This is a genomic window from Mucilaginibacter pineti, from assembly GCF_900101875.1.
In the GTDB taxonomy this organism is placed as follows: Bacteria; Bacteroidota; Bacteroidia; order Sphingobacteriales; family Sphingobacteriaceae; genus Mucilaginibacter; species Mucilaginibacter pineti.
Map to the genome: position 1 here is coordinate 1 of NZ_FNAI01000018.1, position 115,343 is coordinate 115,343.

General features: G+C 41.7%; 118 protein-coding genes and 3 pseudogenes (1 of these 121 running past the window's edge). 51 read left to right on the forward strand and 70 right to left on the reverse strand.

The window, feature by feature from the left end; genetic code table 11:
* Window positions 1-360: 360 nt before the first annotated feature.
* Window positions 361-1,863: a HEPN domain-containing protein gene (locus BLS59_RS26695; protein ID WP_091155316.1), complete on the reverse strand. Its 1,503-nt coding sequence runs from the start codon at window positions 1,861-1,863 to the stop codon at window positions 361-363.
* Window positions 1,864-2,044: 181 nt separating this feature from the next.
* Here BLS59_RS26695 and BLS59_RS26700 point away from each other — a divergent pair, with 181 nt between their 5' ends.
* Window positions 2,045-2,443 (forward strand): helix-turn-helix domain-containing protein, encoded by a 399-nt coding sequence (locus tag BLS59_RS26700; protein ID WP_091155319.1) that lies wholly within the window; start codon window positions 2,045-2,047, stop codon window positions 2,441-2,443.
* A gap of 55 nt (window positions 2,444-2,498) precedes the next feature.
* Window positions 2,499-2,858, forward strand: coding sequence for an RNA recognition motif domain-containing protein (locus tag BLS59_RS26705; protein WP_091155323.1), 360 nt, complete (start codon window positions 2,499-2,501; stop codon window positions 2,856-2,858).
* A gap of 10 nt (window positions 2,859-2,868) precedes the next feature.
* Here BLS59_RS26705 and BLS59_RS26710 read toward each other — a convergent pair whose 3' ends face one another.
* The 8 genes from BLS59_RS26710 to BLS59_RS26750 form a co-directional block, all read right to left on the reverse strand.
* Window positions 2,869-3,771 carry a DUF5712 family protein gene (locus tag BLS59_RS26710; RefSeq protein WP_091155326.1) on the reverse strand — a complete coding sequence of 301 codons (903 nt, stop codon included), beginning with the start codon at window positions 3,769-3,771 and terminating at the stop codon, window positions 2,869-2,871.
* Between the two features lie 23 nt (window positions 3,772-3,794).
* Entirely contained in the window at window positions 3,795-4,349 is a 555-nt protein-coding gene (locus tag BLS59_RS26715) for a BfmA/BtgA family mobilization protein (RefSeq protein ID WP_091155331.1), read from the reverse strand.
* Between the two features lie 333 nt (window positions 4,350-4,682).
* A complete protein-coding gene (locus BLS59_RS26725) occupies window positions 4,683-5,003 on the reverse strand; it encodes a hypothetical protein (protein WP_091155338.1) in 321 nt (106 codons plus the stop codon).
* Window positions 5,000-5,263 (reverse strand): helix-turn-helix domain-containing protein, encoded by a 264-nt coding sequence (locus BLS59_RS26730; RefSeq protein WP_091155752.1) that lies wholly within the window; start codon window positions 5,261-5,263, stop codon window positions 5,000-5,002. The genes BLS59_RS26725 and BLS59_RS26730 overlap by 4 nt, the downstream gene beginning before the upstream one ends.
* A gap of 150 nt (window positions 5,264-5,413) precedes the next feature.
* Window positions 5,414-6,166 (reverse strand): hypothetical protein, encoded by a 753-nt coding sequence (locus tag BLS59_RS26735; protein ID WP_091155342.1) that lies wholly within the window; start codon window positions 6,164-6,166, stop codon window positions 5,414-5,416.
* A gap of 718 nt (window positions 6,167-6,884) precedes the next feature.
* The gene (locus BLS59_RS26740; protein ID WP_091155346.1) at window positions 6,885-7,658 is read right to left on the reverse strand and encodes an ImmA/IrrE family metallo-endopeptidase; all 774 of its coding nucleotides are present in this window, start codon (window positions 7,656-7,658) and stop codon (window positions 6,885-6,887) included.
* Window positions 7,658-8,053 (reverse strand): hypothetical protein, encoded by a 396-nt coding sequence (locus BLS59_RS26745; RefSeq protein WP_091155349.1) that lies wholly within the window; start codon window positions 8,051-8,053, stop codon window positions 7,658-7,660. The genes BLS59_RS26740 and BLS59_RS26745 overlap by 1 nt, the downstream gene beginning before the upstream one ends.
* Window positions 8,050-8,655: a hypothetical protein gene (locus BLS59_RS26750; protein ID WP_091155353.1), complete on the reverse strand. Its 606-nt coding sequence runs from the start codon at window positions 8,653-8,655 to the stop codon at window positions 8,050-8,052. The genes BLS59_RS26745 and BLS59_RS26750 overlap by 4 nt, the downstream gene beginning before the upstream one ends.
* Window positions 8,656-8,772: 117 nt before the next feature.
* Here BLS59_RS26750 and BLS59_RS26755 point away from each other — a divergent pair, with 117 nt between their 5' ends.
* The 4 genes from BLS59_RS26755 to BLS59_RS26770 are packed head-to-tail and all read left to right on the forward strand — an operon-like array spanning window position 8,773 to window position 11,172.
* Window positions 8,773-9,000, forward strand: a complete 228-nt coding sequence (locus BLS59_RS26755) for a DUF2188 domain-containing protein (protein WP_091155357.1) — start codon at window positions 8,773-8,775, stop codon at window positions 8,998-9,000.
* A 1-nt stretch (window position 9,001) separates the two neighbouring features.
* On the forward strand, window positions 9,002-9,493 hold the full coding sequence (locus BLS59_RS26760) for a Pycsar system effector family protein (RefSeq protein ID WP_091155360.1): 492 nt from the start codon (window positions 9,002-9,004) through the stop codon (window positions 9,491-9,493).
* A 4-nt stretch (window positions 9,494-9,497) separates the two neighbouring features.
* Window positions 9,498-10,517: an adenylate/guanylate cyclase domain-containing protein gene (locus BLS59_RS26765; protein ID WP_091155363.1), complete on the forward strand. Its 1,020-nt coding sequence runs from the start codon at window positions 9,498-9,500 to the stop codon at window positions 10,515-10,517.
* Window positions 10,501-11,172: a YecA family protein gene (locus BLS59_RS26770; RefSeq protein WP_091155367.1), complete on the forward strand. Its 672-nt coding sequence runs from the start codon at window positions 10,501-10,503 to the stop codon at window positions 11,170-11,172. The genes BLS59_RS26765 and BLS59_RS26770 overlap by 17 nt, the downstream gene beginning before the upstream one ends.
* 37 nt (window positions 11,173-11,209) lie before the next feature.
* On the opposite strand, the gene BLS59_RS26775 is transcribed toward BLS59_RS26770, so the two are convergent.
* On the reverse strand, window positions 11,210-12,073 hold the full coding sequence (locus BLS59_RS26775; protein WP_091155371.1) for a hypothetical protein: 864 nt from the start codon (window positions 12,071-12,073) through the stop codon (window positions 11,210-11,212).
* Window positions 12,074-12,815: 742 nt separating this feature from the next.
* Here BLS59_RS26775 and BLS59_RS26780 point away from each other — a divergent pair.
* Both BLS59_RS26780 and BLS59_RS26785 read left to right on the forward strand, forming a co-directional pair.
* Window positions 12,816-13,883 (forward strand): nucleotidyltransferase-like protein, encoded by a 1,068-nt coding sequence (locus BLS59_RS26780; protein ID WP_162842783.1) that lies wholly within the window; start codon window positions 12,816-12,818, stop codon window positions 13,881-13,883.
* Window positions 13,880-14,857, forward strand: coding sequence for an STING domain-containing protein (locus BLS59_RS26785; RefSeq protein ID WP_091155374.1), 978 nt, complete (start codon window positions 13,880-13,882; stop codon window positions 14,855-14,857). The genes BLS59_RS26780 and BLS59_RS26785 overlap by 4 nt, the downstream gene beginning before the upstream one ends.
* Before the next feature lie 489 nt (window positions 14,858-15,346).
* On the opposite strand, the gene BLS59_RS26790 is transcribed toward BLS59_RS26785, so the two are convergent.
* From BLS59_RS26790 to BLS59_RS26815, 6 genes are all read right to left on the reverse strand, one after another.
* Complete coding sequence (locus tag BLS59_RS26790) at window positions 15,347-17,650, reverse strand: peptidase domain-containing ABC transporter (RefSeq protein ID WP_317039795.1); 2,304 nt, start codon at window positions 17,648-17,650, stop codon at window positions 15,347-15,349.
* A 3-nt stretch (window positions 17,651-17,653) separates the two neighbouring features.
* On the reverse strand, window positions 17,654-18,850 hold the full coding sequence (locus tag BLS59_RS26795) for an HlyD family secretion protein (protein WP_091155378.1): 1,197 nt from the start codon (window positions 18,848-18,850) through the stop codon (window positions 17,654-17,656).
* Between the two features lie 122 nt (window positions 18,851-18,972).
* Window positions 18,973-19,206, reverse strand: a complete 234-nt coding sequence (locus tag BLS59_RS26800) for a hypothetical protein (RefSeq protein WP_091155381.1) — start codon at window positions 19,204-19,206, stop codon at window positions 18,973-18,975.
* A gap of 74 nt (window positions 19,207-19,280) precedes the next feature.
* Entirely contained in the window at window positions 19,281-19,526 is a 246-nt protein-coding gene (locus BLS59_RS26805) for a hypothetical protein (protein ID WP_091155384.1), read from the reverse strand.
* Between the two features lie 103 nt (window positions 19,527-19,629).
* Window positions 19,630-19,875 carry a hypothetical protein gene (locus tag BLS59_RS26810; protein ID WP_091155388.1) on the reverse strand — a complete coding sequence of 82 codons (246 nt, stop codon included), beginning with the start codon at window positions 19,873-19,875 and terminating at the stop codon, window positions 19,630-19,632.
* Window positions 19,876-20,543: 668 nt separating this feature from the next.
* Window positions 20,544-21,140 (reverse strand): cupin domain-containing protein, encoded by a 597-nt coding sequence (locus BLS59_RS26815; protein ID WP_091155392.1) that lies wholly within the window; start codon window positions 21,138-21,140, stop codon window positions 20,544-20,546.
* Between the two features lie 164 nt (window positions 21,141-21,304).
* Between BLS59_RS26815 and BLS59_RS26820 the strand changes: the two genes are divergently transcribed.
* The gene (locus BLS59_RS26820; protein ID WP_091155395.1) at window positions 21,305-21,877 is read left to right on the forward strand and encodes an RNA polymerase sigma factor; all 573 of its coding nucleotides are present in this window, start codon (window positions 21,305-21,307) and stop codon (window positions 21,875-21,877) included.
* Window positions 21,878-23,054: 1,177 nt separating this feature from the next.
* On the opposite strand, the gene BLS59_RS26825 is transcribed toward BLS59_RS26820, so the two are convergent.
* The gene (locus tag BLS59_RS26825; protein ID WP_205411360.1) at window positions 23,055-26,138 is read right to left on the reverse strand and encodes an ATP-binding protein; all 3,084 of its coding nucleotides are present in this window, start codon (window positions 26,136-26,138) and stop codon (window positions 23,055-23,057) included.
* A 411-nt stretch (window positions 26,139-26,549) separates the two neighbouring features.
* Between BLS59_RS26825 and BLS59_RS26830 the strand changes: the two genes are divergently transcribed.
* From BLS59_RS26830 to BLS59_RS26840, 3 genes are all read left to right on the forward strand, one after another.
* Complete coding sequence (locus tag BLS59_RS26830; RefSeq protein ID WP_091155402.1) at window positions 26,550-28,955, forward strand: CHASE3 domain-containing protein; 2,406 nt, start codon at window positions 26,550-26,552, stop codon at window positions 28,953-28,955.
* A 42-nt stretch (window positions 28,956-28,997) separates the two neighbouring features.
* Window positions 28,998-29,159 carry a hypothetical protein gene (locus BLS59_RS31865; protein WP_162842784.1) on the forward strand — a complete coding sequence of 54 codons (162 nt, stop codon included), beginning with the start codon at window positions 28,998-29,000 and terminating at the stop codon, window positions 29,157-29,159.
* A gap of 435 nt (window positions 29,160-29,594) precedes the next feature.
* Entirely contained in the window at window positions 29,595-30,905 is a 1,311-nt protein-coding gene (locus BLS59_RS26840) for a site-specific integrase (RefSeq protein ID WP_091155410.1), read from the forward strand.
* A gap of 313 nt (window positions 30,906-31,218) precedes the next feature.
* On the opposite strand, the gene BLS59_RS26845 is transcribed toward BLS59_RS26840, so the two are convergent.
* From BLS59_RS26845 to BLS59_RS26855, 3 genes are read right to left on the reverse strand one after another with little or no spacing between them, the layout of a single operon-like run.
* Window positions 31,219-31,629, reverse strand: a complete 411-nt coding sequence (locus tag BLS59_RS26845; RefSeq protein ID WP_205411361.1) for a ubiquitination-like system serine protease family protein — start codon at window positions 31,627-31,629, stop codon at window positions 31,219-31,221.
* The gene (locus tag BLS59_RS26850; RefSeq protein ID WP_091155417.1) at window positions 31,592-32,776 is read right to left on the reverse strand and encodes a ThiF family adenylyltransferase; all 1,185 of its coding nucleotides are present in this window, start codon (window positions 32,774-32,776) and stop codon (window positions 31,592-31,594) included. Before BLS59_RS26850 ends, BLS59_RS26845 begins: the two co-directional genes overlap by 38 nt.
* A complete protein-coding gene (locus BLS59_RS26855) occupies window positions 32,751-33,161 on the reverse strand; it encodes a multiubiquitin domain-containing protein (protein WP_091155419.1) in 411 nt (136 codons plus the stop codon). The genes BLS59_RS26850 and BLS59_RS26855 overlap by 26 nt, the downstream gene beginning before the upstream one ends.
* 106 nt (window positions 33,162-33,267) lie before the next feature.
* Here BLS59_RS26855 and BLS59_RS26860 point away from each other — a divergent pair, with 106 nt between their 5' ends.
* From BLS59_RS26860 to BLS59_RS26895, 8 genes are all read left to right on the forward strand, one after another.
* Complete coding sequence (locus BLS59_RS26860; protein ID WP_091155422.1) at window positions 33,268-33,936, forward strand: RNA polymerase sigma factor; 669 nt, start codon at window positions 33,268-33,270, stop codon at window positions 33,934-33,936.
* A gap of 5 nt (window positions 33,937-33,941) precedes the next feature.
* Window positions 33,942-34,307, forward strand: a complete 366-nt coding sequence (locus BLS59_RS26865; RefSeq protein WP_091155425.1) for a hypothetical protein — start codon at window positions 33,942-33,944, stop codon at window positions 34,305-34,307.
* Window positions 34,282-35,124: an ImmA/IrrE family metallo-endopeptidase gene (locus BLS59_RS26870; RefSeq protein WP_091155428.1), complete on the forward strand. Its 843-nt coding sequence runs from the start codon at window positions 34,282-34,284 to the stop codon at window positions 35,122-35,124. Before BLS59_RS26865 ends, BLS59_RS26870 begins: the two co-directional genes overlap by 26 nt.
* Before the next feature lie 116 nt (window positions 35,125-35,240).
* Complete coding sequence (tcmP, locus tag BLS59_RS26875; protein WP_091155432.1) at window positions 35,241-36,374, forward strand: three-Cys-motif partner protein TcmP; 1,134 nt, start codon at window positions 35,241-35,243, stop codon at window positions 36,372-36,374.
* Window positions 36,375-37,109 (forward strand): DUF5131 family protein, encoded by a 735-nt coding sequence (locus tag BLS59_RS26880; protein WP_091155435.1) that lies wholly within the window; start codon window positions 36,375-36,377, stop codon window positions 37,107-37,109.
* Window positions 37,110-37,172: 63 nt separating this feature from the next.
* Window positions 37,173-37,727, forward strand: coding sequence for a DUF488 domain-containing protein (locus tag BLS59_RS26885; protein ID WP_091155438.1), 555 nt, complete (start codon window positions 37,173-37,175; stop codon window positions 37,725-37,727).
* Between the two features lies 1 nt (window position 37,728).
* Window positions 37,729-38,211, forward strand: a complete 483-nt coding sequence (locus tag BLS59_RS26890; RefSeq protein WP_091155441.1) for a DUF488 domain-containing protein — start codon at window positions 37,729-37,731, stop codon at window positions 38,209-38,211.
* Between the two features lie 2 nt (window positions 38,212-38,213).
* Window positions 38,214-38,831 (forward strand): dual OB domain-containing protein, encoded by a 618-nt coding sequence (locus BLS59_RS26895; RefSeq protein WP_091155445.1) that lies wholly within the window; start codon window positions 38,214-38,216, stop codon window positions 38,829-38,831.
* A gap of 135 nt (window positions 38,832-38,966) precedes the next feature.
* On the opposite strand, the gene BLS59_RS32100 is transcribed toward BLS59_RS26895, so the two are convergent.
* Together BLS59_RS32100 and BLS59_RS31870 are read right to left on the reverse strand one after the other, a co-directional pair.
* Window positions 38,967-39,116, reverse strand: a complete 150-nt coding sequence (locus BLS59_RS32100) for a hypothetical protein (protein WP_205411362.1) — start codon at window positions 39,114-39,116, stop codon at window positions 38,967-38,969.
* A 39-nt stretch (window positions 39,117-39,155) separates the two neighbouring features.
* Window positions 39,156-39,332 (reverse strand): hypothetical protein, encoded by a 177-nt coding sequence (locus BLS59_RS31870; RefSeq protein ID WP_162842785.1) that lies wholly within the window; start codon window positions 39,330-39,332, stop codon window positions 39,156-39,158.
* A 212-nt stretch (window positions 39,333-39,544) separates the two neighbouring features.
* Between BLS59_RS31870 and BLS59_RS31875 the strand changes: the two genes are divergently transcribed.
* Complete coding sequence (locus BLS59_RS31875) at window positions 39,545-39,907, forward strand: hypothetical protein (protein WP_205411363.1); 363 nt, start codon at window positions 39,545-39,547, stop codon at window positions 39,905-39,907.
* Here the strand turns inward: BLS59_RS31875 and BLS59_RS26905 are convergent.
* The 18 genes from BLS59_RS26905 to BLS59_RS26990 all read right to left on the reverse strand — a co-directional run bounded on the left by BLS59_RS26905 (window position 39,882) and on the right by BLS59_RS26990 (window position 54,471).
* Entirely contained in the window at window positions 39,882-40,154 is a 273-nt protein-coding gene (locus BLS59_RS26905) for a helix-turn-helix domain-containing protein (RefSeq protein WP_091155452.1), read from the reverse strand. The genes BLS59_RS31875 and BLS59_RS26905 overlap by 26 nt on opposite strands.
* A 36-nt stretch (window positions 40,155-40,190) precedes the next feature.
* The gene (locus BLS59_RS26910; protein WP_205411364.1) at window positions 40,191-40,466 is read right to left on the reverse strand and encodes a hypothetical protein; all 276 of its coding nucleotides are present in this window, start codon (window positions 40,464-40,466) and stop codon (window positions 40,191-40,193) included.
* A 39-nt stretch (window positions 40,467-40,505) separates the two neighbouring features.
* Window positions 40,506-41,423 (reverse strand): hypothetical protein, encoded by a 918-nt coding sequence (locus tag BLS59_RS26915; protein ID WP_091155458.1) that lies wholly within the window; start codon window positions 41,421-41,423, stop codon window positions 40,506-40,508.
* A 34-nt stretch (window positions 41,424-41,457) separates the two neighbouring features.
* Window positions 41,458-42,363 carry a hypothetical protein gene (locus tag BLS59_RS26920; protein WP_091155462.1) on the reverse strand — a complete coding sequence of 302 codons (906 nt, stop codon included), beginning with the start codon at window positions 42,361-42,363 and terminating at the stop codon, window positions 41,458-41,460.
* Window positions 42,364-42,374: 11 nt separating this feature from the next.
* The gene (locus tag BLS59_RS26925; protein WP_091155465.1) at window positions 42,375-43,514 is read right to left on the reverse strand and encodes a conjugative transposon protein TraM; all 1,140 of its coding nucleotides are present in this window, start codon (window positions 43,512-43,514) and stop codon (window positions 42,375-42,377) included.
* 17 nt (window positions 43,515-43,531) lie between these two features.
* The gene (traK, locus tag BLS59_RS26930; RefSeq protein WP_317039796.1) at window positions 43,532-44,137 is read right to left on the reverse strand and encodes a conjugative transposon protein TraK; all 606 of its coding nucleotides are present in this window, start codon (window positions 44,135-44,137) and stop codon (window positions 43,532-43,534) included.
* A gap of 87 nt (window positions 44,138-44,224) precedes the next feature.
* Window positions 44,225-45,364: a conjugative transposon protein TraJ gene (gene traJ, locus BLS59_RS26935; RefSeq protein ID WP_091155472.1), complete on the reverse strand. Its 1,140-nt coding sequence runs from the start codon at window positions 45,362-45,364 to the stop codon at window positions 44,225-44,227.
* Between the two features lie 7 nt (window positions 45,365-45,371).
* A complete protein-coding gene (locus BLS59_RS26940) occupies window positions 45,372-46,016 on the reverse strand; it encodes a hypothetical protein (RefSeq protein WP_091155476.1) in 645 nt (214 codons plus the stop codon).
* A 31-nt stretch (window positions 46,017-46,047) separates the two neighbouring features.
* Window positions 46,048-46,701 carry a hypothetical protein gene (locus tag BLS59_RS26945; RefSeq protein ID WP_091155480.1) on the reverse strand — a complete coding sequence of 218 codons (654 nt, stop codon included), beginning with the start codon at window positions 46,699-46,701 and terminating at the stop codon, window positions 46,048-46,050.
* A 44-nt stretch (window positions 46,702-46,745) separates the two neighbouring features.
* Window positions 46,746-47,420 carry a conjugal transfer protein TraI gene (locus tag BLS59_RS26950; RefSeq protein ID WP_091155763.1) on the reverse strand — a complete coding sequence of 225 codons (675 nt, stop codon included), beginning with the start codon at window positions 47,418-47,420 and terminating at the stop codon, window positions 46,746-46,748.
* 5 nt (window positions 47,421-47,425) lie between these two features.
* Complete coding sequence (locus tag BLS59_RS26955; protein WP_091155484.1) at window positions 47,426-47,812, reverse strand: hypothetical protein; 387 nt, start codon at window positions 47,810-47,812, stop codon at window positions 47,426-47,428.
* A 19-nt stretch (window positions 47,813-47,831) separates the two neighbouring features.
* Window positions 47,832-50,276, reverse strand: a complete 2,445-nt coding sequence (locus BLS59_RS26960) for a TraG family conjugative transposon ATPase (protein WP_091155487.1) — start codon at window positions 50,274-50,276, stop codon at window positions 47,832-47,834.
* A 52-nt stretch (window positions 50,277-50,328) separates the two neighbouring features.
* Complete coding sequence (locus tag BLS59_RS26965; RefSeq protein WP_091155491.1) at window positions 50,329-51,132, reverse strand: hypothetical protein; 804 nt, start codon at window positions 51,130-51,132, stop codon at window positions 50,329-50,331.
* Entirely contained in the window at window positions 51,129-51,461 is a 333-nt protein-coding gene (locus BLS59_RS26970; protein ID WP_091155767.1) for a DUF4133 domain-containing protein, read from the reverse strand. Before BLS59_RS26970 ends, BLS59_RS26965 begins: the two co-directional genes overlap by 4 nt.
* Window positions 51,462-52,022: 561 nt before the next feature.
* Window positions 52,023-52,454, reverse strand: a complete 432-nt coding sequence (locus BLS59_RS26975) for a DUF1896 family protein (RefSeq protein ID WP_091155496.1) — start codon at window positions 52,452-52,454, stop codon at window positions 52,023-52,025.
* A 2-nt stretch (window positions 52,455-52,456) separates the two neighbouring features.
* A complete protein-coding gene (locus tag BLS59_RS26980) occupies window positions 52,457-52,786 on the reverse strand; it encodes a DUF4134 domain-containing protein (protein WP_091155500.1) in 330 nt (109 codons plus the stop codon).
* Between the two features lie 253 nt (window positions 52,787-53,039).
* Window positions 53,040-53,522, reverse strand: a complete 483-nt coding sequence (locus BLS59_RS26985; RefSeq protein ID WP_091155503.1) for a hypothetical protein — start codon at window positions 53,520-53,522, stop codon at window positions 53,040-53,042.
* A 268-nt stretch (window positions 53,523-53,790) separates the two neighbouring features.
* Window positions 53,791-54,471, reverse strand: a complete 681-nt coding sequence (locus tag BLS59_RS26990; protein WP_091155506.1) for a hypothetical protein — start codon at window positions 54,469-54,471, stop codon at window positions 53,791-53,793.
* An 887-nt stretch (window positions 54,472-55,358) separates the two neighbouring features.
* Between BLS59_RS26990 and BLS59_RS27000 the strand changes: the two genes are divergently transcribed.
* The gene (locus tag BLS59_RS27000) at window positions 55,359-55,598 is read left to right on the forward strand and encodes a hypothetical protein (protein WP_091155512.1); all 240 of its coding nucleotides are present in this window, start codon (window positions 55,359-55,361) and stop codon (window positions 55,596-55,598) included.
* Window positions 55,599-55,987: 389 nt separating this feature from the next.
* Here the strand turns inward: BLS59_RS27000 and BLS59_RS27005 are convergent, their stop codons facing one another.
* Entirely contained in the window at window positions 55,988-56,854 is an 867-nt protein-coding gene (locus BLS59_RS27005) for an SDR family oxidoreductase (protein WP_091155517.1), read from the reverse strand.
* Window positions 56,855-56,967: 113 nt separating this feature from the next.
* Between BLS59_RS27005 and BLS59_RS27010 the strand changes: the two genes are divergently transcribed.
* Window positions 56,968-57,303 (forward strand): winged helix-turn-helix transcriptional regulator, encoded by a 336-nt coding sequence (locus BLS59_RS27010; RefSeq protein ID WP_091155522.1) that lies wholly within the window; start codon window positions 56,968-56,970, stop codon window positions 57,301-57,303.
* A gap of 184 nt (window positions 57,304-57,487) precedes the next feature.
* Here BLS59_RS27010 and BLS59_RS27015 read toward each other — a convergent pair whose 3' ends face one another.
* The 4 genes from BLS59_RS27015 to BLS59_RS27030 all read right to left on the reverse strand — a co-directional run bounded on the left by BLS59_RS27015 (window position 57,488) and on the right by BLS59_RS27030 (window position 61,163).
* Window positions 57,488-57,832 carry a hypothetical protein gene (locus BLS59_RS27015; RefSeq protein ID WP_091155525.1) on the reverse strand — a complete coding sequence of 115 codons (345 nt, stop codon included), beginning with the start codon at window positions 57,830-57,832 and terminating at the stop codon, window positions 57,488-57,490.
* 14 nt (window positions 57,833-57,846) lie between these two features.
* On the reverse strand, window positions 57,847-59,634 hold the full coding sequence (locus BLS59_RS27020; protein ID WP_091155527.1) for a S41 family peptidase: 1,788 nt from the start codon (window positions 59,632-59,634) through the stop codon (window positions 57,847-57,849).
* A 91-nt stretch (window positions 59,635-59,725) separates the two neighbouring features.
* Window positions 59,726-60,535, reverse strand: a complete 810-nt coding sequence (locus tag BLS59_RS27025; protein ID WP_091155530.1) for an AraC family transcriptional regulator — start codon at window positions 60,533-60,535, stop codon at window positions 59,726-59,728.
* Window positions 60,536-60,824: 289 nt separating this feature from the next.
* Window positions 60,825-61,163, reverse strand: a complete 339-nt coding sequence (locus BLS59_RS27030) for a hypothetical protein (RefSeq protein ID WP_091155533.1) — start codon at window positions 61,161-61,163, stop codon at window positions 60,825-60,827.
* 453 nt (window positions 61,164-61,616) lie between these two features.
* Here BLS59_RS27030 and BLS59_RS27035 point away from each other — a divergent pair, with 453 nt between their 5' ends.
* Complete coding sequence (locus BLS59_RS27035; RefSeq protein WP_091155536.1) at window positions 61,617-62,234, forward strand: RNA polymerase sigma factor; 618 nt, start codon at window positions 61,617-61,619, stop codon at window positions 62,232-62,234.
* A 146-nt stretch (window positions 62,235-62,380) separates the two neighbouring features.
* Here the strand turns inward: BLS59_RS27035 and BLS59_RS27040 are convergent, their stop codons facing one another.
* Window positions 62,381-64,789, reverse strand: a complete 2,409-nt coding sequence (locus tag BLS59_RS27040; RefSeq protein WP_205411365.1) for an ABC transporter permease — start codon at window positions 64,787-64,789, stop codon at window positions 62,381-62,383.
* A 224-nt stretch (window positions 64,790-65,013) separates the two neighbouring features.
* Here BLS59_RS27040 and BLS59_RS27045 point away from each other — a divergent pair, with 224 nt between their 5' ends.
* From BLS59_RS27045 to BLS59_RS27060, 4 genes are all read left to right on the forward strand, one after another.
* Entirely contained in the window at window positions 65,014-66,072 is a 1,059-nt protein-coding gene (locus tag BLS59_RS27045) for a FecR family protein (RefSeq protein WP_091155539.1), read from the forward strand.
* A 201-nt stretch (window positions 66,073-66,273) separates the two neighbouring features.
* A complete protein-coding gene (locus tag BLS59_RS27050; protein ID WP_091155543.1) occupies window positions 66,274-69,825 on the forward strand; it encodes a SusC/RagA family TonB-linked outer membrane protein in 3,552 nt (1,183 codons plus the stop codon).
* Window positions 69,826-69,868: 43 nt separating this feature from the next.
* The gene (locus BLS59_RS27055; RefSeq protein ID WP_091155546.1) at window positions 69,869-71,239 is read left to right on the forward strand and encodes a RagB/SusD family nutrient uptake outer membrane protein; all 1,371 of its coding nucleotides are present in this window, start codon (window positions 69,869-69,871) and stop codon (window positions 71,237-71,239) included.
* A 10-nt stretch (window positions 71,240-71,249) separates the two neighbouring features.
* On the forward strand, window positions 71,250-72,629 hold the full coding sequence (locus BLS59_RS27060; protein WP_091155550.1) for a TlpA family protein disulfide reductase: 1,380 nt from the start codon (window positions 71,250-71,252) through the stop codon (window positions 72,627-72,629).
* A gap of 60 nt (window positions 72,630-72,689) precedes the next feature.
* Here the strand turns inward: BLS59_RS27060 and BLS59_RS27065 are convergent, their stop codons facing one another.
* The 5 genes from BLS59_RS27065 to BLS59_RS32335 form a co-directional block, all read right to left on the reverse strand.
* Window positions 72,690-73,010 (reverse strand): hypothetical protein, encoded by a 321-nt coding sequence (locus BLS59_RS27065; protein WP_091155552.1) that lies wholly within the window; start codon window positions 73,008-73,010, stop codon window positions 72,690-72,692.
* Window positions 73,007-73,483 carry a MauE/DoxX family redox-associated membrane protein gene (locus tag BLS59_RS27070; RefSeq protein WP_091155555.1) on the reverse strand — a complete coding sequence of 159 codons (477 nt, stop codon included), beginning with the start codon at window positions 73,481-73,483 and terminating at the stop codon, window positions 73,007-73,009. Before BLS59_RS27070 ends, BLS59_RS27065 begins: the two co-directional genes overlap by 4 nt.
* A gap of 291 nt (window positions 73,484-73,774) precedes the next feature.
* Window positions 73,775-74,386, reverse strand: coding sequence for a Crp/Fnr family transcriptional regulator (locus tag BLS59_RS27075; protein WP_091155558.1), 612 nt, complete (start codon window positions 74,384-74,386; stop codon window positions 73,775-73,777).
* A 148-nt stretch (window positions 74,387-74,534) separates the two neighbouring features.
* Window positions 74,535-75,245, reverse strand: a complete 711-nt coding sequence (locus tag BLS59_RS27080) for a response regulator transcription factor (protein ID WP_240315351.1) — start codon at window positions 75,243-75,245, stop codon at window positions 74,535-74,537.
* Between the two features lie 49 nt (window positions 75,246-75,294).
* Window positions 75,295-75,486 (reverse strand): hypothetical protein, encoded by a 192-nt coding sequence (locus BLS59_RS32335; RefSeq protein ID WP_240315352.1) that lies wholly within the window; start codon window positions 75,484-75,486, stop codon window positions 75,295-75,297.
* Window positions 75,487-76,151: 665 nt separating this feature from the next.
* Here BLS59_RS32335 and BLS59_RS27085 point away from each other — a divergent pair.
* On the forward strand, window positions 76,152-78,977 hold the full coding sequence (locus BLS59_RS27085; protein WP_091155565.1) for a lantibiotic dehydratase: 2,826 nt from the start codon (window positions 76,152-76,154) through the stop codon (window positions 78,975-78,977).
* A gap of 7 nt (window positions 78,978-78,984) precedes the next feature.
* On the opposite strand, the gene BLS59_RS27090 is transcribed toward BLS59_RS27085, so the two are convergent.
* The 5 genes from BLS59_RS27090 to BLS59_RS27105 form a co-directional block, all read right to left on the reverse strand.
* Window positions 78,985-81,705 carry a carboxypeptidase-like regulatory domain-containing protein gene (locus BLS59_RS27090; protein WP_162842787.1) on the reverse strand — a complete coding sequence of 907 codons (2,721 nt, stop codon included), beginning with the start codon at window positions 81,703-81,705 and terminating at the stop codon, window positions 78,985-78,987.
* Entirely contained in the window at window positions 81,689-82,501 is an 813-nt protein-coding gene (locus BLS59_RS27095; protein ID WP_205411366.1) for a GLPGLI family protein, read from the reverse strand. The genes BLS59_RS27090 and BLS59_RS27095 overlap by 17 nt, the downstream gene beginning before the upstream one ends.
* Window positions 82,502-82,608: 107 nt before the next feature.
* Window positions 82,609-82,827 carry a hypothetical protein gene (locus BLS59_RS31390; RefSeq protein ID WP_143014252.1) on the reverse strand — a complete coding sequence of 73 codons (219 nt, stop codon included), beginning with the start codon at window positions 82,825-82,827 and terminating at the stop codon, window positions 82,609-82,611.
* Window positions 82,828-83,269: 442 nt separating this feature from the next.
* Window positions 83,270-84,388 (reverse strand): sensor histidine kinase, encoded by a 1,119-nt coding sequence (locus BLS59_RS27100; RefSeq protein WP_091155577.1) that lies wholly within the window; start codon window positions 84,386-84,388, stop codon window positions 83,270-83,272.
* 277 nt (window positions 84,389-84,665) lie between these two features.
* Window positions 84,666-85,409, reverse strand: a complete 744-nt coding sequence (locus BLS59_RS27105) for a LytR/AlgR family response regulator transcription factor (protein WP_091155580.1) — start codon at window positions 85,407-85,409, stop codon at window positions 84,666-84,668.
* Window positions 85,410-85,885: 476 nt separating this feature from the next.
* Between BLS59_RS27105 and BLS59_RS27110 the strand changes: the two genes are divergently transcribed.
* Window positions 85,886-86,644 (forward strand): LytR/AlgR family response regulator transcription factor, encoded by a 759-nt coding sequence (locus BLS59_RS27110; protein ID WP_091155583.1) that lies wholly within the window; start codon window positions 85,886-85,888, stop codon window positions 86,642-86,644.
* Between the two features lie 322 nt (window positions 86,645-86,966).
* Here BLS59_RS27110 and BLS59_RS27115 read toward each other — a convergent pair whose 3' ends face one another.
* On the reverse strand, window positions 86,967-87,308 hold the full coding sequence (locus BLS59_RS27115) for a helix-turn-helix domain-containing protein (RefSeq protein WP_091155586.1): 342 nt from the start codon (window positions 87,306-87,308) through the stop codon (window positions 86,967-86,969).
* A gap of 757 nt (window positions 87,309-88,065) precedes the next feature.
* Between BLS59_RS27115 and BLS59_RS31880 the strand changes: the two genes are divergently transcribed.
* The gene (locus BLS59_RS31880) at window positions 88,066-88,203 is read left to right on the forward strand and encodes a hypothetical protein (RefSeq protein WP_162842788.1); all 138 of its coding nucleotides are present in this window, start codon (window positions 88,066-88,068) and stop codon (window positions 88,201-88,203) included.
* Window positions 88,204-88,266: 63 nt separating this feature from the next.
* Here the strand turns inward: BLS59_RS31880 and BLS59_RS27125 are convergent, their stop codons facing one another.
* On the reverse strand, window positions 88,267-89,355 hold the full coding sequence (locus BLS59_RS27125) for a TlpA disulfide reductase family protein (RefSeq protein ID WP_091155589.1): 1,089 nt from the start codon (window positions 89,353-89,355) through the stop codon (window positions 88,267-88,269).
* 184 nt (window positions 89,356-89,539) lie between these two features.
* On the opposite strand from BLS59_RS27125, the gene BLS59_RS27130 reads away from it, so the two are divergent.
* Complete coding sequence (locus tag BLS59_RS27130; protein WP_091155592.1) at window positions 89,540-90,619, forward strand: sensor histidine kinase; 1,080 nt, start codon at window positions 89,540-89,542, stop codon at window positions 90,617-90,619.
* Window positions 90,616-91,290, forward strand: coding sequence for a LytR/AlgR family response regulator transcription factor (locus BLS59_RS27135; RefSeq protein ID WP_091155596.1), 675 nt, complete (start codon window positions 90,616-90,618; stop codon window positions 91,288-91,290). The genes BLS59_RS27130 and BLS59_RS27135 overlap by 4 nt, the downstream gene beginning before the upstream one ends.
* A gap of 215 nt (window positions 91,291-91,505) precedes the next feature.
* On the opposite strand, the gene BLS59_RS27140 is transcribed toward BLS59_RS27135, so the two are convergent.
* Together BLS59_RS27140 and BLS59_RS27145 are read right to left on the reverse strand one after the other, a co-directional pair.
* Window positions 91,506-91,685, reverse strand: a complete 180-nt coding sequence (locus tag BLS59_RS27140; RefSeq protein ID WP_143014253.1) for a hypothetical protein — start codon at window positions 91,683-91,685, stop codon at window positions 91,506-91,508.
* A gap of 307 nt (window positions 91,686-91,992) precedes the next feature.
* Window positions 91,993-92,514, reverse strand: coding sequence for a hypothetical protein (locus BLS59_RS27145; RefSeq protein WP_091155602.1), 522 nt, complete (start codon window positions 92,512-92,514; stop codon window positions 91,993-91,995).
* A gap of 655 nt (window positions 92,515-93,169) precedes the next feature.
* On the opposite strand from BLS59_RS27145, the gene BLS59_RS27150 reads away from it, so the two are divergent.
* Entirely contained in the window at window positions 93,170-93,751 is a 582-nt protein-coding gene (locus BLS59_RS27150) for a hypothetical protein (protein ID WP_091155606.1), read from the forward strand.
* A gap of 791 nt (window positions 93,752-94,542) precedes the next feature.
* Here the strand turns inward: BLS59_RS27150 and BLS59_RS27160 are convergent.
* From BLS59_RS27160 to BLS59_RS27190, 6 genes are all read right to left on the reverse strand, one after another.
* Complete coding sequence (locus BLS59_RS27160) at window positions 94,543-96,003, reverse strand: sensor histidine kinase (protein ID WP_240315353.1); 1,461 nt, start codon at window positions 96,001-96,003, stop codon at window positions 94,543-94,545.
* 362 nt (window positions 96,004-96,365) lie between these two features.
* Window positions 96,366-96,557: a DUF1810 family protein gene (locus tag BLS59_RS27165; RefSeq protein WP_205411367.1), complete on the reverse strand. Its 192-nt coding sequence runs from the start codon at window positions 96,555-96,557 to the stop codon at window positions 96,366-96,368.
* 446 nt (window positions 96,558-97,003) lie between these two features.
* Window positions 97,004-97,366 carry a response regulator gene (locus tag BLS59_RS27175; protein ID WP_091155620.1) on the reverse strand — a complete coding sequence of 121 codons (363 nt, stop codon included), beginning with the start codon at window positions 97,364-97,366 and terminating at the stop codon, window positions 97,004-97,006.
* A complete protein-coding gene (locus BLS59_RS27180; protein WP_240315354.1) occupies window positions 97,366-98,913 on the reverse strand; it encodes a PAS domain-containing sensor histidine kinase in 1,548 nt (515 codons plus the stop codon). Before BLS59_RS27180 ends, BLS59_RS27175 begins: the two co-directional genes overlap by 1 nt.
* A 71-nt stretch (window positions 98,914-98,984) precedes the next feature.
* Entirely contained in the window at window positions 98,985-99,236 is a 252-nt protein-coding gene (locus BLS59_RS27185) for a hypothetical protein (protein ID WP_143014255.1), read from the reverse strand.
* A gap of 487 nt (window positions 99,237-99,723) precedes the next feature.
* The gene (locus BLS59_RS27190) at window positions 99,724-100,002 is read right to left on the reverse strand and encodes a hypothetical protein (RefSeq protein ID WP_091155626.1); all 279 of its coding nucleotides are present in this window, start codon (window positions 100,000-100,002) and stop codon (window positions 99,724-99,726) included.
* A gap of 149 nt (window positions 100,003-100,151) precedes the next feature.
* Here BLS59_RS27190 and BLS59_RS27195 point away from each other — a divergent pair, with 149 nt between their 5' ends.
* From BLS59_RS27195 to BLS59_RS27220, 6 genes and pseudogenes are all read left to right on the forward strand, one after another.
* On the forward strand, window positions 100,152-101,069 hold the full coding sequence (locus tag BLS59_RS27195; protein WP_091155630.1) for a toprim domain-containing protein: 918 nt from the start codon (window positions 100,152-100,154) through the stop codon (window positions 101,067-101,069).
* Between the two features lie 182 nt (window positions 101,070-101,251).
* Window positions 101,252-101,641: a plasmid mobilization protein gene (locus BLS59_RS27200; RefSeq protein ID WP_091155633.1), complete on the forward strand. Its 390-nt coding sequence runs from the start codon at window positions 101,252-101,254 to the stop codon at window positions 101,639-101,641.
* Window positions 101,629-102,921 carry a relaxase/mobilization nuclease domain-containing protein gene (locus BLS59_RS27205; protein WP_091155638.1) on the forward strand — a complete coding sequence of 431 codons (1,293 nt, stop codon included), beginning with the start codon at window positions 101,629-101,631 and terminating at the stop codon, window positions 102,919-102,921. The genes BLS59_RS27200 and BLS59_RS27205 overlap by 13 nt, the downstream gene beginning before the upstream one ends.
* A 31-nt stretch (window positions 102,922-102,952) precedes the next feature.
* Window positions 102,953-104,955, forward strand: a pseudogene (gene mobC / locus BLS59_RS27210) (conjugal transfer protein MobC).
* A gap of 97 nt (window positions 104,956-105,052) precedes the next feature.
* Window positions 105,053-105,322 (forward strand): hypothetical protein, encoded by a 270-nt coding sequence (locus BLS59_RS27215; protein ID WP_143014256.1) that lies wholly within the window; start codon window positions 105,053-105,055, stop codon window positions 105,320-105,322.
* A complete protein-coding gene (locus BLS59_RS27220; protein ID WP_091155643.1) occupies window positions 105,309-106,013 on the forward strand; it encodes a zeta toxin family protein in 705 nt (234 codons plus the stop codon). The genes BLS59_RS27215 and BLS59_RS27220 overlap by 14 nt, the downstream gene beginning before the upstream one ends.
* 58 nt (window positions 106,014-106,071) lie before the next feature.
* Here the strand turns inward: BLS59_RS27220 and BLS59_RS27225 are convergent, their stop codons facing one another.
* Window positions 106,072-107,268: a DUF3738 domain-containing protein gene (locus BLS59_RS27225; RefSeq protein ID WP_091155647.1), complete on the reverse strand. Its 1,197-nt coding sequence runs from the start codon at window positions 107,266-107,268 to the stop codon at window positions 106,072-106,074.
* A 109-nt stretch (window positions 107,269-107,377) separates the two neighbouring features.
* On the opposite strand from BLS59_RS27225, the gene BLS59_RS27230 reads away from it, so the two are divergent.
* The 6 genes and pseudogenes from BLS59_RS27230 (at window position 107,378) to BLS59_RS32740 (ending at window position 111,873) form a co-directional block, all read left to right on the forward strand.
* Window positions 107,378-108,847, forward strand: coding sequence for a sensor histidine kinase (locus tag BLS59_RS27230; RefSeq protein WP_091155650.1), 1,470 nt, complete (start codon window positions 107,378-107,380; stop codon window positions 108,845-108,847).
* Complete coding sequence (locus BLS59_RS27235) at window positions 108,847-109,530, forward strand: response regulator transcription factor (protein ID WP_091155653.1); 684 nt, start codon at window positions 108,847-108,849, stop codon at window positions 109,528-109,530. The genes BLS59_RS27230 and BLS59_RS27235 overlap by 1 nt, the downstream gene beginning before the upstream one ends.
* Before the next feature lie 298 nt (window positions 109,531-109,828).
* Complete coding sequence (locus BLS59_RS27240) at window positions 109,829-110,626, forward strand: mechanosensitive ion channel family protein (protein ID WP_091155657.1); 798 nt, start codon at window positions 109,829-109,831, stop codon at window positions 110,624-110,626.
* A gap of 145 nt (window positions 110,627-110,771) precedes the next feature.
* Entirely contained in the window at window positions 110,772-110,975 is a 204-nt protein-coding gene (locus tag BLS59_RS27245) for a hypothetical protein (RefSeq protein ID WP_091155661.1), read from the forward strand.
* A gap of 179 nt (window positions 110,976-111,154) precedes the next feature.
* Window positions 111,155-111,478 (forward strand): annotated as a pseudogene (locus BLS59_RS27250) (alpha-amylase family glycosyl hydrolase); the annotation flags it as partial.
* Between the two features lie 212 nt (window positions 111,479-111,690).
* Window positions 111,691-111,873, forward strand: a complete 183-nt coding sequence (locus BLS59_RS32740; protein ID WP_091155781.1) for a hypothetical protein — start codon at window positions 111,691-111,693, stop codon at window positions 111,871-111,873.
* On the opposite strand, the gene BLS59_RS27260 is transcribed toward BLS59_RS32740, so the two are convergent.
* The 3 genes and pseudogenes from BLS59_RS27260 to BLS59_RS32580 form a co-directional block, all read right to left on the reverse strand.
* Window positions 111,786-112,115, reverse strand: a complete 330-nt coding sequence (locus BLS59_RS27260) for a hypothetical protein (protein WP_143014257.1) — start codon at window positions 112,113-112,115, stop codon at window positions 111,786-111,788. The genes BLS59_RS32740 and BLS59_RS27260 overlap by 88 nt on opposite strands.
* A gap of 79 nt (window positions 112,116-112,194) precedes the next feature.
* A pseudogene (locus BLS59_RS27265) lies at window positions 112,195-112,836 on the reverse strand (DUF3050 domain-containing protein); the annotation flags it as partial.
* A gap of 12 nt (window positions 112,837-112,848) precedes the next feature.
* Window positions 112,849-112,980, reverse strand: coding sequence for a hypothetical protein (locus BLS59_RS32580; protein ID WP_262492978.1), 132 nt, complete (start codon window positions 112,978-112,980; stop codon window positions 112,849-112,851).
* Between the two features lie 102 nt (window positions 112,981-113,082).
* On the opposite strand from BLS59_RS32580, the gene BLS59_RS27270 reads away from it, so the two are divergent.
* The 5 genes from BLS59_RS27270 to BLS59_RS27290 all read left to right on the forward strand — a co-directional run.
* Window positions 113,083-113,232 (forward strand): response regulator, encoded by a 150-nt coding sequence (locus tag BLS59_RS27270; RefSeq protein ID WP_091155672.1) that lies wholly within the window; start codon window positions 113,083-113,085, stop codon window positions 113,230-113,232.
* Window positions 113,232-113,432 carry a response regulator gene (locus BLS59_RS27275; RefSeq protein ID WP_091155675.1) on the forward strand — a complete coding sequence of 67 codons (201 nt, stop codon included), beginning with the start codon at window positions 113,232-113,234 and terminating at the stop codon, window positions 113,430-113,432. The genes BLS59_RS27270 and BLS59_RS27275 overlap by 1 nt, the downstream gene beginning before the upstream one ends.
* Window positions 113,433-113,478: 46 nt before the next feature.
* Window positions 113,479-113,763, forward strand: a complete 285-nt coding sequence (locus BLS59_RS27280; protein ID WP_143014258.1) for a hypothetical protein — start codon at window positions 113,479-113,481, stop codon at window positions 113,761-113,763.
* A 132-nt stretch (window positions 113,764-113,895) separates the two neighbouring features.
* Window positions 113,896-114,186 carry a hypothetical protein gene (locus BLS59_RS27285; protein ID WP_091155681.1) on the forward strand — a complete coding sequence of 97 codons (291 nt, stop codon included), beginning with the start codon at window positions 113,896-113,898 and terminating at the stop codon, window positions 114,184-114,186.
* Between the two features lie 61 nt (window positions 114,187-114,247).
* Window positions 114,248-115,343 carry the 5' portion of a DUF4932 domain-containing protein gene (locus BLS59_RS27290; RefSeq protein WP_091155683.1) on the forward strand. The gene runs 335 nt beyond the window's last position, so only the first 1,096 of its 1,431 coding nucleotides appear in the window; its start codon is at window positions 114,248-114,250; its stop codon lies beyond the right edge, outside the window.

Genomic DNA, 115,343 nt, shown 5'->3' on the forward strand with positions numbered 1-115,343 from the left:
CTTATGGACATCAATGCCGATAAATAATTGTGGAGTTTGCATAAGCCTATGTTTTTGTTGCTAAATTATTGAACAACGCTTTAACATATATGCTTGACGATTTTGCTGCGGTGCTAATTTTGTAACAGTAGTGCAATGGATATTTAAAAGCCGGCTGTTGTGAGCGCAGCGAACATCAGCCTATTGCGCCGAGGCTGGCAGTGGAATGGAACCCGGAGCGAAGCGCGTGGTGGAATGGAGGCTACCTGCCGCAGGTGCTGACCTTCTAACAAAAAGAAAGGGGCCAGGCAAGGTAATAATACCAAACCTGAACCCCTAACCTTGCTGGTGGTCCTGGGAGCTTCTTTATTTATTTCTTTATCATTTCGCTTTTTCGCCTTTGAAAACGAGTTTAGCTTTAGCCATGAGTAAACCGACTCTTTCCAATGCCGTGTTGACCATATCTTCTTCTATCGAAAAGTTCTCATCGTATCGCGCTTTCGAGTAACCGTCATTGATCAGCGTGAAAATCTTTAACCCTTCTTTTGTTTCCATTTCAAAGATATCCCTGAACTCATCTGTAAAAAGCAGCGTCAGTTTGATCAGCTTGAACAGGTTATGCACCGACTGCCGGTAGCCAAACATGACCTGCAATAAACCAATCAAAGCATGTTCTGTTGCCTGGTGTAAAAGGAATAGCGCCAATCGCGCGTTTCCATCCTGCATGTAGCGTTCTGCACCATGAAAGAACTCTTTGCTCATGATACCATATTTATTCCAGCTGGCCAATCGTATGGCCATATCCTGCTCGATGCGGATCTCCTGCGGCTCGGGCAGGTTCAAATCTTCCGAGCGATAAATATGGAGACCCTTGCTAAAAGCCAGGCTCCAGAATTTCCCCTTGCTTTTTAACCCGTTGATGGCGCTTCCCACTTTATGTACAATGGCGTATATATTTGTCAGTGTCTTAAAATTGTCCTCGATCTTATTGACAATACTGTGTTCCGGCGTTTTTTCGTCCTCATCAACCAGTATGAGCAGGTAAAAAGTAAATGGCTTGGGATGAGAACCCAGGTAAGTGATCGAACGGATACTTGGTATAAATTTTACCAGACTTTCTGCAAGATGATCCAACCCCAGCTTTTCTGCAGGCGTAAGCTGAGGACAAAAAGGATGCAGGTTAGTACCATTTGTGCCTAAGACCACATCCGGTACTAACCGTACATCCTTTTTTCTTTCATCACCATCTTGCTCTTCCTTATCCGCGGAAACATCCGTCACAACATCTGTCCAAAACCCTCTTTTAAGAAAGGGTTTGCCGCTTTCTATCTGGTGTATAAGCCATGCAGCAGCATATAGGTTCAGCATATTATCATACACATTGATTACTTCGCCCGGCATTAAGGTTTCATCAATAGGAAATGTATATAAAGCTGTGTGCGTCCATTCCGTCAGATAATCACGATACTCAGGCAAGCTGATCTTTTCAAAGATTTTCTTTAATAGCAGGTATGGGCTATGCTGATACTTTTCCGGCAGTTCATTAGGATAAAACGCCCACTGCTCTTTACCCTTCTCTAAAACCTCATCCGCTATCGCTTTCTTTTCCCAAGGCTCTTCGCGGTAACCTACAAATAGCAGGTAGCAAGCTTCCAGCAACCGGATATTCTGTTCATAGATAAACAACAGGTGGCCCGAGCCATTCCTCTTATTCTTATACTGCTTGTGGGATAAGGCAAAATCAAGCCACATCTTAAGTTCATCCCGATGTGTATTCATCCGGTCACCAAAAAATCTTGACAGCACCTTTAACGGGTTCTGTACCTCACTAAACCTTAACAACCTCGGGAAGCAATCCCAGGGCGCAAACCTGCCTATATGCATAACACTATTGATTTATACCGGTTCCCATTAACCGGCAGAACAAAGGAAGTGTGTATGTTACCGGTACCGAACCCAAACCATGAGTAAAATACCCATACGCGTGAGTATTTTACTCACGGAATAATTATGCTACCTTGCATTTTATTATCCTTGTCCCAGACAAATAATTATATTTGACACTATGGAAACAGCCAGACCAAATACAAAACATATCGGTAGGAAGATCAATCGTATACGTGAACTAAGGGGCATTAAACAGGAAACGTTTGCTGTCGAGTTAGGCATCAGCCAGCAAACCGTTTCACGCTTAGAGCAAAGTGAAGAGATCGAAGAAGATATGCTTGAAAAGATCGCTAATGTCTTAGGGGTTACCTCCGAAGGTATCAAGAACTTTAGCGAAGAGGCTGTTTTTAATATTATTGGCAATAATTACCACGACAATTCAAGTTCGGTTCAATATCAATGTACATTCAATCCGATAGATAAACTTGTTGAAGTGTTTGAAGAAAACAAAAAGCTTTACGAGCAGTTGTTAGCCAGTGAGCGGGAAAAAGTAGAACTTCTCAAGAAATCAAAATAATGCTAAGCCCCGTTAAAGGGGCTTTTTTAATGATCTTTTAAGATCTTTTTTTAATATGGTTAAGTTATTTGTAGGCGGTTTCCCGCTTGATATAGAAGAAATAGAACTCGCACAGCTTTTTGGTCCGCATGGCGATATCAGCACCATTAAAATTGTACGGGATAAGAAAACCAAAATATGCAAAGGTTACGCTTTCATTGAAATGGCAGACCGTTCCGGTGCAGAAAATGCTGCAGAAGCATTAAATGGCACCATGCTGGATGGCAAGACTTTAACGGTTAATATAAACGAAGAACCCGATATAATAGCCCAGCCTTTATCTGTCACCAGGAATTACGTCCGGACATTTGATTCCCAAAAAGTGGATATTCCAATTGCGGAAGTACGAAAGAAAAGGCCAAGAAGAGTTGTCTGATTAGTGCTAACTACGATATCCCCCTATCGTAACCTTTCCTTTTCTTTCTTTTCCGCTTCAAATCATCCGGCACCGGCGCAATATAATTCCCGCCTCCGTCTAACAATACTTCCAGCAATCCCTTGCTATGGCTATGATTCTTTTCAAAGTTTTGCGACAGTTCAATTTTTAGCTGCTCTTTAACATCCTGCTTCTGTTCATAGGAACCATTTTTAAGTGCATTGGCATAATTGAATGATTCTTTGATCTCCCGCTCATAACCAAACATCTGATCAAACAAGCTTTCCGTTGCCTGTTTGAAGGCCACCCGGTCAAACTGCCCAACCTTTTGGCTGTGTGCCGCGTTGGTTCCTTTGGAGTTGTTAAGTGGACTTAATTTAACACTATTGCTCGCATCCTTCCGGCTAACGATCACCTGTACATGCATCTGCTCGCCCGGTTTGACATCGCCTTTCTTAGCCAGCCCCTTTCTAACTTCCAAGTCTTTATAAGTGTAATACCGGTTATGTTCCAGTTTTCCGAAATAAACCAGGTTCCGGTTACCGTTCACACCATTGCGCTTAAAGTTCTTTGCATAAGCGTCCATGACCGCGTTCGCATAAGCCTTTAGGTATACTTTTGTTTTTTCTTCTCCGAAACGTCCTTTCAAAAAAAGCAGTTCTTTACTGCTAGGGCTTATATTGACCAGGAAGAACTTCGCGTCGTCTTTGGAAAGCTTGGCTACATTGTTATCAATACTTTGCCTGACTTCATACGGCTGGATGCTATCGCCAGTATGGTTGAACCAATATTCCTCCATCAAATTATTATGTTGCGCCTCTGTAATTCGGTTCTCTTTTTCCAGGTAAGCCACCAGTTGGCTGCTGCTCCCTTTGTTATTACCCGTTTCACTTTTAGTGATGTTCACATGCATGCTAATTGTGTGTATGGTTATCATTAAAGATTATTCACCTGCTGCCTGACATTTTGAATAAGGGCATCTTTCTCCACCTGCTTGGTCATCATACCCATCTGCTCCCTTGAGTTAATGTAAAATTCCAGTATTGAAGAAAACATCGTTTTCAAACGCTTCTTGTCGTATTGGGCGACGTCGAGCTTCCTTAAATATTCTGCTATGTTGCTGACGCTCGTGGCTTGGGTTGCATTTGCCGCTTTCTGCTCATCGTTATGTTTGATAATCTGTTTATTAAAAAAATCCACAATCTGCAGTTGCCCGGCGATCATTCGCTCGGATTCTTTCTTTAACGGGATCAATAACTCCTGCTCCTGCGTCCGGATAAAAGCAATAATGTTATCTGTCTTTTTATTGATCGCATTTTTCAATAGCTCATCATTCAAGTCCCTGGGATCTTTCTTGCTCTTGTAGAAATAGTCCACCATATAAATAAAAAAGCCCAGTTTCGTCAGCCCGCATTTGTTTGCGATAGCCATTAGCTTCAGGTCCGTTTTTACCGGGAACCTTATCGTTTTTACATTTTCATCTTTTGTCATTATTCAATTCACCTTTCATTATATAGCCTGGTCTATCATTATATACCTTGATCTGCTATTATATAATTGATACCATTATCTAATCCTCGGTATACCCCTCAGTATACTATAATCCTTTAATGCAGCTAACAGCGGGGGGAAAGTATACCGCAGGTATACGCAAATCTGCTTTGCCCCGCAGGGCAAGCGGAAAAAGTCGGGTGCGCCCGACTTCCGCTTGCTCCCCCCGCTTTCGCGGAAGGACGCTAAGCGGCCTGACTTGTTGTTTAGGTACTTGATTACATAGCTGCGTATCTACGCAGCTATCCGGATATACCGCTATAGCGTTACTTTTCATCCCGCCGCCTCCCATCCGGCAGGCCAGTAAACCTGACTGCCAAGTTTTGGATGATAAGACGGCTGGTAACGGATATAACCAAATGCATCCAGTTCCCGGATGCATTTGTGATAGGTCGCAATCGATGCTATCTTACTGAATGCCATCAACTCGCGCCTTGTCACCGCAAAGGGACTGGCGAAGCCATTCCTTTGCCAGTGTACAAACAAAGCCGTAAACAGACTGACATGCGTGGCATTCAGCCTAACATCACCCCGCATACGTTTGAGCAGCTTACCGTAACCGGCCAGTTCCTGCGCTGAGATAGAAGACTTCATTGCCGGCCTCCTTCCAGTAGCTTGTTAATGTCTTCCTGTTTGTAGTACAAAAGACTGCCTATCCGCGTAAACCGAAGCGTTCCATTGATGCGCAGGTTCTGCAACGTACCCGGTGAGATTTTCAATAATTTTCTCACTTCAGCGCTTTTAAGCCATTGTTTGGATTGCCCTTGTCCGGGCCGCATCAGTCGCGCAATTTCACTGAGCATTTCATTCTTAAATTCCCTTAGATCTTCTTTTGTGATCACTTCCAGGTTCATCATTCCCTCCTTGTTTAGTTAGACATTTAACCCGTTCAAAAGCGGCATAGAACAAAGCCGCCTGAACGATCTGGAAGCAAATGTCATGGCAAAAGGATAAAAATGAATGACCATTGAAGGCGTTTGGTCACGAATGGGGAAAGGGTTCTACTATTTGTTTTTGGGGACGATTTTGAATAGCTTGTCTTCTTCGGATATATTCAGGTACTTGGATGGCTTATCATTCTTCCGGGCTGGAAAGTAATTACGAGCCGTATCAATGGAGATAGGTTTATCGCCATGCATAAAGTATTTGGCTATCATTTTATACCAGGGGCTTTGCCCTTGCGAAGTTGCCAGTTTCTTATCGCCCAGGCTTAAGCCCTGCAGCTGTTCTATCAGATCCATGAACGCTGCGATATAACCATTGGTGATCACGATCTTTTCATTCGCATCAAATTCTCTGGCTTGTTTCAGTTGCGCTTCCAGTTCTGCAACACGCCCCTTTAACTGATCGATCAGTTTATCCTTTTCACCGATGACCGATTCCAATGGTTCAACCTTGTGCCAGCGGTCAACGGATTTTAGGAACGCTAAAAATGCTTCGAGCTTTCGCGCTTGTTCCAAACCAGACGCATATTTGGAAGTGAAAGGATCTTGTCGTTTGAAGTGCCGAATCCGGCTGAGTACGATATCGCAAACATGGTTAAAGAATACTTCTTCTTTACCGTTAGTTTTTAAATAAAAACCTAACTGGAAATCATAGAACAAACCATAATCACTTTCATCTATCTCATAGATCTTCAGTAAAAAGAAATTATCCTCAAGCTTCCTGTTACTAAACAACGGCCTGCCAATATCATACACGTGAGGGGAAAAATCGAAGCGATTTCGGAATTTGAAGAATATACTTTTATTAGACATTATATTAATTTAAAGAATAACATAACTACAGCTTCGTGGTTTTTTTACGAATTGTGGAGATTTAAATAGTGCCTATCAAAAACCCTATACTAAATTATAAAACGTAAAACGTTCTAGTAACGGGCCGAAAAAAGCCAATTTATCCGTTTTAATCCTATATAACCTCTTAATTGACGTTTGTCTTTTATTATGGCGTATTATATCGTGGAATTTACTGATACTCTACGACACAAGCTTCTTTTTTGCTGAAACCGAAAAAAAAATCGCGTGACTTCGCTAGCATGAATTATTTAGAGCGTTACTTAAATACAATGCTATTATTTAAAATAGATATGCACTGTTGCTGTATTGAGATTCAACGGAACAACAAAGTAGTATTATCAATAATTAATCGGATTTAGATGGCACCACAATGTCAGTATGGTCAGTTAAGTGCCTTAGGAAAACTCATTTTTTCACTTTACGAACAAAGACAATTGCATTCGCGCCTCCTTTTAAATCCAAACATTTCTAGATGCACCGTTTGACATGACCGTAAATGAGGTATTTTCTTTATTTATTGGGCACAAACGCTTAAGCCTTTACAACTTCCCATCTCCGTAAATTCTATTACCGCTGATATTATGTCTATTTTCTCTAATAAATCGTTTATAAATTCCTTAGTTATTATATAAGCTTGAAATAATTTCGTAAAAAAATCATCCTCAATATTAGGGTATTATTGTTCCCAAATAACACTAAGTACAGAATTGTATAGCGGAGTTACAATGCAAAATTCATACATCGGAGTATCCCGATCATATTTACCAAGTTCGAACCATGTCGATTTGGTTATTTCCTGAATGGCATCTTTCTTCGGATAAATGCGATTGAATACGTAAAATTCATTAGCTACTGAATCTGAGGGTACATTCAGTTTATTTATGTCTGGGATTTTATAATATAAATCGGCAGATTTCTTCCAATATTGCACATTCTTGTTTTTGCTATAAAAAGTAGCGATAGGATGATTCCCTAAATCTACAAAGCGATACACAGTTGAGGTAAGGCTGGTATTAAATTTTTGAGCAAGTTCACTGATCAGCTCCGGAGAAAATTTCTTTTTTTCGCAGTTAGCTTCAAACAATTCTCTTGGCATCAATAATTCAGCGGCAAAGTCGTTAGCTTCTTTTTCTTGTGGTCCTTTTTTATACCCCTCTAATGTAGTATCATCATCTGTAAAGGATGCTTCTTTATCAGCATGTAACAAGATATGGCCAAGTTCATGGGCTAATACGTAGCGCTTTCTTTGTTCAAATTCAATTTTCGAATCAATGGTTACGATAGAGCGTCCTTGTTTCATGACCAGCCGACCATCACAATTTTTGAGATCTGACTCTTTAACCATCCCATTATGGTAAATAATCAGTTCTTTAATATCGATGGGAGCCATATCGGTAATGCCGAGTTGGTTTACTAGTTTTTTGGCAACAAAGGCAGGGGCTATTTTCATTAAAGTTCTTTCCGTTCAATTTTATTCATGAGATCAAGCAGGTCTGATTCATCAAGTATTTCCTTAAGATCCTGCTCATCCATCTTCTCCAGATTATTGAACTGTAATTGTGGTGCCCGCAACCTTAATAAATTTAAAATTCCTTCTTTAGTTGATTCTTTTGCGCTTTCAAATATCGTAAGGGCTATGGTATATAGGCTCTCCTGTGTCTGTTTATTTAGCGCTACTTTCTGTTTAAAGAGTAAGGCCTTTATTTTAGCAACACCATTTTTTTCCAGTTTTTCGGGGTCAAATCCACTGTTACGCAACATTTCATCCAATAATTCAGGCTCGCGATGCGTTATCAGGAATAACTCCCGGTTCAGCTTGTCGATGTCTATCTTAGTGTTTTTCATGATTGCTTTTTATATAATGTTTTAACAATTCTAATGCCTCTTTTTATGGCATTGTTAACTTCCGAAACCGGGATATCCCAAACTTCAGCTATAGTTCGGGGAGGGCTGTTATCCAGCCATTCACAAAAAATAGCATGGTCATCTTTGTTATCTCCAAAGGCTGATTCTATTTCCTGCCAGGTTTCCTGAGCAATCAGTATTTCATCAGCCCCTTCTATAGTACGGACATCATCACTTAAAAGTTCATCATCATTTGCATCATCGCCGGCGATAACGGTGGTTTCATCCGAACTGCCTCCTGCTTTAACAATGGAACGGGTGGATGACTTGAAATGACTTGATATCAGACTTTTTACAACGCCTGTTAAATGAATGGTTATATCAGGGAAACGTTCATAATCCCAGGCGCGGGTACCATCGAGTACCTTTTCAATCGCCAGTGTAGCAAAATGCTCCGCATCTACGCTGTCCTTTTCAGTGCGGATCTGAAATCCGGCTTTATTTAGTTTAAAATCTGCATAGAGTACGAGTTGCTTATAAATGAGTCCCCAGGACTTTTCATCTATTGCCGCTAATCTATCCAGCGTTTGAGCATCGATCATGTAATAGGTTTTTTGGTCCTTATAAAGGTATGCTCTTTAAAATTATTTTTTTGCCACGTGGCGAAAAATAAATTCTGTGGAGCATATCATAGTATAGGACATTATAAATATAGCGGTATGAAAGATAACAAAAATGTATTTGTCGTGAAGCACGGCAATGATTGGGCGACCAAAACGGCGGGCAACCAACGTGTAACTAAAACATTTGACACACAAAAGGAGGCTATTAATGCAGGAAGACAACAAGCGATTAAAAACCAATCAGAATTAACCATTCAAAATAAACATGGACAGTTCCGCGAGAAAAATTCTTATGGCGGTGATCCCCAAAACATTAAAGGCTAAAATGGAAAAGGAAAGATTAAAATATTGTATAGACCGCTTTGATCACTATTATGATAGTGTGAATAATAAAAGTTCGGTTTTTCTTGGCTTAAGCACATTCATTGTTGGGGGGCTTATTGCAGGGTATTTCGCTGTCGGGCCGTTGATCAATTGTGGGTTTTGGACACATGCGTTAATGATAGTGCTCATTGGGCTGGGAGTCGCTACGATGATCACGGTAATTATGGCGGCTACGCCATTTCTAAGCACCGATACTGACTCTTTGCACTTTTTTGGCGCAATTGCCCATATGGACAGTTCCGGTTTTTGCACAAAATCAGCTACCCCATGTACTGACGAAGATGAACTGAAGGATCTGAGAAATCAAGTTCATCAACTCGCCACTGGTTTGAGAGGCAAGTTTAAAAAACTGAAAACGGCTGGCATATTGTTTACCGTACAGTTTTACCTGTTTATACCACTGTTTCTTATTATCCTTTGTAACATAAAATAATACTATGCATATATTCGACGACTACGTAAAACCGATCCGTGCTGCCATCGCCGCGGACCCCAAATCAGGTAAGCTTTATGAAACCTTGTCTTTTTCTGAAAGAAGCCTTCAAAAAGGGCTGGACTTTAAAGTTTTTAATCAACAGGTCCCTGAGAAACGTTTATTACCAAACCTTGCTGATTTCGCGCGCGAGCTCGGGTTAACACCAAATTTTGAACAGGGTTTAGGCTTACATCCAGATTTCTCTCATCTTAAACATTCAGAAAGCCTTGAAGACCATTACATCGTTTCAATGTTCGTGGATATAAAGGGCTCTACCAATCTGTTTAAAAAGTATACACCACGCACGGTTTGGATTATTACTAATACTATCCAACGCGCAGCAATTCACACCTGTTTAATTTTCGGGGGCTACGTTCATCGTCTACAGGGTGACGGCTTGTTTGTATATTTCGGTGGTAAAAACATGAAACCTGATTTAGCGGTAAAACGAGCTTTGCAGTTTTCCAGTGTGTTCACCTATTTTGTTAAAGAGGATCTGAAGAACATTTTCATAGAACAAGGAATAGAGAATATTTATACCAGGATAGGTATCGATCTCGGTTACGATACAGACGTGATTTGGGGCATGGCAGGCATAGGTGAAATCAGTGAGGTCACCACTTGCAGTTTACATACCAGCCTGGCCAGTAAAATGCAATCATACGCTGTTAGCAATGGTATCGTTGTGGGCGATCATGTTAAAAATGAAAGTCCAGCTTTAACGGAATTTTATACACCGGTTTGCCATCGCACTCAACGCGAGAACGACCGTTACATTTTTCAAATTCCGGAAGAACGTTTCAACTATACGCAGTATGATTTTAACTGGTTGAATTTCTTAAAAAGACAGGATTTTATCGCAACGGATTTATCCGGCCAGCTTCAATTGAAACAAAAGGCAGTGGTTATCCCTAACCGAAACATAGCTAATCTCGCACCGATTGCAGCTGTAAGCAAGCCATATTATGGTTTTGAAAGCTAACTCAGTATTCGAACGCGATTTTATTACCGCTAAAGAACGCTTCCCCAAGTTAAAATATGGTTGGGATGCTAAAATTAAAATGTGGGTGATTACGGGTGAACTGGATATTTGCGATACGGCTGGTGTTTATTGGAACACTTTTCAGATCGCTATGCTGGTTCCCCGTGGCTATCCATATTGTGTACCTATAGTTGCAGAACGTAGTGATATTGTTCCGCGCGATATTGATTGGCATATATCTCCTGAGGGAATATGTTGCCTGGACACTGACAACTCTTTAATCGCTATGTCAAAATCAGGTATAAACGTAGGCGATTTTATCGCTGAAAAAGTGTATACCTTTTTTGCTAACCAAATACATAAACTGGAAAGTAAACAATATGCCGGTGCTGAATACGCACACCATACTGCCGGAGTAATACAGTATTACGTTGAGGAATTAAATATTCCATCCGCTGAGGCAGCAATTCAAATCCTAAAAAAAGTCCTCAATAAACAAGGATTGAGCAGGAATGATAGATGTCCTTGCGGGAGTGGTCTGAAAGTAAAAAGCTGCCATGAAACCGGCATTGAAACTATCAAGTCATTTGGCCCGGTTAAAATTAAAAAGGATATTGAAAATATTGAAAAACACCTTTCCGCTGAGCCACTTTAAAACTTAGGGTAGGTAGTATATTCTTGAGCCTTTGGCATTAGTACTCATTAATATAAAACTTCTTATACGTTGCCTTATCCTTTCGTTGTGCTAAATTGATAACACCTGCTTCATCTGGCTCAAATGCCTTATCAAAATCAATATATACATGTAAGAAGCTGGCAAATTCGACAACCTTTTTATGCATGTCTTGTAACAATATGGCCGATTCATCGATATCTAGTCCTTTATTCGCGGTAGCTGCACTTGTAAAGCCTTGATAAGAAGTTATTAAATAGTCTGGTTGTGTTTCCAAATCCTGAATATAAATATCGGCGTGATGTTTCAATGAGTTTGCTATACTTTTAACTTGTTTCACAGTGTCATCATTATGAAATTTATCGATCTCGTTAAGTAAGTTGATAACTTCATTTTCATATTTTTTTGGTTCCAGTGCTTTTAATAAACTTTCCCAACGACAATCTTTCAACACCCTTTTATATTTTGCTTGCGTAGTTAATTTATTGGGGTCCGTAAAATCAAATGCAAACCAAATAATTTGCAAGAAATAATCATCACAGCTATTGTACCACAGGACTGAATTTTTTAAAAACTGACTTCTTATCCACAGCTGTCCCAAATAACCTGAACTCCAGGTAACCGGGCTCTTATGTAGCTTTTGATGGGCTTGGGTTAGTGCAAATCTTGCAGTAGCCAATAGGCTATAAAGATGTTTAAATTTATCTAACGCTATTATGTAACCAAAATCCATTGACGAACTCACCAAAAGAGATGAATAATGCTTATTTAGCCGATCAGGTATTAAAATCAACTTGCTAAATTGATTATTATCTTCAACCAGTTCTTTTAACGTATAATCTTTCCCTTTGTAAGATATTTTTAATAACTCTTCGCCTTGCATGATTTTTCTTTTGGCAGCAATTTAACGTAATTTACTCCAAGTACACAAACTCAAAACAAACCTGGTATTCTTACAAAGCGCACATATATTTAATATAGAAGTATATATGTTATAAGTAATAACACAATGGCAGCATGACAAATACTGCCACCATTATCTTTGCTTAGTGCATTTAAAGTTGCAATATGAGACTGCACTGACATAATGGCAAGTTATTTATAATGTGAAAAAAAATATAAAATAAGTTATTGAATGTTTCCTTATTATTTGATAGATATTTAAACCAAAGTGAAAATCAGTCTAAAAATACTAAAGTTTTTGGCAAGGCCTTTGCAGAAGAAAAATGGTTTTAAAAACGAAAGCCCCTTGGATGTAGGAATCCAAATGGGCTCTCTTTTTTCTAGGCTAAAGAGGGTTCTCTAAAGCATCGCATAGTGTTATTACGCCGTAAAGGTAAAAAAAGTTTCGTTTTAGCAATTTTTTTAATCAACCGTCTCAATAACCCGCTGAAATTACTCTTCTATTAGTAACGGGTTCTGTTCCTACCAGCAATCAGAAAATAATCTGAACTCATTTATATAAATGGGTAAGGGCATTTTTTAACCAAACTTTTAAATTATGAAAAAAAGTTTTACAAGACAAGAATGGAACTCTAACCAAAAAAGGAGGAACAATTTTAACACGGAGCATGTTGGAACGTCAGTGTCTATGATGCATCTTTTATTTAGGAAGGAGGCTTGTCATGGCACAAAATAATTACCGTGATTTAATTAATAATGTTCGGAACAGGCTGGATCCCGAAAATCTCATCATTGAAAAATCGATCAGAGAAGAACTCGCCAGTATTAGTTACAGTGATGTATTAGAATATGTCAGGTATGCTATGAATGGTGTTGAGCCAGCTTATACCCAACGGAGCAAAGATGCCGGCGAAAATGTAAAAACGCATTTAACCAATGGAGGTATTACTAATGCAAGCTATCGCTACCAGGGCTCTATCATGACAAACACTCATGTGAAAGGTTACAGTGATATTGATTTGTTGGTTATTTCTGATAAATTTTATAGCGTCGATGTCCATAATGTTAAGGGTATCTTAAATGAATCGTCTCGTCAAATTCACTACTCATCTAATCAGATTTTTCGTTTGCAGGTAGAAAATGCGGTAAGTAGTTATAACGGTAATTCTTTGGATGATTTGCGAAAATTACGATTGGATAGTGAATATATTTTAAAGAATAAATACATCATACACGATCTAACCAAGCCAAAGTCAATTAAAATTACAAATAGCGGGCTAAGAAGAGATGTAGATATCGTAATCGCAAATTGGTATGACGATATCACATCAGTTATAAATGGCAAAGGTGATAACCGTGGTATACAAATTTATAACAAAGATTACCATATCCAGGGTAAGGCTGATTATCCATTTATCAGTATAGAAAGGATCAATAATAAGAGCACTATAACCAGTGGCCGCTTAAAAAAAATGATCCGTTTCCTCAAAAATTTAAAGGGTAAATCGACATTAGCTATCGAATTAAGCAGCTTTGATTTTAACGCTATATGTTATGATATTGATCAGGCGAAATATCAAAATTTGATATTTCATCAATTGGTCCCTGTTTTATACACTCAATTAAAGACTTTGGCAACTAACCAAACCGCAGCTGATAACTTGGTATCTGTTGACGGCAGGGAATATATTTTCAGGAACCAGCCGCACAAAATGGAGAGCCTTAAAAATTTAGTAATTGAGATTGAATCGATTGTTGCAGACTTAAAATCTAACCGTGTTTTATTATGAAAAAAAGATTATTTATAGGCTCTTCAGCAGAACAGATTACCACGCTAAATGAGATCATTGCCTTAATAGGTGATGCCGCTGATTGTACACCGTGGACAAATGCTTTTGGTCATAATGAAAGTACCTTGGGTGCATTAATCAAACAAACCCGCCTGTCAGATTTTGCCATCCTACTAGCAACTAAAGATGACATTACCAAACAAAGAACAGCGACGTTAACAACCCCGAGGGATAATGTGATCTTTGAATTTGGCTTGTTTTTAGGTGCGGCCAGCCCCGACAGGTGCTTTTTGGTTGCGGAGGAAGACGCCGATCTGCCTTCTGATTTAGATGGTGTAACTGTAGCCAAATTCTCCCGTAAACCGGGTGAATATAACTCATTGGATAAAATAGTCGAGAGTATAAAAACGCAAATCATCAAGATATCTAATCTTAGTGAGTTGGGTCTGTTACCTTCCACTGCGCTAGCCATTGGATATTATAACAGTTTTATTAAAAGAGTTTGCGAAGAAATTCACTCCAATAACAGCATTACTATTGAGGAGAAAGAAGTCAAGGTCAAAAGCTTTAAAATAAACATCGTTATACCCGCGACCTTAGATGATTCCGGTGTGGGTAATTTCACCATGCTGTACAATAAAAAGCATGAATTGAAAGGCGCATCTACGTTCGTAGCGGCTCACGCAACCAGTAAAAGAGGTTATCCGTTTCATTTTAAGGTTGACCCGCCTGATCAAGATATGGCTAACCCAATCGATATTCATATATCAGACATACCTGGTACGTTGAGTACTATCGTAGAATGCCTTAAATTGTATTTACCAACAGGCTTGGTCGGCTTTAATATTGATATGGCCTATCTTGAAAAGCGTGAACTTCAAAATTTCACACAGGTGCTAAAATTTTTGATTGAACGCAATGTTGCAACAAATGGGTTTGTAGAAGTAGAAACCGAAGCAAAACTCATAAATTAACACCTTAAAACTCGCTTTTAACTATCCGTAGTATTGATTCCTAGAGTGAGTACTACGGATTAATGATGTATGCTTTATATAGTGTTACATTAATCGTTAAGTTAGTTCTCGTTTAGTAATACCTTTTAAAATTCGGCTGGCTTCTCAAATTAATGATAACAAGTAAAGTAATTTTATAGATAAACATAGGCACACAATTTTACCTCATATTAAAAGAATAAATTCATTTTTTTTTCGAGGATTTAAGTATTGTACGAAATGCTGTTCGTATCCGTCTATTGATATCGCCGAAAATACAAATCGGCAATCCATCTTATCGCTAACTCCTATCTTCTAGCTCCTATTTCAAATCAACCTGGTGACCTATTAGGGATTTGTAAGTAAAGTGGGTATTTAACCCTCAGTAATACAACAAGTAGCAAATCCAGTTAAAGTCCCTCCCGCTCCTATCACGATTTATCGGTACCCAATCTCCGAAAATCAAATCGATTAAAGTCGGTTATTGTTCTCCGTGATGTTTGCCTCAGAGGGGAACTGCTTTTGCCACATTTTATAATACTGGCCCTGGGTTTTCATTAGTTCATGATGGGTGCCCTCTTCCATAAGTTTCCCGGTTTGCAGAACGATAATCTTATCGGCATTCATGACAGTACTCAATCGGTGAGCGATGATGATGATCGTTTTTTGCTGTTCGCGCAATAAATTCACCGCATTTTGTACATGTGATTCGGATTCCGAATCAAGTGATGAGGTCGCTTCATCCAATATCAGGATCTCCGGGTTACGATAAAGCGCCCGGGCAATCGCCAGCCGCTGCCGCTGTCCGCCCGATAAATTGGTGCCATTCTCTCCTAAAAATGTGTTAAAACCATTTGGCAGGCGCTCGATAAAATCGGTGATCTCCAAATCGGCGCAAATTTTTATTACGCGTTTCATATCCGGTTCCGGATCACCTACTGCAATATTTTCAGTTACATTGCCCGCAAAAAGGTGAACGTCCTGCGGTACTACACTTACCATCCTTCTAAGGCTTTCATTGGTAATGTATTTGATATCATATTCGCCTATAAATATGGACCCCGACTGTAGCTCGTAAATATTCTGCATCAGCGATAGCAATGTTGTTTTGCCCGATCCGCTTTCGCCAACGATTGCTGTAATTGCCCCTTTGGCAATCTGAAGGTCGAGTCCTTCGAATACATTATTCCGCGTACCGTAGCGAAAATGTACATTTTTGAATTTGACGTTTCCAACCATATCCGGTGTCAAGTCGGCACGGTTCTCAACCGGTTCCTGCTCCATATCCATAATTTCGAATAACCTGTCCGCTGCAATGCGCGCGTCCTGCAGCGTTTTGTTCATACCGATCAGGCTGGCTACCGGCCCCATAAAATAACCTATGATCGAATAAAATGAAAGCAGTTCACCCGGCGTAATGATCTTATCCAGCACAAATGCCGAACCAGACCATAGCAGGATCACAGTAAAAGTAGTCGACGTAAAACTGCTGAGATTGCCTACCCATAAAGAGTTTGTTGCCGAGCGGAATACCGTTTTCAACATATTAATAAAACGTGTCTCGGTTTTAAAGTTGGCAAATTCTTCCAGCCCGAAACGCTTGATGGTCGAGATCGCGTTAACAGATTCCACCAATTGCGTTTGCAGGTCGGCAGCGTTCTCCATCAGTTTACGCTGAGTAGTCCTGTTCAGCCTGTCTGATAATTTATAAATGAAAGCGAAGATCGGGACGATCACCAGCATTATCAGCGCCAGTTTCCAGTAATAGGTGAACATTAGCGCGAAGGAAAAGATAAGAATGAAAATGTTTACCGCAAACATAACAAGCACTTCATTGATAAATGAGCGGATCTTGACCGCATCGTTTATCCGCGAAATGATTTCCCCCACTCGCATACTGTCAAAGAACTGCTGCGGGAGGCGCAATAAGTGCTTATAATAACCCAATATTAAACGTGCATCGATCTGCTGGCCCGTTTTAAGGGTAATAATGGTGCGGGCATGATTAATAAAAACCTGCAGGAATATGATGACAACCATGACCACGCCCATCAGATTTAACAAGTTCCGATTATCTTCGGGAAGGACGTTATCCACGATCTTCTGCAAGAATATCGCCGTAGAAAGTCCCAATATCGTATACACAATTGCTCCGAGCAGTACCTGCAGAAGCATGCCTTTATGTGGTTTCAGCAACTGCCAGAAGCGTTTTTCAACAGAGACTTTTTTGTCGCCGGCAATAAAAGCTTCGTTTGGTGCAAGCAATACTAAAACGCCGGTCCAGATCTTTTTAAACGCATCGTGCGGGATCTCGTGCAACAGGCCATCGCCTGGATCCATCACCTCTACAAACGTATCCGTTACTTTATAAATGACCACGTAATGTTGCAAATGGTTTGGCAATAACACGTGCGCGATGGTGGGCACCGGGATCTCGAACAGGTTATCAAAGTCACCCTTGACGCCTTTAGCTGAAAACCCTAACTGCCCGGATGCTTCGATCAGCCCGAGCAGGTTAGTCCCCTTTTTATCGGTAGAGGCCATTTGCCGGATGCGGGCAATGGGCATGTTCAAATTATAATAAGCAGCTATGGAGGCCAGACAGGCAGCCCCGCAATCCATGATATCGTGTTGCTGGATTTGGATCCGCCTTCTCATGCGCTTATCCGACGTGGCAGCCCCCCACTTTTTGTAAAGTACAGATTTTTCGATGCGGCGGGCGATAGTATTGTACCAGGCTTCGATATTGTCTACAAATCGGTCGAATTTTGCCATGGCCTATAATTGTGCTGTTGTTTTTGGTGAAAGGCGCCCGGGGTTTAGCCAGTCGCTGGTCTTATCGTACAGTAATTGGAACAGCGTACGCCTTGTGACATAGAAATTAGCCTGTAGGGTCATACCTTTTTTGATGCGGCCCACATAACCATTTTCTAATTTTAAATAACTTTGATCGAGCAGACAGCGCACTTTAAAATATGGCTGCTGCCCGTTATCGGTAAATATATCATTACTAACACTGAGCACTTTACCCGTAAGCAGGCCCCACTGGTTATAATTAAAAGCGTCAACCTGGAAGTTTACTTTGATATCCGGCCGAATCAAACCGATATCTTTTGGTAAGACATAAACTTCGGCGATCATGCCTGTTTCGGGCGAGATCTCCGCGATCACTTCGTTCGAGGCAATCACACTGCCCGGCTGTACGCCTTTTACATTCTGCACGGTGCCGCTTACCGGCGCACGCAGGGTATAATAATCCTTTTGTTCCTCTATAGATTTCCCTTCTGATTGCAGGCTGCGCATTTGCGCTTTAAGGGTATTTAATTCTGCCTGCCATTTACTGCCTTGTCCATCATAGATGAGTTGCAACCCGCTTTGTGCATTCTGGTAAATGAGGTGCTGCTCATCGTATTCTGCGGCGGAGAGCACGTGGTTCCGGTACAAGTAATTATATCTTTGCTCGTTACGGGTGGCGGCGGCCAGTTTTGCCGAAGCATCGCGCGCCTGTTGTTTCAATAATACCCATTGTTGGCCATACAACGATGATTTTAGCTGCGGGTTCGAATTCCAGTTACGGGTTTTAGCAATATCCGAAAGCACCTGCAGGTCCGCCAGTTGCGCATCAAACTCTATTTGTTGAGTACGCGCGGCCAGGTCCTGTTGATTAATGGCCGCAGCAGTTAGGGTAACCAGTACCTGCCCTTTTTTGACATGCATATTCTCGGTCAGCAACATGGTGTCTATCCTGCCGGCCACCAGCGCTTTAATTTCGTTGTGCTCGGTGGTGGACTTGATCGTTCCCAAGCTTTTAACGTTGATATTCACCTTAACAAAAAAAATTGCGACCAACGCCAGCAACACAAAACCTATAACCATTTTATAAATGATATTGGTTTGCGGATCATACTTACGGAAATGATACTCTGCCGTAAGTGACAGAAACTCCGCCGGAAAAACTTTATCCTTATTGTCCATCCTATTTAGGTATTCGGTAAATAGTAAATTAAAAAATCTGCAAAGTGTTTTAAACTGCCCAAAATCTCTTAAACAAAAAAGGGATAGCCAAGCCATCCCTTTGTATGTTAAAGCGATATAGCTTATGCCTTAGTGCCGTTTCCGTAGGCATTTAAATTAAAATCGATATTATTTCCTACAGAGAGTTTATAATCACGTAAGTGCCCGCCATGCTGCCATTTAAATTCGATCGAAAGCAAAGAGTCTGCACCGCTGGTCAGCGTCATGCTGGCACCCTCGGTGGTGCCACCATTTATATTTTTCAGTTCATCTGCGTTTAACACACAAAGTCCCGGGGTATTTACATCAGTTCTCATGTCGTTATTATTTTAGTTTAAATAATAAAGCGCGGGTAGTATGAGTACCCGCGCCCTGGTGTTTAATTTTTAAATTACGCACTTTGTGATTTTTGGCCGAATAAGCCGCCAAGGCTTGACGTAATGCCGTTGCCTAAAGAAAAGGCAGAGGCGCTACTTTCATCGCCGTCCCGGCTTGCGCTTTGGAACGATAATAAATTACCGATACCTAAGTTGCCTAATAAACCGCTTTCACTTGATGATGAAGAATCATTACCTCCAAAAATTGATCCGCCGTTTACTTCCAGTAACTCAGCGTTGTTTAATTCTTGCATTTTCATGGTTTCTTGTATTTAAAAATGTTTGCCTACTCTGTTAAAGGTTTTCAGCGTTCCCTTTTAATTTACAGAACAGCTTACGCCATTCTATCCTCTTCTGCCCGCCTTATGACTGGCTTGATAGCTGGTTAAAAATACCGCCCAGGCTTGATGTTATGCCGTTTCCTAAGGAGAAGGAAGTGGAGTGGCTTTCGTCACCGTCTTTGCTGGTACTGCTGAATGATAACAAATTACCAATTCCCAGATTTCCAATTAATCCGCTGTTGCTTGATGAAGAAGAATCATTACCTCCAAAAATAGACCCGCCGTTCACTTCCTGTAATTCGGCGTTGTTTAATTCTTGCATTTTCATGGTTTCTGTATATTAAATTTTGCTTACTCTGTTAAAGGTTTTCAGCGTTCCCTTGTGCTGAGAATGTTACAGCAACTATGCCAAACAGATTAATTTGTAGTTAATTTCTAACAACTAAAACGAATATATTATAACTTGAGGTAGCAAACTACCGTCACATCATTTACGTAGTGTATGATGGCCCGGAAAGGTTATCCTATTGATTTACAGTCAAAAAAGAAATTACAAGGTTCTAAACAATGACCTGAATCTTCTAAAGGCGCACAAAAAAGTTCATAGCTAAAACGAGTGAGGTTGTCATCCTAAAGGAACAATTGCCTTCTTTCATTTGGCATTTGGCAAACGATTTCGATCATTCGAAACGACTTTGTTCAGAAATAAGGGCTATATATTGTTGTAACAGACACGAAAAACAAATAATTATCTTTAACGATAGAAGAACACCATGCTATTTGATTATCTGCTGGATTCCCTGACGGCATCCTCGGTTGTCAAACCGGCAATCGGCATGTTATTATATTTATTTCGATTAAAAGATTGTGGTGATCTCCCTTAAGACCGGCACTAACCCACCACATAATGGCATCTGGCTTTCGACCACGCGGGACAATCACGCCAGTTTGAAGGTGTAGATACTTAAGGTCACAGACTTATTGTAAACTGATTCGTTAAGCTGACTGATGCTGTACAATGGCTATGACATAAGGGGAAAGAATCTTTACATCATGCTCTTTACATAGTGGTATATCAAGATAATCTCCTTCATTTAATATAAATACATCCTCGCCGACGGTGCAGGAACACTGACCTTTCAGTATGAAAAAACTTTCAGCGATATCCTCGTGGGTCTCTTCCGGCACATCCATTCTGGTGATAATAAGCATTTGAGCGACCCCGTTGTCCTGACGAAGCTCATTCATAAAAAAATCGTCAAACGGCTCGGCGGGAAGGAGGTGTTCTACTACTTTCAGCCAGGCTGCATAATCGGAATGTTTATGGGTTAAAGGTAAGTTATCAATATCCAGCCTTTCTTCAGACAGAAAGCCTAAAGAGGCAAATATTTTCTCCTTTAGGCTATCTTTTGGTTTTATGGCCTGGTTTTCCGCGAACTGCTCCAAGGCAACTTCAATCTCATTTAGCTCCTGCTTAATTTCCGGATTTGTTAATGACAAAGTTGCAATCTCTTGCTGCATTACAGTATTGAAAAATTCTAAACAATATTGTTCCAAATTTCCGGTCTCGATATACTTTTTTGCGTTCATCATATTCTGGTTAATCCGCGACACTGTGCAAATTTACGCAATATCTTGTCTGTCAAAGTGCGACGAAAACAATTCCCTACAACCAACATCTCTATTTCAACCTTTATTACCGCTCATGATTTCGCATGGCACTATTTTAGCAGCGTAACATTGATATACAAAGTGATATGCTGCCTGAAATTTTATTGGAATCAGAATTAATTCTTGCTATAAAGAATAAAAGCGCGAGAGGCGCTAAAATACTTTATGATAAATACTCGCACACGCTTTTCTATAATATAAATCGTATTGTCAAGTCTCGTACGGTAGCTGAAGATATTTTGCAGCAAACGTTCATCAAAATATGGGATTCATTTCATCAATATGACCAACAAAAAGGCAGGCTTTATACCTGGATGATAAATATTGCCCGCAATTTATGTTTCGATGAACTTCGCAAAAAACATTATCAATACCTGGTATTGAGTGATAATATGCAATCATCAGCAAGCTATTTTGAAAGAAATCACCATGAAATTATAAATACAGACCTATGCGACATCGGAAAATTCCTTAATCAATTGCGGAAAATTGATGCAAAAGTTATGTACCTAATTTATATAAAAGGGTATACACACGTCGAAGTTGCCGAAAATTTAAATATTCCCCTTGGAACAGTGAAAACCCGAATCGCTAACAGCATTAAACTTCTAAAAATGTATCTTCAGAAAGATATTGCTATGCTAAAATTGGCGTCTTGAATATATGATATAAATCGAACAAAGATTATGGTGCTTTAGCAGTAAAAAGTGAATTGCCCGATTGCCGGGATTTCAGCAGGTGGTAAATTGCAGCGTCTGCCAGGACGGTGTTGATTAGCCAGGATAGCCAATACGACTACGAGTCCAAATGGCTAAAACTCAGGAGTGCAGATAAAATTGGCACCGACAGTAAGTAAACGAAGCTGATTTGTTGTGTCCGGTTTAAATCAGTTTGCCGGGTAGTTGTTTTAAAGCGGACGCTTCAGCCTAGTGAGTGCATGCGATTTTTCTCTGCTTATAACAGTTCAAACAATGGGATAATCAATTACAATCGAAAATTAACTATGCAAATGACACTAATATTATTTTCTGAACAAAGAGCGCAACGCCTACAGTGAAAACTTTCGCATTCTTCACTATAGCTTTTGAATATGTCTCATTTGATCGCCATTGATGAGTCAAGCACCCAAATAAAGGTAATAAGCTTTTATCGCCTATGGCTAATTGAACATTAGCAAGACAGAAATAAAGGGACGTTTTGACAATGACGGAACGCAGCGAATGCCATTATGCTTTTGTTCGATCGGGCTGACTGATCTTGAAGTTCTTTTAGTGTGGCTTCGTTGTAATTTAACATATGCAAACCGTCTGATCTCAGCATTAAATAACGAAAAAGATATTAATTAAAATCTTCAAACTGATCCCGCAGGCGAATCTCATGTAAGTATAATCGTTTTGTAAGCTGATCAAATTCATTTCGTAGTGAAATGTAGTGTTCGAATGATTCAAAATATTGTGCACATTGCCTCGCGTTTAGGTAGCCTTTATCACCCCTCAAAAATTTGTAAAGTGAGCGCACATTTCGAGCGGTTTCGTCCAGTTTAAATGAGAGGTTTTGATATTTTTCTATACAAGTCAACGAAAACAATAACACGCAAACTATAAAGGTAGGATTTTCAAGTTTCGTCGACAACTTCCTTTAATATAATATGTTACAGAGGACGAAAAAGTCATTGCATTTCTAAAGTTGAAGGCGTTTTATGGTAAACATCAATTGTAATAATCGATTCTTACGTAAAAATACCACCTTTTAGAAAATACTTTGTTTATCGTTGCCCTTGGGAAAGCTAAGCCTACATTCACTTTTTCTTTAATTTACCTAATATAAATCTTCAAATTATCTGGCTTTAGGCAGTGAAAATTTGAACGTTGATCCTTTACCAAGTTCGCTCTCCACCCATATCTTACCGTAATGACTTTCTATAATTTCCGCACTTAAGTAAAGTCCAATCCCAAACCCTGATATGTTTTGGTAGTTAGCTACTCTATAATACCGGTCAAATAATTTTTCCTGATCTGCCTGTTTGATACCGAATCCCTCATCTTTTATAGATACCGTAAATTCGTTATTATCTATTTCGGTCGAAACTACTATCGGTGTGCCGTCAGGTGAATACTTGATCGCGTTACCAAGAAGATTAGACAGAACCGAGCCAATTTTATCACGGTCGGCGGTTAATTCAACGTTGAGCCCAGGATGAAATGCTATGCGGTGTAAAGTCATATGTAATTCCGTTTCCTCGATCATTTCCTCAATAAGGGTGTTAATGTCAAAGGCGTTTTTGTTTAACTGAATTTTACCGGACTCCAGTCTTGAGACATTAAGAAAACCGTTAATTAATGTGGTCATCTTTTTAAACTGGTTAGTCATCTTTTCCAGCTTTTCCTTAGCAAAATTATCATCCTTTTTACGGGCGTTCATTTGCAATAATTGTGCATATCCATTTAGCGAAGTCAAAGGGGTTTTTAATTCATGACTAACCATGCCTATAAAATCACTTTTCCTGATCTCATCTTCCTTGCTTTCGGTAATATCCAGAATAGTCCCTATAACCGATTTTACTTCCCCCTTTTCATCAAGCTCGACCTTGCCGGTTGTATTCAGCCATTTTCGCTTACCGCCATCCAATGGTTGAATCTGATAATTCTCATTAAACCCGCCTTTGTTATACACTGCATTCCCAATTGCTACTTGAAGGCGTTCTCTATGTTCAGGCACTACCAGTTCAAGGGTTTCATTAAAAGATAGCGTTATACCTAAGGGTATCGCATGAATGTGCCGTGCACGATCCGAAACCAGTAATTCGTCTGTTCCCCATTCAGTTCGCCAAATACCCATCCCTGCTGTATCCATGGCCAGCTCAAGTGTGTCATTAGCTTTTTCAAGTTCGAGATTTGCTTCTTCCCGTACTTTGGTGATCTTGATCTGTGCGCGTACTTTGGTGAGCAACTCCGCTGCCGAAAACGGTTTTACCAGATAGTCATCGGCTCCGGCCTCTAAACCATCAATTCGGGCCTCTTCGCCAGCACGTGCAGAAAGAAAGATAACAGGAAGTCTTATAGTGGCCGGATCAGCACGCAATATTTTGATCATCGTTTTACCATCCATCACCGGCATCATCACATCGCTCAATACCAGGTCTTGTTTTGATGTATTAATAATATCCAGCGCCTCAGCACCGTTTACAGCGGCGGTAATAGTAAAATAGGGTTCTAGTAAACGTTTCAGGTAGCCGCGCATGTCGCCATTATCGTCCACAATTAAAACGTTCGTTTTTTTATCTTTTGAAACATCCTTGTGACCCGAAATATCACCTGTTTCGGTAATGATCTCTTCATGAACAATTCGTTTATTTTCATCTTGCAGCAAGCTATAGGCCTCTTGTATGAACGCCCCCTTTAATGCAGTTGAGTCCGTATCTTTGGCCGTATCGATCACATTCTCCTTAGGTAAGTGTTGTTTACCTACCGGGATTTGTACCGTAAACGTACTCCCGGCACCTTCAATACTTGCGATATCAATTTTTCCTCCATGCAAGTTTACTAATTCATGCACCAAAGAAAGTCCGATACCTGTACCTTCGTGTGTTCTTCCGGCTGAATTCTCCACACGGTGGAAACGCTCAAACATATGCGGTAATTCTTTTTCAGGAATCCCAACACCTGTATCGGAAACCCTTAGTATAACGGCACGTCCTTCCTGCGCAAGGGTAACGCTGATAGTGCCTTCCAATGTATATTTGAAAGCGTTAGACAATAAGTTGAGAACGATCTTTTCCCACATTTGCCGGTCGACATAAACCTCGTCTTTGGCAGGCTGGCAATCAACCATTAATTCCATTCCTGCTTTTTCGATGATGGAGCGGAAACTGCTGGTCAGATCGGTGGTTAACTCACACATATCAATGCGCTGATAAGCAGCCTGTGCGCGGCCTGCTTCAACCCGGCTGTAGTCTAATAAGTTATTTACCAGTTTTAACAGCCTTAAAGCATTTCGGTGGGTTGCCTCCACAGATGAACGGCTGTTCATATCCAATTCTGCTTTCGCTAACAAGTCTTCTAACGGACCAAGCATCAGCGTTAGCGGGGTCCTGAATTCATGACTTACGTTACTGAAAAATGCGGTCTTAGAGCGGTCAATAGCTGCTAAAGCCTCCGCGCGTTTTTGCTCCTGCTCATAGGCGTAAACATTTGAGATCGCTGTATTGTAGGTATTGCTTAAAAGGTTATAAAAGTTACGGTAGTCGGTATCTAATGCGCGGCAGGCACTCACACCTGCTATGATAAAACCAAATAATTCTTCCTGCCCGCTTAAGCGCAGAGGTATGAGCATCGCAGTTAATGGACTAATATCATAAGGCTCACAATCGAATGTGCCAAAAATATCTCTTAGATCTGCCACTTCTTGAATTTCGCCTGAACTGATCATAGCAGTTACAGGCCAGGATACATTGTTTTGAGTATTACGGAAATCCATTGTTAACGGAACCATTACCGAACCGGCTGGCAAACCTGAGTTGCTGATCAATTTGGCTTTGCCGTCCTGATGATCAATCTGATAGATCATTAGAAATGGAATATCCAGCACATAATCCTGATAAAGTTCAGTAGTAACACGCCCTATGTCGCTGAGGGATTTCACTTTTCCTATGGCTTCTCCCAGGTCTCTCAATTCCTTGGTTCGCCTTGCGCTCAGCATCTTTACTGTGGTCTCCGTGATCGGGTGAAAAATACCGCCAACTCCGCCTGATTCATCACGTATTGGTGCGAACGAGAACGTCATCCAGGCTTCCTCCAAATATCCGTAGCGGTCAAGGAACATGCGCTGGTCATTTATATAAGTGCCTTCCCCCTGCTGCCCTCGTGTAAACGCATCACCAACAACAACCAAGGCGGTTTCCCAGCAAATGCGAAAATTCATACCCATTGATTCGGGATGCTTTGCGCCACATATGGGACGGTAGCTGTCGTTGTATATCTGTATGGTTTCAGGCCCCCAAGCGATGAGTATAGGAAACGTTGATGACAGGCAAAGGCTGACCGACGTTCTCAAACTTTGTGGCCAGGTCTCGACAGGTCCCAAAGCTGTTTTTGACCAATCCATTGTTCTAATGAGTTTGCCCATTTCACCCCCACCAGACAAAAACTGTTCAGTACTTTCAGTATTCAATAAATTCATGTTTGTAATAGAAAGTAACTTTATTGGAAAGTTGCTTATAGCAGTAAAGATAATTATTAGTTTGAGTATAAAACAGGGGGTAGGCAGGAATCCCTTAGGTATCTCGTCCTCATTTTGTTTATATTCGGCGTTTCCTGTAAAATTGAAGATTTTATGAACAGACGCTTTAACCGTAACCTGCGAGCAGGCTATGGTTTTTCGATATTTATCCTGCTCTTAACCGGTCTTTTTTCTTGGTTTACGCTCAATGAAATGCTCGCTAGCACCCGTGAGGTAAGACATAGTACGGATGTTATACGCCTGCTGGAACAAACCATTTCGCACATGAAAGACGCGGAAACCGGCCAGCGTGGTTACCTGCTTACCGGCAAAGACCAGTTTTTAGATCCCTATCGTGGCGCCGCTCAACAAGCACTCTTATTAGCCGACTCGACAAAGAAGATCACTGGTGACAACCCGATACAACAAAAAAATCTGCAAAAGATCCGCGGGATCATTACCCAGCGAATCGCCATTCTGCAGGTCCTAATCGAAAAACACACCGCAGGACAAACCATCAGCGAATCAGACCTTGACGAAGGCAAACAAGCTATGGATCAACTGCGTAGCGCAGTATCAAAGGCCGAAGACGACGAGCGCCGGCTGCTCAATACCCGCAGTGCACAATTGGAACGTTACACAGGTCTGGCACCCATTTTAATTCTTGCCGGCATCATATTCGCCCTTTTCATTGCTGTCGTTTCTTATTTCCGCGTCCTGAAGGATATCGCCGAGAAAGACAAGTTGTATGAAGAACTAGCCGAGGAAAAAGAAGAAACCGCTGCATTGAATGAAGAATTAACCGCAGCCAACGAAGAGATCAATGCTGCCAATGAAGAACTGACGGCCATTAACGAAGAATTGAGCGAAGCCCGCGAAGAACTTGTCCTGGTTAACGAGGGCCTGGAACAAAAGGTCGCCGAACGCACGCAGGAACTCGCAGCCAGTGAAGAAGAAACGCAGGCCCTGAACGAAGAGCTGATGTCCATCAACGAGGAGCTGGCGGCCAGTAATGAAGAGATCACGACCACAAATGAAGAGCTGTACGCCGCTAACGAACGCTTGAACGACAGCCACGAGCGTTTCCGGTTCCTGCTCAACGCCATGCCACAACAGGTGTGGACAGCGACGACTGAAGGCGCGCTGGATTATGTCAACGACGTAACAAGTGAAGATTTCGGCAAGCCTGGGGACATTATTGTCGGCGCGGGTTGGCAGGAGGTAGTCCATCCCGAAGATCTGCCCTTAGCGGTTGAGCGCTGGGTGCGTGCACTTGGAAGCGGCAAAGAATACCTGACCGAATTTAGGTTGAAATTCGCCGATGGTGAATATTACTGGCATTTGGCGCGCGCCCTGCCACTGGTAGAAAATGGCAAACCCGTGTTATGGGTGGGCACCAATACCAACATTCACCAGCAAAAAACAAACGAATACAAAAAAGACGAATTCCTGAGCATTGCCAGCCATGAGTTGAAAACGCCGCTCACCACCATCAAAGCCTTCTTTCAGCTCACCAAGCGGGAAATTGACGGGCAGTCAAAAATCGGCGGCTTTATCGGCAAAGCAGAACGTCAATTGGACCGGTTGGGTCGTTTGATCGAAGACCTGCTGGATGTCTCCAAGATCAACGCAGGCAAGATGGTCTATAACAAAACAGCGTTTGAGTTTAACCAGATGCTCAGCGATGTGGTCGAAGCGATGCAGGAAACGAAAGACCATCAGCTGGATTTCGTCACCAACTGTACCATCGATTACCAGGGCGACCAGCACCGAATCGAACAGGTCGTGGTCAACCTGCTGAACAACGCCATCAAATATTCACCGGACGGTAAGAAGGTCATCGTTCGTTGCGAGCTGGATGAGCGCAACATCATCGTCTCCATACAGGACTTCGGTATCGGCATTCCCGAGGAACACTTAAAAGGGCTGTTCGACCGTTTCTACCGGGTGGATAATTCATCGGCGCGTTTCCAGGGCCTGGGTTTGGGCCTGTTCATTTCCGCCGAGATCGTCAAGCGCCACGGCGGCAGTTTTTGGATTGAGAGCAAGCCGGGCGAAGGCTCGACCTTTTCTTTCCTGCTGCCACTGAGCGGTAAACAGGAGTTTACAGATATCGCAGGCGACGGGCAAAGCTCCTATGAAGGTAACTTTATTAATATGCACTACCGACCGGATGGGCAATACATGGACGTGGAGTGGACGGGTTATCAGAACTATGATTCGGTGGTCAAAGGCTGTACAATTTTGCAGGAACTGATGCAAAAGAATAATTGCAGCAAGGTGATTAACGACAATACGCTGGTCAAAGGTAACTGGTCGGAGGCATCGGACTGGGGCGCGGAGGTTTGGTTCCCGGCCATGGCCGAAGCGGGGCTGAAAAAATTTGCCTGGATTTACTCACCGAGCACTTTCAGCCGTATTGCCGCTAACGTAAGCCTGCCATCAAAATATGATGCGGTTCAAGTAGCGTTCTTTGGCGACCAGGAAACAGCGTTCAATTGGCTTCAAAAAACTCCGTAAAACCAATGGCTAAACTGCTTTTTTTTAAAAAAAGCGATGACCATGAACACGAACGAAAACAAGCCCAAGGCTTGTGCCAGCAACCACCAGTTTCTTACAAAAAGCCTCATCGCACAGGTTCCCCGGAATCGCGGCCGCTTTGCGGCTGGCAGCCTTGATCAAAATCAACTACTTCGCGGGCAACAGCTTAATCATATTAGATGAGTTGTTATTAAATTCGATATCCATTTCATTTTTTGCGAAAAAATACCGATATTTATATCATAAGCATTAGCGAAAATTGAACTATTTTTTAGGTGACCTATTCGGTGACCTGGCAAGATATAAGATATATAAAGCACTGATTTAGAGAGAGCAAGATAATCATCTTTGTTCCCTCCCTCTCCGCACCGAGTATCATCAAAAACGAACAAAAGCCTGTAAATCAATAGTTTACTGGCTTTTGTTATTTCATCAACTGCACAAAAAAACACAAAAAAAACACAAAATTGTGTGGCAAAATCGTGGCAAAAACTATTTTAAAAAAAAATGCCACGATTGACAGCATAACTCATTGATTATCAAGTTGTACACGAGATGAACATCTTGATTTCCGGTAATTGCATATCGACATTTATTCACTATTTAAATTTTGTCGTTATGTTGGAAAAAAGCTTTGCATTGCTTTACTTTTTAAAGCAGTCAAAAACCGGGGGGAGTAAAAAGTATATTTATTTACGCATTACCGTTGATGGCCATCCCGTAGAGGTGTCAACCAAAAAACAGTGGTGGGAGAACCGCTGGGATCAGGAAAACGGGCGCGTCAGTGGCACCAAGCCCGATGCGCAGGAATTAAATTTTTTCCTGGGTACACTGGAAAATAAGGTATTTCAGGCCCGGAAAAAACTGATCGAAGACGACGAACTGATAACCGCAGAAGCCCTGCGGGATTTGGTAACCGGCAAGGATGCCCGTAAAATGATCCTGGAAGTGTTTGCCGATCATAACCGGCAAATGGAAGCCCTGGTAGGCAAGGATTATGCCGATGGTACACTGGAACGCTACATCACTTCTTACGAACACACTAAAGCGTTTATACAGTGGCAATATCTGGCCGATGATCTGTACATCCGCAAACTGGATCACTTCTTCATCGAACAATATGCTTTCTGGTTAAAAACGGTAAGGAACTGTAATCACAACACGACCATGAAGTACCTGTCGAACTTCAAAAAGATCGTGCTGATCTGCGTGAAGAACAAGTGGTTGCCCGGCGATCCGTTCGCCAATTTTAAGATGACCAAAAAGACAGTCATCCGTGAACCGATATCAGAATGGGAACTGGAAGCTATGATCAGTAAAGATTTTGAAAACGACCGTCTGAACCATGTCCGCGATATTTTTGTATTCAGTTGCTATACAGGGTTGGCTTATGCGGATGTAAAAAAATTGAAGCGCTCCGAGATCGAAAAAGGTGTAGATGGTGAACAATGGATATTCACACCCCGTCAGAAAACGGATGCACCCTGCTCGATCCCCTTGTTGCCGGTAGCACTACAATTACTGGGAAAATATGCCCATCATCCAAAATGCGTCAATCAGGACAGGGTATTACCAGTATTGACCAACCAGAAAATGAATGCCTACCTGAAGGAGATCGCGGATTTATGCGGTATCAAAAAGGTATTAACCTTCCACCTGGCAAGGCATACGTTCGCCACTACGATTACCCTGAGCAATGGTGTGCCGATAGAAACCGTATCTAAGATGCTCGGCCATAGCACTATCAAGCAAACCCAGCATTATGCGAAAATACTCCATATTAAAATTAGTGCAGATATGGCTTCTTTACGCGAAAAATATGCAGTTATCGCCCCTCAACCTGCAAAACAATATACTGAACTACAACTAGAACCAGTTAAGCAGTCTTCGCCGTTGCCTAAATATAATTACGTGTTCGTTGTTTCATAACTAATAAACGCATTCTAAACAGATTTATAAAAGGGCGCGACTCGGACTAAGAAAAAGGATCGGCTACAAGCCCGATGATGAATAAAAAATGGAGGTTGCAAAGGTGACCTCATTTTTTAATTCTTTGTCGATATACATTATCTGACTATGGAATTATTTAGCGACTTTAGATAATGTTCAGTTATCCTTTATTGATAGGAGAAAATGTTTAGTTCAATAATTCGAGCATGTCGAATCATATTTTTAATAATTAAATCGATTGGCCCTAATTTCCGACCTAGCATGAACCATAAAATCAAATAAATCCACAGGATCAAAAATGAAACGTAACTAATTTTCGCAAGAGTGATGATAATGAAATCCGTTGCTTTCTTTTGTGGGTCGATTTGTCTTTTAATTTATTAAAAATTGGTTTAGTAGCTGTAATCTCATCTGACCAACTCACATCCCATTTAATGTTATTGTTAACAATCCAATAGTGCGATTTGCAATCGAAGTTCCAATTACCTATTGATGGGGATAGAGAAATTGATTCGCCATTGAAATTAAGTTTCCAATCTTTTGGAGATAATGGCGTAACAACTTTACTACCACATCCACAAGCACATCGATGTATAGCGGTGGCATATTCCATAGAAATATAAAGAACACCGTCTTCGATCTCCTTTGGCATCAATTCTACGAAATTAAGCTTCATGGTCTTCATTGAGTAACTGGCTTTCATTTATGGTATAAGTTGTGTGATTCTCTTTTTCCGCATCGTGATATACCCCGAAAATTTTCTTCCATTTAATAATGGCAAAGCTCGCATTGATTGCATTTAACTCTGCGATTTGAATGTTTTTGGCGTAGTCATTATTGTTATCGTCCACAAATGATATACGATTATTAGTTCTTACGTGATCCCTTTTATTTTCTGTGCTGGTAGTAGTTCTAACAACGCCGATCAATTGGTCACGTACAATTTGCACCCCAATACCGACATCAATAAACGGTATCTGATTTGATTCCAAAAAATCGATGATTGGCTCTTTTGCCTTGCTATCATCGATAGAAATGAAAACGAAGCTTTTACCGGTAAGTTCGCCAACGTTTTCCTCTGTTATGCTATAGGCATGCGGAACAATATTACTATGCATATTTCGATAGATACCAGCGAGATATTCAACCTTTGGAAGGCGTTCTCTCAATTGCGCTATTGAAGGCGCACCAGGGGCGCGAAATGCATTATGTTGTAAAAACACATCGCTGTCATAAATATCGATCTGCACCACCGGGGTTTTTGCAATGAAATCAAGTATATACGCGCCAGTACCCCCGCCCCCAATAATCACAACTTTCAAATTTTTCAGTTTGTCACTAATCGGTGATATTTCAGCACGAGACGAATTTGTATCATAATAGTTAAAGACCGAATACTCGTCTTCGGTTTCGATGACTTTATAGGTTTTCTCATTCGCCCACGGATCTATTGCTTTTGCCTCCGAGCTTAGAATATTTATGTAGGTAACCATCTTTTGAAAATAATCATCATAATAACCGACATCTGGCTTACTCGAAAAAGTAAGATTGATTGTGATTTTGTCATGCAATTTTTGAGGGGCGGTACCAATAATGATCGCATTGATGGCCCGCCCATCCCGATGATGTGGGGTTTCTCCAATAAAGGTTGTCACGTGAGTACCAGGCCGAACGGTTAGGTCTCCTGCCAAGTCTAACGTTGAGACCAGAGTTCCGTATTTAACCGTTAACTCATTGGCTAAATACGGAATATGGTGTATCATTAGAAACGCATCTACTATCTCAATCTCATAACCCTCATCCCATAATTGCCTTAAATCGGGGTTAGGATTTATTAGTTTGTGTGGCATTGAATCTCATTTTATCTTGAACTTTAACAACTTGCCCGCTGATCATGGAGCCTTCAGGATTTTCTTTCGGGCCCTTTTTATAAGTTACGGTATATGCTTTGGTGCCATTTTCTATCATCGAACCAAAAGCCAATTCAATAACCTTTTTAAAACTGATTTCCCGCTCGTGATAATCCTTTTCCTCAGCATTGACTATGATTGTAAAATCACAACGGCTGTGCTCCAGTTCCTCAGCTTTTTCTTCCAGGTATTCAATTTCCTTTTTTTCGTGCTGAATCTGCTTTTCTTCAAATTCAATTTCAGACTTCTCGTGTTGAATTTCTTCCTTTAAGTGTGCCAACTCCTCCTTGAAGTTTTCATCATTGCATTGCTCTTTATTTTCCATGATCTCAAATGGGGTTTGTTATTTGCCCCGTCACAATAATTAAGTATGAACCGTGACAAGTTCATTTGTCACGGTCTTTTCTTATATTAGTAGAAACCTAATTATAATGGAGATAATAAAAAGGGATACCCCTTTACCAATGATTTCCGAAACGGATGAAGACTTGCTGGTAATCATGTCAATGAAAGATGATGAGAATGCTTGTAATAGTGCGTTTTCAGAGTTTCACCGAAGATATAAGGACCTGCTTTATTACATGGTCGGCGGAGTTTGTTCATCACATCCCAATAGTAGAGAACTGACCAAGGTGATTTTCAATAACGTTATGTTGAACGTTTATCAATACTGTCATACATTCACCTGTGAGGGGCAAACCGACCCAGAAAAGGTAAAAAAATCTATATTAAGTTGGTTAGCAACAATAGCCAGGAATGAATATAAAGCGCAATTCAAAAAACCTGAAAAAAGAGATGCGGAACGGTCTGCCTTCAAAACAATGGTAAAGTCTTCCCTGGGAAAACCCCAATATTCTTATTCGGAAGACCTGATTGAAAAAGCATATGCGCAAATTCCAAAAGAAAGAGATCGAGATATTTTGAGAACATATTGGGTGTTTTATGAAAAGGGAGAGAAATCACAAGCGAAAAATCTACCTGACGATGTGCTTGATGATCTTTCAGTTCGTTATAATACGTCGCGGGATAACATACGCACTATTATTTCCCGCACCAATAGAATAGTTAAAACATTCCTGGAAACCAACTACAAACAGTAAACCTCATGTATCCTATCAATAACGACAATATTAACGAGAGGGAAGATCCTGAATTTGATCATTCATTATATGAATCGTTGAAAAAAGCTGGTTACGCTTTCCCTGAAAATGAAGAAGATATCGAGCGGCTATTGGACAATTTCAAAAAAGCAAAATGTGTCGCACCTGCAGATTTCGATAACCCGCTAACAATCCTTAAAGATGGCTTTTTGTCTGTTACCGCAGATTTCAATACTTCAAGAGATGATGAGATCGACGCAAATTTAGCACAAGCAGCAAGAGAGGGCGGCTCAATAGAGGAAGACGTCGATTCACAAATGAAAAAAGACAGAAAGGCCGCGGAAGATGAGCGAAGGAATAGTAAAGATTAGCGAAGACCGACTATTAGCATATCGGAAAGCAGAAATAGCAGAGTTGGCTGAGGCAATCGCACTGCGCTTTTACAATGGGAGCATTATACATCCGGAATTAATCGCCAAAGAGCAAGGCATCACATTTTCATATAACAATTACAAGGATAGTTTTGACGGACTACTCGAACACCATTCAGGACGCTTCCATATATACATTAATTTAAATCGTCTCCGTGGTGAAAACAATCCGCGTATTCGATATACTTTCGCCCATGAACTTGGACATTATTTTATTGATGAACATCGAAATGCATTAAAGAGTGGCAAAACCCCATCCCACCCATCGTTTAATGGTCTTGTAGCAAAAAACCCGGTAGAGCGCGAGGCCGACTATTTCGCATCTTGCCTATTAATGCCTGAAAAGTTATTTAGAAAACAGTGTTTCAGGCGCCCTCTTGATCCCAAATTGTTTGAAGACCTCGCGAAATACTTTGAAACAAGCATATCTTCGGTGATCTTTAGGTATTTCGAACTCAACTTATTTCCTATGCTAATTATTAAGGTGATAAATGGGCTGATTGATTGGAAAATGCCCTCAAAGGATTTTAAATACAAATATCTGCCAAAAAAAGGGGCACCTGTTCCGCCGACAACCGCTGCTGGGGAATATTTTAATATCGGTAAAAAATACCTTGAGAAACAATTGCTTTGGCCTGATGACTGGTTCAAAGACTTCAATATTAGTAAAGATGAGCAGCTTTTCGAAAAATGCTATTACTTATCTGAAACTTCAGTAATGAGCGTAATATGGAAAAGGGAGAAAGGTATGAGATGAATATGAGGCATCCTTACCCGTTTTTTAAATAAATTATGTTACTAATTAAGTATCAATACAATACTTATTTAGTAGTTTAGTAAATCCTTATTGCTGGCAAACCTAAATCATATCGCATGGACGACGATTTTTTCAAAGAGCAGACACTTTCGTCTGAAGTTAAGGCGAATATTGTCGCCGAATACTTTCCTCAATATTGCAGGATATTGTTGAAAAAGCAACAAAATTCAGTGCGCTACTTGGATTTATTTGCAGGTCCGGGTAAATATGAAGATCAAAAACATTCAACTCCGTTATTGTTGGCCCAACTTTGTGCCGAAGACCCTTTACTTTGTGAAAAAGCACACCTGATTTTCAACGACAAGAATTACGCAAAAGAATTAGAGAAGAACTTCAAAGCGCTATTTCCAGACGACACTTTTAAATTCAAGCCAAGATTCGGCGATCGATCCGTTGGCGAGGATGACTCGATTAAGGCTTTTTTAAACCGGGAACCAAAACGAAATAATCCTAATCCAACTTTGTTGTTTTTTGACCCCTTTGGTTACAAGGGAATAGACACACTTATTTTAGCGAAATTTCTTCAAAATTGGGGAAATGAGCTTTTTCTTTTTGTTAATATTAAAAGGATAAATCAAGCTATTGCAGTAGGTAAATTTGATGAAATGATGAAAGCACTTTTTCCCACATCGATAGAGAAATTGAGGAAGGAAAGGCAATATTCTGCATCGTCGGTTCAGGATCGATTGAAGTTAATTATCGCCAACCTGGCTGGCGAATTTGTTAGCGCAGTTGGCAGTAATAAACTTTATCATTGTGCCTTTCGTTTTCAAGAAGAAGATAGCACTGCGACAAGTCATTACATAATACATTTTACCAAGAATGAACGAGGATATGAACTCGTAAAAAATGTATATCATAGCTATGATAATATTGGTGCTACCCTTGATAGGGACGGCAATTATACATTTGACGCAAAAAAAACGGACTCTACCACTGGGCTAGATTTTGGAAATGAGAATATCAAAGCATTGTCACGACTAATAGCCGAACGCTATAAAGGCCAGCAATGGACGGCGAAAGCGTTGTACGAAGACCATCAGAAAGACTCGAAATTCAGCTGGTCACATTACACCGATACACTTCGTTATATGATCGTCGAGGGAATGGCGGATGCGAGATTCACTGATACTGTAAATCATAAATATTCCGTTATTATATCGGAAACCTGTATCTTAAATATAAAATAAATGGCGACATCATCGATTGAGTGGACGGAAATGACATGGAACCCTACTGTCGGGTGTACAAAAATCTCAGCAGGTTGTAAGTTTTGTTATGCAGAAGTTATGTCTAAACGCCTTCGAGGCATGGGACAAGAAAAATACCAGTATGATTTTAGGGTAGTAAAACCCCATCCTGCTTCACTAAATATTCCTTACACCTGGAAAACTTCTAAGGTTGTGTTCGTTAATTCTATGAGTGATTTATTTCACGAAGACATTCCTGAAGAATACATAAAAGCTGTTTTTAGTGTTATGAATGATAATCCCCAACATGTTTTTCAAGTACTTACTAAGAGGGCTGAAAGGTTGTTTTCAATGCACAAAAAATTGAAATGGACGCATAATATATGGATGGGGGTTTCCGTCGAAAATTATGAGTTAATTGGGAGGATTGACTGTTTGAGAAAGACTTCTGCTAAAGTGAAATTCCTTTCTTTGGAGCCTCTTATTGGTCCTATTCCAAACATGAATCTTAAAAAAATTGATTGGGCGATTGTGGGTGGGGAAAGTGGACATCGACCGCGTCCAATGAAGGTTGATTGGGTTTTGGAAATCCAAGATCAATGCGCAAAGGCGGGCGTCGCATTCTTTTTTAAACAATGGGGCGGTAAAAATAAAAAAGCTGCTGGTAGGATCTTAAACGGCAGGACTTATGATGAAATGCCAGAAATCGTTGAATTAGGAAGAGATTTTCAATAGTTAATTTGATCTAAGGGACGGCGATTTAAGTCATTTTTGATATCGAAAATATTATCTTTGGTTATGGCAGGGAAAGTACTTTATACGATCGGTTATGGCTCTAGAGATTTTGAAAAATTTTTAGAATTATTGGTACGGTATGAAATTAAGTTTCTTATTGATGTTAGAACATCCCCCTATTCAAAAATGAATCCTCCTTTCAATAAAGAAAATCTAGATATTAAGCTTAAGGAAAATAAGATTAAGTATGTTTTTATGGGCGACTCTTTAGGCGGTAGGCCCAGAGATTTATCATGTTATGACGAAGAAGGGAAAGTAGATTATGATGTGATCAAAACTAGAAAGTTTTTTTTAGAAGGAATTGACCGGTTAAAAACAGCCTATTCAAAAAAAATTAAAGTCGCACTAATGTGTAGTGAGGGGAAACCATCTGATTGCCATAGAAGTAAATTGATCGGCTCCTTTTTGCATGCTGAGAAAATTGAAATTGAACATATAGATGAGAATGGAAATCTTAAAGATCAAGCGACAGTAATTAATGAAGTCACTAAGGGTCTTAATACTACTGATTTGTTCGGTAACCCTACTGGTCTAACATCTCGAAAAGCTTATCAATAAAATGGATTTTTTTACAATAGGTGTCTTCAACACCATCGAGCAGGTATTTTTCAATAAACTTATCGACAATAACATTGATACGTTTTGCGATATTAGGCAAAGGCGTGCGGTACGCGGTGCCAAATATGCGTTTGTAAATAGTACGCGATTACAAGACAAGTTAAGGACGCTCGGTATTAAATATGTTTATGTAAAAGAATTGGCTCCCACCGCCGAAATAAGAAGTATTCAGAAGGCTATCGATCAGAAGAAAAATGAATTAAAAACTCAACGGCAAGAATTGGGCGAAGCGTTTGCCAGTTCTTATAATGGTCTAATTTTAGATAAATTTGATTTCCAGCAATTGTTTGCACATTTCCAAGCATTGGGATCTCAACGTGTCGTATTATTCTGCGTTGAGGAAAAAGCAAAAGCTTGCCACCGATCTTTAGTAGCAAGTAAGTTATTACAACTTTATAATCAGGATGCTATTAAGGACCTCTAATTATGAAAACACTGATAGTTTCTAAAACACGCATGGTAAAAGGAGTTTGTGTAGGAGGATTGCTTTATGATGGCACTGGAATACGGCTTTTAGATATAAATGGCCATAATCAACCCAGCGACTGTCCTTATAATGTCGGTGAAATTTGGAATCTAACGTTTGATAAGAAAGCTGGACTTGTCGAGCCTCATTTAGAAGATGTAATGGTCTCAAAAGGACTACTCCTAGGTAATGAAAAAAATTTACTAACAACGTTAACCGATTCAATTGCACCGGAAATATGGGATGGCCCACCTAATGTATTGTTTGACAGCCTAATCCAATGGACAGGCAACGGAAGCGGGTATGTTTGCAATCGAACTGGTGTACCGGATAAAAGTGTTGGCTTTTTTAGGTCTGCCTGGGATTTATCTTTAGATGCTGACGGCAAACACTATACCTTTCAAAATCCGAATCCATTTTATCCGCCAAAAAAATTAAGTTATGTTGGGCTTCAGACGGCCCTGCCATTAATTTTGCGCGGAACATTACTACGAGTATCTTTAGCAAGATGGTGGAAACCGGAGGATATAGAAATCGAAGAACGGTGCTACGCTCAATTATCGGGCTGGTATTTATAAGACTGAAAACGAGAAAAAGGTTTTATTTATTGCAAAACCAAGTAAGTATTAATCGTAATATTCATTTTTCTTTTGCTACTTTTCTTTGCTAAAGAAAAGTAGTCCGGGCATCAAAAAAGGGCCATCGCCCTTTAATTATAATTCTATAACAATCCCGTCCTGACAGTCATCCGCTTCTTGTTCCGCTTCCTCTATGCTGTCTAAGGTTTTATTAACCCCGTTTTCATCCGTCACAATAACAGTGTATGCCGGGCCTCCGTGTGTTTCCATCACTACAAAGCTCATTTTTTAAAAATTACGGGGGATTTCTCCTCCGGTTAAATATCAGTTCATTTCAAACGTAGCCCTGCCATGTTTGGCAAAAGCTCGGCAAAGTTTAAATGCCGCCTGTGTTTTGTTAAAGCCATTGACAAACAGGATGGATTTCAATTTCGCCTCATCATTCTTGTGGTGCATCACATTCTGGAAATGTCCGGTGATCGCATTATATGCACCAAACAATGTGCCTTTGTGGTTTCCAGTTGTTGGGTTTCGTTGCTAAAACCATATTCACTGATTAATAACTACTTCAGGTATGTTTTCATTTTCCACACTTAAAGATAGTCAGTTAGCTTCTTTTAATAAAATTGATAGATACTCTGCTATCAATAAATGATAACTATTTATTATCTCTGTATGATGCTAAATTTCGGGCAGTTAGTACGAACCATATTTTGACAAATTTCAAGTTCAATATTTCAACGAAAGTACTACTGCAAACATCATTTATTACCAAAGATCAACAACCTTATACAACTTCCAATAAAGGGATTATAAGACGGCTCATAAATGATGTAGCCAAAATCCCGCAATTGGCGGATACATTTATGGTAGGTTACGATACTTCGGATATGCGTTTGGCGCATAATTTCTCTGCGGGAAATCGACACGGGATTTACCCGGCCATTCGCCAACCATCTTTGGAACAGGCTCATATATATAGCAAAGTGCCATACATTAATACGCTCATCACCAGCCATGATCCCGAACAGCTTGCTAAAGAAAACATCGTTATTCATGGCCCTTGTTTCCGTTAACTAAAGTGCTTTGAATATCCTGGTAGCGGTAATAATAAGTACCGCCGATCTTGGAATATTGTAGCTTACCTGTTGCCCGCAGCGTCAATAAAGTGCCTGCCGAAATTTTTAACAGCTTCCTGACTTCTGCGGCTTTTAACCATTCTTTGGGCGCTTCAATTTTTTTACCCAATAAGGATTTAATATCGTTAAGCAGGTCATTACGGAATGCCTGCAAATCTTCTTTTGTTATTACCTCTACACTCATCACTACCTCACTTAATAATTAAAAAAGGATGTGCCGCTAAACCCGCAGGTACACCTTGCTTCGGCTGTTGCGTTTAAAGGAGGGTTCATAGCGGATATAGCCGAATGAATGCAAATCCTTAATGCACCTGTGATACGTAGCCTGTGCGGAAATTTTTGCGATCCGCATGATCTCGTAGCTAAAGGCGCTTAGCGGGTTTGCACACTCGTTCTGCTGCCAGTATTGAAGTAATGCGGCATAGATACCGATATGCGTAGTACCTATGCGCGCATCCTTTTCAATCGCAGTGAAAAAATCCGTTAATGGTTTCATCCCCTCCATTCCTAAACTGCGTTTACTTATTCATGCCCGTTAGGACATGCGCATACGTTGACGTCTGGCCGGTTTGTCGTTCTGCTCGTTTTTTTGAGTCTTATTTTGATCCTGACTCGTTTGTTCTTTACCGGCCGACTGCCCCGGCTGATCATTAGCCTGGTTATTTTGTAATGGAACCACTTTGGCCCCGTCTGCTTTCTGGTCAAGACTGGTGTTTTGATTTTCGCCCTGTTCCTGTTTTTGCGCCTTTTGTACTTCGATCTTCTTAACTTCCAGGCGTTGGTTGTTGCTGTCGTAGAAATCAAAACCAGTCTGGCGGGGGTTTGCGGCCATTGTTCCCTTAATTTCCTGGTCATCTTTAATGATGGTCACTCTGGTAACATTGCCTTTTTCTAATGAGGCCAGCAAACGGCGGTAGTCGTAAATATCTTCCAGTTCTTTGATCGGATAGTTTTTGATTTCCTTTTCATGGTTCCAGAACATCATCTTTGGTAAAAAATTACCGCGCTCATCTGTTTTCTTAAAGTCCAGCGCGCGCCAGGCCGTATAGGTTTCATCCGTAGCTTTAAACTTCCTGTCTTCGCCTTCACCTACAGGTATCAGTTTATTTAATTCCTTATACACGGCGCGGGAATCCAGCATATTATACCGCTCTTTCAGCGTATAGTTATTTTCCTTCCCAACGAAATAGGTTTGTTTCAAGGATTCTTCCGCGCCCGGCTGTTTCAGTTCCAGATCGAACTTTTTAAAGAAATACAAGTCCCCGCCATTGGATTTACCAAAATGCAGGGTATTGTTTAATTCGTCCTGCCCGTATTTAATTTGATGCGGCACGGTAAACTCGTCCTTACCTTTTGCCATCCCTTCTTGGATAGCTTTAGCAGGTTCCTCCCCGAAGCCCAGGAACATGGCCTGGTTTTTCAGGTAATCATAATTTTTCATGTTAATTTCCATAGCAATTGAATTTTTAATGGTTAATCTTTCGTAATTAAATTGATCGGGATAGGTTGATACTTTTCAGGTCTTCGGGCCTTGTTTCCTGTAGCCGGTCATTATAGAGCGTTAATTTTTCGCTCTCCGGGTCGAAACGCGCATACAGAAAATGCCGGATGCCTTTCGGTTCATCCAGCGTACTAATCTCCTGCACGTTCCAGATTTTGGCCTGCAGGTCGTTATCATATTGGTAATTGGCTGTTTTAAGCGTTAGGCCGCTGTAACTTTCCGGCCAGCCCTCCATATCCTGTACCACCTCACGGCCCTTATACTGGCCGATCAGCAGGTAATCGTTTTTATCGGTATTATCCGTGTATTGCCTGACCTGTTCCTTAAAGCATTTTTCAGCTTCCGCTAAGGAAGAAAAGGAACCCACGACACGGGTACTGTGGCCGATCTCATAAACCTGGTGCCCGGCGTGCCGGTGACCGATCACATGGAACCGGTCAACTTCCTGTGCCGGGTCGATCAGTTTATTCCATTGTACAGGAAAAATAGTTTCAGCTTGCAGAAGCGGCAAAGCCTGCTCTGTGGTCTGTCCGGGTAAAAACTGAACTGACTGGCTGCTCATTGCCTCCTTTAATGAACCAAGCGGAAAATTAATTGTCGTAATCCCTTTGTCGGCATGATAAGCCTTTTGTAAAGCCTCGACCGGCATAAAGCGGTAGTCCAGGTATTCTTCCCTGACATCATAAGGGTCGTCCTCGTAAGGATAGGATCGGGACACGCCATTATCATTGCAATAAGCCTGCGCTTTGTCAGCAGATATAAACCCCTCGAAATCCGGCGGTCGCTGATCTTCGTTAGGCCTTGTGCTGAAAGCCGTCCAATTCCAGCCCGATGCTCCGGCGTTTTGCAAAAAACGGGCGATATCCCGCTGGCTTGTTTCCTGAATTTCCATCTGATGAACCCTTATAACCTGACCTCTCTTAGTTTCTTATTATCGCGCAGCAAAAGGGGATGCCCGTCTTTAAGCTTGGCTTTAATGCGCTTGACCTTTTTGGTAAAAAGCCCTTTGGCCGCGTTTACCCCGGCCCCGGCGAGCTGCGCACTCATCGACGGGTCAAAGCTCATAAACTCCATTCCTTGTACACCACCGGCCGCGCCGTCTTTAACCGCATCGCCGGTAACGGCTTCCGGCACGCAAATTCCTTCCAGGCCGTCCGTCATGTCAAACACGGTCAGGTCTACCGGCAGGATCATCGTACCCATACGGATGATCTTGATATTCATGGTCAGCCGCTGGTTATACAATTCACCACTGCCATAGATCAATTGTCCTTTAGGGATCAGTTGGCCATTGATCGTTACCGTATCGAGGAGCTTCAGGCGTACGACCGTGCCCTGCGTGATCTTTTGTTTGCCGTCGATCACGGCAGGTATAGCCTTAAAGCGTTTGTTTTCCAGTTCCTTAGCCTGCGGGTCGGTTTTTTCCGTTACCCGGTCAGGATGCTGAATGTCCATGATCTTTTCAAGCAGGCCATTCATTTGCTTGAGTTCAGGATCTTCCGCCTTTTCCTGGGTTATCTGTTGCGATTTGCTGACCGCATCGTTAGTGTTGACAGAAGCGGCAGTACTGGTTTTGACTGGTTGCACAGGTTTGTTAATAGCCGTTTGCAATTGCGCCAGTTTCTGATAGACCTGCGCTTCATTGGCGCCCTGCGTATTACCGCCTGTCAATTTGGACGGTTGAATAGCGGCGCTATTCCGCCATGCAGGTTGTGCATTAGCAGAAAGCTGAAGACCGGCAGCGGAATCAGCAGCATGGTGGTAATAAGGATCACTTTTCATTTGTTCCTTTAGCTTCACCGAATCCGCAGCCGCTTTATCATAATAACTGAGCTTGTTTAAGTCCTTGCCGCCTTTCAGCACGGCATCCGGCAGGTTCATGTTTAAACCTTTTGCGGTGTCGGCCTTGGCCTCAGCCGGGTTAACCTTACCGCCGCCCAATGCCCAAAAGAACATCGTTAAAAAGGGCAATACGAGTAAGGGCAGCGCCAGCAATACTTTTCGCTGGCGAAGCATCTTTGAGGATAATGTTTTCTTTTCCATAATTTTGATTTTTTATTTTAGTGATTGACCGTTTTTAAATCCTTATTTTCAAGCGTATTCCAGCGTTCTATGAGGAAGCCATGCGGGTTATTGTCGCTGCGGGACACATTCCGCAGGTCGCCCTCCGTCACCAGGCTTCGGGTAACGGTACTGGTCGTCCGGATAATGCTTTGAGTAGCGTAGCAACGAAAATGATAGGGATAGCTCCGCAGGTCTACCGATACGCTGTCCACCCCAATCTGCTGGCTGATGTTCCCGGAGATGATATTGGCGTAATAGCCGTTTTCTGAGAGGTTATCGTATTCTCGTTTTGCCGAGCCATCCGCGAGATAAAGCGCTTTAGTTACATTGGCCTGTATGACTTTATCATCCGGTGCCAGCGTAAAAAATAGCTGGTGAAAGGTCTTGACATGATCCCTGGCCTCCACCGCTACGTTATCCTTACGGTCGGCGGCATAGGCTTCCAGCACTTTGCCGTTGTAAAGCACATAAAGCCTGCTTTGGATCGTGGCGATCAAAGCCTTGTTCTGATATTCGATATAGCATATCGCTATAAAATAACCCACCGTCAGCACGATGACCAAACCGCGCAAATGCTGAAAAGCGGTTTCTATATTTCGCATTTTTTTAAACATAATTCCCTCCTGATCCCTTCCACTTTTGCGGAATACTTTTATAAATTGTTGATTAATTCAATGACCTAATGCACGTCAAGACTTAGGGGGTGAACCGGACAGTTTACTTTGGTTAGCTGTGTTACCGCCATTGTTACCCGTGTTATTTTGTTGCGGGGGCTGGCTTTGCGTGTTACTTTTAGAAAAGCTCTGCATGATTGCGCCGCTGGCATAGGACATGGCCATAGAACCGAGGGCGCTCGTCTTGGCGAACAGCGCATGGCCGCCCACATTCATGATATAGTTGGCGATGCTCGGCACGGTGAAATACCCGACGATACCGATCAGAAGAAAGATCAGGTAAGCCGTGTTACTGTTTCCGAACTCGTTTCCCGGCAGGTTACCGCTTTGCGCCGCCGCGATCATATTCTCCTGTATCTTGGCGATGATCGCCCCGAAAATATTGGCGATAGGCAGCCACATAAAAACGTTGACATAGCGGGCCACCCATTGCTTCAGGGTATGCTGAAAGCCGTCGAAAATGCTGAGGCCAAAGCAGAGCGGGCCGAGAATAGCCAGCACGATCAGCTTAAACGTGCGTATGGTATCGAGGCAGAGCGCCGCCGCCTGGAACAATACGTTCAGCACTTCAGCGATGAACTTGCGCGCCCAATTCTTAATGCTCCAGCCCGAAAAGGCATCGGATATAGGATTGGTGTTCGTCGCGTTGGCTCCCGAATTATCCGGGTGACTGTACTGGTACCACTTGTCGGGGTCGGAATTGGTGGACGATGGTTCCTGCCCTTCAGTTGTGCTTTGTGGTTTGTCGGCCAGCATTCGCGCAATGGCCTGGTTAGAATTAGTGACCATGCCCTGCGTAGCGGTAACCACCGGCTGTAACAGGCCGTTAATCAGGCCCAGCACCAGCGGGAAGAACGCAATACAAAACCCGATAGCAAAAGGGCGCAGCAACGGATAAATATCGACCGGCTCCGCCGCCGCGATATGTTTCCATATCCTGGCACTGATGTACCACAATGCCGCAAACCCGGCGATACCCCTGGCCACGCCGATCATCCCGCTGCAAAGCGGCATCATCTGGTTGTACAGGTTTTCCAATATACCCTGCAAACTATGCAGATCATCCGCGATGCCGGTATCCTGCGCATGGGACAGCAAGGGCAAAAGCGTGGCTAATGCTGCGAGTACCGCAGCCTTTGAAATGCTCTTTTTCATCATTAAATCAGTTGATGCCGTATAAATTTTTGAGTGTTTGCCGGTCGTTGGTTTCTTTTGACCTTTGCAATGCCGTCCGGTACGCCTGGTCGTTAAAGCGCCTTAAAAAACTTAACTGGCTGTGGCTGTCGGTATAGATGCGGTCAATCGCGGCAAGCCGTTCGGCATCGCTCATCCGCATCTGGTTATCGGTCATCACCATTGCCAGGTCATCAAGATTTTTAAGACTGGCGCTGATCAGATGATTATATACATCCATCATATAGCCGACCTCGTCCGGGTTAAAATGCTTATCCTGCCGGAAGGCAAAAGAAGCCGACTTATATTCGCTGATGAGCGAAGCCTGATCGCTGATAATGTCGGTGGCTCTCGGATATTTCCGCACGGTCGGACTAACGACCATCAGCCCGTCGAGAAAGGCCTCATGCAGACTGAAATTGCCCTGTGATACGTCCTTTACCGAATTGTAACCCTTGCTCAACACCTCATAGCCCTGGTACATCTGCTGTAAAATGCTTTTCAGTCCCGCCAGTTTCTGATAATCCAGCGTCAGTTGCTGAATACAATCCGCGATGGACTGTGCCCGGCTGCGCACCGGCACCAGCATGGTCAGCGCGAGTATGATAACCATGCCTTTTACTAATCTTTTCATCCCTTTCACCTTTATCCTTTCTGCTTTTAGCTTATTGTACGCCGTATAATTTTTTTAGCTGTTCCTTTTCCTGTATGGCCTGCTGCCTGCCCAAGGCGAGCTTCCTGCATTTACCTGTAAAATCCCCGGCAAAGGCATATTTATCTTTCACGCTGGCATATAGGCGATCCAGCCTGTCCAGTCTTTGCTGGTCGGTCAGCTGCATTTTACCGGGCGTCAGTACCAGGGTTAGCTCATCTACATCCTTTTTATCTTCTTTTAAAAGGTTATCATACACACTTTGCAGGTAGGCCAGTTCGTTCGTCTGCAATAATTTTTGCTGTTGCTGCCAGCTGATCTCTGCGGTAAAGCGGCTGATGAGCTGCTGTTGCAAATCAAGAATGGCTTTACCGTTGGGGTCGTTTGACACCACGGGGTTGACCTGCTCCAATGAATTGAAATAGGCGCTATGTAAACCGAACATACCGTTTTTCAGGTCCTGCGCCGTATTCAGCCCTTTTTGCGCAATGCCATAACCTTTTGTTAATGCCTGCTCGTAGATTTGCAGGTCTGCGATCTGTTCTGCCATGATCTTTTCCTTGTTGGATTGCTGACTGAAGAAACCGGCTAAAAATTGCGCTTTCACCTGCGTCAAAGCGAGGCCGGTGAAAAGAAAGGATAACGCGATTATTTTTATATGTTTCATTATTTTTAAGTTTAGAAATGCCTTTTGCCTTTTCAGCTTTTACCTTAATTAAGTCCGTACAGCTGTTTCACTGACAGCCTGTCCTGCTCGTCTTTCGCGCGGGCAAGGCTTACCGTGACGTTTTGCTGGTTAAACTGCCGCAGGTGATCGAGGTTGGTCTGCATACCTGCGGACGCTTTATGTATCCGCAGCATTCTTTCCGCATCATCCATTTGTGTGCTGAAGGAATTAACCGCCAGCAGCACTTCATTCAGGTTGCGCAGGCTTTCCTGCAGAATGCCGTCATAGATATTGCCCATGTAGCTGATCTCCTCTGCTGAAAAATGCTGATCCCGGTGAAAGAGCGCGCTGGCGTTCTGATATTCGCCGAGCAACTGTTTTTGCTGGCTGATGATATTTTTTACTTCATCATAATCGGAGATAATGGCTTTGACCTGCGCCAGCTCCTGGTAGTATTGCTGGTACAGATTCCTTTCCTTGTTCAGCCAGCCCGATATATCGTTCAGGCTGTTGAGGTGCAGGTTGTTTTCCAAAGCCTGTTCCGCATTTTGCAGGGCGATGGTCTGGTTTTGCAGTTGCTGCACTTTCAGGTCGAGCGCCGTAATGACTTTTTTTATGGCCGAAGTGAACAGCCCTACAATGGGTATCTGCGCCTGGGCTTTTTGCTGTAGGACGAGTAAAGCACAAAGGCTTACGGATATCATCATGATCTTTTTCATAGCCATTAGATTTGGGTGTAGTGTTCCAGGATACGTTCATCCGCATCGTTATATATTTCCAGGCAAACTGACCGGTGCAAAGGATTAAACATCAGGTAGCAGGTGCCACGGCCCAGCGCGGTGAGATGACCGTTAAAATGCCAGCCATAGCTCGCCAGCCAGTTTTCCTCACGGCTGTAGACGCCGCCATTGTAAAAGACCTGCGTGATCCGGAACAGGCTGCCATACGAACTAATGCCTAAAATCACCTTGCAAGGGCCGCCTTTTTCGTCAGCGTACTCACGCACATAAAGTTTCTTCATCGCCGCCAGGCTGTCCGCATGGTCACCCCAGTATTGTAAAACCGCACCAAGCGCCGCCCGCAGACGGCTGTATAAACTTTTCCTTTTCATCTTTTCCTCCTCTTTATAGTTATTTAATCTTTTGTCTTTCCTTCACCAGCATTTCAATGCCTTTTTCCATGCTGCCATATTTATCCGCAAATCCACGCACCTGCACCCGTTCGGTTCCTTCAGTCGTATAGGCATAATATTCCTGCGGGCACAGTTCGTTCTTATATACTTTCATCACCTGGCCGCCGATGTCGATATAGATCTCCCGGTTATCTTTATTGACCGAGAGCAGGATCGTTTTGCCTTTTTCACTCATGCCTAATACGTCCTGAAGTTTTTCGATCTTGCCCTGGAATTTCCGCATGTCCATCAGTACCTTGATGTCGGCATTATTGATAATGGCGTCCTTGATGATCGGTGAGCTGATCAGGTCATCGAGTTCCTGTGTAATGACGATAGGAATGCCGTTAAACTTCCGGATCGTTTTAAAAGCGTATTTCAGAAATTCGGCCATGCCGGATTTGGCAATCGCTTTCCAGGCCTCGTCAATCGTCAGTACCTTTCTCACGCCTTTCAGCTTGCGCATTTTGCTGATGAACAGCTCCATAATGATGAGAGTCACCACGGGGAACAGGATGGGATGATCCTTAATGTTATCTAATTCTATAACAATAAAGGGCTGATCTAACAAGTCCAGGTTTTCGCTGCCATTGAGCAGGTAATCAAATTCCCCGCCCTCGTAGTAAGGCCGCAGTACGTACAGAAAATTATTTACGTTAAAGTCGCTGTCTTTTACCCGCTGGCCTTTCAGCACTTCCACATAATACGTTTCAAGGTATTCGTAAAAGGTATTGAAGCAGGGGAACAGGCTTTTGTCTTTCGCCAGGTGCAGGTAATACCCTTGTATAGCATTGGAAAGAGCCACGTATTCGGAGCGGTTAAAACCTTCGTTCTCCTGTTTCCACAAGGCAGTTAAAAGCGCCTTTAAACTCTCCTTTTTTTCCGTGTCCAGGATTTCGCCCGCCTTGATATAAAAAGGGTTGAAGCGGATCGGGTTATCTTCGGTATAAGTGAAATAATACCCGCCTACCAGTTCGCACAGGCCGAGATAGCTGCCGCCAATATCTACCGTTACGCAGTGCGCGCCCTGGTCGAACAGGGAACGCAGGATATGGTTAACGGTCATGGACTTGCCGCCTCCCGATGTGCCGCAAACCAGCATCCCCATATTGGATGCGATGCCCTCCCTGCGCGGCGCATCGAAAAGGTCAACATAGACCGGCCTCCCTGAGCGGTCGCAAAAGCGGATACCCTCGTCGGGTTGCGCGCTTTTATAATTGCTTTCCAGGTTCAGGAAGCAGCAGGCCTGTTCCGCGAACGTATCGAAGGTGTCGTTGACCGGGAAGTCCGCCGCGTTTCCGGGGATCCCCGCCCACCATATTTGGGCGGCTCCCGTTGTTTCGGGTTTGGCGGCGGCATCCATACCCGCCAGCGCCGAGGCGACCTGATTTTTCATGTCCTTCAGTTCTTCAGGATTATCAGACCAGATCATCACATTGAAATGCGCTTTGACAGGCAGCCGTTGCTGGCTGATGGCCTCGTTTAAAAAGGCGTTCGTCGCATCCAGCGAAATGGCGTTTTCCCGAGAATACACCGACAGGGATTGCAGGCGCAGCCGCTTTTTTTCCAGTTGCTTGAGCGTGGCCTGCGCATCGCCCACCAGGATGAACTGGTTATAAACATGGTTGCAGGGCAAGAGCAGGCCGAGCGAGGCGGCGAAACTGACCGGGAACTTAGTTTTGTCCGTAGAATAAGCATCATAAGTGATCCGCGAACCGCACATGCCCGGCAGGTTTTCCGCATCGCCCAGCGTATAAAGCGCCGCCTGCTGATCGCCGATCTGAATGCCGTCCTGTAAGGCGATATCCTTATATAAAAAATGGTCTTCCCGTTCAGACAGGTAGCAGTACCGCTCGATCAGCCCGGTTTTACGCGCCTGGCTTTGCAGCGCACCCGCAGTTTGCCGGGTTAACCGAATCAGGCGGCTGTCTTCCAATAATCTTTTGAACTGGCTGGCCATGTCCACAAATTCACGTAGCGCCTGCGGCTTCAAGGTTTCCTCGGGCACCAGGGTAGGGCGAAGCAGGTTGGAAAACATGGAGCTGCTCAATTTCCGCCCGCTGCCCTTTTTGGTCAGCATGATATAGCAGTCATGCTGCATATAAGGCCTGCCGGAAAAATAACGCTCACTGCTTTCGCTCAAAAAACTGCCTTCTGTTTTCTTTTGCCCGGCACCGTAAAGCTGGCGGGTAAACCAGTCCTGTTTATGCAGCACGCTGTCTTTGGGCAGCAACCTGATCGCCTTGACCCAGGCTTGGTGTAAATTCTCATAATCCTCGTCCGAGAGCGTAAACACCTCCGGCAATTCGGCCTTAAACACGATGGTCACATCGCCCTGTTTCGACAGGATGCAGTCATGCTCCACACCCATAACGGGTAAAATATCCTTCAACTCTCTTTCCATCTGCACTGATCTTTTTCACGTTATTGTTTGGTAATTCGCCCCTGATGCCGCTTTAGAAATGCGGCCAGTGCGGGGGCCTGATGCGCCGGGCGATTTCCGCATGTTCTTTTTGCAGTTGTTCCCTGTTCTGCCGGATCAAAGCGGGCAGGCCTGTATCCGCCAGTGGGATGACCGCCGCCTGGAGGTCTTTTTTGGGCGGGTAACGGCGCAACAGGTCGTTCTCATCAACACCATAGCGGCGGGCGGTAGCCACCGGGTCAAGCCCGAGTTCATTGGGCAGCCTGATCTGTATTATGCTTTCCGGAAATTCCGTCAGCTTAGGATCGATGCTGACCACCTGTTTCATGGCCGGGTGGTAAAAAGCCTGGTAGTATTCCCCGTCAGTTGTGAGTTCAAAACTTTTCAGGCTGATCACCGGAAAGAAATACTTGGTATGGCGCAGTTCCTGCAGCCGCAGGTCGATGGTAAATTCTTCACCGGCGATATTAATACGCGGCAGCACACCGTTTTGGCGTTCCTTTAGCCAATCCTGGTCAACGATCACCTCGAAGTCGGTTTTGCCCTTCAACCGGTTTTCGGGAATGCCATATCTGACGGACATACCTTCCGGATCGAGTTCGGTCAGCGGCGGAATATCAATTACTTTGACCCTGCTTTGATCGATCAGGTCCTCTGCAGAACATTTCTCATCCGGGTCGTATAATAAGCGGTAAAATGTCCCGTGATCTTGCATGTTATTGATAAATGATATTTCGTTATCCTGATCGTTGGTCTGCCGTAAAACCTGTTTGTGTACATCTACCAGGAAGCTGGTGCCCTCGATGGTGAAAATCGGCACCTGCCTTAGCTTGTTCATTTCTTTTCCTCCTTATCTTTTGTTTGAAATAATCTCCGGCTGTAGGATTTCAGCACTTTTGGCACCTGCTTTTTGGCCATTGCTTTCATCAAGCCGTGTTCACCGTGCTTTTTGCTCATCACAAATATTTTGATGCTCATGTAGGTTCCGGACGAACCGATCACGGCCATGCAGATGACCGTTCCGGCACCGGCGATATACAGGATGGCGAACACGACCATCAGGATGATCACCATGCCACCGAAGTACCAAATATATTGCGCCCGCAATCCCTGGAACTCGATGCTTTTGTTAATGCCTTTGTTAATATGATAAATACTGTTGCTCATGTTGTTATGGTTATATTCTTGACCCTTGTTTATGACCGATGCGTTTAGCGGGCATGGTTTCAACCGATCTGACCGACGCGCCGTTGGCCCTGGCCAGTTGCGGTTTGCCCGCTTTTGGTTCATCCTGTTTTCAGGGCACTAATTGTCGCCTCTTAAGATGATGCCGACACCTCAGGCGCAGCTTCATTGGCATGGGCGACCGACAGTCCGTCTGCCTTAGTTGCTTCTCCTTTATCGTTACGGCGATCTGCCTACCAGACTCCTGAGTTCAATTTTCAATTGCTGTATTGCGCGGTCTTTTTCAAATGGCTTATTCAGCAGGTTTTCAAGTTAGGGAATGCTCTCATTCAGTCCGGCCAAATTCTTTTGGTGTTTCTCCAGCAAGCCCTATACCTTATCGCCAAAGCCGGAATATGTTTGCAGAATGGCGGCATCCGCATCGCTAAGTAGATTCTTCCTGATATTCCAGGGCAATTTTAATTGCCGGTATATTATCCCTTAATTTCTGAAACAGATTGTGAGCCATGATTCCGCACTTTTCTTTTCACTCTTGCTCTTTTGTTATCTTTCCAGGTATTCGGCGATCATACCGATCAGGGCATATTTCAGCTCTTTATCATCTTCGTTATCTTCAGAAAAGCTGAATACTTCAAATACGGGCTCACAAGCCCCTATAAGGCTGATTACTTCATAAGTAAGGATGCCGCTGTCTGCCATGTGCTGATATTCCGACTCAAATTCCTGTTCAAGCAATGACCGCATATACTCGAAACGGGATGGACGAAGATCCCGGGTGAGTTCTTCCAGGCACAGAGCTTCAATTACATACGCCGGACGGCTTTCGGCTTGTAGACCTTCGTAAAGTTCCTTGACTGATCCTACCTTGGTTTCGAGGTAATGCGTCAAACGGTGATCTTCCTGCAAAGCGATCAGCAGATCCAAATGGTTGTCCAACAGGTAGCTGTATAATTTATTAATGAGTAATTCCTTCATGATTACATTCCAAAAAATGATTTAATGATGGTTGCCACCACCACCAGAAAGATGCAGGAGCCGAACCACGCGGCAGCAACTTTACTGGTATCCTGGTCGCCCGCATTCCATTTTGAATAAACTTTAACTGCCCCGATCAGGCCGAGAATCGCACCTATTGCATACATAAGGTTGGTGCCTGATTCAAAATAACTGCGAACCTGAGTGTTCGCCTCGTTGATGCCCGCATTGCCATCCTGACTTTTGGCTATCAGGCTGATGATTAAACCAAACGCGGTTAATACACCTGTTTTCAAGGTTCTACCCTTCAATTTTTTACTCCACTTTTTCATCTTCACTTATCTTTTTTTTTAAAAATTCAGGCAAAAGCTTTCCCATACCGCCCGCAACCCGATTTTTTTTCGGGGCGGACGGTTAGGAAAGTCGGCTGGCTAGGATTACCCTTCTCCACCTACATCTTTGCTCTACAGCACAGGGGTTATCGGCGCGGCCTTATTTCAAAGTTTGGTTTGGGATTTACTTTGTTCCGTTGCCCGGCGGCCACAAACAATAAGGTCGCCGGGACGGAACTGGAAACACACAACACTAATCACTCCACCACTCATCTACTTCATCTTCACTTAGTTCTGCTGTTCCGGTTCTTTCGCATTCAGATACCACCAGCTCATTGATAGCTGGCCGATGCGGGGATTTTTTTAAACTGGCGTATGCTTTGAAAATATTTTTAAGCTGGTTCACCAAATTACCGGGAGCGTATGCTTTTTCTGATGCCCCATGAATGCTTCTTTTCAGCTTACCGATCAGTTCATCAGCATCCTCTAAGTCGCTATCTATATATTCATCCACTATAAAATTGTCGGGGATTTCCGGCTTAAGTACTGCCTGCGATTCAGCCTGGTAGACCAGTTGCTCCGGCAGGGTGTGAATGGTTGGGTTTTGGTCTCCCTTACGTGCGAATAATTCTTTGATGTCCGAACCATAAAAGCGCGCGGCTACAAATGCATAATAAATAATGAGTGCAACAATGACGGCCTCGATATAACCGGCCCATGAAAGGTGACTTAGCATGATCTTTAATTTTTAATTGTTATAAATCTTTTCTTCATTCGTTATCGCTACTTTTCTGAGCGTGTTTAACGATACAAAGGAACTATCCCCCGCATCCCTGTACAAGTACAACTTGCAGTTGTATCCTTTTTGTATCCTTGTACCCCATTGATAATCAGTAAGAAAAAAATAAACTTTAATATAGTTGGTTAAGTTCCCGTAAAAATTAATCGCAAAAAAAGCCCCTGTTTCCAGGGGCTAAATGTTAAAAATGTTAAATATCAATCTGCTAATATCCTCTGATCTGCCGGATAAGTTTTTCGAGAGCTGCAATAGCTACATCCTTATCTTTCTCCTCGGGATAATAAGAATTGCTTCTTACGCTTTCCCAGGACAAATCAGATTTGTTGGGTGTAGACAAGAAAGGTACAATGGTTTTAAAAACCTGCCTGATCGAGCGGGATATGATCATTTTGGTGTCATCGGCAGCTTTTAGAATGATTCCGATCTGATCAACGCTCAGATCAAGCAGGATTTTAAAAGAACCCGGAGTTGGTATAGCAGGGTTGGTTGCAGGCGGTAATGGGCCTGGAAGGTAACAGAAATACCTTTTTTCAATAGCCTTTGATAATTCATCCAGGTAATTAATAATCGCCGTACCCGCATCTCTTAAAACCGGATTTTCAGGGTAGTTGTCAAGATTATACTGCGATTGCTGTTTTAAAAGCGAAATTGCCGTGGTGTATTGTTGCACCACCAGTTTTTTCTTGTCGCTTGAAAGCAGGAAAAATGTTTGTGTTTTTAAATGTCTTAAAACCTGCCGCACTTCAGTTTCAAATTGTTCCTGCAATCTCGTTAATACATCCACCTGTAATTCAGCTACTTTACCCTTTGAAGGATTCAAAGTTACTTCGGTTACTTCATCTAACCAGCCAAACGGATAGTTTAGTTCTTCTAATCGTGTTTTCATACGCTTCTCTAATTAATCAGGGATTACCAACCCTTTAACTTCAATGCTTTATTTATTACTGTAATACACAGCGGCATCAGCCCACAATCCGGCAAGGCGCTGTAATAAAAAATGGCTCGAAACAAGTAATGGGTAATTCTGAGCATCACTTGCTTAGCCAAATAAAACCCGAAAACACAGCAAAACTAATGGGTAGTAAAAGCCTGGTAAATAATCAATTTGGGTATTTCTATTCATTAAATAGTGGTAAATTTTATGACAATCCGGCCAGTTTATGCGATTAGATCTGAAGAATTTTTTGGTTAGGCGTTAGAATTTTATTCTTCTGATTTAAGCAGATTAGATATTTTCGGGATAGAAAGGCTAAAATTCGTGCTGAAAGCGGTTTCTAACTACCTGAAAGTTCATTATTTTCCATAATTAGCATTCGCAGAAGGGAAATAAAAGTAATCGTTTAATGCCAGGGAAATGACTGGCTGTTCTTTTTTAAATTCGGGATCCAATATTTAAAAAGGAAATATATACAATGACTTATGGCTACCATTTGGACAGGCAGGCTGTTTTTAAGAATCCTTTCTATCATTCTGATTTTGTTAGGTTGGGTCTTAAAGTACTGGTTAAACCGTAGAAAGTTTTACCGGCGAAATGCGGCAGGGGTCGAAAGCTTCAAATCTTACGAGAAGATGAGGCTGACCGTGCTACTGGAAAATGTAGGCTGGCTAATAGGCAATATTTTGATCACTATTGGCATTTTGGCGTTTTTATTGACACTCCTACCTCCATTACAGCATTATAAACCGTTACCTGGATCGTAAAACGAAGCGTTAAGGTTCTTATGATGACCTATTGATGCGACTTTAAAGTGCTGAGCAAATTAATTTTTAAATATGGAAACAGGACAAGGTATTATTGAAAGTCAAATCGGAGAATTTTTTGGTGATGAGCCCTGGGCTCCGGCTGAAGAAGAACTTTTTAAATGGTTGATGTTTACTTATACACCACATGGAGGTACTATGAAGAATTTGGATAATGTAAATTTTCAACGGTTCAAAGAAAGGATTGGGCCATTGATGGAATTGGTTTACAGTAGGTTTCAGGCAATTGCATCGGAAAATAATTCCAAATGAGGAAAAAACTTAACTATATTCTAACTTCCTATCAATCAAAATCAATTAGCCACGCCAAAAGTTTAATATTTTTCATCGGTGTTAGTACCCTTTTTTAAAAAGTTATTTAAAGGCTTGAATTTATCGGAGTCAAAATGCCTGATCGTTGATTCGTAAATTTCTTCGTTATCCGGCCTTCCCAAAAATGACAGGAGTGTTCATCTCCGCATGCCGAAGCGCTTCGCCTCATAGCTGGCAGCAAGGATGCAAGTCAGTATCGACATTTGCCATCGGACAATGCCTTTATTAAGTAGGGTTTTAAGTTAAATCTCCTTGTTCTTTACCTGTAATTAGTCCTTTTACACCCAAAATTTCAATATAAACTTCCACGTAGGAATTACTTCTACCAATTAACTGTATATGTTTTTCAAAAAATCTTTTAAACTGACCGGACTCCTGCCTAGTAGTTGTTTCACATCACTTTTATTGGTATCGAATTCTCCGTTAGCGATCGCCCCACAGAACCTTGCAATGTACGCTGCATCATCTTCAGAAGCACCGGTCTGGATAAGCTGTGCGATATATGAACTTACCTTTGGTTGGTGATAAGCTATTATTTTTCCGGTAATCTCTGATAGCTGGTCAGCAATCTCCGCGAAGGAGAAAGCGGTTTCTGCAGCGATGGTATATTCTTTGTTTTCATGCCCACGAGTAGTCAATACAACGGCATTCGCTTCAGCCATTTCTTTTATTGGCAAAAAGGGAGTTCTGCCATCTCCGGCAGGAATGGAAATACCATTATTTAATATATCCTTTCCTATAAGAAAGGGGATCATGTCAGCATACATGGTATTATCCATTAAAGTATAAGGAATACCTATTTGCTTAAGATAATCAGCAGTGTATGCATGATATTGCACCTCTTCACCCATGACACTTTGATGTAAATTCTTCATGTCGAAACTCGTATAAATGATGTGGCCAACACCCGCTTCCCTGGCTGCGTTGATCGCATTTTTGTGTTGCTCAAACCTCTTGCTTATATCTGATGAAGAAGACACAAGCAGCAATTTATCCACGCCTTGGAAGGCACTTTTTAAAGACCCAAGATCCTGATAGTCGCCAATTTTGATCTGAAGTCCTTTTGACCTTAGTTCTGTCGACTTTGTTTCATCTCTTACTAATGCAGTAATGCTGTTTGGGGATACACCCTTGTTTAATAATGAATCAATGGTGGCTTTACCTAAATTCCCTGTTGCCCCGGTTACTAAAATCATATTTTGTGTTTTAAGATTAATTACTTTTGTTCTGTAAAGAAACATATATTGATTTTGAAAAGTAACCCTTGCTGTGGATAATAAGACAAAAAGCGGTAACCTAAAAGTGACTAATGGAAAAGGAATTAGATGATACTGACTGTCCGGTTACAGCAACGATAGCGCTGTTCGGAGGGCGATGGAAGCTGCCAATTTTATATATACTTTCAAAAAACACCAGACGTTTTGGCGAGATTCAGGTAAGAGTACCTTCTATTTCAAAAAAGGTATTAACCAACCAATTGAGAGAGCTTGAAGCTGATGGCTTGATCAGCAGGAAACAATACAAGGAGCTGCCTCCCCGGGTAGAGTACGCGCTCACTGATTTTGGAAAAACCCTTTGCCCTTTGTTAATTGATATAGCAGCTTGGCAACGAAAAAGCATTGATAATCTTACCAAGGTGAAATAAAGCTTTCCGATTGAAGGCGTAACCAAAACCCCTAATAAACATGTTTGTGAAGTAGCTGCTGGATATGGAAATCATTTTCCGTTACATTGATGAACTAATAGATAAAAAAGAGCGACCGAAAAGACGAAACCGATCGGCTTCAGGCCCGATAGCTTATAAATTATCCGAAGTTTTAATGCATCTACTAATGTGTAGTTACCACTTCGTTGATGCCTTTAGACAATAACCTTAGCTTGTTGATTATCGAAGTATCGGGAATAGACGCGGTATATATGATGGTAATATTATGATTGGTAGCAGTTACATTACTCCCTTTGTAAGGTGTCCATACTGATTTAGACGATGATATGGAATCAGCCTTGCCTATCTTATGATCTAAATAATCCAATAAAACCTTTTGCTTTTTAGCATCAAAGGCAACATAATAGTAAAAGTTATTGAAGGTCAGCCCTGTTGTTTTTTGAATGTTTTGTTGAGCAAATCCAAAACAGGTAATTAGTGTAGCCAGAAGAAAAATCGTCGCTTTCATATTATATTTTCAAGTTAATTGGTCTTTTTAATCAGGTGTTTTGCTAAGTCCATCTGTGCATCATCACCCTTTAAATATTCTGTGATATTACCTTGCACCTGATAGTCAGGTATAACACCATGTCCAAAAGGAATAGAGTCATTCGGCGTATCTAATACAAATTTGAGCAGCGGTATTCCAATTTGCAGTTTGGAATAAGGCAATTTTAAAACGATGCGATTTCCGCTGGTGTTTCCGTAATAGCCGCCCCCCGCTTCTTCACCTATGAAAATAGCATTTGTGTAATTTTTAGCTAAAGCCGCAAATTCAGAGCCGCCCGAGTAGGTTAAGCCACTGGTTAATATATACAGGTCTCCTGAAAAAGGATCAGTCTGCGGTTTTTCATGTTCTTCAATCCCCGGCTTTCTCAAAATTCTGCCATCTTTATCTAAGTAGTGTTCTCGTTTTAACATTTTTTCAAGTTTATACCAGTCATTTTTATAATCTGAATTGGCATAGAATGAGTAGCTAAAGGCGGACGCCTGAACATATTTGTATTTAATATAATCTCCTGTGATCAAATATGACAACAGATAATCCTCGAAACCTTCGTCGCCCCCGCCATTGTTCCTGATGTCAATAACTAAGTGATGAATGCCGTGCTTCTTAATTTGCGTAAAAGAGTCTTTTACGAACTGATGAAATTCCATTTTAGCGCCATCATACAGATAACTTGAAAAAGAATTAAAAGTCAAGACACCTGTATGAGTTGCAGTATCAAGCTTAAGTATAGCGGGTAAGGTGTATGTACTATTAGGAATGTTGCTTAATGTTTCGCGGTAGCTTTTATAGAATGAAGTATAAGTAACTGAAGGTATATCTGAATAAGTAAACTTCTTCCCCGTAGCTGGTTCAACTGCTTCGATTGTAAAATGATCAGCGGTTGGAAAACTGTAGGCATAATAACTCGAAAACTTTCCATTCTCCTCTATCCACCGGTATTTGCTTGTTGTATTAAATCCGTCGGAAGGTTCAAAGCTCAAAAATCTTTTCATTATATGGCCCATTGAAACGCCATTAATGCTGGTTAACACGAGGCCTTTAATCTTGATATTGCCCAAATCGTTAATGATAAATGGCAGGTTATTTAAAAACTTAAGATGGATCGGGAAATATTTAGCACTAAAACCCATATACGCCAATGCCTGATCACCTAACCTTGTATAAGTGTGTCCTTCTTTTGTAAAAGCAACTACAGGAGCTACAATATTATAAAAATCTAAAGCGGTCATGCCGTTGGTAATTAACATACGCTGCGCATTACATATACTGTCAAAGGCGGGTTTGGAATTATACCAATACAGGCCGGTGTGGGCTTCCTTTAATGCTGACACCAGTAAGTCAAAGTCCTTGTATAGCTTATCCTTACTAATTTTGGTCAATCTTGTCTTTTTGATTTTATCAAGCAGGGGATTCCACCTGGTATCTTTTCTAAGTGTGGTCAGATCTTTGTCGGTAGTTAATAAGGTATATTTAAAGAAGCTTATACCAACTATAGTCTTAAGAGTTTTAAAAGCACTATCCGGTTCGAGAGCTAAAGCCCATGAGCAGGCCTCATTATAAACTTCGGATGGGTCGGGTTCAGTTACAGACCGGTTGGCAGCTGAATAAGCAACGGCGGCATTTTTATATTCCTTTGCGTCATATAGTTTTTTTGCGTTGCCAATTTGCTCGCTGAAAGATAAAGACTGGCCATTGGCCAAATCACTATATAAAATTAATATAAGGAAAAATAGGATTGATTTAATTTGAGTACTTTTCATTTGCAGCGGGCCTGATGAATTGGCTATGCCACAAAAATAGCTGGGTTAAGGCAAGAATAATTGAACATAATTAGCCTTTTAAACGATGTGTTTAAATTTTACGGAAATCTTTTGGCACAAACCCCGTATGCATTTTAAATGAACGGGTGAAATGTGCCTGGTCAGCAAAGCCGCAGGTATAAGCAATCTCAGTAAGCGATAAGGATGTCGTTTTGATTAGGTTTATCGACTTTTCAACTCTGATGGATCTTAGATAGCTGCTTAATGTTGAGCTAAAATATTGCGGAAAATACCTTGAGATAGTTACTGGATGGACACCAGCTTTATGGGCAAGATCCTGAAGATCAAAGCGGACATCCCATTCATCGTTAAGTATCTCTTTTAAACGTAACACCCAAAGGGGTAATTTGCCAGAATAACTTTTTAAGTCGGCGTTCACCGGGTGAAATAATTCATACAGTAATAGTTGTAAGGACGCCTGACCATATCCATTTTTGTCATGAATTTCATGGTATAGCTTTAGCAATGTAAACTTAGTTTGACGATTCTGAAGCAGTCGTTCCAATAAGACATCTTCACTTAAAGTCATCTCGTGAAGCAAACTATGTTTTAAGTCTAAATTGATTTTTTTTGTGCTGGCGGCATACGCGTTACAGCGATGCATTTCACCGGCTGGAATAAATTTGATGTCGCCTGGAACCCTTTTATAGTGTTTACCTAAAAGATCTTCTTCATGCACTCCGTTTAAAAGAAAGCTAATGCTAGCGTTTTCATGACAATGCCATTCTTCAAAAATCCGTTTATCACTGTATTGTGTTAATGCAACGAAACCGCCATCTATCGCTTTTGAAACAGAGATGTTTCCCAGGAATGTTTTTGAAGGCATTTCTTTCATTGGCATCAGTGTATAGTTACGGTCTAAATTACTTTTATTCTATTAAATATGACCATAATCTCAACGAAACTCTTTCGTTAAAGGATAGTATGTTTTTCCATCCGGTACATTATTTCAACTCTGAACATCTGAATGATGCCCTGAAAGTCCCTTTTAAGGAAGTTGCAGAAATGTGCGCATTACTAAACTTCTTACCTTCGTATTGCCCGGCACAATCACCAACACAGTAAAAGCATTGAGGGTAAAGGCGCTAAATTTTATATAAGTTTATAATATGCAGCCACGTAGATAACGGCTAAGCTTTTTTCTTACTATAATATTTCGTTCGGTGTTTCTCAACCCTTTCGACTTCGGCTTTTATCAGTTGTTTTCGTATAACTTTCATAATGTAGCTATCGTCGACATCCAACACAAGCGAAATTCTAATGATCTCTGAGGGAGTAAATTTATCAGGATGGAATAATTTTGCCCCGTATCTTCCTTGATTTATACCCGCTAATGCAGCAATTTTAGTAGAGCTGAGTTTTTCTAAATCGCTCATCTTTTCAATTTTGCCATTTTCGAAAGCAGCTTTAATTATCGCTAAATCCTTATCCTTCTGTTGTGCTTTAAATTCAGCGTTATCTTCTTCCATAAGTGTTAAAACCCAATTTCGGAAGAATTAATAATCATGTCTTTTTTTAATTACACATGAGTAATTAAAAAATTACTCATGTGTAATCTTTTTTTCTATCTTTACTTTTAATCAACATATAATTAGAAAAGGTAAATGATTTAAATAATTTTGCAGCATCTTTTTAAAAGTAAATAAGGTGCTCACCAAGAGCCTCGCTAACCACACGAACGTAGGAAATTCAATGGAAGCATAGAGGACAAGTGAGCGCCTGGTAATACACCTGTAATTTTTTACAGGCTACCAGGCCTACTTGCGATTTAGCTTCCCAGTATTGCTTTCGGGCAATAAAGGCAAAGTGCTTTCGAGTACAATGCCTTACCGATCCTACGCGGGCTGTCGTGTGTTAATCAATAGTAGCCTGGCCCCTTTGGGGGCAAGTTGCATTGTCGAGGTTGTCCAACCTTTAAGGCAATGAACAATGAACACCGTATATCTTATAGGGGCGAAGTAAATTTATTTTTCTTACTTCAGCAACTGCAACAAGGCAGCGAACCGGCCTTTGCCAAAATTTACGATCAATTCAGCAGGCAATTATACCGTAACATACTACGTATGGTCAACGACGAAGATATTGCACAAGAAATCCTACAAGACCTTTTTTTAACGGTATGGGTTAAGCGCGCCAAACTTGACCCTAATAAATCATTCACGCCATTTCTATATAAAGTCGCCAAAGATATGATTTATGATCATTATCGGAAGGTGGCCAACAATAAACGCATTATCGATCATTTGATCATCACTACGGTAGATCATGTCACTAATGCAGAAGATTCCATAATCGACCGAGAAATGTACGACCTCCTTATGCGCGCAATAGAGCATTTACCTGCGCAACGGAAACAAGTTTTCAAGCTGTGCAAGTTTGAGGGTAAGAGCTACCAGGAAGTAGGTGAAATTTTAGGAATCTCACCCAACACCATTCGCAATCAAATCGTTGCAGCCAATAAATCCGTAAAAGAATATTTTCTTTTAAATCATGATGTAGCAATACTTTTTATAGTAACTTCCTTGGCCCACTTGTTATAAAATGCCCTAAGTATAACTACTGAAATTATTATAAGCAATTTAGCTTGAGGACATTTCCTTTAAAGGCTTAGGCTATTTTGCCTCAATTGCTCGAAGTGATTTCGAATTGTGGATTGTACGCTATTATTTAAAATTAAAATGTAAAATTATTCAGGCTTTATACTGTCCACCGGATTGGCCCGCGCCGCTTTAATGGATTGAAAGCTTACGGTCAGCACTGCTATGGCGATAGCCGAAGCGCCCGATAGAACAAATGGCTGCCAGCCGATACCTATGCGGTAAGTGAAATCCTGCAGCCATTTATTCATCAAGAGCCAGGATACCGGGACGGCTATGAAGATAGCGATCGCCACCAGTTTGGCAAAATCCCCGGTTAGCATGCGGGTAATTCCGGCCACGCTGGCTCCTAACACTTTGCGTATACCGATTTCCTTGGCCCGGTTCTCGGCCATATAGGACGCCAGTCCGAATAAGCCTAAGCAGGAAATAAATATTGTCAGCCCGGCGAAGATAGCTGCCAGCTTACCTGTTTGCTGCTGATCATTAAATTTCTGCTGATACTCGCTATCGACAAAATGGTAGGTAAATGGATAGGCCGGGTTGTATTTCTTAAAAATATCCTCAGCCAGCTGCAGTGCATGCGCAGTACCCGTTTGACCATTCAAGCGGATGACCGTGTTATAGATCCATTTTTTGGTAGCTAAAACGATCATTGGTCCTGTATTCACATAAGGCGACTGGATAATAAAGTCTTTAAAGACACCTACAACTTTAATCGGTGATGTGCCATTTTTGATAAAGTTCCCCACCGGATCTTTTAGGCCGAGTTGCTTAACAGCAGTTTCATTAAGCATGCAGGACAAGCTGTCTGAAGGATAGGAGTTAAAGTCAATGTCACGTCCGTTGGTAAGCGTCAGCCCCATCGTTTTTATAAAATCGCCGGAAGTGCCGAACCTTGAAAAAGAAATATTTTGCTGGTCCTTGTTGCTACCGTCTATAGAAAACCCGCCGGAGGTCGCGCCGTCTACCGTCACATCCAAACTGGTCTGACACATCGCTGTAGCCACGCCCGAGACGATCAGGTCGTTTTTGATCAGCGCATAATTTTTGCGAATGTCTCCTTCTACCGGGACTTGAACCAAGTGATCGATATCATAACCGGTATCGCGGTTTTGTGCGTAATCGATCTGCCGGTAGATCACGATAGCTGAAATGACGAGGATGATGGATACTGAAAACTGGAGTACAACCAGCACTTTGCGCGGGTTAAAGGTTGTATTTGTAGTATGGCTACCTCCTTTTAAAGTCTTTACGGGCCGGAAGGCCGACAGAAAAAAGGCGGGATAACTACCTGCCAGCAAGCCGGTCAATAATATAAATCCAACGAAAGCAAGCCAGTACACGGGGTTTCCATAACTTATAAAAAGTTGCTTACCTGTCAGTTCGTTGAAAGCCGGTAGACCTAACTGGGCGATAAGCAAGGCCAGGAGGCCGGAAATGCTGGTCATTGCCAGTGATTCAGTCAGAAACTGGAAGACTAAGCTGGTCCGAACAGCACCCATCACTTTGCGCACCCCAACTTCTCTGGCCCGTTTTTGGCTTTGAGCAGTGCTCAGATTCATGAAATTGATACAGGCGATCAGCAGGATTAACGCAGCAATACCTAGTAAGAGATGAACAACCTCAATGCGGCCGCCCGCAGGCTGACCATTTTCGAACTTGCCGTAAAGATGCATCCTGCTGAACGGATAGAGAAAGACCTCGGTATGAGCACTTCCTGTTGGGTCGTGCTGTTTTGCAATTTCTTTGATCTTTTGGTTAAACCGGCCGATATCCGTACCGGGTTGTAGCTGCACATATGTGTAATAGCTATTGTTTCCCCAAGAGCCGTCGGTATAAAATTTTTCATTCGCTGCCAGCGATACCAGGTACTCAAAATCGAACTCGGTATTATTCGGCAGGTCTTTTAATATGCCCGTCACTTTGTACGCTTGCTTATTGTCGATCCGCACCAATTGATTTAAGGGATCGGTGTCCTTGAATATCTTTTTAGCCAATTGCTCGGTCAGGACAATACTATTGACGTCATCCAGCGCATGAGCCGCATTACCTTGCACCAGCGGGAAACTGAACATAGTCAAAAAAGCCTTGTCCACATCATTCCCCTTAGCTTTCAGCGAGGCATCCTTGTAATTGAATAACCTGTCAGTCGTCCAATAGATTCTGGCTGAATTTTTCACTTCCGGAAAACCCGCTTTTAATGCTTGCCCGACCGGCGAAGACGTTACATCAGAGGCGCCTATTCCTTCTTTGCTGATATAGCGGTTCCATACCTTACAGAGCGTTTTATTATTGGAATGGAAAGCGTCGTAACTGTATTCATTCTGTACCCATAACAAGTTAAGTATAGCGCCGGCCATACCGACAGCAAGACCTGTAATGTTGATGAATGAAAATACCTTTTTTGATTTTAGGTTTCGAAAGGCGAGCTTGATGTAATTTTTCAGCATAAATTCAGTATTGAACCACTCTCTATCTAAAAATATACCATTCATATAATTTACTGGCTATGAGGTCTTTATAATAAGGCTATTTAAATATGCTGTTCGAAAGCGAACGGTGGATGTGCGAAAATGGAACAATCTTTCTAGCATTTGAGAAGTTACCATAGGTGTGAAAAAAGAGTGATTGTGAGCAGGTATATAATAATATAAAATTTAATTATTGTTAATAGTCCTTTTTTATCCTTTATACGGTTTGTTGTTAAATTACGCCGCTCGTGGAAGATCAAGCTTACATAACAACCCTTTTCAATAAATACATCGCTGTTCAATGTTCTCCCGATGAGATCAAAGAACTGTTTAAATTACTGAACAAAAAGGAGAATGAAAAACTCTTTAACTTATTGATTGGTAACGAACTCTCTAAGGATACATTGGCACCGCTAAACGCCGAACAGGAAGACAAGGCTATCATCAATGTAAAATCAGTTCTCCTTAGCGAAATTCGCTCACAGGTCCCCTCAAAGGCTATTAAGATCAAATCCCCTTTTAGATCAAATAATACGTGGCTTAAAGTCGCCGCCTTGTGGTTGGTGATCGGATCGGCAACGATGTTTTTGTTATACCGGCATTTTAGTGATCGTTATGATGGTCAGATCAGGCGGCACACCCGACAATTAGTTACAAAAAACGGCCAGAGAAAATTTATCCAGTTATTTGATGGCACCAAAGTATGGCTTTCTCCTTCCAGTTCCCTGAATTATGCAGATCAGTTAATTAATAATTTCCGTGAAGTTTCGCTGGATGGGGAAGCCTTTTTTGAAGTAGCCAAGGATAAAAAACATCCTTTTATCATCCATAGTGGCCGGATGCAGACACAAGTAGTCGGCACCTCTTTCAATGTAAAATCCTACAGCAAACAGAATATTTATAACGTTACCGTAGTTACGGGTATCGTAAGGGTGTCCATGTTATCAGCCAAAAAGGAGAAGCTGTCTGAAGTGATTTTAAAACCGAAAGAACAGGCCGTTTTTAATAATTTGCAAGCGACATTATCCGACAAATCAGTAACAACTTTTGCCCCGGTAGTAAAAAAGCGCGACGGTATTTTAAGTTATGACGGCATCCCTGTGCCGGAAGTCGTCGCGGACTTCAGGCGGTATTATAATCAATCTATTGAACTTGAAAACAAGTCGGCAACCTGCCTTTGCTACGGGGAATTTGATACATCGAAGCCGATAGATATTGTACTGAGGCAGTTAGCAGCGGCCGTCGGCGCGACCGTCCGCCAAACAGACAAGGGATATTTTTTAGAGGGGGGCTGTAGTGACAGATAGAAGACAAAGTGTAATAAAGGCTGCCGCTTCAGGTAGTCACTAAACCAAATTTTCAACGAACAAACTTAACTGCAAAAAAAATGAAAAATTGCTTTACGGGAATGGTATTGCCCTTTTTGTGGCTCATTCGACAATCACCGCCGCCAATCCATCATCTTAAATTATGGATCATTTTCTCACTTAACCCTATTAATTAAAACTATGCTCAAAAATTTACGCTCCAAATTAAAATACAGCTCCTTTGTATTGACCGTTGCCTCAACGTGCTTTTTGAACTGTGCCCTGGCAACAGAAATAGCCCGATCACAAGATTTAGATAAGCGCATTTCAATAGATGTAGAAAAGAAAACATTAAAAGAAACGCTCGACCAAATTTCAAAACAGGCTCACGTTAATATTATATACAGCAATGCCAAAGGCATCCTGAAAAATCCGGTCACTATCCACGCCAAAGATCAGCAGGTTAGTAAGGTGCTGACTGACTTATTATCGCCGCTCACCCTTACCTATGAAGTTATAGGCGATCAAATTGTAGTAAAATTCGATAAAACGAGTTCGCGGTCTCCCTCGCAGGAGCAAACTGAAAAGCACCGTCTTCCTGTAAAAGGTAGAGTTACTAACACTAATGGTTCACCTTTGCCTGGGGCAACTATTAAAATTAAGAATGGGCCAGCTTTGGCAACAACCGATAGCAACGGTGAATTTGAAATCCACAATGTTGCTGACAGTACTGTTTTACAAGTCTCTTTTATCGGGTATTTAACCAAAGAGATTGTTATTACAAATACGAATTATCTGACAATTACGCTTGAAAATGGCAGCAATCAGCTTAATGAGGTGTCTGTAGTTTCTACTGGTTATCAGACTATTCCCAAAGAAAGAGCGACGGGCTCTTTTGCACAACCGATAAAAGCTATGTTCAATGATCGGGTTTCGACAGATATATTTTCTAAACTTAATGGCATAACAAGTGGGTTAGTATTCAATTCAAATACTACCGCAGCACAAAATGGGCAACTTGACATTAACATAAGAGGCAGAAGTACAATCTTTGCAAATGATCAACCGTTAATAGTAATTGACAATTTTCCTTATAATGGTGATATCAATAACATAAATCCAAATGATGTTGAGGATGTTACCGTATTAAAAGACGCTGCCGCTGCAAGTATATGGGGCGTTAGAGCGGGCAATGGTGTAATTGTCATTAGAACCAAAAAAGGCAAGTTAGCTCAACCTCTGAGAATTGGTTTTAATGCAAGCATTACAGCTTTTGATAAACCTAATTTAGCTTACAATCCTAATCAGCTTAATTCCTCATCATATGTTGATCTTGAAACGTATTTATTTAAACAAGGATATTATGACGCAAATTTAAATGACGTAACTAACTACCCTGTTATTTCGCCTGCTGTTGAATTACTTACGGCACAACGCAACGGTACAATATCAGCCAGTAGTCTTAACACACAATTAAGCGCTTTAAAAAATTTAAATGTTAATGACCAGATTGGAAAGTACCTATTACATAATGCCAACAACCAACAATATGGTTTAAATTTCTCGGGTGGCTCAAGTAAAGCAACTTACTTTTTTTCCAGTGGATATGATTATAATTTGCCAAGTGCAAAAGATAATTCATATCAAAGAATTACGCTCAACTCACAAAATACATTTAAACCAATTGCCAATTTAGAAATCAGCGTGGGTTTGAATGTTGTGAAGGGGCGCAACCAGACAGATAATACACTAAGCAATACTTTAAACCACGTATTTCCATATTCACAAATCGCAGATGCAGGCGGGCAACCACGACCTATATCTTACGGTTATAGGGATAGCTATGTCCAAGCAGCGCCCAGTAATGGCTTTTTAGACTGGTCTTACAGTCCTTTAAAGGATTTAGGCGCAGCTAATAACATCACAACAATTACGGATACCCGGCTCACAAGTGGAATAAAATATACGTTCATTGAGGGATTGAGTGGAGAAATTAAATATCAATATGAAAGAACAAATATCCAAAATAGGGACTTCGAAAGTCAGGATACTTATTACACCCGTAATTTAATCAATCAATTCGCCATCCAATCCAACGGTCAGGTGACTGGTTATAATATTCCGTTAGGCGGGATTTCAGGTTTAGGAAATACAAATATAATTTCCAACAATTTACGTGGTCAGTTAAACTATAACAGGAGTTGGAAGAATAGTACTATAGCGGCCTTAGTAGGGTATGAGTTTTCACAAGTTAGTTCTGCAAGTAACGGATCGTCATTATACGGTTATAATGACGACAACGCTACATTTGTAAACGTCAATACAACTACTTTTTATAATATTAACCCTTCCGGTAATACGACTACAATAAACAATGGAATTAATATTGGCGGCACCTTAGACCGAATACGATCTTCGTTTGCAAACCTTGCTTATTCCTATAAGGACAAATATACGCTGTCAGGAAGTGCCCGGATAGATGGGTCGAATTATTTTGGTGTTGCGACAAACCAAAAAAGTCTTCCGCTTTGGTCGGCTGGTGGTAAATGGGATATTAACAAAGAAAATTTCTATAACATAAGCTGGCTGCCAACTTTAGATTTTAGGGCTACGTATGGCTTTAACGGTAATTTAGACCGATCAGTAACTGGAGTTACAACCTTATTGTATCAAAGCAACGCACTTTACACTAATCTTCCATATGCAACTATATTAAATATAGGTAATCCTGACTTATCATGGGAAAAAACTGCTATAACAAATTTAGGGATTGATTTCTCGTCAAAGAAAAACATCATATCGGGAAGTTTAGAATTTTATTTTAAGAAAGAAACTGACGTGTTGGGGTATAAGACATTTCCTAATAACGCAGGCATCCTTTCATTGGAAGGAAATTACTCTGATATGAGCGGACACGGATTTGATGTAACGCTTACATCGCAAAATCTTTCTGGCAGACTTAAATGGTCAACAACTGTTTTGGTTAGCCACGCGACCGATAAGGTCACTCGTTATGACCTTGCACCTCTTGCTTCACAACTTGTTGGTGCTGACGGAAATGGAACTGTCGCCGTTCCCAATCTGGGAAAACCAGTATTTGGTTTATATAGTTACAAATATGTGGGATTGAACCCTTCTACAGGTAATCCTATTGGCTATGTAAATGGGGTGAAAAGTGAAGATTATGATGCTATTATTAACAATTCATCAGTAAGCGACCTTGTATATTTTGGGCCTGCACGACCTACTTACTTTGGTGGTTTAAATAATCACTTCTCCTACAAAGGCTTCGATCTAAATGTTCAGATCAATTATAAATTAGGCTACTATTTCAGAAAGCCAACAACTAATTATTCCCAAATAATATCTAATGGGAGTGCCTATCTAATTGTGAACCAGGACTACAATAAGAGGTGGATGAAATCTGGTGATGAAAAAACGACAAATATTCCATCGTTGATTTATCCTTTTTCGAGCACACGTGACCAGTTCTATCAGGGTTCTGATATCAATGTGGAGAAAGGTGATCATATCCGGCTTCAGGATATTAGTTTGAGTTACAACTTTAACCGATCAGTTTATCCAAAGCTACCATTCTCAAATTTGCAACTATTCATGTATGCTAATAACATCGGCATCTTATGGAAAGCCAATCAAAGTGGTCTTGATCCAGATGCTGTACCCGGTGGAAATGACAGAACTACAACCCCTAATCCGCGTTCGATTGCTTTTGGTATAAAAGGCAATTTTTAGTTATCAATTTAAGAAATGTAAAAACAATCACTTTAGAAAAATTATGAAAAAATTAAAAATATATGTTTGGTACATCATTCTTATTTCAATGGCCTGTTTCAATTCTTGTAAGAAGGATTGGCTTGATGCCAAACCTAACAAGGCTCTTGTCGTACCCACTTCTATTGCTGATTATCAGACGTTGTTAGATAATGTAACACAAATGAATGCCAACGCACCTGGATTAGGTGTGGTTAGCGACGACAACTTTCGACTTACCGACGCCACTTATCTTGGAATAAGTGAGCAAGAAAGGAATGCTTATATATGGGGGCCGACGGAAAACTTTTATGGTAGTGATGGTAATGGAGACTGGTATTATGCCTATTCAAGAATTTTGGATGATAATGTTGTTTTAGATGGCATTAAATCCTTAACGGTTAATTCCGGCTCGCAAACTGCATTTAACAATGTAAACGGTTCGGCATTATTTTACCGGAGCCTCGACTTGTACAATCTTGCTCAAGAGTTTTGCAAGCCATATCAAAATCCATCTGCCGGAACGGATTTAGGATTGCCCTTGAGGTTGTATTCAAACGTTAATTTGAGCGTTAAACAATCTTCCGTTAAGCAAACCTATGATCAGTTAATTGGTGATTTATTAAAGGCTGCGCCATTATTGCCTGTTACTCCCTTGTATCCTACACGACCGTCTAAAACAGCAGTTTATGCGTTATTGTCACGAGTGTATTTAGCACAAGAAAATTATACCAAAGCGTTGGCGTATGCCGATTCCAGCTTGCAACTACAAAATACTTTGATAGATTTTAATCAGTTAACAAAAGCTGCAAGCAATCCAATAACTCGATTTAATAAAGAAGTGATTTTTCATTATACATTATCTGGTTATTTGGCCTTTAGAACAAACAGATTAATTGTTGATAATCAGTTATACCAATCATTCAACTCAAATGATTTAAGGAAATCAATTTATTTCACAACAGTATCAGGAAATATTTCATTTAAGGGAAGTTATAATGGCAACCTTAGCTTTTTTGGGGGGTTAGCGACTGATGAAATGTATTTAAACCGAGCCGAATGTTATGCCCGAACCGGCAATTCACTTGCTGCAATGAACGATTTGAATGCCTTGTTAAAAACACGATGGCAGACAGGTACCTATACCAATATGACGGCAGCAAATGCTAATGCTGCTTTATCACTAATCTTAACGGAACGAAGGAAAGAACTATGTTTTCGAGCCATTAGGTGGACTGATTTGAGGCGGCTCAACCACGATTCACGGTTCCAAGTTACAATATCTCGAACTGTGAATGGGCAAAACTATACACTGCCTGTAAATTCTCCAAGATATGTGTTGCCTTTAGATGAAAAAGAAATTGTGACAGGTGGATTAATTCAAAATCAACGCTAATAATTAAGTGATGAAAGAAACTACAAAGAAAATTATAACAGCCTTAGGTATTCTGGTAACGTCCATAGGAACTAATTCAGTTAATGCACAAACAAACGAAATATTGGTTGGGCATCAAATGCCCGAGGTAAAGATGAACAGCGTGCTAAATTATAAAAATGCTGATGTTAATATTTCAGACTTTAAAGGGAAACTTCTCATTTTAGATTTTTGGGCTACATATTGTGCTCCGTGCGTAAGCATGTTTGGACGAACTGACTCATTGCAAAAAATATTTAATGGTAAAATTCAATTCCTTTCTGTAACTAAAGAGCCAGCGAGAAAAGTACAGCCGTTTTTAGATCGAATGTATCGTATGAACAAAATCAAACCTATTTCAGTGGTGGGAGATACGATTTTAAGCAGATATTTTTATTATGCAAGCATACCTTATTATGTGTGGATAAACTCAAACGGCAAAGTTATCGCAACGACCGATGCAGATGAAATCACCGCGGAAAATATAGAATCAGTTATTAACGGCAAATCAGCTTCTTTTGAGAACCGACGTGATATACGAAGAAAAGCAATCGATTATACAAAATCGTTATTCGTGGTTAGCGATAATTTTGTGTTAAAAGATTCCAGTCGTAAAAGAGAGGTATTACAACGGCCTGATATACTTTCCTATTCAATTGCAACCCGATGGATTGACAATGCGCAAGGTGGATTTTCTTTTGATCCAGATCATTTTAATGGTTTCAATGTATCTATTGACTATTTATATCGCATGTCTTATGACTTATACTACTACGCTTCAGCCATTCCGGGGGCATTCGATTCTCAAACTACACATGTTTTTGAAATGCCTGATTCATTGTTAAATAAAATTACTGTTCCCGATAATTCACCAATCAATGGTAACTCGGCTAAAACAATTGAATGGGGCAAAAAATACGGTGCCTCCTATGAAATTGTTTTTCCAAAAGGTATTTCTTGGAAAGAAAAAATAAAACAAATAAAGAGTGATTTGGATCGATATTTTGCAATTCCAATGGGTTTTGAGGTAGTAGTAGAAAAACGGACAGATACTAATACAACAGCATTAAAGATTTTGAATGGTAGCAAATTATCAACAGTAGGTGGTCGAAGCTTTGAGAAACACGATCGATATTTTTATAGTCAACAGAATGAACCGCTTGCCACTTTAATAAGAACAATGAACTCGTATTTTCTTCAGGGGGCAAAAACGACCATAGTCAATAAAACAAATTTTGAGAAAAAGGTCGATTTACAGCTTAATTGTGATATGACAAACTTAAACGAAGTAAATAAAGAACTTTTGAAATTTGGATTAAGTTTAATAAAGGAACCAACTGCAATTGACGTGCTAGTTTTTAAGGGGAAATAAAAGTGGTACATACAATCAATTAAGACAGACAAGAGTGCCTGCCTTAATTGATTGAAATTTTCAGTTGGTAAAAATACCAGATGTTGAGCTGCCTGAAACCAGAGAAGGTGATCCGGCATCTGTAGGTGTTTGTCCTTCACCAGGCACATTGGTTGTGCTCCATTGGGCGCTACACTGTTTTGTAGTGCTTGATGAACAAAGATCAACATCGTTATCAATGAACACAAAGTCGGCAGGGCTTGTACTTGCATTGTGATCTGCTCTTTGATTGTAATACCTTGCGGTGGTTGACGTTGCCTTATGAGCGTTTGTGAACGAACTGAAGCCGATTGCCATTGCACCTACCATTAGGCCAAGGGCTATTTGTTTAAAATTTTTCATTTTTGTTGTTTCTTGAAGATATTTATAAAGTTTATTAGCCGGAGGGCAAGTATAGCCAATAGTATAAATGCGAGATTGAACCATACATGCTGCGACCAACTTAATTTTTCAATGGCACCACCGCAAAGGCATGGGAGCACAGGTTCCCATATCATTGCACTTAAAATATAACCGGTAAATAAGATCATTACACCGATGAAGGCGATTAGCCCTTGTTTAGCGGTTTGGGGGATCAGCAATAATAAAGAAACAATTATTTCGATTATCGGCACTAACCAGGAAATGTATAAGGCATAGCCATTTATGATATGCACTCTTGTCAGACCCTTTAAAAAACGGTCATGATCAACTATTTTGGCGTGTGCGGTATATACAAATAGGAAGATGCAAACTAAACGAATGAGTATTGGCAATCTCACCTTTGTTGTTTCCGAAAACTGAAAGTTTGGTTTCCTCAAAATTATAATGTCCATATTGCGTGTGTGTGTTGTCCATCTTTAAATAAGGTGACGTTTGCCACCTGCAGGTACGTAGCCTGCGGCTTTTATCTGTTTACTGTTTGTCACTACTGTCCTTTCTTTTTTGTATTACCTGTTTTAATCAGGTAAGCGGTTAATTGTGTTGTTTTAGGGGCTGCAGGGCTCTATAACAATGAATTAAATTTACAACAGGTGGTTGAAAATCCCCCTACACCTATGTGGTGAAATGATTTAACAATGGTTAACCAAAAAGTTAACATGGGTGATGCTCTGAACGGCGGGATGTTAAGGATGGCCGTTTTCCTTTATAAGACGGCTTAATGATTGGGGCGCAATATCGATATAAGAGGCAATAATTTTTTTTGTGATCTTCAGTTCTATCTGAGGATAGTTCTTAAGCAATTGCTGGTATCTCTCCCAGGCGGATAAACTAACCAGGTCGTGACTTCTCTTGGCAAAATAGGCGCTGTAATGGGAAGTCATACGAATGGTAAATACTTCCGCATAGGGGAATAATCTATAGAGCTCTTCAAGTTGCGGACGAGAGATAAATAATAATTGGCTGCCTGCCATTACCTCTACATTCAGGCCCGAAGGCGAATTTTCAAAAAATCCGGATGGGTCGGTAAATATCGAAAGTTCATCCCAAATAATAACCGTGCGCTCCTGGCCATCAGAAGGATCATTATAATAGCCCCTCGCTATACCTTTTACTAAAAAATAAATATAGCCTGCTTCCTGGCCCTCACTTAATAACAGTTGATTCCGGGCGTGAAAGCTATATTTGATGATCGAGTCCAGATAGTCAGTTAGCATTTGGCGCTCTGCGTCATCTCCCAATTCAGATGGAAGATTTTTAAGACCAAATAGACGTTCATATAATCTTTTTGCTGCCATAACAATATTGTCAGATCAAAGCCATTGCGCTTGCACTTTAAAATGCTACTTTAAAATTACCTGCTGCGCTCATTTGTGTAAATGCTTAAATCGGGTATTTGATATACTTATTTCGGGGTAGTTTTCATGACAAATCGCCCCGAATTGCTCAATTACGATGATTTTGTAATTTGTAGATCAATGCTGACCTGCTTTTTACATTGGTTTTCCTATAAGCGTTTTGAATATGTTTTTTTACGGTATTTTCAGAAATTGCCATGACATCTGCGATTTCTTTATTGCTTAATCCTTTGTATATATACTGAATGATGAGAATTTCTGTCCTGGTTAGATCAAAATGAAGGCAATTAGCCTGGAAAAGATATGGAGTGGTTCCTCCAATAGTTATCGCGTTTTCCTGTAAATATTCCAGCATAGCCCGCCTTGCCGATTTAAAAAAGAAAATTGTAGTTATAATCAAAAAACCAACATTGGCGCATAAAGTCTGTGCTAACTGGCCCACTTCAAACCGCGCCAAAACCGTGATCATTACCCACGGCAATACCGCACAATAAACCATAATTTCTTCGGTGTAAAAATGATCGTCCCGGTTGCATTGATACCGTTTTCTTATTGCGGAAAGAATTACCCAGAGCAGCACAAGTGAATAGGCGAAAGGAACAATCACCCCATAGCGGATATCTTTTCTTAAATCTCCGTTAAGCATATACAAGATGACAAAGAATAAGAGGTAAGGCATTATTAAGAAAGACGGAACACCGTAGATAACGTGTTTTCGCAATGCTTTTAAATCAAATTCTTTATAAAAATAAAATGGGAAGTAAGAACCCATCAGAAATGACATGCCATAGGCAATCATGTTTTGTGCGGCTATGGGGACATGGATACCCGGGTCTGGGAAAAGACCGTTAGTGACATTGTAAACCACCAATAGTAACAGGAGCAAAACATACCAGCCGCGGTGCCTGTCCTTTAACCTGTAAAAATACCTGGCCAACTGCCAGATAAACATGCAAAATTCCAACACGGTGAAACAAAGGGTGACAATGTGCATCTGTGTTCCGGGGATAAGCATAGGTCGTATAATTAGCTGCTTCCATATTTTAAGGGGTAAAGCAAAGCTTTAATCCCTTCGTTTATCTTTACAAGCCGCACTATTGTCCCACCATCAAATTAACATGCCAATCATCCGGAATAAACAATACGATTGCTCAAACTCTTCCGATCAGCCGACCAGCTTTAATTATACATAGAAGTACAAATACCCACAGCCCCCCTGACACCTTAATTAACCATACTTCCATTTTCCAAACAGATGTGTGTAAGGCTCAATTAAGCAGAGGTTAAATCAAAGCACTAAATTAACTAATGTTTAAAATAAGTGTTGGTACTCCTAATAAGAATATCGCCCGAATTTTTGCCATTCTATCCCGAAAAATAGGAGAATTTAGGCCTTATGCCGATCTGATTAAGATCTTATCAGATAAGTCTTGATAATTAATTTTAAATTGTCTTTATAAATTAACTGACTTTCCTTATATGAGGAAATTAAAAAATGTCCCTTTAGTAGTTGCGCTTACCTTATGGGCATTTAATTTAATCCGCAATTAGCATTCGAATGGTATCCTCCAATTTACCCTTTCTATCCCGAAAAAAGACCGTTTTGTAGTAGCAGCTCTTTATTAAAATCGGTTAACCATTCTTTTGAGCTTAATAAATGACTTATTGACTTACGTCGTTTCACGGCGATTATTAAGCTACCATCATGAAATTAAAATTGATGAATATTGCTCTTTGCAGAACACCTGTGTTCAATCATGATGCTACGTTGGCAGAAAAATGGGATGAACTTAAAATACTTATTCAGGATTCTTCACCGGTTTTTTATCAGTTGATCAAATCAATTGACGCAGTCGGTCTAAATAACCTTGATGATAAGATAAAATATACGATTTGGAAATATTATAATCGGGCCAAATATAGGGCCACACCATTTGGTGCCTTTGCGGCTATTTCGCTTATTCCGGTTTTAGATGAGCCGCAAATGCCCATTATTTTAAATGCGGCTCTATTAATTCATGAATTTAAGGATTGGAAAGATGCCGAGGATCTAACCGTCAACAGCGTGACGCAGGTGAGAACCTCGCGGTGGTTCGTGGCTAATTCAACAACATATCTTGTCGGCCAGGAAATCCGTTATATCCGCTTAAGAAATGGTTTGTTTGAAATTGCGGCGGTCACCGTTTTCCCCCAATTGCAAGCCATATTGGATCTCTGCCGTGTAAAAACTTCGCCTGAAGCGATATATGAAAACATGATAAAGGAGTTCAAAATAAAAAAAAATCAAACCATGCAACTGCTCGTGCAAATGGTATCACTTCAATTGTTGTTGACAGATAGATCCATCAATGTTACCGGCGAAGATTATTTTCAAAGGCTAAACAATGCGGATGTAAAATCTGCCCCTCCATATCTTATCGCTGAACGAAAACCTATTACCGGTGGCCTGAATAAAAAAAGACTTCAGGAAGTGCAGGAATGGATCAGTTTTCTAACTCGGCACCTGCCCGATGCGAAAAGCCGGGAATTAAATAAATTCCGGGAAGCTTTTTTAAACAAATTTGAACACCGGGCCGTCCCGTTGATGACGGCTATGGATTTGGAAACGGGGATTGGTTATGGAGATCTTGGAGGACATGAAACTGATTACGAATTGGCGAGCTGGTTAAAAAACACCGATCCGGATGAAAAAAAAGAACTGCAAATTTCTTACACAGGACTGCACCAGTATTTATTGGATCAATTAATAAAGGGCACGCCTATTCAACTGGAGGAACTGATTAGCAACCATACGGTTTCTACACTTCCATTACCTAATACCTTAAGTGTTCTTTTCCATCTTTGGCGAGGCCAGACGGTCATTGAGAACATGGGCGGTTGTACAGCCAATGCGCTGTTAGGCCGTTTTACGATAGCAAGTGAGGAACTTGAAAACTTTGGCCGGCAGATCGCTGCCGCTGAAGAAAATGCTAATCCCGATATTCTTTTTTTTGATGTGGCTTATCAAATGGAAAAGGAGGTAGATAATGTTAACAGGAGAAAGCGGCTTTATCAGTTTGAATTGCCAATTTTAACATGGTCATGCGATTCCGCCCCCCTTAATTTCGATGATATACTGGTTACCGTAAGGGGGGCGGATATCATTCTTTGGTCAAAAAAACACCAGAAAAGAATGGTTCCACGCATTCCCTCCGCCTACAATTACACCCGTTCAGACCTTGCAGTGTTCCGGTTCCTTTGTGATCTGCAGCACCAGGGTATCAAGTCTGACCTGAATTTTAAATTGTATTATCTGTTTCCAAATTTGAGCCACTATCCCCGTGTAAGCTATAAAAATGTAATTGTTTCCCCTGAAAGCTGGCTGTTGCCGGACAGCCTTCTAAAAGCAGTCAAATCCGAAAACATACATAAGGGAAAGAACATGCTGTGCAAATGGCTACAACAGGAGTGTATTCATTTTCTTTTCAAAGCGGGTCATAGTGATCAGACTTTATGCTTTGATTGTAGTAAGGATGCGGATGTTTGTGCTTTTTTATCCTATTGCCGTCAGCATAGCCAGGAAGCTATTTATATTACGGAAGCACTAGTTTCTGATTACGATGTGTTAACAATAAGTCCTGAAAAGCGCCATGTCGCACAGTTCGTGGTAAATTATACGCATGACAATCAGGTTTATGCTTCTCATGCATTAACCGTGGCCAAAGACAACGATCAAACAGATCGGGTAATTTCACCTGGTCAGGATTGGTTGTACTTCGAAATTTATTGCCACCGGGCACGGGCAAATAGCATCTTGGTTGATCGTGTAACCCTGCTACTTAAGGCAAATAAAGGTAATATTCGTAAATGGTTTTTTATCAGGTACGAAGATCCGCTACCCCATATTCGTTTGAGGTTACAACTGAAAGATTTTACAGAAGGTTACCGGCTCATATCAAATCTGAAATCGTTGCTGGACCATGATCTTAAGAGTAGTTTGGTTTCGGATATACAGATCAAAACCTATGTACGTGAAACAGATCGATACGGATCTGACCGGATAGAACTGGTCGAGAAATTGTTTTTTCACGATAGTGAATTTGTTTTGACCCAATTAGCAACTAAAAAGAATACTGACGAGTTTTATGCTTCGGCCCTGTTAACGATGCAACATATTGTTGCTATCGTTTTTAACGGTATTAATGAACAAATCCTTTTCGTTAAGCAAATGGCCGATACCTTTAGCAAAGAGCTAAACATGAATGCGGTGAGCTTTAAAAAAATGAATCAGCGTTATAAGGATATAAATAACAACGTAAATATTGAAAATAAGATTTCCAATATATTACCCAACCGGCTTGAGGCGGCTTATACCAGGGTTTTCAAAGCCTGTAATCCTGTTGATCGCAGTCGTTTACTGGCCGATTTGTTTCACATGCATATTAATCGCTCATTCAATGCAGACCAGCGTAGCCATGAAGCCATACTATATCAATATCTGCTAAAGCTTTTAATGACCCGACGGGCGCTTGCAACGGTGGCAAAAACATAAATAACAACTAAAAGGTATAATTAAGTGATACAAGGAAATATCTTTGCAATAGTTGAAACAGGTTCTGTGAGAGAATAAAATTATCACTTTCATTAAATGCAATAGTCTTTGCGTTTAGTATATTTTTGCCGCTTATTCCCAGTGCCCATTTTTGCTTAGGGTTTCTATAACCCAACTTCATATCTAAGAAATTAGCACTTGTATTGGTTCCTGTTGAACTCCATCTATAGTTGTTTCCAATAATCTTCAGATTAAAAAATTCTAAAAATTTCAAATTGGCGCTGATGTCATATTTAAACAAATTATTGACTACCTTCCCGGTTTTGAGGGTAAGGGATGAGTTATTATAGGCGGCGCCAGCCTGAAAATTTACAGGAATGTCAAATGCGGTATTAATAGCTGTTGAGGCAGAAATTGTATTTAAAATATTGCTTTGCAACGCTTCGTTATTTATAATCGAGTTGATTTTCATCCTCGTCTTAGATACTACAACTCTCCAATTGCTTTGCAACAGCCGAATGTATTTATCCGACTGGAACCTATTATAGAAAAAGTAAGAACCTGCGATTCCTGGTAGGTAAGTATTCACTAATAACTGGTTATATATCGATGTTTCCGTTATATAGGGTGATTTTTCCAAATGGAGGCTACTCGTAAAATTCATGATCCATTGATTGTTGGAATTAGAATACCTGTACCTGAAAGATAAATCTTGTTGTAAATTATTGTTAAGTTTTCCAATCCCCTTTGACGCACTTAAATAGTCCGAAATGATTACATTAGGGTAAATATCAGTTACGGTGGAACTGACATTGTTTTGTTCATAAGATATTGTAAAGGTATTATAAGCATCTGATTTGTATTTAAACGATATTTTTGGAAGAAAAAAATAAGCTTCTAAATGATCGGATGCTGACCCTGACAAGTTGTGGTTTAATAAATTTCTGAATGCCCTGAAACCATAGTTCAATTCGAGCCTTTTCCAAGTAATTACATCGCGCGCTTCTATAAATAGATCCAGATCATTTAGCGACACTTTGTTCAAAGATTGAAGGGGAGTAATTTCGGCATCAAATGTTCCAAAATAATAGGAATTTAATTTGGAAGTGTTTTGATCCACATTTGCGCTTACAAAATAGGTATGATTTTTATAGGTTGCTAAAAACTTTAATATTGCTTCATACCTTTGAGCATAAATTCCAGCATTTTGCTGGATGTTCCAGGTAACCGGAATGTCGTTTAAATAAGAAAATCGGTTTGTATCCTGCTTCTGATATAAATCATTTTTATAGCTTAAATATGCCCCCTCAAATATTACAGCCTTGTTTGCAGACACCCTGTTTGTATAAATAATTCTGTTATTAACATTTATGTTTTTTTCAAATGCACTTCCATTGACTAACCCACTTTGATTACCCGAAGCGACCGGATATAGTTCAAGGTTAAATAAAAAATCAGGCGAATTTATTTCTGAGGATATGTTATAAGTTAAGGTTGAAGAATCAGTCAACTGATAACTTAATTTCAGGTTCGAATTGATAGTCTGCGGCTTAAAATTGTAAAGGCTTCGTTCGGATATAGTATAAGCGGAATCTGGGAAAAGATATTGGGTATTTTTACTCAAGGATAATTTTTGATTGTCCGTATTTAAAAAAGAGTAGAAATTAGCTTTAAACTTATTTGAAAAAGTATAATTAAACTGGAGCCCTTCAGTGAATGCCTTATTGATCACATACCGGTTTTTTCCTACATCAAGGTCGACCGGCAATTTGTCATTAAATGGATTACGTACACCAAACGTCTGTTCGTTTGGCGAATAGTTATTTCCATTATTATTACTGAGATTGTACTGTATATCTGCCACAGCTTCGTCTCCCGTATTATTGATATTTCCAAGCAACGCCACCTTCGCCTTTTTATAAAAGGAGAAAATATTAAGGGATGAGTTGTACCTGTTATCAGTTCCAACACCGATTTCAGTGTCTCCAAAAAAAGTTGCCTTGGCGTCTTTCTTAAGTTTTAGATTTAACACTACTTTATCTGAACGACTGATCCCCTTTAATAGTTTTTCGTCGTTATAATTGTCAAGCGCCTCTATACTTTCTACCAGATTAGCTGATACATTTTTTGATAAAACAGTGTAGTTTTTTGAAAAAAAATCGTCTCCCTCTACTAGTATCTTATCAATATTTTTCCCTTGAAAAGAAATCATCCCATTGTCGGAAACTGACATCCCGGGAAGTTTTCTCAAAATGTCTTCAAGTTTACGCTCTGTGCCATCTACATACTGAGAAATACGATATTGGGTACTATCGTTTGACTGCTTAAAGCCATTGGGTTTTGCCTTGATGATAACTTCATTTAAAGAAATCTGTTGCGGCGTAAGAATGACATCCATTGTGACTTTTTGCCTATTAGCAACAGTTAATGAAACCTCTTTTTTTAAATAACCTAATATACTATAAGTCAAAGATAAGTCCACGCATCTATCGGCCTGTTTCACCGTGACAGCGTACTGTCCGTTTTGATCAGAAGAAGTAAATGAAACTATGGTAGAATCTTTACAGGGTAAAATAACTGAAACCGTTACACCTTCTAAGGGCGAACCACCAACCTTTGTGATATGACCAGATATGACAATATCCTGAGCTTGACTGTTAGCGGTAAGCAATCCGCAAAAAACAGGTAAATAGAATAAAATAAGAAATTTTTTATTTGTAAATCTCAATGGTTTCTGCAAAATTGATTTTAACAGTTACTGGCCCACCATCTGTGCCCGCCGCGGCTTCCATATTTGCTTTTGTGAACCGATACTGATCATCTTTTTTCTTCTTTTCTAATAGGATAAATTCAGATTTACGCATTCCCTTTTGATCTAACACTTTTGCATTTAACAATTTTGAAGCATTTAAAAAGGGTATATTCAAATCTCTTAAGGAAAACTTGAATTTCCGGCTTGTATCTTCCGCTGCTAAAATTAGACCCGGAAGTCCATATAACTTCCACGGGCCCATGCTGACAGGAATATCAGGGGCAAACCAGGCTATCCACTTACGGCCTAAGTAATCGGCTTCAGCCCTGATTACTTTGAATTTTCCTATATTTTTCTTTTCTGATTTAATGCTCCATTGTATGGTTTCAATTTTGTCATCAACAACATAAAAACTTTTCATGTTGTAAATTGGCATCCTTGATTTAATACTTTTGTTGACATAATCCATTCGATAGATTGAGCCTGTTGTATCATTTACATTTACAGGATATTTTGTGCGCATGTAGCCTACATCACCGCCGCCGGATCGGATGTTAATGGTGGAATCGGGAAGAAGTTGGCGATATAAAGAGACCCTACCATCAAAATAAAGCCATGCTTTAGCATATAGATCGTCTTTAAACATTTCATCCTTTGGTGTTCCCTTTTGAGAGTGGTTGATTATAGCATCGTAAACGACGCGGCCTGTCTGGCATTTGACAGTAATGGGAAGGATCAAAGATAGTACTGTTGCACAAAAAAGAGTTCTCATGATAATTAAGGTTGTTTGCAAGCATTTAAATCTTGTCATCATCGAATGTTGTTTTAAAGTATCAAACCTTGCCTAAATCGACGATTTTAAATAAGTAGTAATAGCTATTAAGCGCAACCAGCATCACACATTGCCCCGGCTTTCGCACAGGAAGATGCAGTCGCAGAAACAGTTGTCCCATCTGCACAGGTAACTGTTAAAGAGCATTCAACTAAGTTCTTTTTCTTTGTATTATGAGAAGGGTTACTGTGTTTTATTCCATTTTCTGCATGAGAGAATGTCAAAGCACCAACAGCAAGAGCAAGGGTTAAAATTAATTTTTTCATGTTTGTAATTTTTTAATTGATTAAATAAATATGAAATAGGCAAGATTTGATCGTACTAAAAGGGGTTATAGGCTGAAAATCGTTATTCAAGGAATGTCAGGAATAACGCCTTCTTCAATAAATTAAAGGTAATACATGCATTTAATAACGGTTAATATTTGGATGCCATTCTAGCCCGAATTATACCCTTTCTGTACCGAAAAAGCCCGGTTTTTTAACTTATTTTATAATTAGTATCATTTACGTGCTTATTACGGATAATAATTCACGCATTAATTGGCGAATACGTATAATTGTTGATTGCCGAACAATTGACCAATTGTTATATTGGGAAAATGCATTATAAGCGATTAATGCATTGTACATAGAGTTATATACGGAATAAAAAGTATATAAGAAACTAATATGAGTAGGCACTTATTTGTATTAAGCGAAGGAAAAGTCATTTATACTTACCAGCTGGTTTGTTATGCACCTCTAACATTTGAAGAGGGATACTGAGACGCAATATGAAATGATTGGCATCGCTGGTTTGCCAAACAAGATCTACAGCATCCCCATAGGTATACCTCAATCTCTTTTCGATATTATTCAAACCACTACCGCCGCCTTTTTTCGATGGATTGTAATCGATAAGATTGTCCGTCACGACGTGAAGTGCTTGATTTTTAACAAAAATTTCAATAACTGCCTCATGCTTTGGTACATTCAGGTTACCATGCTTAAAAACATTTTCCATGAGAGTCAATAATACCAGTGGAATTAAATAAATCTGCCTTACTTCATCGGTATAGCTTAATCTGAATCCCAATGCATGGTTATTCCTCATCTGGTTTAAATAAAGCAAATTTTCTGCCTGATCTATTTCATCTCCCAAAAGGATATAATCACCCATTTTATCCGCGTCGACCGCAAATCGCATCATTTCCGTTAAAATAATTACTGCATTAGCAGCAATTGGTGACGATGCATCTATATTATGATAAATAGTGTCCAGGGTATTAAATAAAAAATGCGGATTGATCTGCGCTTTTAAAAAGGCATTCTCTGCTTTTATGAGTTCCTGTTCTGATTTTTGATTATTGATTATATCGTTCAAATGTTGTGTTTCTAATTCACTGGTTTTTTTCCGTTCCTTGATATAAGTAATTAGAAAATAATACCCCGTCGCAAAACCTAAAAAATAAAGACATCTGTATGATATTTTTAGACAGTAGTGAAAGTTGAGGTGGAACTGTTCCTCAGCCGCCATAATGTGCCAGAACATTAATGATTTGTCTATAGCGTAAGAAACGAGGATAAAGCATGTAACTTCAAGAAATAATATAAACGGTATCCGCCAAAAAACAGCCTTTCTTTCTTTTAATGCCCAAGGAAATAACAAATCGCCATGCAAGTAAAAAAGAAAAAGATTAACAGTATAATGCGCAATATAAGTGATCGGATGGCCGAAAATATTAAAAACTAAACCAATAACCACGGTTTCATAAAAGATGAATAAAGCCCAAATAAGCAAGTGCAATTTGTACTTTTGAAACCATTTTTGAATATTCTTTTTCATGCTAAAGACCTCTTTTAAATAGAAATAACACCGTTCTGTATAACATGATCTCGTACGCGTATTTTTTCCCCTAAGTTTCAAGAAAAAATATCATGAAACACAAACATTTAAAAATCATCGACACTACACTTTTTGTGTACAGAACGAAAGTAAACTCCAAACAGCCGACAGAAACAGATCCGCCGACAGAGCCAACCACCTCGATGATTACCCTTACCAAAACGGGAATCTTCCAAGCCGGCCGATTAAATTAATTGGGGTTCTTAAGGACAGGGTGCTAACGCTTGCGCCCTGTCTTTATTAATTTCTCCGCTAAAAAAACAGAAAAATCTTTACGGTAATATTCTCCAACGGTTATCTGAAGGCCATTTACCATTTTTATGGTATTCCCATCTATGGAATCAATATGAATTTTTCCAATAATAAAGCTCCGCTGGAATTGCACAAAGTTCTGCAATTGATTTAAAATTTTAGAAATTTCTGTCAGAGACATGTAAGTAAGTACCTTTTTCCTTAATGTATGGATCAGCACATAGTTCTGCTTGCTTTCAACCGCAACTACTTCTGCATAATTGATCTTTATGATTTTTAGATGCTCCTCCTTATTTTTAACAAAGAAAAAATCATCGGGAGGATTGATAGGTATTTTGCCTTCTTCATGCGCCGGAAAGAATTTTGCTACTGTGCCAGCGAATTTAGCAAATGTAAAGGGCTTCAGTAAGTAGGCATCGCCATCGGCTTCATAAGCCTCAAAACCATATTCTTTATACGCTGTAGAAAAAATTAGTTTCTTGGTCTTTTTTCTAATTTCTTTACATAAGTCGATTCCCGTTATTTTCGGCATGTGAATATCCAAAAGGATCAGATCAACCATGTGGCCGTTACAAATCTCTAATAAGGCCTGTAAAGGATCGGTGTAGCATTTAACCAGTTGCAGGGTTGGTATGGCATTGATATAGTTTTTAAGCCAATCGACAGCAAATTGCTCGTCATCAATAATGATACATTCAAATTTTTTCATATCAGATATATTTATGAGAATTAGATGGTCAAAGGACTGGTAGGATCATCACCAGAAAAAAATGAAGGAATGCATCATGGCATTTCTTTAATGAATATTAAGTCCCGATAAAGAAAATCTGCCATTGTATGGAGAAAATCAGCCTCTTTAACCAACAAATAGGGATTTAATCATTATTACGTTTAATTTTAAATAACAGGTATTTTAAAGTAATAAATCAACAGGGTGGTAGAAAATCGAGTTAGTATTTAATAGCTTTAATGATTTTATAAACAAGGTTTGAAAGCATTGGTGCTGAAGATTAATACGCAAGGAGGAGCCTAGGAAAGTACGTGATTACGAAATTATTTTACAAAGCGTTCGTACTGAAATTTATTGGTTTACGTATATATAAATTATTACTTATTTTGTTTCTTATCAGAATTACTCTCTGAAAAACAAACCTGTATTTTATAGAAATCGTTAATAAGAGTTGTATGATAAACTGTGTCATAATAGATGATGAACAATTTTCCGTAGAAGCGATAAAAAAATATATTGCTTTGGTTCCAAGGTTAAATATCGTTGATATTTATACTGACCCCCAGACGGCTTTAGAAAAGGTTAGTGGTGATAATAAGATCGATATAATTTTTATGGATATTGACATGCCAAATATGTCGGGTTTGGAATTGGCGCGGGCCTTAAGATCAAAAACCCACAAACTTATCTTCACCACGGCTCATTCCAAATACGCTTTTGATGCATTCGAGGCTGAAGGTGATGCCTATTTACTGAAGCCCTTTACGTTTGGCAAGTTCACGACAACTATCAATCGCTTTTTCCCCAGCGAGCCAGCGGTAAAGCAGTCAGAAATAAACCGGGAACCAAATAGAGAGGATAATTATTTTTTGGTTAAAAATAAGGAAGAAGATCTTCGAATTGTTAAGGTAATGTACAACGATGTGATAGCATTTGAAAGCTCCCACAATTACATTAAAATACATCTTACAAGCAACAAAATGTTAACTGCTTACTTAACTATCAAAGATGTTATGGAATTACTCGGTGCCAGGGAAGGCTTCCAGCAATTCCATAGAGCTTTTATTATATCAACTGCTTATGTTGATTATATAGACGGCAATACGATCAAAATGTGTAATAAACTCACTTTCACGGTAGGTGAAAGTTACAGGGAGCCTTTCGTCAACTATCTATCGAACAAGCTATTTAAAACATCAAGAAAAAGATCATGAGTCTTACACTTACCTCTAATCAGGTAGTTATGCGCTTATATTAGCGCTTAAAATCTTCGGTTTAGCTCACAAAGTTGATTCATGACTAATTTGGTTAGCAACAAACTTTATATAATTTCATTGGCGACGATTTTACATTGAAACAGAGGGTTGTTTATTCGTTAATGGAATTAAAATAGATATCCATATTGACAGCTATAAGTTTTACATGGAATCCGTACGCAAAAAGTCTATCCCTTCGCTTATATAACGCTTTAGCACTCTGTAAAATGGTCGTTAAGCTATAATAAAAGGGGCTTAGCTTGTTAGCAATTATATATCTTCACGCAGGGACTTGTTGACTTCTAAGAGCCCCAAAAAGTTCTATCACTTTTTTCTGCAAATTGATCACCTCATCTTCACGGCTGCGCAGCTTTTCGTTTAGCTCATTCAATTGATCGCGATGTGCAGGAGTGCCTACAGTATCATCGTACGTTAGTAACTCTACAACCGAGAGGTCAAATAATGCAGCGATCTGTTTAATGCGGGAAAGGTTCACATCTGTAATCCCGGTTTCAATCTTTGAAAATGCCGGAATTGAAATATCCAGTTTTTTCGCTACATCTTCCTGGCTCCAACCGTGCTGATGCCTAAGAAGTCTTATTTTTTTGCCGATACTACTCATTTACCTAACATTAATCTAATCCCGAAAATAAAGTATTCTTATAAGTTTTATCAATTGTTTGGCATTTTATTTTATCATACAATTAAAATCAATACCAAAATTGTTCAATAACCCTTTTGAAAAGCTATAAACCGACAGGATTTTGGGGTGGCTGTATACTGAATTTTTTCCTGAACGAACCACTCTATGTATTGGGGCAAGGCCGTACCTGCGTAGTAAGGTAAATTCATCAACAGGTATGGCTTTTTTTAGGAGTCGTGGCATGTTCGCACTTAGATATACCATCATACCTCCGAATCGCATAAGGATGATCGGCGCCTTCAATAAATTGATGTAGCGATTTTAAGGAGCGTACTGTCTGACTTTATTTCAATAGGAATAACCAGTTTGTTAAAGGTAGAGAGCAAATCAATTTCGGCATTGGATTGTTCTTTTCCCTAACCCAAAAATTCGGCGTTTGTGATGAAATACTTTGTAGTGATATAAGTTTCTAGATAATCAGGTGCGAAATAATTGCGCCTTTATATGCTAGTTCAGATCCTCCATTGCCAGCATCTTGGCCTAAATGCCCAAAGAATAATTTACCAAACCCGTATCTAAAAACTGTAGCCTGGGAGATCTCTTTAAATCTGATTTTATTGGCGGGGCCATGTCGGTGGTCGGATAGCTCAAACATACAATTTTTGCATCTCCAAGCGTCTTGAATGCTTCTCCCACCTCTCTAGACTGGTAGTTTGAATTGCCAACCCCCTAATATTTGATACGCTCGTCTAAATACAGCGGCGTTCTGCGATCCGAAGGTACAGACATCCTGCCGAACAGTTATACGCTGGCTAAAGACCTTTATTTCGACCTGATGAACGATTACCTGATGACCTTGTTTTCGCAGGCATAATTCTTTTGCGCCTGATCCAGTCATGATAATTATCACAGATAAATTCATTGGTAGCTATACTCTTTACGGTAATAATTTTTTTAGTTGATCATCTAATGCTTCCCCTCGCAGGTTTTTGGCGATAATAATTCCATTTTGGTCAATCAAGAAGTTATCGGGGATAGCCGAAACGCCATACATCAGCGTGGCTTTGTTTTTATCGCCACGCAAGTCGCTTACATTTTCCCATATCAGCTGATCTTTCTTTACGGCCTGTAGCCACTGGCTTTTGTTCTCGTCCATCGACACACCCAAGATCGCAAAACCCTTGTCCTTGAAGCGGGCATAAGTCTGTGCAAGCTGTGGGTTTTCCTCCCGGCAAGGGCCGCACCAGGAAGCCCAAAAATCCAGCAAAATATATTTGCCTTTAATCTGCGATAGCCTGACCGCTTTTCCCTCGGTATTCAGTTGTTCAAAGTCGGTATAATGATCGCCCACTTTCGGGTTTTTGTTCAATGCCAGGTAATCCCTGATATTGCGGCCGTACTGTGTAGCCTTCATTTCCGGGCTCAGTCGCTCATAAAGCGCCTGCGCTATTTCCTTTCCCCACACGATCGCATAAATATCCAGAATATTGGCTGATACCAAGGAATTCGGATAGTTTTTAACCCAATCTTTTTCAACTTCTTCTACCCTGTTACTAGATAGCCTGATCTGGGATATAAGGCTTTTACGTTCGGAACTGTCCCTTGTCTTAGCTAGAATTTGCCTCAGGCTGTCTGCTGCCTCGTTGAAAGGTTTTCGTAATCGGTCGAGCCGCCTGCTCTCATCTTCGGTGGCCGAGCCGCTGATCAAGCCTTTTTTAAATTCACCAGCCTTAACGGTTATATTGATAAGCGTGTTTTCCAACCAGAAACTTACATAGTTGGTGTATTTTGCGGTATGTAGGTATACCGGTACCGCTTTTTCAGCAATACGGCCCGTCATATTGAATTTTCCGCCGATGACACGGCATGAATCAATTTGTATATCGGGTTTACCTGTACGCAGGTAAAGCCAGGTACTATCAGGTAACCCGGTAACTGTACCGTTGATCCGGTAACCAGGGGCAGCTGGGATAAACGCAAAGGCCGATAAGATACAAGCAGCTAACAGAAGGAATAGATATTTCATGATGCGGTTGAATTACTTATTCCAAAACTACACTGCACAACGATAGGATTTTCAAGAATTAGACCGGGGCGCTTATATTTTCGACGAGGTATTTTCACGGCAAGTTAGTCGAAAAAATACGGGGCTTAGTCGAAAAAGCTGTTACGTTCATTTCCGGCCCAACTAATAATCTCTATTTTGCATCATGAAGGCGACTCATTTTAAAATAGACCAGAAATACTTTTGGGTAGAGCTGAGTTTCCTGCTTTTTCTGTCCTTCGGTGTTTCGCTCATCAGCGACCTGGAGTACAGCGCCTATGAAAAGCACGACATTACCAAGTTTGCTGAGGATACCGGTTATCGGCTGATCACGGGCAGCTTTTCACTCATCATTTATGCCATCTATTACTTTGCGTTCCTAAAGCGCTATGTATTTGAACGCAAGATTATCGGCATTATTCTTTGCAGCGTTGGCTTTGTGATTGTGGATCAGTTAATTTATAAGTTTCCGAGTAACTGGGTGATTATTCATACCGACTTGGTTTCAAACAGTTTGAAAAAGCGGGCGGTTGAAGACCTTTTAAGGCCACATATTATTTTTACGTTCAATTATAGAGTTACCCGTTCTATAATTCCGTTAATTGGCTTGGCTTTTCTGATCAGGTCGCTCACCCAGGAACGGGAAATGAAAGAACTGAAAGAACAACAGCTGGTTTCTGAACTCAATTACCTGAAAGCTCAGCTCCACCCACATTTTTTTTTCAACACGATCAATAATATTTATGCGCTGGCGCTCAAGCAATCCACCCAAACTGCACCCATGGTAGCGCGGCTTGGTGAAATGATGCGATACATCCTCTATGAAGCCGACCAGTCAACTGTTCTCTTATCCCGGGAAATCACTTTTCTATCTGATTACATTGAAGTCGAAAAAATACGTTACCAGGAGCAAATGAGTATCCAATATGACGTGCAGGGTATCCGGCCCGATTCCTACATGAAGCCGCTATTATTGCTGCCTTTTATTGAAAACGCATTCAAGCACGGATTGGAAGAAGAAACAAAAAACGGGTTTGTCCACATCGTAATCTGTCAGACGGACCAGAACCTCACCTTACAGGTGAGTAACAGTATCCCACAGGCCTTAAAAAAAGTAGCTATATCCGGGATCGGTATTCATAATGTGCGTAAAAGGCTGGATATCTTGTATCCTGACCGGTATCAGCTGGACATTAACGAGACACCCGCATTATATGAAGTGAATTTAATTCTGACTAACCCATGATCCGGTGTATTCTAATCGATGACGAACCTTTGGCGCTGGAGGTACTGGAGCATTTCATCAGCCGTACACCCCAATTGGAATTAGTCGCTAAATGCGGCAATGCGCTTGATGCTTTTAAGGTCCTGCACGATCAGGAGGTCGACTTGATGTTTCTCGATATCAAAATGCCTGGCATCAGCGGCCTGGATTTTGTCAGTTCCCTGAAAACGCCTCCTGCTGTTATTTTCACCACTGCTTTCGCCGAACATGCGGTCAAAGGTTTCGAACTGGAAGCCATTGATTACCTGCTCAAGCCGATCACTTTCGAAAGGTTTGAGAAAAGCATCCGCAAGCTGCTGAAGATGCGCCCTTCCGAACTGACGGATGCTAAAGATTATACCTACTTCAAAGTGTCTGGCCGACTGATCAAACTTTTCCATGGGGATCTGCTGTATGCACAATCGGTGAAAGATTATATTTTAATCTGTACAAGGAGCGGCAACCACCTGACGCACATGACGATGAAATACCTTGCCGAGCTATTGCCTTCACCTGCTTTTCTGCGGGTGCACCGTTCTTACCTGGTGAACCGAGCCGCGATCAGCCAGGCGGATAAAAACAACGTTTATGTGGGTAATGAGATCATACCGGTGGGCGAAAATTACCGCAGTAACTTGGAGAAAATTATGTGAAATTGTAGTGGTGCCGACCTTATAATCTAATCACAATTATAAGCAAACTGCCATTGATAAGGATGTATTATAATACGGAGGTACCTATTTAAACCGACGGTTAGCCTCGCGAAAACTTTTGTTTCAAATATTCGCATAGTTCCGGTTCATAGCGTGGATTCGGATGACTGATGAAAAAAAGCCTATCGATTTAAGGCCAAGCTTTTTCCAGTGGTTTATTTTGTCATTCCAAAATCCAGCCGCTGTTTGTCAATCGCTTTATCACCGGATGCAGAAAATCGTATAAACGCATGTGGTGTAGTTAGTTTCATGTGCAAAATGTCCCGTCTGCCCGGCGTATTGGTTATGGCAAAGCCTTTGCCGTGGGATTTAAAAAATTTGATAACTTCATTCATTGTGTCCAGCATGAACCAGCCTTTGTGCCGCAATTAGATGAACAGATTAAAATGTTCCGGCAGAAGCGATTAATATGATTTCAGTTCTGGTATGGCTTTAGGCAAAAAGTTTTTACCCAACTGCAACAGTGAGGGGCCAAGCTTTGTTCTAAATAGTATGAGAGACTGCATGTTGGGCCATTTATCCTTATCTTGCCACTTATACATCCCAAACTTTATAGAATCCAAGCCCTTAATGCTTTCCAATGGCCGTGTCTTTTTTCTACGTATTGGCAAAATGATTTTATTCTCACATCACTATATTCAGTCAATTGGCTATCCGCTGAAGTACATCCGCTTGGCCGGAGCGTGCCAGGATGTCGGTCTTAAGATTTTCGTTAATGATCTCCGACACATCGCAGTTACGGTCTCCCGCGAGCATTTCAATCCCGATCAATACATAATTGTCTGACAGCGTTCCGCCGGAATACATTGGGCCCATAGTGATTGCCACCTTTGCAAGTTTACCGTCAGCATATAGGGAACGTGTTCTTTCAATGATCCCGGACAGGTCCTTCGTATCTAAGAACAATAAAGTATTCTCACGTACGCTTTCATAAAATTTCTTATACTTTTTGATCCTTTCGATATAAAATTCAGCTGAGAAATATCTTACCCGCGCAAATTCTTTAAGTCCATTGCTTGCCCAGTCCAGATAAACTGTCTGTATGATACGTACACTGTCATCAAACGTCTTACCGGTTTTCAGCTGATCGAAAGCTTCCCAGAAATGCTTAATGTCGATCGTGATCACATCCTTTGCGTTTGGGGGCTCGAATGGCTTTAACATTGAGCCGTGAGTTTATAACTTTAATAAACGGAAATATTTGGGCGGAAAGTGTGATGAATGTAAGTTCAATATTTTGTTAAATTGTTTGCCTGACTGTATTCCAGATGCCATGACCAGGTGTTTCTGTAGGAGGCACATCATTGGATTGTGTTACTCAGAAATCAAGTCTAACTAACGGTCAAATAATGACCGCCGTTTCGGAACAGTGTGATTCATGGGTGCAGATAATCTTTCTGATGTCAAGGCTTTATAATGGATCTAAGTAAGGAAGTATAGAAAGCATCATTTGCGAGTTACACGATATGAACGAAGGAACGGAAATTCTGCCGGGTTTAGATCAGGCTGTGGAAATTCTCGGCAAGCGGGAGCTGCCCGAACACCATTGTATTTTCTAATTTGTATAATTCCGCTTTAAAGTCATGTTTTCGGGTTTAGCTCGCAATTGCTTCCACGCCTACAATAAAATTTAAAACCTTGCCTTCATTCTTACGCCAGACAACATCGTCCAAACAGCATTGGCTTGTCTTCTAATTTAACTTTTAAGCTTACAAACTGCAACCTTGCTATCGTGTTTTTAATTAATGAGAACTTTTTTTGCTTATGAGTGTATTGTAAGAGGCTCTAACATGGTGTTATTGCCATTACACTTATATACATGAAAAAGTTTACTTTATTTACAATTTTAGCAATTTCGTTGTCAACACTTACATTAAAGGCACAAATTCAAAAAGGCAACGTAATGGTTGGAGGCAACTTTGCCGATTTAAACCTAGGCTTAAATGGTGCGAAGGTGTTCAGTCTTGACATTACACCAAAAGCAGCTTGGTTTATTCAGGACAATGTGGCTCTGGGTGGCTATGTTAATCTCGGAATTAAAACTGCGAAAGGCTCCAGTACTACAACAAACTATGGCGTAGGTGCGCTTGGTCGTTATTACACCGGCTCTGATGTTCAGGTATTACGTCATGGACGTTTATTTGCTGAAGCAAATGTTGGAATTGGAGGTACCAATGTTAGCGATGGCGGAGGCCATACAAACGGATTAGATCTTGGCGTTGGTCCTGGTTTCGCTTATTTTATTACACCTAACATTGGTTTAGAGACTTTATTAAAATACAAAGGAGTGTTTGGGTTTGGAGATTCCTTTAATCAGTCCAATCTAGATCTATCGTTTGGACTACAGATTTATTTGCCGGGAAGAAGTACAGCAAATAAAGTAAAGAATGACGTAAGATAACATCTAAATATTATGAACGCCAAGCTAGATCAACTTGGCGTTTTTTTGTTTATTGAAAACTCAGACAACGATTGGTAACTTAAATTTTGTTTGTAAAAATTAGATATCCAAACTTTAACTTCCGCTTTTAATCTCAACCTTGATTAGTATGGCTGGTAACGGATCTATAGTTTTACTTAGACTGAAGGGTTACTAATTCAGACAAGCAAAAACATGACAGTGTTTGAATTGCTGAAAATCAGTGTTGGATTTCAGCGATTTCCAGTCGGGTTAACGACCGTAGACAATTCGAGACGGAATAAATAGATTTCCTATTTTGACTTAATATAGATCATCCACACGATATAATCAATGGATGGTTTCTTTGGTCTGGATGCTCGATTTCTTAAGAGCGGTGATTCCCGACGATTTAACGGGGCACTGATCTTCTTGAGCAGCTTTTATGGTAGGGGCTTAAGTCAAAAGGTCAAGTGAATCAATACCAAGCCATGTTTACATAATAACTTAAGCTGCTCAGATGGTAATTTCAAATGCTCTCTGTCGATTATTATGCCGTCACAAAGTTTGTCAATAACCCATTCCTGCCGGATATGACCCCGTTCGGTGAATTCATTAACAGGAAGCCCGGTCACCGCCTTTGCCGCCAGATCTAACCATAGGCGCGCTGGCACTATTCAGGTGATCAAGCTGTCCGCGGCCAGTGAGATCGAGCTGATCGCAAGTGAATCCGAGCCAGAGATATCTGCGCAATCCCTTCGATTTGGAAGATATGGCCGATAAGGTGATCCGCATCATTGATTCCGAGCCGCTGACTTGTTGAGCGGCAACGTAAAATAAAAAACAGACCCTTTCCCCGTTTCGCTTTCCACCCAAATGCGGCCCCCGTGATGTTCCACGATCTCTGCACTAAGGTAGAGCCCAATACCGAACCCGGAAATATGACTGTTAGATTTGACACGATAGAATCGCTCGAAAATCTTCTCACGATCCTCGGGCCTGATCCCGATGCCTTCATCGGCAATGCTCACCCGCAGTTCTCCCTCAAAGGCTTCGCAGCTGACCCATATCCTGGAGCCTTTCGGGGAATATTTGACCGCGTTGCTCAACAGGTTCGATAACACAGAACTTATTTTAGGCTGGTCGGCCTGGACGACCGTTTTACCGCAGCTTTGCAGTTCAAAAATATGTGTGGTGCCTGCCAGGCTGACCTCTTCAATAACTTCACGGATCAGCCCGCCGATCAGGAAAGACCGTCTTTCAATGGCTATTTTACCGGACTCCAGGCGTGATATATTGAGGAAGCCATTGATCAGCTGGCTCATCCTTTTTGTTTGCTGATTGGCCTTTTCCAGCGCACCGGTAACAAAGGTATCGTCACTTTTTCGCAGCTTGGTTTCGACCACTTGTAAGATGGCGGTTAGGGAGGTCAACGGTGTTTTTAGTTCGTGACTGACCATACCGATAAAATCGCTCTTTCTTTGATCGTCTTCCTTGAGCCGCTGAATCTCGGTCGTGGAGCCCACCCACATGGTGATCTCTCCATTGTCGTCCAGCACCGGCGAGGCGATGTTCAGATGCCAGCGGTAATCACCCGCCGCATTTTTAAAACGCATCTCCATTTCTATCGGTTTCTTTTCTTTTGCGGCCGCAGCCAGGCGCTCAGTAAACACCGGGATCTCATCGGGATGCATCATCTGGTAATAACCGAAGTCCCGCAATTCTTCAAAGCTGAGGTGGGCGTAATCCAGCCATCGCTGATTGAAATAGGTTACCTCCCCGTTAGGCCTGGCATTACTGATCTTGGCGGGCACCAGGTCAGCCAGGAGCCGGAAGTGCCGCTCGCTGATCTCCAGCTTCTGACGCACCTTATCGGCCAATACCTGTTCGGTCACGTTGTTGGCCAACTGGATAATATAGGAAAGCGCCCCGTTATCATCAAAAACGGGTGTATGGCTGGGGTCCCAGTAACGCGTGATAAATTTACCGGGATGGTGGATATCCGGCACGTCATAGCGCTGGATTCTCATTTTATGCGGTTTGCCGGTGCGCAGTACCTCCTGCAGGGAAGCGTTGATGTTTTTTACGCCACTGGCATCGGGCAGCTCCGGGTTTTCCGGGAAGGCCTCAAAAATATGTTTACCCACTATCGTTTCGCGCGTGGTTTCGGTCGCTTCCAGGTAAAGGTTGCTGGCGGTCAGAATATACAGCTCCGGTGACAGCACCAAATAAATATTCGGCGCTGTCTGCAGCATTTTCAGCATTTCAGAAGAGGGTCGATGTCCGGTCATAGCAACAGCTAATATACAATGTTAAAATGGTTTGGATCAGCTGACTAATTGGCGCCCTTCCGCTACGATATGTTGATGATCTTCCTCATCAGCGCTTAATGATTTTTTTCCAATAAATCTAATGTTCGGCTATCCCGTTCTCCCTGGTAGCGCTTTTTCAGTATCTGGCCAAAAACAGGGAAGGTAGCAGGAACCGAGTCGAACAAACTATAGAGGATTTCAGTTTCAGATCTTCGGAGCTTTCAAAGACCGCCGTTGGGTCGTTAGTTTCCAATTCCAGGAAGGCTTTGCAAATATTCTGGTCCATCGGGAATCCGTTGCTTCTTTTATGTATTGATAGCACCACAGGATGTTTCAGTCGTCCCTAAACCGGCAACCTGCGGGAAGATATACCACATCCAATGACTGCGTTTGCGACCAGCTTTTATTTCATCATAGGCAATGGTACAATCACGCTTCTGGGCGTACTTAAAGCATTGTAAATTATTGTTTCCCATGATCATTACTTCAGTTTGCATACGGTATTATATAAACAAATAATCGTCGCTTTCATTGACCCTTTCATCCCGGTTAGTCAGAATGGTAGCCGCAAGGCGTGCCACGCCCACAGCGATCAATGTATTGCGGACCCTTGCAATTTTGGAAAAGCCAAACAACCAAGGCGTGGCTAAGGCGAGCAAACTTACGGAAGCATCCAGCAGCAAATGTTTTCTAAAAGGTATCAAAGGAAAAATGCCCCATCTTGCGTTTATCAATAACGTATAGGCTTATCGCACCCACTCCGAGCGCGCGGCAAATATTTTTTGCGTGCAGCGTGTTTTTAAATACAATCGCCTCAGGCAACAGCGGCACAACGATGGCGTAAGCGCAATCGATCACGCCATGTACATTTTCAGGTATGATGATTGAACGTCAACAATCAATCATAATTTTAGGCTCATAGTCACAGCTATACTTTGACAAATTAATTTACGTACTCTTGAATTTTTTGCAGGAGAAAATCAACGTCAAAAGGCTTCGCCATAAAGTCATTTGCACCAGCGTTAACGGCAATTTGCTGACCGTCCCTGCTGGCTGATATTACGATTACAGGGAGATCTTGCGTGTCGGGATTTTTTCTTAAGCTTCTTAACACTTGGTCTCCTGATAGCACAGGCATCCAAAGGTCAAGCAACAACAAGTCAGGATGCTCGCGGTCAATAACTTCATATAAATTTAAACTGTTTTGGACGGGAATAATATGGTATCCGTTTCCTTCTAATACAATTTCGAGCATATCCAATATGCCTTCATCATCATCACAGATCAGTATAGTTTTGTTTGTCATTAGGCTGTTATGATGTTTAACGGAAGTGTAAAACTAAATGTCGAACCGTTACCGGTTTCACTCTCCACCAATAGTGAACCACCATGGTTTTTGATGATCTGATCGCAGATGTACAATCCGATACCCATGCCCGGAAAACGCTGCTGGATATCGCCCACACGGAAGAAGCGGTCAAATATCTTTTTCTGGTCTTCCAACTTGATGCCCATTCCCTTATCGGTAATCGAAAATTTAGCAAAGTCGCTTACACGGGATAGGTAAACGATAATGGCTTTATGATCAGGTGAATATTTGATCGCATTGGAAAGCAAATTATTGATCACCTGGATGATATGCGATTCATCTGCTTTAATGCGTTCGTTGGTATTTCCTACAATTTGAATTTCATGTGATTTCGTTGCCACCTGAATTGCCTCTACTGTTTCGTGAACGGTTTTATCAAAATCAAACTCCTCTTTATGCAATTCGATATTGCCGGTTTGTATACGGGACACATCGAGTAATTCTGCGATCAAATTATTTAACCGGTTGATATAAACCCCGGTTTTATCTAAGATAGCTTTGAATTTATCATTAACTTCCGGTGGCACCATCCTTTGCATAACCTGCACCAACCCTTTGATCGTGGTTAGCGGTGTTTTTAATTCATGACTGGCAATGGACAAAAAATCATCCTTACGCCGTTCGATCTCCCTGCGGTCTGTAATATCCTCAATGGCTATTAATATGCGGTCCTTATATTGGCCTTCCAATTCAATCCGATGTGCGTTCAATAACATCAGTTTTTTTCCTATGTGCGGAAAATCATGTTCGACCTCAAACTCTTCGACAGGATTGTTGGTCGGTAAAATGCTTTCCAGTAATTCTTTTAATGCCGATATGTCCCATTGTCCGTTTCCAAGATCGTAAAGCAATTTTCCTAAGGTATCTTCACTGGTCACCTTAAATGTCTTCAGAAAATGATCGTTAACGCTTAGCACTTTAAACTCAGGATCAAGAACGATCAGACTTTCCCTGACCGTCTGTACAATGCTGTTAAGGTAGTCTTCACTTTCCTTCAGACTTTTAGTGCGTTCTGCAACACGCTTCTCCATGATCTCCTGCTGCTGACGTAATTCCTGCTCAACCTTTTTTCGCTTGGTTACGTCGTTTTGAACGCCTATAAAATAAATTACTTTACCCTCATCGTCCTTAATGGGCGACATGTATAGTTCATTATAGAAAAGCGTTCCGTCTTTTTTGTAGTTGCGGATATCGACCACACAACTCTTTCCGTCCCTAATGGCATCTCTTAAAAAAGAACGTTCTTTTTGGTCACGATCTTCTTTCTGCAAAAAACGACAGTTATGTCCAATGATCTCATTTCTGTCGTACCCGGAAATTTCTTCAAAAGCTTTATTACAATAAATAATTGGGTTATCTTGAAGCCGGTTGTCGGTTAAGATAATGCCGGAAATTGAAGCGTCGAGCGCTTTTAAAAGCAGCCTGAAATCCTCCTGAGATGTTTCATTTGAAATATTAAAGCTGCCGTTGTATAAACTATCCAAAACAATATTAATTACTTGATTTTAGGGTCGATGCAAATATCCTGCCATGGATCATTTGTATATACCTTGCTTTAATCATTATCGTCATGGTCGGTCCCGTCAATGTAATTGCCTAATTCTTTAACGCATTCAGCATTTGGCAAATCACCCTGTAAATGTCCCCATTCGTTGCCATGCTTGCTGATTAAAAAATCATTACCTGTTTGTTCACTACGGAATGTATAGAGCATTTGACCATTCTGGTTATTACGTTTTTCTATTAATGTACACCATTGCTTACTGCCATCCGTGCTGCTAATCTCAATCTTTAAGGGCTTCTCCATCTTCATTATTAATTAGAATCGTATATCTATGACAATCAATAACATTCCTGTTTTGTTTACCAAATCGAAACTATATTTTAATGCGCAATTAATATATATATGAAGAAACAATAACGCCGAGTAATGGCTAGTTATTTACATTATCTAAAAGATACTATGTCAAAAAGAAACATCTTTTGGCAGATTTGATTACCGATAAAATGCTAATTGAAATGCGAAAAGAATATAAGCAGCCAAATGTGACCCGGAAAGAATAAATCTCCTGTTTCACGAATACGGTTTACTGCATTGCGTATCGTAAAATCCCGCGTCGTCAAGCCGAGTTTCACCTCATCCCGGGTAGCCGGAATAGATAGCGTGGCACCGGCTTGGGACGCAGGGAGAATACACCTGCAACGGTTGAAATTTAGAACGGTTTGTGTACGCTACTTCCAAAAAAGGCCTACCGTTGCCGACAGGCCGTACTTAATAGCCGATGGCGGATAGTTTACTTAGTGTTCCAGCCTTTCATCTTTTCACTCAATTCCGTAAGCCCGGCTTTTTTCAGGCATTCATCTGAGAATTGTTGAAGTTCCTCGACCGTTTCTTTAGGGATCAATTCCAACAATCCCTGTTCACCATCCTTTGCGGTTAGCCCTCTTTCAATTACGCTGTTTAATAGTAATACCGTCTTCCGGTTGATCTTGACATCGACCTTCACCGCCTCATTCATGCCAGGACTGCACAATAACGTTTCGTACACCTGGGCCATCACATTCGTTGCCATACTTTAAAATTAAAAGTTAATTAATGGCTGTAAAATTAAACCATAGCCATTTGACTATCCTCATCAAAATTTAGCGGGGATAGGTGAATGCCATTTACGCTGGTTAATTTCGCTTTCGGTTTGTGATTGTGGATTTAGATTTAAGTGTGATGGATGCAAACAAACAGGGGTTGTCCCTCGATGAGATCAGGCAGCTGGATATGGTAGATTACCTGGCTTCTTTAGGTTTTGAACCGGCGAAGCCGAGCCGCAACGGGGTGGATTATTATTACCTGTCGCCGCTTCGCAACGAAGCGGATGCCAGCTTTCATGTGAACCGTAGCAAGAACAAATGGTACGATCACGGTGACGGCAAGGGCGGCAACCTGATCGACTTCGGCCTGCTTTATTTTAATTGTACCATCGGGGAACTCAAAGAGAAATTTGGCGGTAATCTTTCTTTTCACCAGCCCACTGATATGTCGTTCGTAGCGAATAAAAATTCGGACAAGGTAGCCAATAAGATCATCATCAAAGGCGACCGTCCGATCTGGTCGTACCCGCTCAAAAATTACCTGCATGAGCGCATGGTGCCGGTATCCGTTGCGGAACAATTTTGCTGCGAGGTAAGCTATGAAATAGAGGGCCGTTCGTTCTATGCCATTGGTTTTAAAAACGATGCGGGTGGCTACGAATTGCGCAACAAAATTGTCAAGCAAAGCAGCGCGCCAAAAGACATAACTACGATCAATAACGGGGCAAAAACGGTGCAGGTTTTCGAGGGTTTTTTTGACTTCTTAACTTATAAAAGTATGCGCCCGCAGGAGCCGTCAGCCTCATCCAACTTTGTGATCCTGAACAGTGCCGCATTCTTTGAGCGGGCGCGTCCTTTTATGGAGCAGCACGAAACCATTGGGCTATGGCTGGACAACGATACCACGGGTATAGCTTATACGAAATACGCTTTGTCATTGGATAAAAGCTATCGGGATGAAAGCGGCTTATACAGTAAATACAAGGATTTGAACGACTGGCTGACCAAAAAGGAACTGGCACCCAAAAAGCAGCTAAAACAGAAGATTGGTTAATGAGCAGGTTTTGAGGATTTTAAGCGTACCGGCATCCGGTAGCTGGCGGAAGATTGCCTTTTTTGCAATCGGCAAGATGTCCGGTTGTTTAACAACAACCGCATCTTGCCGCCCCCTCCGAAGTCGGGGGCGGGTGAGAAAAAGCTGTTTTCGGGAAGATTTAGAAGGGAAAGGGATGTGTGATGGAACAGGAAAATGAGAATAGGAGCCGTATTATCGGCCTCCGGTTAACCGCGTCCGAGTACGGTGAGGTGGAAAAAAAGTGGAAGAAAAGTAACTGCCGCAAGCTCAGTGACTATGTGCGCCGCCTCCTGTTTGGCAGGCCAATGGTGAGCAGCTACCGTAACCGGTCGATGGATGAGGCGATGGCCGAACTGATGCTTTTACGTAAGGAATTGAACGCTATCGGCGTGAACTTTAACCAGGCGGTACACCGCCTCCATACGCTGGATCACCTGCCGCAAATGCAGGCCTGGCTCACCGCTTTCGAGCGGGATAAAAGTGTGCTGTTCGGCAAGATGGATGAAGTCGTTTTGTCAGTGGAAAAGATGGCGGCGTTATGGTTGCAGTGATCAAAACGGGGCATTCGGTTTTGCGCTTGTTAAACTACAATGAGAACAAAGTGAAAGAGGGCGCGGCGGTCTGTATCGGTGCCGGGAATTACCCGATAGATCATGCGCGTTTGTCCTTCGATCAGAAGCTGGCGCGGCTGCAAAACCAGGCGGCTTTAAACGAAAATGTGACACGAAACAGCGTTCATATTTCGCTCAATTTTGACCCCTCGGAAAACCTTTCCGAAGACCGTTTGCGCGAGATCGCAGACGTCTATATGAAAGGGATCGGTTTTGACGATTTACCCTATTTAATGTACCAGCATTTCGATGCCGGGCACCCGCACATTCATCTCGTTTCCGTAAAAGTCCGGGCCGATGGGCGGCGCGTCGAAACGCAGAACATCGGGCGCAACCAATCAGAAAAAGTGCGGAAGGAATTGGAATTAAAATATGATTTGGTAAAGGCCGAAGATAGCCAGAAAAAGCAGGCTTACCGGCTCAAACCGGTCAGCGCGCAAAAGGTGGCTTATGGCCGCACGGAAACCAGGCGGGCCATTGCAAATGTGCTGGAAAGCGTATTGCCACGCTATAAGTTTGCGTCCCTGCCGGAATTGAATGCGGTGCTGCAATTGTATAATATCGTAGCCGACCGGGGCGGCGAAAATTCCCGCATTTTTCAGCACCGGGGCTTAGTCTACCGGGTGCTGGACGAAGAGGGTAACAAGGTAGGCGTTCCGATTAAGGCCAGTGATTTATATAACAAGCCCGGTTTAAAATTCTTAGAAGCGAAGTTTTCCGCGAACGATGCCGCCAAACAGCCGCATAAAGTCAGGGTAAAGAATGCGATTGACCTGGCTTTGCTGCCTGGTAAGCTGCATCTGACCAGGTTGATCGCTGCCTTAAAGGAACAGGGAATTGATACGGTGATCCGAAAAAATGAGAACGGGGTGATTTACGGGATTACTTTTGTAGATCACGAAAAAGCTTGTGTATTTAATGGCAGCGCGTTGGGTAAGGCTTACAGTGCCAAAGCCATTTTGGAACGGTGTACCAACGCCGGAGCGGGTGAACAAAAAACAAAACTGGCGGCGGGCGAAAAAATATCCGGCGGGGCGGCCAGGCAGGGACATACCGAACGGAAACCGGGGACGGATGCCTTCGTGCTGGGTGAGCAGATGCCAAATTTGGGCGCGCTGGCCGAAGCCTTATTACAGCCGGAATACCAGGGCGAACAGATGGACTGGCAGTTGAAACGAAAAAGAAAAAAAAGGAAGCGGCAGCAATTGCCGCCGCAATGAGTGTGGGTAATTTTTAAGTGAGGAGGATAAGATGCAGACAGGGGAAAACGATCAGGCCATGCGCAAGATCCTGGATATGACCAGGCTGATGAGTATAGCGGTACTGGCTATACATTTTTACAAGGAGTGTTACGGGGCCTTTGCCGGATGGCATTTGGTGGCCCCGCTATCGGACAGGATATTGGGCAATATCATCGCGACAGGGTTGTTCAGCAACTTCCATAAATCCAAGCTGATCGCTTTGGGATTTCTGGTCATCGCGCTGATCGGCGTGAAAGGTAAAAAGGACGAAAAGCAGAATTTTAAGACGGCTTTTATTTACCTGCTGACCGGCTCGTTTTTTTTCTTCATCAGCTATTTTTTATTGCAGGTAACGGGGTCAATGAGCGTGGTAGCGCTGCTCTATATGGGCGTAACGGGTTTGGGCTATTTGCTGTTCCTAAGCGGCGGCACGATGTTGTCACGCATTATCAGGGACCGCCTGAAGGATGATATTTTCAATAGCGAGAATGAAACCTTCCCGCAGGAAGAAAGGCTGATCGAAAATGAGTATTCGGTCAACCTGCCCGCCCGTTACAAGCTCAAAGGAAAAATACGCAATTCGTACATCAATTATATTAATATGTTCCGGGCGCTACTCGTATTGGGTTCGCCCGGATCGACGGGTAGGGCAAAAGTTATTTCATCATCCGGCATGTTATTACGCAGCACATCCGGAAAGGCTTTGCGATGTTCGTCTATGACTTTAAAATGCCCGATCTGTCGGTCATTGCCTACAATACCTGGCTGCACAACAAGGATAAGTACAAGGTCGTTCCGAAATTCTATTCGATCAATTTCGACGATCTTTCGCACAGCCATCGCTGTAACCCGCTTGATCCTTCTGCCATGCTCGATATTACCGACGCGGTTGAATCGGCGCGTACCATTTTATTGGGACTGAACCGCGAATGGATCAAGCGCCAGGGTGATTTTTTCGTGGAAAGCCCGATTAACTTTTTAACGGCCATCATCTGGTACCTACGGAAATATCAGGGCGGGGAATTTTGTACGCTGCCGCATGTGATCGAGCTGATGCAGGTGGAGTATGACGACCTGTTCACCATCCTGCGCACCCAAAAGGAAATCGACGTGCTGATCAATCCTTTTGTGAGCGCTTACCAGCGCGACGCGGTAGAACAGTTGGAAGGTCAGATCGCTTCGGCCAAGATCACGATGGCGCGCATCTCGTCGCCGCAATTGTATTATGTACTGTCAGGTAACGATTTTACGCTGGACATCAATAACCCAAAGGAGCCGAAGATCGTTTGCATGGGCAACAACCCGCAGAAGATACAGATCTATGGTGCCGTGCTGTCGCTGTTCACCAATCGTCTGCTGAAGATCATCAACCAGAAGGATAAGCTGAAGTGCAGCCTTGTATTCGACGAATTTCCAACCCTGACAACGGACATCATACCGACGATAAGTACCGGGCGTAGTAATTTAATTTCGACCTGTTTAGGCATTCAGGATGCCAGCCAGTTGCGCAAGGATTATGGCCGGGAACAGGCGGACGTGATCATGAACATCGTTGGTAACATGGCGGTCGGCCAGGTGTCCGGCGATACGGCCAAGTCTGTTTCCGAAAAGATCGGTAAGATCATGCAGGACAGGGAAAGTCTTTCTATAAACCGTTCGGATACTTCGATCAGCCGCTCGAAACAGCTGGAGGCCGCCGTGCCGCCTTCCAAAATTTCAGCGCTCAGTTCGGGCGAGTTTGTGGGGATGGTGGCGGATAACCCCGATTGCAAGATCGAATTAAAAGCGTTCCACAGCGAGATTATTAATGATCATGAAGCCTTGAAAAAGGAGATAGCCGCATATCAGCCCATACCGATGGTTCGCAAGCTGGATAACGCCATCGTGCAACGGAATTACTTGCAGATCAAACAGGACGTGCAGCAGATCATCCTGTCGGAAATGGAACGGTTGTTAAGCGACCCGGCGCTGACGCACCTGATCATCCGCAAGGGCGCGGCGGGTAACAGTTGAGGGCCGTTATTTGCCCCTGAATTTTGCCGGGACGGGCTATTTTTCGTATATTTATGCTTTAATAAATTCACTGCACGGCAGTAAAAAAGGAACGGATATGAAAGCTTTAAAAACAGCAATTACATTACAGGATAAAAGAGTTTCGGAAGTGACCAAAGCTTTAAGACAAAAGAATTTGGCTGGCGGCCTGCCGTTCCTGATCCTATCTGAAGACCTGCCGGAAGGCCAGGCTTACCGGGAATTTCCGGACGGCCATATTGAGATACAGGAAATTACCGAGAATGGTGCCGAACTGAGGTCGAAACTGGTGAGAAAGCTGACCCAGGCAGAGGCCGTGAAATTCAGGTTAAAAAATGGACTATTCTAAAGCTACCTTACTGGTTATTTCAGGCCCGAACGGCGCGGGGAAGTCTACCTTCATTGCCTCTCTGCTGCCCGAAGCCTTTGAGGGCATCACCTCGTTTGACCGTGATAAAACAAGGATGACATTTGAACAGGAGTTGCAAGCGGAGGCCCTATCGCCGGATGAACTGACGGTCAGGGCCACTCGCCTGATGGAAGCCAGCCTGGAAGCAGCAATGGACAAAGCCATTACCGCGAAAGATCATTTTGTATTGGAAACGCCTTTATCGCATCCCGACTACTGGAAATACATCGACCGGTTTGAACGGAACGGCTACCAGGTGCAGCTTAATTACCTGTGCCTCGACAATATCCGGGCCTGCAAATTCCGGGTGGAGCAGCGCGTCCGCGAGGGTGGCCACTACGTTGACGCGCGGACGATCAAAGGTGTCTATGAAATGAACCTGCAGCATATTAATGATTACCAGGATACGTTCAGGATCATCGAGCTGTATGATGGCATGACCGCCCCGGCCTTGCTAGTTAAAATCGAAGACAGCCAGGTACTCTTAGCTAAAGAGCAGGCGTTGAAAAAGCAATGGATCAGAACCGGCTTGCCCGTCATTGCTGCGAAGCTGGCTCCGTTCCTGGAAGCGCAGCAATTAAAGTTAAAGCAGGAAAAAAGTTTGAAGTCTGAACGGCGTCCAAAATTATAGCGTTGATGATTGTTTATATAATAAGTCTAATTTTTTAAAAAGATGCTTTGAATTGTCTTTATTCTTTATGAAGCGTCAGCATTTGCACTTTTCGTTTTTCCTTATTAAGGCGCAACCCCATAGCCGTTAAAATATCTGTCAAACTTTGCGGGTTTTCCGGCTGGAAAGAAAACTTAATGTCAAATTTCTTATCAACATGCGTTTCGTCAACAACAAGCAAACGCCCGGTGCCGTTATTCTCCAAATAATTGGCGAAATCTGTCATTGTTAATCCTTGCTGATCAATTTCGCCGTGGCGACCCATGTATGTTCTTATACCTGACCTATTAACCGGGATACCTTTGAATTTCACGGGATCAGTTACTTTTAAAACATATACATCTTTAAGTTGGTTTTCAATTCTGGCCTGCACGTCAAATCGTTTTAAAAGTTCATTTTGCATGGTTGGTAATAGCTCCGTTTTATTTTCAACAATAATGTCCAGGCAATATCTTGGGGAGTTTTCTTGAGTATGGCTGCTGTCAATGACCCTTCTGTAAGGGAAGTTTCCATAAGCAACGCGATAAAGTGCAACGATATTACAATTAATGGCTGTAATTCGCTTGCCATGCCAGGTACTATCTGTGAGATAAGCCGTACTTAATCCCCGTGCGCCTTTGATCTCCGGCTGCATATCAAACCTTTTTTTAAGCGTTTCAGTTGCCGGGAAAACGGTATTAATCAGCTCATCTTCAGAGGAGATCTGAAAGTCCTTTTTCTCGCTGACATGTATCTCTTTCTTATTTACGATACTATCTATTAAAAGATCAGTAATGGACTCAGGATTGGTATTGGCGATCAACTTCCCTTCGGACGAGATCAGCACGGAATGCGTTATCAACTGATGAGGAAAAATTTTAGCTATGGAGCCGCCCGTATCGACGGCAAACCACAAATTGGATGGCCTCGAAGCCAAATATTGTCCCGTGCGCTTTGCCGTTTCTTCTGTTACCGTAATCACCTGTAATCGATCAGGATATTTTTGTTGTAGCTGCTTTAAATGTGGCATCGCCTCAAGGCAGGCACCACACCAGGTAGCCCAAAATTCAATTAAGATTATTTTACCTTTTAATTGGCTTAGCGTAGTTGCCTTAACAGGGGCATTTAAAACAGTTGTAAAATTAATGTCGGGAACAACTTCATGGTTTTTAACCTGCGCGTAGGCGCAACTGATCAAAAGGAGTAATGATAGTGCTATCTTTTTCATGTAATTCATTTCTACAAATGACGGCAGAAATGCAAGGCTGGATAGTTAACGCAGGTTAACCAAAGTTAATTAGTGTTAATTGCTATATTAATTGATCATGCGATAGTACTTTTATTGAATGAAAAAGCGCATCGCCTTGATACTTATCCTTATGACTGTATGTGTGGCGGGGATCACTGGTTTACAGCTTTATTGGAATTATCAGAACTACAAAAGTACCGTGAAGGCTTTTAACCACGATATAAACGAGGCCTTAAATACAGCAGTTGATAAAGAGATAGATCAAAGGCATCAAAAAATAATTGCAAAGTTTAAAGTCTGGCTGACTGATACTGCTTTTGTGCAGATCACCTGTGATACGAATAACAGGCATGGACGTACTGTTTTTCACATGCGGGATACCCATCCCTTTGACAGGGATGAAAAAGGGGTTAATTTAGGTATTACCAAATTTAAAATACAATTAAACAAGATAACTCCCGCAGCTAAAAGGTTATTTATTGATCACTTCGGCGATAATATTCTCAAAGAAGATTTAAAAAAAGGGATCGTTTATAATTATACCCAACGGTTGGGCGACAGTTTACTCACTGTGTATGAGAAAAGCAAACTGAATATAGCGGTGTTGGCTAAGCTGTATAAAGAAGAACTGCGGGCAAAAGATATTAAAACCAGTTTTCTGTTAAATCCTAAAAATGAGGGCAACCAAAAACTGCACTTAACCAAACAAGTGAATACCGCTTTACGCAGACCTTATGAAAAAGAAATGGTAGATGCCGGGTTTCAAAGCCCCGATGCTTATTACCTTAAAGAGATGAAATGGCTGATCATCACTTCGTTATTACTGATCGCCATTACGTTGTTTTGCTTCGCTTATACCGTCAAAACATTATTATCCCAACATAAATTAGCCTTGCTGAAAGACGATTTTATCAATAACATGACACATGAGCTCAATACGCCGTTAGCTTCTATAAAGCTGACCACTGACGCTTTAAAACTATTTGACCATTCCCGCAATACTCAATTGGAATATCTGGACATTATCGGTTACCAAACAGAGAAATTGACAGCGCTAACCGCAGAAATATTAAATACAGGCAAAGTAGATCAGCATATCCGTGAAAATAATGCCACTATCGATCTGAATGAGTTAATTGAAAAAGCCATACACGATCTGGAACCGCAAAGCAAAAGCAATCATATCCACATTCAATATCAACCGTATGCCGACAATGTGTTTGTTAAGGGCGACAGTAGCAGCTTACTCAATACATTTATCAATATTATGGATAACGCGATGAAATATGCGCAAGGAAGGGCCTTACTGCATATTGTTTTATCTGTTAAGCCTAAATACGTGGAGGTCATGTTTAAAGACAATGGCATAGGTATCCCGGAAGAATACAGGGGTAAGGTATTTGATAAGTTTTTTCGGGTGCCCAAAGGGAACAAACATGACGTAAAAGGTTACGGGTTGGGTCTGAGTTATGTTAAACAGGTGGTCGAACAACACCGGGGGACAATAGCTGTTGCTGCAAATAACCCCGCGGGTAGCATATTTACGATTAAACTACCTTTAGGCTAATGGAAAAAGTGCATATACTTTTAGTGGAAGATGAACCGTTCCTGGCAAAAGTAATCAAAGACAGCCTGGAGCAAAGGAATTTTCAGGTGACCTATGCGGAAGACGGGGCCAAAGGCTATAATTTATTTCAGAATGGTGCTTTTGCGCTTTGTATTGTGGATGTGATGCTACCTCATACGGACGGGTTTACATTAGTAAAACAGATCCGTGTTTATGATGATCAGGTACCCGTATTATTTTTGACAGCTAAAACTGCAACTGAGGACGTGATTGAAGGTTATAACAGTGGTGGTAATGATTATCTCAAAAAGCCTTTTAGCCTGGAAGAACTATTTTTAAGGGTTAACGAACTATTGAAGCGGACAACGGTCATGAATAACGCCGATCAAAATAAATTAATGATTGGGAATTATACGTTTTTGCCTCATCAGCAGCTATTACAAATAGAACTTCTGGGAATTAAATTATCTCACCGGGAGGCGTCGTTATTATTATTGCTGTACAACAACAGGAATTCTTTATTAGAAAGAAAAAGCGCTTTAATGACATTATGGGGCGATGATAGTTTTTATAATACGCGAACCATGGATGTGTTTATTACGAAATTACGCAAGCATTTAAGTCGGGATGCTCAGGTTGAAATCTTGAACATCAGAGGCGTTGGCTATAAACTCATTTGTTGATATTTGCTATGAAAATGTATTAATATGCCTTTATAGGGGAATAAAATACCTGATTTCATCAATAAGCAATTGCCCTTTTCTCTTTATACGCATTATCCCAACGAAAAGCAGCTTTGCGGTAATGGAGTGACAGACCTTTGATATGTATATGCAACTCCGCTTTTAAACCCAAGTGAATAATTAGCCATGGCTTTATTTTTCGGGATAGATTGCCTGATTTTCGGTATAGATAACTGCTACTGTTTTACAGATTAAAGCAGCCAAACTTTATAATAACTTTTTTTGTTAAAATCAGGTTATGAAAAAAACAGTTAATGTTGATAAGCTTTATGATCATGCCTACGAGTGGGTGATCAGTTATGGCCCCCGTTTTTTAATGGGTATGCTGGTACTCATTGCAGGGTTCAGGCTTATCCGATGGGTCCAGAATCGCTCGCATAAAAAAATGGACAATAAGGATGTCGATCCTTCCGTAACCCCCTTTTTAAAAAGCTTGATCGGTGTTGCCCTGCGGGTATTGCTGATTATTGGCGTGATGCAGATCATGGGTATCCAGCTAACGCTCTTTACTGCCGTGGTCGCTTCCTTCGGTGTTGCAGCAGGGCTGGCGCTTTCCGGTACCTTACAAAATTTCGCCAGTGGTATTTTGATCCTGCTCCTGAAACCTTTTGTTGTAGGTGATAATATCATTACACAGGGAGAGCAGGGTACGGTCACTTCCATTGAAATCTTTTATACCATCGTTACCACTTTTGATAATCGCGTAGTTATCGTACCGAATAGCAAACTTTCCAATGAAGTCATTATCAATATCAGCCGGGAAGGAAGCAGGCGCCTGGATATTAACCTCAAGTTCCCCAATGGTATTGATATCAAACAGGCGAAAGGCGTGATCAGCGCTGCCATCGATAAATCTGAAAATATTCTGAAGAGTCCCGATAGAAGGATCGGCATTGGCGAAATCCAGTCAGATGGTTATGTGATCAGCAGCAGCGTGTGGGTGAATGCACACGGCTTTCAGGATACTAAGCTAGCCTTGCAGGAAACGATCTTGCAGGACATCAAAGACGCCGGCCTTAAACTCCCGGGGATGTAAAATGACCTATACCCGAATTAAACAAATATCCGGTCCGAATGTTGAGCAAACATGAATATGTCCTGCTCATTATTTAGGAAAATAAAGACCACCTGCCAGCAGCTATCGTTCACGGCGATCACGCTCGTTTTGCTGGCCGGTTGTAATGGCACACACCAGCAAACGCAAAGGAAACACGATTATCCTCAAGGCGGATACTATCGCCAATGCAACGACGCAGCCTGCGGCCGACCAGGCCGCGCTTACGCTGCCGGTGCTGGACGCCTTATTCTATGAGCCGGGTTTTACCGCTTCCCTCAAATCAAAGATCGGGTTGACGACCGGCCCAGATGTAGCGGCTCAAATCTGAGGCCCATGCTTCACTGCGTGAACTCAGCGAGGACGGTAACGCAGACACAAATTCTGCACGTTCACCGCCCAACGTTACCAGGCGCAGATCCGTACGATCCTCGGGGAAGAAAAAACGCAACAATTACAGCAACTGGTGGCGGAACTGTATAGCCAGGGCGTCGGCAGCGCAAGCCGGACCTCTGGCTGATGGGCGAAGTGATCGAAGGCGATTATAACTGCTGGGTCAGTCCATTTATGCTCGATTCCACGACCAATTATGAAGCGTATAATGCGCTTTGTTCCAGTTATAACGACCATAACTATTTGGAGATCGCCCATACGCTGCAGCGGCAATCGGGAGCGGAAGGCGTTTACCGGCAGCTGCTGCTCTATACATTTGCGGACAATCATGACACGACGCGCCTGGCCAGCCTGCTGCGCCAGCCCGCTCATTTATTCCTGGTCTATACGCTCCTGCTGACCAGGCCCGGGATACCCGCCATTTATTATGGCAGCGAATAGGGCGTCGAAGGGGGCAAAGGCGCGCATGAGGATACCGCCCTGAGACCCATTGTACCTTGTATTCCGGATGTCTCTGACAATGCCTTATACCAGCATATCCGGCAGCTGATTACTATCCGGAAAGCTTGTGCTGCCCTGCGCTGTGGAACCTACCGTGAGTTGTACGCCAGTCCGGGCAACTCGCATTCTGCCGGTCTACCGCAGACGAAACGCTGCTCATCGTACTCAATTTAGACGCTTATGCGGCAACTATCCGGCTGGAAAACGTTACCGCCGGAGGCTATCAGGACCTGCTGCGTTCTGATAGCTACTCCGAAACAGATGGGAATTGCTTAATGATAACCATCCCGGCCTGCGCCGCAATGATCCTACCCCGCCATGAAAACATTAAATGAAAAGTCATCCTGGTAATCGGCGCCTCCCCGGGCATCGGTGCCGCAGTAGCGCATAGGCGCGCCGAAGCCGAAGTGATCGTTACTATGCCGACGGACAGGAAGCAGCCGTGGCCACTGCTGAATCTATTAAAGTAAATGGCGGCGCCACCCATTGATTTACGTGAAGCGAAAGAATTATTTATAACGGTTGAAAGGAGATGCGGGATGTCGTCTTTTGCCGTTAGCGGCGGCGGGACTGTCACTACGCAATATTTTACGAATTACGAATTGGCCGAACCATGGATCAAAGCATTCCCCCGTTAGCCCCCAGTTGTCAAACCATTATTTAACGGTTATGTCCGCTGTGACCGCATCCCATAAACTGATTCTGGCTTTTAACGCATCTTTGACCGCTGCTGTCGCCTGCGACCAGCGTAGCGGGTCGTTACCGCATATCCGGGCAGTCATTTCATAAGCCAGGTGGGAATGGTGGTTACCGTCCACCTCGATATGCCGGTGCAGGTAATAACGCAGCAGGTCAGCTTTGCCCGGATGCGCTTCTGCCAGGCGGCCAACCAGGCTCAGGAACATAGCCGGGATCAGGTCTTCCCGGCCGAAAGTAAAAAACGGCGGCCTGACGTAGGTTTCTTGCTGACAGCATTTGAAGGTATGCCGCATAAAGCGGGCCGCGCCTTCCGGCACTTTCGCCTTGACGATGGCCGTCTGCAGATCGAAGCCTTGTTCCAGGAAACCGATCAGTTGAGTGATCGCGGTCGTATTACTGCCGGCCTGCTGCATCGCCCGAAGGTAAAGCTCGAAATGGCTGGTATAATTACCCTGCTCGTCTATATCGCTTTCTTCATCCAGCACGATCTCATTGATCGGGTACCGGGTCTTGGCATCGCCCACTGGCAGCCAGGGCAGGGTCACCGAGGTTAGCCGCGTTTGCAGGGATTTCAGCAGCGACATAAAATCCCAGACCGCATAGACATGGTATTACATGAATTGCTGCAGGTCCTCCAGTGTTTGCAGCCGGGCGTAAACCGTGTGCCCGGTCAGATCCCTGCGTAACGCTTCGATGTCGGATTGTAATTGTGTCAGTTCATCTGGTGACTCCGTATTAATCATGGTGTAAAAATAAATACTATGGTATTATTTTTGCTTGATAGTCATTAAAATTTGACAGTAGTTTATTCGCATATGATTTAAAATGGTTACTTATTCAAAAAAGTGCTGGTTGGGGATGATGATCCGGATATCCGGGAGTTCAACAGTCTGATCCTTGATATGGAAGGATTTGCCGTTTGCGGCCTGGATAACGTACGCGAGGTCCTGGACAGGATACAATCCTGCCGCCCTGATCTGATCCTGCGGATGTGATGCTGGGCGACAGTGACGGACGCGATATTTGCAAAATATTGAAAAATGCGCCTGATACCCGGCAGATTCCGGTCATTATCGTTTCCGCCACCTATGGCTTGCATACCGCGCACGAGAAGCGTTGCGGTGTCGATGATTATATCAGCAAACCTTTTGATGTGAATGAGCTGATCGACCGGGTCCGTAAATACGCCCCTTAATGATTAAATATATGCGCTGGGTTATTGTCATGTAATGTTAAAATACATGGAAAGAGCAGCGCTTTATACCCGGATAATTTATCTGTACCGTACATTGGAAATGACCCTACCCATGATCTCCGGTATGCTGCGTTCCCCCCAGCCCGATCTTGCATTAATCGATGAACTCATGACTTTTCAGCTGGAGGCCTATCACGATATGCGTTTATTGCTGGAACAATATGCGGGCCCCGCCAGCGAATCGCTCGAAAAATACGATGTCCTGTTGCACCAGCTGAAAACGGACTATATCCTGATCGCCTGCGGCATCAGCCGTACTAATGCTGCCTAGTTAAACTTCATTACCTACGACGGGGAGAACTTTATATTTGCGAACTATGAACGAGATCGAGTATTTTAACCTGAACTGGCTAGCCGGATAATCGTCGATCCCCTTTATTTAACGCATTGCCTTTGGCCGCTGATGAATTCTATCGTGCCGTTTTGCCCTCAGGAAAATGATGCCGTGGTGGCCATCCCGGAGTCCCGGGCTATCGAGCATGATGTGGAACAACTGCTAAACGCCATTTGTTCATCACGCCCTTATGCTACGATGATCACGCCCCAATTGGCCCGGGAACTGTTGCTGAAGCTCCTGCTGATTGAGACTCCGGTTATACCGTCGTGCTTTTTCCCCGGTAAAGCTGCAATGCCAGCTCCTGATTTAAGCGGTATACCCACCGTCACCACCATTACTCCGGATGCATTATTATGAGTCGGTTCTGTAACATTTGATAATTTTGCAGCGTCTTAAACGGACACTGATCTTACTATCTATGAAATTCTTCTATCTTTTACTTTTTGCTTCTCTTTTTATCTATAGTCCTGTTAAAAGCCAAACACAAAAACCTGTTACCGGTTTAGGTGCACCGGTAGTTGACAAACGCGTTGAATTAATTTGCATTGCAGCCAGATTGGCTGATTTTGAGGAGTATAGTAATGATTACGATAAATCCTATGTCCGCGACATTCACCAATATTTCGACAAGTATAAAAATCATCCCTTAGTTAAGTACATGCAGCAATTACGGGAAGCTAATGGAATTGGTTATGACGCCGTAGTAACGATGGCCGTTCACCTAACACCGCTGCCGGCGCTTAAGCCCGTGATCGCCTTTAATGATTCCATTCCTGATAAAAGGTACGGCACACCTGCAAACGCACTCAAATTTGCTGCGCTATTACGCGACTTTTATAAAGCCACCAATTTTAAGCATTTTTTTGATATGCATCAGGAGACCTACAAGTCAGTAGTTGAGCGGTTTGCATCGGTATTCAATAAGTTGGATGCCCAGTGGTTTCCGAAGTATTACGGCCTTGCGCCAAAAGGCTCTTTTAAGATCATCATCGGTGTAGGATTGGGTAGTAACAATTACGGCCCGAAGGTTGTATTCCCAAATGGCTCTGAAACGATTTATGCGATTATGGGTGTTTGGCAGTTTGACGATAAAGGCCTGCCGGTATTTGAAGAAGCTTCCCATTTACCCACACTGGTTCACGAATTTAACCATTCCTTTGTCAACAATCTTACACATAAAAATCGCTTTTTGCTGCAAAATTCCGGTAGCAAAATCTTCACTGTCTTACATAGCCGGATGCAAAAGCTGGCTTACGGCGAATGGGAAGCGATGTTTAGCGAATCCTTGGTTCGAGCGTCAGTGGTACGCTATCTCATGGACCATGGTAAGGACAGCGTTGCTGCCGAGCGCGAAATTCAATATCAGCAATCCATCGGTTTCTTATGGATAAGAGAGCTGGTAGCGCTTTTGGGTAAGTATGAAATAAACCGGAAACGCTATCCTACATTAGAAAGTTTTATGCCGGAGATCGTTGAGTTTTACGAGCATACAGCCAGAGATATACCCGTGATCA

Bases quoted from the DNA above. Each gene is read 5' to 3' on its own strand.
- BLS59_RS26695 (WP_091155316.1), bottom strand. From the start codon at position 1,863: ATGCATATAGGCAGGTTTGCGCCCTGGGATTGCTTCCCGAGGTTGTTA.
- BLS59_RS26700 (WP_091155319.1), top strand. From the start codon at position 2,045: ATGGAAACAGCCAGACCAAATACAAAACATATCGGTAGGAAGATCAAT.
- BLS59_RS26705 (WP_091155323.1), top strand. From the start codon at position 2,499: ATGGTTAAGTTATTTGTAGGCGGTTTCCCGCTTGATATAGAAGAAATA.
- BLS59_RS26710 (WP_091155326.1), bottom strand. From the start codon at position 3,771: ATGCATGTGAACATCACTAAAAGTGAAACGGGTAATAACAAAGGGAGC.
- BLS59_RS26715 (WP_091155331.1), bottom strand. From the start codon at position 4,349: ATGACAAAAGATGAAAATGTAAAAACGATAAGGTTCCCGGTAAAAACG.
- BLS59_RS26725 (WP_091155338.1), bottom strand. From the start codon at position 5,003: ATGAAGTCTTCTATCTCAGCGCAGGAACTGGCCGGTTACGGTAAGCTG.
- BLS59_RS26730 (WP_091155752.1), bottom strand. From the start codon at position 5,263: ATGAACCTGGAAGTGATCACAAAAGAAGATCTAAGGGAATTTAAGAAT.
- BLS59_RS26735 (WP_091155342.1), bottom strand. From the start codon at position 6,166: ATGTCTAATAAAAGTATATTCTTCAAATTCCGAAATCGCTTCGATTTT.
- BLS59_RS26740 (WP_091155346.1), bottom strand. From the start codon at position 7,658: ATGAAAATAGCCCCTGCCTTTGTTGCCAAAAAACTAGTAAACCAACTC.
- BLS59_RS26745 (WP_091155349.1), bottom strand. From the start codon at position 8,053: ATGAAAAACACTAAGATAGACATCGACAAGCTGAACCGGGAGTTATTC.
- BLS59_RS26750 (WP_091155353.1), bottom strand. From the start codon at position 8,655: ATGATCGATGCTCAAACGCTGGATAGATTAGCGGCAATAGATGAAAAG.
- BLS59_RS26755 (WP_091155357.1), top strand. From the start codon at position 8,773: ATGAAAGATAACAAAAATGTATTTGTCGTGAAGCACGGCAATGATTGG.
- BLS59_RS26760 (WP_091155360.1), top strand. From the start codon at position 9,002: ATGGAAAAGGAAAGATTAAAATATTGTATAGACCGCTTTGATCACTAT.
- BLS59_RS26765 (WP_091155363.1), top strand. From the start codon at position 9,498: ATGCATATATTCGACGACTACGTAAAACCGATCCGTGCTGCCATCGCC.
- BLS59_RS26770 (WP_091155367.1), top strand. From the start codon at position 10,501: ATGGTTTTGAAAGCTAACTCAGTATTCGAACGCGATTTTATTACCGCT.
- BLS59_RS26775 (WP_091155371.1), bottom strand. From the start codon at position 12,073: ATGCAAGGCGAAGAGTTATTAAAAATATCTTACAAAGGGAAAGATTAT.
- BLS59_RS26780 (WP_162842783.1), top strand. From the start codon at position 12,816: ATGGCACAAAATAATTACCGTGATTTAATTAATAATGTTCGGAACAGG.
- BLS59_RS26785 (WP_091155374.1), top strand. From the start codon at position 13,880: ATGAAAAAAAGATTATTTATAGGCTCTTCAGCAGAACAGATTACCACG.
- BLS59_RS26790 (WP_317039795.1), bottom strand. From the start codon at position 17,650: ATGGCAAAATTCGACCGATTTGTAGACAATATCGAAGCCTGGTACAAT.
- BLS59_RS26795 (WP_091155378.1), bottom strand. From the start codon at position 18,850: ATGGACAATAAGGATAAAGTTTTTCCGGCGGAGTTTCTGTCACTTACG.
- BLS59_RS26800 (WP_091155381.1), bottom strand. From the start codon at position 19,206: ATGAGAACTGATGTAAATACCCCGGGACTTTGTGTGTTAAACGCAGAT.
- BLS59_RS26805 (WP_091155384.1), bottom strand. From the start codon at position 19,526: ATGAAAATGCAAGAATTAAACAACGCTGAGTTACTGGAAGTAAACGGC.
- BLS59_RS26810 (WP_091155388.1), bottom strand. From the start codon at position 19,875: ATGAAAATGCAAGAATTAAACAACGCCGAATTACAGGAAGTGAACGGC.
- BLS59_RS26815 (WP_091155392.1), bottom strand. From the start codon at position 21,140: ATGATGAACGCAAAAAAGTATATCGAGACCGGAAATTTGGAACAATAT.
- BLS59_RS26820 (WP_091155395.1), top strand. From the start codon at position 21,305: ATGCTGCCTGAAATTTTATTGGAATCAGAATTAATTCTTGCTATAAAG.
- BLS59_RS26825 (WP_205411360.1), bottom strand. From the start codon at position 26,138: ATGAATTTTCGCATTTGCTGGGAAACCGCCTTGGTTGTTGTTGGTGAT.
- BLS59_RS26830 (WP_091155402.1), top strand. From the start codon at position 26,550: ATGAACAGACGCTTTAACCGTAACCTGCGAGCAGGCTATGGTTTTTCG.
- BLS59_RS31865 (WP_162842784.1), top strand. From the start codon at position 28,998: ATGAACACGAACGAAAACAAGCCCAAGGCTTGTGCCAGCAACCACCAG.
- BLS59_RS26840 (WP_091155410.1), top strand. From the start codon at position 29,595: ATGTTGGAAAAAAGCTTTGCATTGCTTTACTTTTTAAAGCAGTCAAAA.
- BLS59_RS26845 (WP_205411361.1), bottom strand. From the start codon at position 31,629: ATGAAAGCCAGTTACTCAATGAAGACCATGAAGCTTAATTTCGTAGAA.
- BLS59_RS26850 (WP_091155417.1), bottom strand. From the start codon at position 32,776: ATGCCACACAAACTAATAAATCCTAACCCCGATTTAAGGCAATTATGG.
- BLS59_RS26855 (WP_091155419.1), bottom strand. From the start codon at position 33,161: ATGGAAAATAAAGAGCAATGCAATGATGAAAACTTCAAGGAGGAGTTG.
- BLS59_RS26860 (WP_091155422.1), top strand. From the start codon at position 33,268: ATGGAGATAATAAAAAGGGATACCCCTTTACCAATGATTTCCGAAACG.
- BLS59_RS26865 (WP_091155425.1), top strand. From the start codon at position 33,942: ATGTATCCTATCAATAACGACAATATTAACGAGAGGGAAGATCCTGAA.
- BLS59_RS26870 (WP_091155428.1), top strand. From the start codon at position 34,282: ATGAGCGAAGGAATAGTAAAGATTAGCGAAGACCGACTATTAGCATAT.
- tcmP (WP_091155432.1), top strand. From the start codon at position 35,241: ATGGACGACGATTTTTTCAAAGAGCAGACACTTTCGTCTGAAGTTAAG.
- BLS59_RS26880 (WP_091155435.1), top strand. From the start codon at position 36,375: ATGGCGACATCATCGATTGAGTGGACGGAAATGACATGGAACCCTACT.
- BLS59_RS26885 (WP_091155438.1), top strand. From the start codon at position 37,173: ATGGCAGGGAAAGTACTTTATACGATCGGTTATGGCTCTAGAGATTTT.
- BLS59_RS26890 (WP_091155441.1), top strand. From the start codon at position 37,729: ATGGATTTTTTTACAATAGGTGTCTTCAACACCATCGAGCAGGTATTT.
- BLS59_RS26895 (WP_091155445.1), top strand. From the start codon at position 38,214: ATGAAAACACTGATAGTTTCTAAAACACGCATGGTAAAAGGAGTTTGT.
- BLS59_RS32100 (WP_205411362.1), bottom strand. From the start codon at position 39,116: ATGAGCTTTGTAGTGATGGAAACACACGGAGGCCCGGCATACACTGTT.
- BLS59_RS26905 (WP_091155452.1), bottom strand. From the start codon at position 40,154: ATGAGTGTAGAGGTAATAACAAAAGAAGATTTGCAGGCATTCCGTAAT.
- BLS59_RS26910 (WP_205411364.1), bottom strand. From the start codon at position 40,466: ATGAAACCATTAACGGATTTTTTCACTGCGATTGAAAAGGATGCGCGC.
- BLS59_RS26915 (WP_091155458.1), bottom strand. From the start codon at position 41,423: ATGGAAATTAACATGAAAAATTATGATTACCTGAAAAACCAGGCCATG.
- BLS59_RS26920 (WP_091155462.1), bottom strand. From the start codon at position 42,363: ATGGAAATTCAGGAAACAAGCCAGCGGGATATCGCCCGTTTTTTGCAA.
- BLS59_RS26925 (WP_091155465.1), bottom strand. From the start codon at position 43,514: ATGGAAAAGAAAACATTATCCTCAAAGATGCTTCGCCAGCGAAAAGTA.
- traK (WP_317039796.1), bottom strand. From the start codon at position 44,137: ATGCGAAATATAGAAACCGCTTTTCAGCATTTGCGCGGTTTGGTCATC.
- traJ (WP_091155472.1), bottom strand. From the start codon at position 45,364: ATGAAAAAGAGCATTTCAAAGGCTGCGGTACTCGCAGCATTAGCCACG.
- BLS59_RS26940 (WP_091155476.1), bottom strand. From the start codon at position 46,016: ATGAAAAGATTAGTAAAAGGCATGGTTATCATACTCGCGCTGACCATG.
- BLS59_RS26945 (WP_091155480.1), bottom strand. From the start codon at position 46,701: ATGAAACATATAAAAATAATCGCGTTATCCTTTCTTTTCACCGGCCTC.
- BLS59_RS26950 (WP_091155763.1), bottom strand. From the start codon at position 47,420: ATGAAAAAGATCATGATGATATCCGTAAGCCTTTGTGCTTTACTCGTC.
- BLS59_RS26955 (WP_091155484.1), bottom strand. From the start codon at position 47,812: ATGAAAAGGAAAAGTTTATACAGCCGTCTGCGGGCGGCGCTTGGTGCG.
- BLS59_RS26960 (WP_091155487.1), bottom strand. From the start codon at position 50,276: ATGGAAAGAGAGTTGAAGGATATTTTACCCGTTATGGGTGTGGAGCAT.
- BLS59_RS26965 (WP_091155491.1), bottom strand. From the start codon at position 51,132: ATGAACAAGCTAAGGCAGGTGCCGATTTTCACCATCGAGGGCACCAGC.
- BLS59_RS26970 (WP_091155767.1), bottom strand. From the start codon at position 51,461: ATGAGCAACAGTATTTATCATATTAACAAAGGCATTAACAAAAGCATC.
- BLS59_RS26975 (WP_091155496.1), bottom strand. From the start codon at position 52,454: ATGAAGGAATTACTCATTAATAAATTATACAGCTACCTGTTGGACAAC.
- BLS59_RS26980 (WP_091155500.1), bottom strand. From the start codon at position 52,786: ATGAAAAAGTGGAGTAAAAAATTGAAGGGTAGAACCTTGAAAACAGGT.
- BLS59_RS26985 (WP_091155503.1), bottom strand. From the start codon at position 53,522: ATGCTAAGTCACCTTTCATGGGCCGGTTATATCGAGGCCGTCATTGTT.
- BLS59_RS26990 (WP_091155506.1), bottom strand. From the start codon at position 54,471: ATGAAAACACGATTAGAAGAACTAAACTATCCGTTTGGCTGGTTAGAT.
- BLS59_RS27000 (WP_091155512.1), top strand. From the start codon at position 55,359: ATGGAAACAGGACAAGGTATTATTGAAAGTCAAATCGGAGAATTTTTT.
- BLS59_RS27005 (WP_091155517.1), bottom strand. From the start codon at position 56,854: ATGATTTTAGTAACCGGGGCAACAGGGAATTTAGGTAAAGCCACCATT.
- BLS59_RS27010 (WP_091155522.1), top strand. From the start codon at position 56,968: ATGGAAAAGGAATTAGATGATACTGACTGTCCGGTTACAGCAACGATA.
- BLS59_RS27015 (WP_091155525.1), bottom strand. From the start codon at position 57,832: ATGAAAGCGACGATTTTTCTTCTGGCTACACTAATTACCTGTTTTGGA.
- BLS59_RS27020 (WP_091155527.1), bottom strand. From the start codon at position 59,634: ATGAAAAGTACTCAAATTAAATCAATCCTATTTTTCCTTATATTAATT.
- BLS59_RS27025 (WP_091155530.1), bottom strand. From the start codon at position 60,535: ATGCCAATGAAAGAAATGCCTTCAAAAACATTCCTGGGAAACATCTCT.
- BLS59_RS27030 (WP_091155533.1), bottom strand. From the start codon at position 61,163: ATGGAAGAAGATAACGCTGAATTTAAAGCACAACAGAAGGATAAGGAT.
- BLS59_RS27035 (WP_091155536.1), top strand. From the start codon at position 61,617: ATGAACAATGAACACCGTATATCTTATAGGGGCGAAGTAAATTTATTT.
- BLS59_RS27040 (WP_205411365.1), bottom strand. From the start codon at position 64,789: ATGAATGGTATATTTTTAGATAGAGAGTGGTTCAATACTGAATTTATG.
- BLS59_RS27050 (WP_091155543.1), top strand. From the start codon at position 66,274: ATGCTCAAAAATTTACGCTCCAAATTAAAATACAGCTCCTTTGTATTG.
- BLS59_RS27055 (WP_091155546.1), top strand. From the start codon at position 69,869: ATGAAAAAATTAAAAATATATGTTTGGTACATCATTCTTATTTCAATG.
- BLS59_RS27060 (WP_091155550.1), top strand. From the start codon at position 71,250: ATGAAAGAAACTACAAAGAAAATTATAACAGCCTTAGGTATTCTGGTA.
- BLS59_RS27065 (WP_091155552.1), bottom strand. From the start codon at position 73,010: ATGAAAAATTTTAAACAAATAGCCCTTGGCCTAATGGTAGGTGCAATG.
- BLS59_RS27070 (WP_091155555.1), bottom strand. From the start codon at position 73,483: ATGGACATTATAATTTTGAGGAAACCAAACTTTCAGTTTTCGGAAACA.
- BLS59_RS27075 (WP_091155558.1), bottom strand. From the start codon at position 74,386: ATGGCAGCAAAAAGATTATATGAACGTCTATTTGGTCTTAAAAATCTT.
- BLS59_RS27080 (WP_240315351.1), bottom strand. From the start codon at position 75,245: ATGATTGCCTATGGCATGTCATTTCTGATGGGTTCTTACTTCCCATTT.
- BLS59_RS32335 (WP_240315352.1), bottom strand. From the start codon at position 75,486: ATGGAAGCAGCTAATTATACGACCTATGCTTATCCCCGGAACACAGAT.
- BLS59_RS27085 (WP_091155565.1), top strand. From the start codon at position 76,152: ATGAAATTAAAATTGATGAATATTGCTCTTTGCAGAACACCTGTGTTC.
- BLS59_RS27095 (WP_205411366.1), bottom strand. From the start codon at position 82,501: ATGAGAACTCTTTTTTGTGCAACAGTACTATCTTTGATCCTTCCCATT.
- BLS59_RS31390 (WP_143014252.1), bottom strand. From the start codon at position 82,827: ATGAAAAAATTAATTTTAACCCTTGCTCTTGCTGTTGGTGCTTTGACA.
- BLS59_RS27100 (WP_091155577.1), bottom strand. From the start codon at position 84,388: ATGAAAAAGAATATTCAAAAATGGTTTCAAAAGTACAAATTGCACTTG.
- BLS59_RS27105 (WP_091155580.1), bottom strand. From the start codon at position 85,409: ATGAAAAAATTTGAATGTATCATTATTGATGACGAGCAATTTGCTGTC.
- BLS59_RS27110 (WP_091155583.1), top strand. From the start codon at position 85,886: ATGATAAACTGTGTCATAATAGATGATGAACAATTTTCCGTAGAAGCG.
- BLS59_RS27115 (WP_091155586.1), bottom strand. From the start codon at position 87,308: ATGAGTAGTATCGGCAAAAAAATAAGACTTCTTAGGCATCAGCACGGT.
- BLS59_RS27125 (WP_091155589.1), bottom strand. From the start codon at position 89,355: ATGAAATATCTATTCCTTCTGTTAGCTGCTTGTATCTTATCGGCCTTT.
- BLS59_RS27130 (WP_091155592.1), top strand. From the start codon at position 89,540: ATGAAGGCGACTCATTTTAAAATAGACCAGAAATACTTTTGGGTAGAG.
- BLS59_RS27135 (WP_091155596.1), top strand. From the start codon at position 90,616: ATGATCCGGTGTATTCTAATCGATGACGAACCTTTGGCGCTGGAGGTA.
- BLS59_RS27140 (WP_143014253.1), bottom strand. From the start codon at position 91,685: ATGAATGAAGTTATCAAATTTTTTAAATCCCACGGCAAAGGCTTTGCC.
- BLS59_RS27145 (WP_091155602.1), bottom strand. From the start codon at position 92,514: ATGTTAAAGCCATTCGAGCCCCCAAACGCAAAGGATGTGATCACGATC.
- BLS59_RS27150 (WP_091155606.1), top strand. From the start codon at position 93,170: ATGAAAAAGTTTACTTTATTTACAATTTTAGCAATTTCGTTGTCAACA.
- BLS59_RS27160 (WP_240315353.1), bottom strand. From the start codon at position 96,003: ATGCTGCAGACAGCGCCGAATATTTATTTGGTGCTGTCACCGGAGCTG.
- BLS59_RS27165 (WP_205411367.1), bottom strand. From the start codon at position 96,557: ATGCAAACTGAAGTAATGATCATGGGAAACAATAATTTACAATGCTTT.
- BLS59_RS27175 (WP_091155620.1), bottom strand. From the start codon at position 97,366: ATGACAAACAAAACTATACTGATCTGTGATGATGATGAAGGCATATTG.
- BLS59_RS27185 (WP_143014255.1), bottom strand. From the start codon at position 99,236: ATGGAGAAGCCCTTAAAGATTGAGATTAGCAGCACGGATGGCAGTAAG.
- BLS59_RS27190 (WP_091155626.1), bottom strand. From the start codon at position 100,002: ATGGCAACGAATGTGATGGCCCAGGTGTACGAAACGTTATTGTGCAGT.
- BLS59_RS27195 (WP_091155630.1), top strand. From the start codon at position 100,152: ATGGATGCAAACAAACAGGGGTTGTCCCTCGATGAGATCAGGCAGCTG.
- BLS59_RS27200 (WP_091155633.1), top strand. From the start codon at position 101,252: ATGGAACAGGAAAATGAGAATAGGAGCCGTATTATCGGCCTCCGGTTA.
- BLS59_RS27205 (WP_091155638.1), top strand. From the start codon at position 101,629: ATGGTTGCAGTGATCAAAACGGGGCATTCGGTTTTGCGCTTGTTAAAC.
- BLS59_RS27215 (WP_143014256.1), top strand. From the start codon at position 105,053: ATGAAAGCTTTAAAAACAGCAATTACATTACAGGATAAAAGAGTTTCG.
- BLS59_RS27220 (WP_091155643.1), top strand. From the start codon at position 105,309: ATGGACTATTCTAAAGCTACCTTACTGGTTATTTCAGGCCCGAACGGC.
- BLS59_RS27225 (WP_091155647.1), bottom strand. From the start codon at position 107,268: ATGAATTACATGAAAAAGATAGCACTATCATTACTCCTTTTGATCAGT.
- BLS59_RS27230 (WP_091155650.1), top strand. From the start codon at position 107,378: ATGAAAAAGCGCATCGCCTTGATACTTATCCTTATGACTGTATGTGTG.
- BLS59_RS27235 (WP_091155653.1), top strand. From the start codon at position 108,847: ATGGAAAAAGTGCATATACTTTTAGTGGAAGATGAACCGTTCCTGGCA.
- BLS59_RS27240 (WP_091155657.1), top strand. From the start codon at position 109,829: ATGAAAAAAACAGTTAATGTTGATAAGCTTTATGATCATGCCTACGAG.
- BLS59_RS27245 (WP_091155661.1), top strand. From the start codon at position 110,772: ATGGCACACACCAGCAAACGCAAAGGAAACACGATTATCCTCAAGGCG.
- BLS59_RS32580 (WP_262492978.1), bottom strand. From the start codon at position 112,980: ATGATTAATACGGAGTCACCAGATGAACTGACACAATTACAATCCGAC.
- BLS59_RS27275 (WP_091155675.1), top strand. From the start codon at position 113,232: ATGCTGGGCGACAGTGACGGACGCGATATTTGCAAAATATTGAAAAAT.
- BLS59_RS27280 (WP_143014258.1), top strand. From the start codon at position 113,479: ATGGAAAGAGCAGCGCTTTATACCCGGATAATTTATCTGTACCGTACA.
- BLS59_RS27285 (WP_091155681.1), top strand. From the start codon at position 113,896: ATGAATTCTATCGTGCCGTTTTGCCCTCAGGAAAATGATGCCGTGGTG.